Genomic DNA, 115,343 nt, shown 5'->3' with positions numbered 1-115,343 from the left:
GTGGACGCGCTCTACCGCAACACCCCGGAGACGGCCGCGTTCCTCGACCAGCGCCTCCCGGGCTACGTCGGCGGGCTGCTCGAGATGCTGAACTCCCGGCTCTACGGCTTCTGGGGAGGGCTCACCGAGGCCCTGCGCACGGGACGGCCCCAGAACGAGACCCGGGACAACGGCGAGCCGTTCTTCGCGACGCTCGCCCGCAACCCGGACCGTCTCGAGGAGTTCATGCACGCCATGGAGGGCATCCAGCGCGGCAACTTCGAGGCCCTCGCCGACGCCGTCGACTTCACGTGCCACGCGACGGTCGGCGACGTCGGCGGCGGGACCGGGCTGCTGAGCATCGTCCTCGCGTCGCGGTACCCGCACCTCGCCTGCACGACGTTCGACCTCCCGGTCGTCGAGCCGATCGCGCGCAAGACGGTCGCCGACGCGGGGCTCGCGGATCGCATCGCCGTCATCTCCGGGGACTTCGGCGCCGACCCCCTGCCCCGGGCGGACGTGATCACCATGGGCAACGTCCTGCACGACGGGAACACCGAGCACAAGCGGCGGCTGATCCGCGCCGCGTACGAGGCCCTGCCCGAGGGTGGCGTGCTCGTCGTGGTCGAGAACATCATCGACGACGCGCGGCGGGAGAACGCGTTCGGACTGCTGATGTCGCTGAACATGCTCATCGAGTTCGGCGACGCCGGTGACTACACCGGTCGGGACTTCGCGGGCTGGTGCCGCGAGGCCGGCTTCGAGGAGATCGAGATCCTGCCGCTGGTGGGTCCGGCCAGCGCGGGGATCGCCCGGAAGTAGCGCCTCAGTTGCTGATCGCCGGGGCCGCGCCGACGAAACGGTCGTCGGTGAGCTGGTCGACGAGGAACGCGGCGACGTCGGTGCGCGCCATCGGCGTCCCGACGTCGTCGCGGCCGAGGAACCCGGCGCGCAGCGTGCCGTTGGACGGGATGTCGATGGGCGCGGTCATCCGTGCGAGCGTCCAGTCCAGCCCCGAGGTGGTGACGACCTCGCTGATCCCCTGCACCTCCTCGAGCGCACCGGGGATGAGCAGGCCGATGCCGACCGGGACGAGGCGCTCGACGAGGCTCGGGCGGTCGCGCGGGTCGGGGACGCTGACCGTCCCGAGCGCGATCAGCCGCCGGACGCCGGACTCGTGCATCGCGGCGACGATCGTGCGCGTCGCCTCGGTCAGCGGCCCGGCGCGCAGGAACGGGTCGATGGCGGGGCCGAGCGCGCTGATCACGGCGTCGGCGCCGTCGACGACCTTGCGGATCGCGGGCGCGTCGTCCAGTTCGGCGACGACGACGTGCAGGTGCGGGTCCTCGGCGGTCAGCTTCTCGGGCGAGCGCACCAGCGCGGTGACCTGGTGACCCTCGTCGAGCAGCCGCTCCACGACGAGGCGGCCGATCTTGCCGGTGCCGCCGAACACGGTGACGTCCACACGGGCGGATACCCGCTCCGGCGGCCGGGCGGTGTCGGGCGCGTCACACGGGTCAGCGCGCTCGCCAGACCGGGTCCCGCTTCTCGACGAACGCCGCGACGCCCTCGACGCGGTCCTCGCTGGTGTACCGGTCGGGGCCGGCGTCGAGACGCAGCGCCGCCGACAGGGGCAGCGCGCAGCCCTTGCCCAGCGCGGCGCATACCTCGGTCGGAAGCGCTGTCGTTCTCGCGGATCTCGCGCAGGTCGACCCGGCGCAGAACGCCCGCTCCCCGGCGCCGGTGAGCACGACGACCCAGACGTCGGGGTCGTCGGCGAACCCGTCGAACGCCGCGACGAGGTCGCGCTGCAGACCGGTCGAGAGCGCGTTGAGCCGCTCGGGCCGGTCGAGGGTCACCGTCGCGACCCGGTCGGCGACCTCGACGACCAGCCCGTTCTCCGTCCGCACCTCAGCGCACCCCTCGGGCGAGCGTCGGCCACAGCGCCTCCGGGCCGCCCGCCGCGAGGGTGTGGCCGAGCCGCGTCGACCACGCCCGCTCGCCACCCCACTCGTCGCGCCACGACCACAGCCGCCGGGTGAGGACACCGAGCGCGAACTCGCGCGTCACGCCCATCGCCCCGGTCGCCTGGTGCGCGGCCGCGGCGACGAGGCCGGCGGCCTCGGACGCGACGGCGGCGGCCGCGGCGACGTCGAGGTCCGCGGGCTCACCGTCCGGGCCCGCGCCGACGGCGGCCGAGCGCGCGGCCATGGCGGCCATCTCGGCCTGCTCGGCGATCCGCACGAGGTGGTCGGCGACGGCCGGGAACCGCGACACCGGGCGCCCGAACTGCACGCGCTCGCCGGTGTAGGTCACGGTGACCGCGAGGACCCGGCGCGCGGCGCCCGCGATCTGCGCGGCGCGGGCGAGGGCGCCGCGACGGGCGAGGGCCTCGCGGGCGTCGGCAGGCGCCGGAGCGGTGGTCTCGGGGACGACGCCGTCGAGGTCGACGGTCTCGCGGGGCTCGCCGGCGAGGTTGTGACCTGCGCTGATGCTCGTCGTGCCCGGGTCGATGACCGCGACCACCGGGCCGTCGGGGCCGTCGGCGAGCACGGCGATGCGGGACGAGGCCGACGCCCAGGGAACCCGCGCGAGCCGGCCCGTCAGCGTGCCGTCCGACAGCGTCACCGACCCGGTCCCCGTCGTCACCGGCCCGTCGGGCAGCGCCAGACCGGCGGAGGCGAGCAGCCGCCCGGCCAGCAGCCCGGTCTCGGCGACCGGCACCGGCGCGGCCGCGGCGCCGGCCGCCTCGAGCACCGCGCACGCCTCGGCGACCGAGCCGCCCGCGCCCCCGGCGCTCTCGGGCACGCCGACCGTCGTGAACCCGCCCGCGTGCAGCGGCTCCCACACCCCGGCCGCCCAGCCGTCGCGCTCGGCGGCCTCGAGGGCCCCGGGGGTGACGCGGTCGGCGAGCAGGTCGGCGACCGCCTCCCGGACCTCGGCGCTCATCGCCCGCCCCGCGTCAGCGCCTTGGCCGCGATCCCGCGCAGCACCTCGGTGGTGCCGCCGCGCAGCGTCCACGTCGGGGCGTTGAGCACGCACTCGGCCAGCAACTTGTCGAACATCGTCGGACCTCCCGGGTCGATCTCGCCACCCGCCGCGTCGCGGAGCGTCTCGACGACCTGCTGCTCGAACGTCGTGCCGATGTCCTTGACCAGCGACGCCTCCACCGCCGGCGCCTCGCCCTGGTCCAGCGAGCGGGCGACGGCCAGGGACAGTTGGCGGATCGTCCAGAGCCGCGCGCCGACCCGTCCGACGGCGGCGGCGGTGACGGCGTCGGGGTGGCGGCCGTGGACGTCGAGGAACGCGCGGTAGAGGCCGAGGATCGAGAGGTAGCGGTCGGGGCCCGAGCGCTCGTGGGCGAGCTCGGCGGTGACCTGCGCCCAGCCCTGCCCGACCTCGCCGAGGACCCGCTCGTCGGGGACGAAGACACCGTCGAGCACGACCTCGTTGACGTGCTCCTCGCCGTCGATCAGCGGGATCGGGGAGACGTGCACGCCGTCGGCGGAGAGGTCGACGATGAGCTGCGAGAGCCCGGCGTGGCGGTCGCCCTCGCCCTGCGGGGTCGTGCGGCAGAGCATCGCGGCGAAGTGGTTGAGGTGGGCGTTGGTGGTCCACACCTTGGTGCCCGAGACCCGCCAGCCGCCCTCGACGGGCGTGGCCGTCGTCCGCACGGACGCGAGGTCCGAGCCGGCGTCGGGCTCGCTCATGCCGAGCGAGAACCAGCACTCGCCGGCGGCGATCCGCGGCAGGAACCACTGCCGCTGCTCCTCGGTGCCGAAGCGCAGGAAGGCGGGCGCGGACTGGCGCTCGGCGATCCAGTGCGCGGCGATCGGGGCGCCCGCGGCGAGCAGCTCCTCGATGACGACGAAGCGGCGCACCGTGCTCGCGCCCGCCCCGCCGTACGCGGTCGGGATCGCCATGCCGACCCAACCGCGCTCGGCGAGCGCGCGCGTGAACTCGGGGTCGTGGCGGCCGCCGAGCCCGAGACCGGGGCGGAAGCCGTCGGGCAGGGTCTCGGCGAGGAAGGTGCGCACCTCCTCGCGCAGCGCCTCCTCGTCGGCCGACAGCGGGGTCGGGTCGAAGATCACTGGGTCCCCCTCCGGCGCTGGCTCCACATCTGCGTGGCGCGCTCGAACTCCACGGCCGCGTCCCACGGCAGGCCCGGCGGTCCGGTCTCGGTGCGGAACGAGCGGGCGGCCTCGCGGGCCAGGTCGGGGTCCCTCGCCGGCACGGCCGCGAGGGCGAGGGCGGTGTCGTCGACGTCGGAGTCCGCGACCGCGCGCCAGGCCAGCCCGATCTCCGCGGCCCGGGTGCCGTCGATCTCCTCGCCGAACAGGCCCATCGCCGCGGTCGCCTCTCGGCCGGCGGTGCGGTTCGCGATGGTGAAGAAGCCGCCGCCGGGGTGCAGGCCGATGCGCAGGAAGCCCGCGAGCAGGCGCGCGTCGTGAGCGACGACGCGCAGGTCGGTGGCGAGCACGAGGTTGAGGCCGGCGCCGACGGCCGCGCCCCGGACGGCGGCGATCGTCGGCACGGCCAGGGTGCCGACGCGCCGGAACGCCCCGTAGACGGCGCCGGTGTCGCGGAAGGCGGAGTCCTCGGCCTGGTCGGCGCCGGGGTTCCACGTGCGGCGGTCGGCGCCCGAGCAGAAGGTGCCGTTCGCGCCGCGGACCACGGCGGCGCCGACGGAGCGGTCGGCGTCGACGGTGTCGCACGCGTCGGCCAGCTCGCGGCCCATGGCCGGGGTCAGCGCGTTGCGGACGTCGGGGGCGTCGACGGTCAGCACCGCGACGCCGTCGGTGATCTCGAGCCCGATGGTGCCCACTAGGTCTCCGTTCTCAGGATGTCCACGGCGATCGCTCCCTCGGCGTGTCGCGGATCCGAGGATGTGGCGATCCTGGCGTCCAGTGCCAGCGATGCCGCATCGCTGGTACTCCTCGCCGGCAGGAGCACCAGCGGGTTGACCTCCAGTTCGCCGAGCCCGGGCACGGCGCACGCGCGGGAGAGGCGGACGATCGCGTCGACGGCGGCGTCCAGGTCCACGCCCGGGGCCCCGCGGTGACCGGCGAGCAGCGGCCAGCAGCGCAGCGCGCCCAGCAGCGTGCGCGCCGTCTCGGGCGTCACCGGCGCGAGGGCGTGGACGACGTCGCGGTGCACCTCGGTCGCCGTGCCGCCGTGCCCGACCGTGAGCACCGGCGGCCAGCCGTCGCGCCCGCCGTCGACCGCCACGAGCAGCTCCACCCCGGCCGGTACCTGCTCCTGCACGAGCACGCCCGTGGCGCCGGGGAGTGCCGCGAGCTCGGCGTGGACCGCGGCGGCGTCGGCGGTCGTCACGCCCAGCCGGACCGCGCGCGCCTCGGTCTTGTGCTCGAGCCCCTCGGCCTTGAGGACGGCGACACCGCCGAGCTCGTCGACGGCGTCCGCCGGGTCGGGTGCGAGCGAGGACAGGGGTCGCCGCACCCCGAGCGCGTCGAGCAGGGCCCAGCCGTCGCCGGGCACGGGCGCCGCGGGCTCGAGGACGTCCGGTGCCGCCCCGTCCGGCGCGGCCACGGCGTCGAGCACCCGGACCGCGAGCGCGATCGACGAGAACACCGGGATGCCGGCCTCGCGCAGCAGGGCGCGGGCCGGCGCCGTGCCGTCCTCGCCGGCCATCCACACCACGGCGACGGGCGGGGCGTCGGGACCCTGCTCGGCGACGGTGGCGGCGAGGTCGCGGGCCAGGGCCATCGCGGTCTCGCCGACGAGCATCGTGAGCAGGACCAGCACCGCGTCGACCGACGCGTCGGCGCGCACGATCCCGCACACCTCGCCGAACGCGCCCCCGCCCTCGTTGAACAGCTGGGCGGTGACGTCGACGGGGTTGGCCACGGCCCCGAACTCGGGCACGAGGCGGGCGAGCTTCTCCTGGGTCTCGGCGGTCAGCTCGGGGACGGCGAGCCCCGCGTCGCTGGCCCGGTCGGCGGCGAGGATGCCGGCGCCCCCGGAGCTCGTGACCAGCCCGACCGACCGCCCGGCCGGACCGTGCCGGCCCCGGAGCATGGTGGCCGCGGCGAGCAGCTCCTCGACGTCGTCGACGAGCACCACGCCGTACCGGCGCGAGACCAGGCGGAACGCGGTGTCGTCGCCCAGCATCGCGCCGGTGTGCGAGACCGCGGCGCGCCGCCCGGGCGCCGAGCGCCCGGAGCGCAGGACGACGAGCGCCGTGCCGTGCGCGCGGGCCTCGCCCGCGAGCGCGGCGTAGTCGTCCGGGTCGGGCAGCGACTCCGCGTAGACGGTGAGGACCGTGATCTCGGGGTCGGCGACGAGGTGGCGCCCGATCTCGGTGAGCGACACGTCGGCCTCGTTGCCGGTGCTGACCCAGGCGGAGAGGTCGAGGCCGCGCTCGGCGGCGACGTCGAGCACCGAGCCCCCGATCGCCCCGCTCTGCCCGACGTAGGCGATGCCGCTGGAGCCGGTCAGCGGGCGCTCGCCGGCCCCGGTGAAGGTCGCGAAAAGGCGGCTGCGCGCGTCGTAGAGGCCCTGGCAGTTGGGGCCGAGCACGCGGGTGCCGGCGGCGCGCGCGGCGGCGACCAGCTCGTCCTGCAGGGCCCGGCCCGCGTCGCCGACCTCGGCGAACCCGGAGGCGAACACGACGACCGCGGCCGCGCCGGCCGCACCCGCCTCGGTGACCGCCGCGGCGGCCCGCTCGGCGGGGACGAGGGCGAGCGCGAGGTCGACGCCGCCGTCGACCTCGGCGAGCGAGGCGACGCACGGCACGCCGCCCAGCTCGGCGTACTTGGGGTTGACCGGGTGCACCCGCCCGGCGAACCCTCGTTCGGTGAGCCAGCGCAGCGGGCGCGCCATGGGGTTGTCCGCCCGGCCGGTGGCGCCGATGAGCGCGACCGAGCGCGGCGCGAGGACCCGGTCCCACTCCGTGCTCACGACGCGAACCTAGGTCGACGGGCCCGGCGGGCACAACCGATCGGACACCATTTCGTATCCCATCGTCCGCGCCAGGGGTCCCGCTACCCTGCACCCGGGGAGGTGGGCGCGTGGTCAGTGCCGAGACGGAGCCGGCCCGGCGGGCGACGAGCGTGCAGCGCGCGGTGACGGAGATCCGCCGGATGCTGCGCTCGCGCGAGCTGGTGCCCGGCCAGCAGATCCGCCAGGAGACGCTCGCCGCGCGCCTCGGCGTCAGCCGCATCCCGGTGCGCGAGGCCCTCAAGACCCTCGAGGCCGAGGGCGTGCTGCGCCACGAGCCGCACGTCGGCTACGCGGTGGCCCGCCTGAACGCCGACGAGCTCGCGCAGATCTACCTCATGCGCCGGGCGCTCGAGACCGAGGTGCTCCGCGCGCTGCCGAAGCTCACCGGCGAGCAGCTCCGCGAGCTCACGGCCCTCAACGAGGCGATCACCGAGCAGGTCGACAAGGTCGACGTGGCCGGCATCGTCGCGGCCAACCAGGCGTTCCACTTCGCGATGTTCCGGCTCTCGGGCCTCGACCTCGTCGTCGACGAGATCGACCGGCTGTGGCGGCGCAGCGAGCCCTACCGGACGGTCCACCTCTACGACTCCGGCGGCCGCGCCCGGGTGGTGCGCGAGCACCGCAAGATGATCACCGCGCTGCGGCGCGGGGACACCGGGGCCGTGGTCGCCCTCATGGACGCGCACCGCGACCACACCGTCGCCGACCTGAGCGCCGCGCTGGGGCTGCCGCCCAGGGCGTAGCCGAGATCGTATCCAATCCACCCTGGACTTCCCGCGTGTGACCCACCTAACCTCCGCCACACGAACGGCGCGCGCAGCGACGCGCGGTCACCGCGGAGGAGCCCCATGACCGCCGAGCAGGACCGTAGGGACACCTCCGGCACGGACCCCGCCGGCGCGGGCACGCAGACCGCCGCACCACCCGGGACCGGGTCGCCCGAGTACACCCCCGGCGAGCGGCGCCGCATCCTCGGCGCGGCCTGCCTGGGCTGGGGCATGGAGTACTTCGACTTCATGCTCCCGACGCTGCTCGCGGGCGCGATCATGAACCACTACGGCGTCTCGGCCGGCGTGTTCGGCGTCGCGATCGCGGGGCAGCTCGTCGGCTCCGCGATCGGCGGCGTCCTCTTCGGCTGGCTCGGCGACCGCTACGGGCGGCGCCGCACGCTGATCTGGTCGATCCTCATCTACTCGATCGCCACCGGCCTGGTGTTCTTCGCCCCGAACTTCGCGGTGTTCCTCGTGCTCCGGATCCTCACCGGCATCGGGACCGGCGGCGAGTGGGCGGTCGGCTTCGCCTGGCTCAACGAGGCGTGGGCCCCGAAGCGCCGCGGGCTCGGCGGCGGCGTGGTGCAGGCGTCGCTGTGGCCGGCGTACGCGCTCGCGGTGCTCGTCGCCCAGCTCGTCGTCGACTGGCGGGTCGCGTTCCTGCTCGGTGTCCTGCCCGCCCTCGCCTGCATCTGGATCCGGTTCGGCTGCCGCGAGTCGCGCCAGTGGGAGGAGCTGCAGCGGCGCAAGGCCGCGGGCCTGCTCACCGAGACCACGGCTGCCCAGGCGTCCCGGTCGCCGTGGCGCCAGCTGGTCGCGAAGGACTCGCTGCCGATCGTGCTCGTCGGCCTGGTCGTCGCGTTCGGCGCCCAGTGGGTGCCCTACACCGCCACGGCCTGGATGCCCTCGATGCTCAAGACCGACCTCGGCTTCGACGCCGGCACCGCGAGCCTCGTGCTCTACCTCGCCGCGGCGATCTCGTTCGTCGGCTTCATCCTCGCCGGCTGGCTGTCCGACCGGTGGGGACGCCGGCGCGTGTTCGTCACGTTCGCCGCGCTGCAGACCGTGACGTTCGCGGTGATGCTCGTGCTCGCCCTCGGCGGCGAGGGCCTGGGCAACTTCGTGTGGCTCTACCTCGCGTCGAGCCTGTTCCTGGGCTACTTCGGCATCTTCGGGGTCTGGTTCGGCGAGCTGTTCCCGACCCGCATCCGCTCGCTCGGCTCGGCCGCCGCCTACAACATCGGCCGCGGCCTGTCGGGCATCGGGACGATCATCGGCGGGGTCGTCGCGACGAGCGCCGGCTACGGCATCGCGGTGGGCATCGCCGTCGTGGGCGCCGCGATCGTCACCGTCGCCGCCCTGTTCCTGCGCGACCGGGCCGGTCGCGTCATCACCGCCGACGAGTAGGGGAGCACCGTGAGCGAGCCTCGCTACGAGGTCCTGGGGCCGCTGGGCCCGCGGGTGGTCGGCGACGTCGCCGAGCACGGGCGCCCGTCGTCGCTGGCGGGCCGGCGCGTGGCCTACCTCTGGGACGAGCTCTTCCGCGGCCCGGAGATGTTCGACGTGATCTCCGAGGTGGCGCGCGAGCGCCACGGCGACGTCGGGTTCGTGGGGTGGGAGGAGTTCGGCAACTTCCACGCCTCGGCCGCCGAGGAGCGCCGGGTGCTCGACGCCCTGCCCGAGCTGCTGCGCGCCCACCGCGTCGACCTCGTGGTCGCCGCGGTCGGCGCTTGAGGCTCCTGCATGCCTGCCGTGATGCGGGCAGCGGCCACCGCCGAGCGCGCCGGGGTGCCGGCGGTCGCGATCGGCGGCGCGGGGTTCGAGGGCATGGGACGGGCCGTCGGCACGTCACTCGGCGTCGGGCACGTCCCGATCGTCAGCTACCCCGGCGTGATCCTCACCGACCCCACCGAGGTGTTCCGGACGAAGATGCGGGACGCGGTGGCGCCGGCGGTGGTGGAGGCGCTGGTGGCGGGGTCGACGGCCGCCGAGCCGGAGGCCGAGTCAGCCGACCACGGCCCCACCGAGGTCGTCGCCCGCGGCGGCCTGGACGACATCCACGACCTCTTCGAGGCCCGCGGCTGGACCGACGGCCTGCCGAGCGTGCCGCCCACCCCGCAGCGGGTCGCGGCGTTCCTCGACCACACGCGCCGCGACCCCGACGAGGTCCTCGGCGTGCTCGCGCCCGAGCTGCGGCAGGCCACGGTGCGCAGCGTCGCGGTCAACGGCGTGATGGCCGGGTGCCGCCCGCAGGACCTGCCGGTGCTGCTGGCGATCGTCGAGTGCGTCGCCGACCCGGTGTTCCGGGTGCAGGACGCGGGGTCGACGCCGGGCTGGGAACCCCTGGTCGTGCTGTCCGGGCCCGTCGTGGAGCGCCTCGGCTTCCACAGCGGGACGGGCGCGATGCGCGTCGGGCGGCGCGCGAACACCGCGGTCGGGCGGTTCCTGCGCCTGTACCTGCGCAACGTCGCGGGCCTGCGCATCCCGCCCGGGCAGACCGACCAGGGCGCGATCGCCTCGACCTGGCACGTCGCGCTGGCCGAGGACGACGCCGCCGTGCGGGGACTCGGCTGGCCGTCGTTCCGGGTCGACCGGGGCTTCGACGACGCCGACAGCGTCGTCACCGTGCAGAGCGTCGTCGCCGTCAGCGCCCCGATCTACTCCGGCGGCGAGACCGCGGCCGACCACCTCGACGCGCTGACGACGATCTTCGGCAACGCGATCGGGCCGTGGGCGTACACGGGCCTGGAGTTCGGCGCGTTCCACCCGCTGCTCGTGCTCGGGCCGGCCGTGGCGACGGCGCTCGCCGGGTTCGGCGTCGACAAGGACGCGCTGCGCCGCCACCTGGCCCAGCACATGCGGGTGCCGGTGCGCCAGCTGCAGGCGTGCGCGTGGAACGTCGGCTCCACGAGCTTCGACCTCGACGCGTCGGTCGCCGCGGGCGAGCTCGACGAGCGCTACGCCGGCACCGATCCCGACCGGCTCGTGCCGATGGTGCCGCGCGCCGAGGACATCGGGATCGTGCTGGCGGGCAACGCGAGCCGCAACCAGTCCCGCGGCTTCGTGCAGAACCACGTGCAGGGAGTGCCGGTGAGCCGGCGTATCGAGGAGGTCACGTGAGCACGGACCGGGACGTCGTGGTCGTGGGAGCCGGGATCGCCGGGCTGACCGCGGCGCGCGCCTGCGCCGAGCGGGACCTGCGCGTCGTCGCCCACGACGCGCTGGCGCCGGGCGGGCAGCTGATCAACCTCGGTGCGCTGGCCGACTGGTCCGGGGAGCCGACGACCGGCCCCGACCTCATGGGCGCGCTGCTCACCGACGTCGTGGAGCGCGGCGTGGAGATCGCCTACGGCGAGGTCACCGGCCTGCGGACCGACCCGCTCACCGTCGAGGCCGCCGAGGGGCCGGTCACGACGCGCGCGGTCGTCGTCGCCACCGGCCGGCGGCCGGGGCGGCTCGACGTCGCGGGCGCCGACGCCTGGGAGGGGCGCGGGCTCTCGCACTGCGCGACGTGCGACGGGCCGCTGCACGCCGGGCGCGAGGTCGTGGTCGTCGGCGACGACGAGTGGAGCGCGCGCGAGGCGCTCGAGCTCGCCGGGATCGCGAAGCGGGTCACGCTGGTCAGCGCCGCGCCGGCCTGGTCGGCGTCCCTCACGCGCCGCCTCGACGAGGCCGTGGACCGGCGCAGCGGCACCGTCGCCGCGCTCGAGGGGGAGGGGACGCTCGCCGGGGTCCGCCTCGCCGACGGGGAGGTGCTCGAGGCGTCCGGGATCTTCGTCTACACCCACGCCGACCCGCGCACCGAGCTGCTCGACGGCCTGCCCGCCGATGCGGCGGTCTTCCCGGCCGGCGATGTCACCGGCGCCGACCGCACCCTGCTCGCCGCCGCCGCCGACGGCCTGCGCGCCGGGCTCGCGGTCGTCGCCCGTCTCGAGGAGGAGTGATCGTGCGCATCGTCGACCCCACGTCCGGGATCGCGCCCTCGGAGACGGTCGCCGTGGCCGCGTCCTCGGGGAGTCCGGCCGGAGCCCTCTGCGGCCTGTCCAACTCCAAGCCCGGCGCCCACGACCTGCTCGAGGCCATCGGCCGGCGCCTCGCCGACGACCACGGGCTCGGGCCCCACGGGCTGGAGGCGAAGCCGAGCGCGGCGGTCGGCGCGGACCCCGCGCTGCTCGACCACCTCGCCGCCCGGTATCGGCTGGCCGTCGTCGCGATCGGTGATTGAGGCTCGTGCTCGTCGTGGAGTCTCCACGACTCGCTCGAGCTCGAGCGCCGCGGCGTGCGCTCGATCCTCGTCGTCACCTCGTCGTTCCTGCCGCTGGTGACCGCCCAGGCGAAGGCCCGTCGGGCCGACCCGCGGCTCGTCGTGGTCGACCACCCGATCGGCGGGCTGTCGCCGGAGGAGTTCGCCGGACGCGAGGAGACGGCCTACGCCGGGGTGGTCGCGGAACTGCGGTCGATGGGGGAGCTGTGACCGGAGACGAAGCGAAGCGGGAGCTCGACCCATGAACACCGACACGCTGGACCTGCCCGAGGTCGACGACGCCTGGGCCTGGATGGCGGCCTGCGAGGAGCGCGGCTGGGGCGACGGGCTCCCGACGATCCCGCCGACCGAGGAGCGGGTGGCGACGATGCTGGCGGGGGCGCCGTCGGTCGATCTCGGTCCGCTCCCGCCGCGCGGGGTCACCCCGACCCTACGCTCCATCGCCGCCAACGCGGTGATGGCCGGCTGCCGCCCGGCGGACCTGCCGGTGCTGCTCGCGGCGATCGCCGCCGTGCAGGACGAGGCCTACAACCTGCACGGCACCCTCGCGACGACGCACCCGTGCGCGCCGATGGTGCTGGTCAGCGGCCCGGTGCGCGAGACGCTGGGGCTCAACAGCGGCGGCAACTGCCTGGGCCCGGGCACGCGGGGCAACGCGGTGATCGGGCGGGCGCTCTCGCTCGTGCTGCTGCACGTCGGCGGCGCGCGCCCGGGCGTGCTCGACCGTTCGACACAGGGGTCGCCGGCGAAGTACACGTTCTGCTTCGCCGAGGCCGACTCGCCGTTCGACCCGCTCGCGGTGCAGCGGGGGTTCGCGCCCGGCGAGAGCGTCGTGTCGGTGATGGCTGCCGAGCCGCCGCACAACGTCAACGACCACGGCAGCACCACCGGCGCGGAGATCCTGCTGACCGTCGCCGGGACGATGGCGCAGCCCGGGTCCAACAACGTGTACGTGCGCGGACCGCACCTGCTGCTGCTCGGCCCGGAGCACGCCGCGACCCTGCACCGCGATGGCTGGACGCCGGCGTCGATCCGCGCGCACCTCTGGGAGCATGCGCGCATCCCGGTCGCGCACGTCTCGGAGGGCAACCGGCGGCAGTTCGTCGAGTGGGGCGTCGAGCCCGACGGGGACGCCTACACGGTCAGCGACGCGCCGGAGAACCTGCACCTCGCCGTTGCGGGCGGGGCCGGCAAGCACTCGGCGTGGATCCCGTCGTTCGGCGGGACGGCGCTGGTGTCGCGCGTGGTGCCGTGAGCACCGTCCCCGAGGGCACCGACGTCGTCGAGGCGACCGCCGCGCTGCTCGCCGACGGGGTCGGCGACGGGCTCCCGGTCGTGCCGCCGACGCCGTCGCGGGTGTCGGCGGTGCTCGAGGGCACCGCCGACCCGGACGCGGTCCTGGGGCTGGTGCCGCCGCTGTTCGGCGAGCTCACGCCGCGGGTGGTGGCCACGTGCTGCGTGCTCGCGGGCGCGCCCGCGGCGGCGCTGCCCGTGGTGCTCGCGGCGGCGACGGCCTGCCTCGCGCCGGAGCTCAACCTGCTCGGGGTCGCGACGACGACCGGGACCGCGGCCGTGGCGATGGTCGTCGCCGGCCCGGTCGCCGCGCGGATCGGTCTGACCCACGGCACCGGGATGCTCGGACCCGGCCCGCACACGAACGGCGCGGTCGGTCGCGCGCTGGCGCTGACCCTGGCGACGGCGGGCGGCGTGCGGCCCGGCACGACCACGATGGCGACCACCGCCCAGCCCGCCCGCTACACGTGCTGCCTCGCCGCGGATCCCGACGGACCCTGGGCGACCCCGGGCGACGCCGTCACCGTGCTGCCGGTCGGCGGCACCGCCGAGGTCCTGCCGCGCGACGACCGCGACGACCCGGACGCCGTCCTCGACCCCGTGGCCGACGCGCTCGCCGGGGCCGTCCGCGCCGCCGGCGACCCCGTCCGGGGTCGCGAGATGACCCAGGCCGTCGTCCTCCCGCCCGAGGTCGCCGCCCGGCTGGCCTCGGTGTTCCCGACCGTCGACGCCCTGGGCGCGGAGCTGCGCCGGCGCGGCGACGCGGTGCTCGGAGGCCCGGTCGCCGCCGAGGTCCTCCCGGTCGTGGCCGGCGGCCCCGGCCTCAAGATGCTCCACCTGCCCGGCTGGATGGGCGGCTCCCGCGCCGTCACCCACCCATGTGAGCGAAATTCCGGGCTATAGCCCGGAATTTCGCTCACATACTCCGTTCGGCCCTTCCGTGACCGGACCGGATCCGCTGCGTGAGCGGCTCTCGCACAGCGGGCGCACAGGAAGCACCCAGCGGGGGCCGACGGAGGCCTGCGAGGCTGACGCCCATGAACGCCGCGACCCGCGCCGACCTGCGCCGACCCGACGGCCCCCCGGTCCGCGCGCTCGTCGTCGACGACGAGCCGACGCTGGCCGAGCTGCTGTCCATGGCCCTGCGCTACGAGGGCTGGGACGTGCGCAGCGCGGGCGACGGGCTGGGTGCGGTGCGGCAGGGCCGCGAGTTCCGCCCCGACGTGGTCGTGCTCGACGTGATGCTGCCCGACATCGACGGCTTCGAGGTGCTGCGCCGCCTGCGCGCGGACAGCCCCGACGTCCCGGTCCTCTTCCTCACCGCGCGCGACGCCGTCGAGGACCGGGTCGCCGGCATCACCGCGGGCGGCGACGACTACGTGACCAAGCCGTTCAGCCTCGAGGAGGTCGTCGCCCGGCTGCGCGGCCTGCTGCGGCGCGCGGCGGTGGCGACGGCCGTGCGCGGAGACGCGACGCTGGCCGTCGGCGACCTGACCCTCGACGAGGACAGCCATGAGGTCAGCCGCGACGGCGCGCTGATCGAGCTCACGGCCACCGAGTTCGAGCTGCTGCGCTTCCTCATGCGCAACCCGCGCCGCGTGCTGTCGAAGGCCCAGATCCTCGACCGGGTCTGGAACTACGACTTCGGCGGCCAGTCCAACATCGTCGAGCTGTACATCTCCTACCTGCGCAAGAAGATCGACGCGGGCCGTGCGCCGATGATCCACACCGTCCGCGGCGCCGGCTACGTGCTCAAGCCGGCGGCGGGATGAGCCGGGTGCGGTCGCTGCAGAGCCGGCTCGTGGTGTCGACGGTCCTGCTGCTGACCGCGGTCTTCCTCGTCGTCGGGGTGGGCGCGGCGCTGTCGCTGCGCGGCTACCTCTACCGCCAGCTCGACGACCAGGTCAGCGAGATCGCCCGCTTCCGCAGCGACCCGCTGCCGGGCGACCCGGACCGACGCCCGCCGCCGCCCGACGCCGGCGGCGGCTTCGTCGGCGGCGGGCCCGACCGCCCGGCCAACACGCTCGAGGTCACCGTCGACGACGGCCGGATCGTGCGCGCGGTCCTGCTCGGCCGGCCCGGCACGAGCCGCCCGGTGGCGCCCGAGCAGGTCGCCCCCGCGATCGCGACCACGCCCGGCCAGCCCCCGCACACCGTCGACCTCGAGGAGCTGGGCAGCTTCCGCTTCGCCGCGGCGCGAGGTGACGACGGCACGGTGACCGTCGTGGGCCTGTCGACCGACGCCCTCGAGAACACCGTCGGCGAGCTCGTCGTCCGCGAGGCGGTGATCTTCGGGATCGGCGTCGTCCTCGCCGGGGCCGCGGCCGCGTTCACCACGCGGCTGACGCTGCGCCCGCTGCACCGCGTGTCGGCCACGGCCCGGCGCGTCTCGGAGCTGCCGCTGTCCTCCGGCGAGGTCGAGCTCGCCGAGCGGGTGCCCGACGCCGACGCCGACCCGCGCACGGAGGTCGGCCAGGTCGGGGCCGCGCTCAACCGCATGCTCGGCCACGTCGGCGCCGCGCTCGCCGCCCGCCAGGACAGCGAGACCCGGCTGCGGCGCTTCGTCGCCGACGCCAGCCACGAGCTGCGCACCCCCCTCGCGGCGATCCGCGGCTACACCGAGCTGGCGACGCGGCGCGCCGACGAGCTGCCGCCCGAGGTCGCCGGCCTGCTCGAGCGCATGGGCTCGCAGACCCAGCGGATGACCGCGCTGGTGGAGGACCTGCTGCTGCTCGCGCGCCTCGACGCCGGGCGGCCGCTGGCCCGCGAGCCCGTCGACCTGACCCGGCTCGTCGTCGACGCCGTCACCGACGCCCACGTCGCCGCGCCGGAGCACCGGTGGTCGCTGGACCTGCGCGACGAGCAGCCCGTCGAGGTCGTCGGTGACCCGGAGCGGCTGCACCAGGTCGTCGCCAACCTGCTCGCCAACGCCCGCACCCACACGCCTCCGGGCACACTCGTCACGGTCGGGCTGCACGCGGTCGACGGCGACGGTGTGGTGCGGCTCGACGTCGTCGACGACGGGCCCGGCATCCCGCCCGACCTGCTGCCGCACGTCGCCGAGCGCTTCGCCCGCGGCGACACCGGACGGGCCCGCACCACCGGCAGCACCGGGCTCGGGCTCTCGATCGTCTCGGCGGTCGTCGCCGAGCACGGCGGCGCGCTGCGGATCGCCAGCCGGGCGGGGGAGACCCGCTTCACGGTCGACCTGCCGACCGCTCCCGCCCGTCCGGAGGTCGGCCTATCCTCCCGGCCATGAGTCAGCCCGACCCGGAGGGTGAGCCCGCGCGCGACCCGGCCGTGCCCGCCCCGCCACCGATGCGGGCCTCCGACGCGGAGCGCGAGCAGGTCGCCGAGGTCGTGCGCCAGGCCGTCTCCGACGGGCGGCTCACGATCGTCGAGGGCGACGAGCGCCTGCGCGACGTCTACGCCGCCGTGTACCGCCGCGACCTCGAGCCCGTCACCGCCGACCTGCAGCCGGCGTCGTCCTCGCCCGCCGCCCCGGTGCGCCGCCCGGTCGGGCGTCTCGACCGGCCGTCGTCGACGACCTCGGTGGCCGTGCTGTCCGGGGTGACCAAGCGCGGCGACTGGACCCCCGGCCACACCCACCGCGTCATCGCGTTCTGGGGCGGCGCGGAGCTGTACTTCCGCGACGCCCGCCTCGACGAGGCCGGCCTGACGATCGGGGCGATCGCGATCATGGGTGGCGTGACCATCGACCTGCGCGGCATCCCCGCGGGCGTCGAGGTCACCATCCAGGCCGTCGCGATCATGGGTGGCATCGACGTGACCGTCGACCCCGGCACCACGGTGATCGAGGACGGGTTCGGGTTCATGGGCGCGTTCGAGGACGGCTCCGGTTCCCCGGCGTCCCCCGACGGTGCACGTGTGCGCGTCACCGGGCTCGCGCTCATGGGCGGCGTGTCGGTCAACCGCAAGCCGCTCGAGCTCGAGGGCGACGGCCGCCGCGCCCTCGATGAGTGAGGGCTACTCCCGGGCCAGCAGCCGGTCGAGCTTCTCCTCGATCCGGTCCATCCGCGCGCCGAGCTCGGTCAGTGTGCGGAACGCCGTCGCGTCGGTGTTGAGCAGCGCGTCGAGACCCGACATCCGCACCGGCGAGCCGGGGACGCGCGACGGGTGACGCTCGCCCTCCAGCACGGCCGCGTGGAGCTCGGTGACGCGGAAGTCGAGCCACGCGAGCAGGTCGCCGACGTCGATGGTGCGCCCGTAGCGGGTCCGGACCCGCCGGCGCAGGACGTCGCCGCCGCCGGGCCGGGGGCGGTGGCCGCCGCGGTGGTCGTCGCGGTCGAACAGCTCCTCGAGGAAGCCGTCCTCATCCTCGTGGTGATGGTGGTGGACGTGCTGCTCGACCGGCGGTCCGGGCGGAGGTGGCGGGCCGGGCGGTGCTGGCTGTCCCCAGGGCTCGGTCACGTCGTCGTCCCCTCCGTGGTCGTTCGATCTCCGGGACGTGACTGTATGTGATCGTGGGGTGCGCGACGACAGTGGCGGACGGGTGATCGACTCCGCGGGGTAGGGACAGCCCCCACGGATCGTAGGGAGTACGCGATCGTCGCGGGCCCGGCGAGGTCGGAGGCTCGGGGGAGCACGGCGGCGGTGGCCGCCAGGATCCGCCCGAGGAGCCCACGATGCGCGCCAGCACCGACCAGACCCGTCCCCTCCGCCCGGCGGCGGGCGACCAGGGCCACGGGCCAGGGCCCGCCCCGATCCCGGGGGCTCCGCCGCCCGGGGGCCGGGGCCGCCGGGTGGCGACGATGGTCGTCGCGTCGGTGGTGGCCGTGAGCACGGGGCTCGGGCTCGGCGCGCTGGTGGCCATGGCGACCAGCCCCGACGGGACCATCGCCGGCGCGTTCGCGCCCGCCGCGTCGAGCGAGCCGACCGGTGACGACGCGCCCGACGCGCAGGGTGCCGAGGGCGCCGAGGGTGCCGAGGGTGCCGAGGGCGCCGCGGGTCCGGCGGGCGCGCCCGGGGCCGACGGCGCGGGTGCCGGCGGGTCGGCGGGCGTCCCCGCGAGCGGCGGCGGCGCCGGGGGGTCGTCGAGCGGCCCGGCGCCGGGTGGCCCCACGGCCCCCGGAGGCCACACGACGCCCGGTGGGCCCACCGCGCCCGGGCACCCGCTGACGGGCCGCTTCACCTACGACGGCTCGATCCTGCTCTCCGACGGGCGGGTCGTGGGACCGGACGGCGTGGTGCGGGTGCCCGCGTTCCCGCTGCCCCACGGCGCCCGTCGCGGCCCGGACGGTTCGATCACCCTCGCCGACGGCACGGTGCTCAACGCCAACGGGACGCCACGCGCCGCGATCGTCGTCCCGGCCGGCACCGTCACCACCCCGGAGGGTGGGCCCGTCGCGGTCCCCGGCTTCACCATCAACGCCGACGGCACGCTGACCCCCGCCAACCCCGGTGCCCGCGTCGTCTGGAACTACGACGGCACCGCCACGGTGATCACCGGCGGGCACGTCGACGTGTGGAATAAGGACGGCAACTTCGCCTCCCGCTACGACGCCAAGCCCGGCGAGACCGTCAACCACGACGGGTCGATCACCCGCACCGACGGCACCGTCGCCGACCCGAACGGCTCCACCACCCGCTCACCGGTGACGCTGCCGGGTGGGACGACCGTCGACCCGCACCACCCGGTCACGGACGACCCGCACCAGCCCGCCGACCCGGCCCAGCCGGCGCCGGGCACGCTCCCGGACTCCGACACCCCCGCCGACGCGGACCCGCAGACGCCCGCGGACGCCGAGGTCCCCGCGGAGACCGGGACCGGCACCGGCACCGAGAGCGGCGCGGGAACGCACACCCCGTCCGAGTCGACCGCGGGATCGACCTCCGGGTCGGGGTCGGGGTCGGGGTCGGGGTCGGGGTCGGGGTCCGGGTCGGGCAGCGGCACCTCCCCCAGCGGCTCGGGGTCGGGAACGTCGAGCAGCTCGGGCTCGCAGTCGGGGACCTCGAGCAGCAGCAACTGACGCTCGGGAGTACGAGCGATGCGGCATCGCTGGCGTCAGACGCCAGGATCGCCACATCCTCGCCGGCGCGACACGCCGAAAACCACGACCGGCGGCCGACCCCTCAGGGGCCGGCCGCCGGTCGTGGTCGTGCGGGGGTACTCAGCGCTCGAAGCGCTTGGCCACGTCGTCGGCGAGCCCGGACACGACACGCGCCGCGGCGCCCGCCGCGCCCTCGGCCTGTTCCTTCGCCGCGCCGGCGACCTCGCCCGCGACCTCGGCGGCCCTGTCGCCCGCCTGCTCGGCGGCGAGCCCGATCTTGTCGCCCACCGATCCCGCCTCGAACGTCGCGTCGGGGCCGGGCGTCACGATCGTCTCCTCGCCGGAGTCGAACCGGACGCGGTAGGGCGGCCCGTCGTCGCCGAGCACGCCGACGACGGTCCCGGTGCGGTCGGGGACGTCGGTGGTGTTGGAGTGCATGCGGATGCGGTCGCCCACGGACGCGCTCACGGGTGGTCCTCCTTCTCGAACGGCTCTCGCCGCGACAGGCACCCCGGGACGAGCAAAGGGCACCTCCGATCGACCTACTCGATCGACGGTGCCCTTCGCTCAGCCCAGGCGAGCCAAGACCAGCAGGTCAGCCGACCGCGACCGCCGCCGCCTCGGTCGGTGTCTCGGCGACCCCGAACGTCAGCTCGCCGTCCGCCACGTCGACGGTGACCGTCTGGCCGCCGCGCAGCTCGTCGCCGAGCAGCATCGACGACAGCCGGTTGCCGACCTGGCGCTGGATGGTCCGGCGCAGCGGCCGGGCCCCGAACTCGGGCTGGAAGCCCAGCTCGGCCAGGCGGTCGACGGCCGCCTCGGTGATCGCGAACCCGATGTCCTGGCTGTCGAGGCGCTCGCGCGTCTCGTCGAGGATCAGGTCGGTGATCCGCCGCAGCTGCTCCTCGTCGAGCCGCTTGAAGACGATCACCTCGTCGATCCGGTTGAGGAACTCGGGCCGGAACGACTCCCGCAGCCGCGGCATCAGCCGCTCCTGCAGGGACTGCGACGGGTCGACGGTCGACGGCGCGAAGCCGAGCGCCTGCGTGTTCGTGGTGATCAGCTCCGAGCCCACGTTGCTGGTCATGATCAGCACCGTGTTCCGGAAGTCGACCGTGCGGCCCTGCGAGTCGGTCAGCCGCCCGTCGTCCAGCACCTGGAGCAGCGTGTTGAAGACGTCGGGGTGGGCCTTCTCCATCTCGTCGAGCAGGACCACCGAGTACGGCCGGCGGCGGATCTCCTCGGTGAGCTGACCGGCCTCGCCGTACCCGACGTAGCCGGGGGGCGACCCGATGAGCCGCGAGACGGTGTGCCGCTCGGAGTACTCGCTCATGTCCACGCGGACCATGCGGTCCTCGTCGCCGAACATCGTCGCCGCGAGCGCCTTGGCCAGCTCGGTCTTGCCGACACCGGTCGGGCCGAGGAACAGGAAGCTGCCGATCGGCCGGTCCGGGTCGTCCAGACCGGCCCGCGAGCGGCGCACGGCCTCCGCGATCGCGGTGACCGCGTCGTCCTGGCCGACGACCCGCTCGTGCAGCTGCTCCTCGAGCTTGAGCAGGCGGTCCCGCTCGGTCTCGGTGAGCTGGCTGACCGGGATGCCGGTCGAGCGCGCGACGATCTCGGCGATGTCGGAGACGGTCACCTCGAGCACGGCCGGGTGGTCCGACCGGCGGTCGGTGCGGGCCTGCTCGAGCTGCGACTGCGTCTGCACGATCTCGTCGCGCAGCGCGCCGGCGCGTTCGTAGTCCTCGTCGGCGACGGCCTGGTCCTTGTCGCGGGTCAGCGACTCGAGCTTGCGCTCGAGCTCGCGCGAGTCGGTGTGCGGGCCCTTGGCCTGCAGCCGCTTGCGCGCGCCGGCCTGGTCGACGAGGTCGATGGCCTTGTCGGGCAGGAACCGGTCGGTGACGTAGCGCTCCGACAGCTCGGCGGCCGCCGTCAGCGCCTCGTCGGTGAACCGCACCTGGTGGTGCGCCTCGTACCGGTCGCGCAGCCCGTGCAGGATCGCGACCGTGTCCTCGACGGAGGGCTCGGGCACGAGGACCGACTGGAAGCGGCGCTCCAGCGCGGCGTCCTTCTCGATCGACTGCCGGTACTCGTCGAGCGTGGTCGCGCCGACGATGTGCAGCTCGCCGCGGGCCAGGGCCGGCTTGAGGATGTTGCCGGCGTCCATGCCGCCCTCGGACGACCCGCCGGCACCGACCATGGTGTGCAGCTCGTCGATGAAGACGATCAGCTCGTCCGAGTGCTCCCGGACCTCGCTGACCAGCTTGGTCATCCGCTCCTCGAAGTCACCGCGGTAGCGCGTGCCCGCGACCATGCCCGACAGGTCGAGCTGGACGATCCGCTTGCCCTCGAGCTGCTCGGGGACGTCGCCGGACACGATGCGCTGGGCGATGCCCTCGACGACCGCGGTCTTGCCGACACCCGCCTCGCCGATGAGCACGGGGTTGTTCTTGGTGCGCCGCGAGAGGACCTCGATGGTCTGGTCGACCTCGTCCTCGCGCCCCACGACCGGGTCGAGCTCGCCGTTGCGGGCCTTGGCCGTGAGGTCGACGCCGAACTGGTCGACGGTCGGGGTGTCCGAGTCGGCGTTGTCGCCGCCACCGGGCGCCCCGCCGCTCGGGCGCTGGCCGCCGGACGCGGCGGAGCGCTGCAGCGACTGCGGGGTGACGCCCTGCTGGCCGAGGGTGCGCCCGACGGGGCTGTCGTTGTTCGCGGCCAGCGCGAGCACTATGTGCTCGGGGCCGATGTAGCTCGAGCCGAGGGCTCGGGAGATCTGGTGCGCGTCGAGCAGGGTGCGCTTGGCCGTCGGGGTCAACGACGGGGCCTGGTCGCCGACGGCCTCGCCGCGGGGCAGCTGCTCGTCGGCGGTCCGCTGCAGCGCGTCGACGTCGGCGCCCGCGCCGGCCAGGAGCTGGCGCAGCGGCGGCACCTGCGTGACGACGAGCAGCAGGTGCCACGCGTCGAGATCGGTGTTGCCGCGCTCGGCGGCCTGCTGGGCCGCGGCACCGACGAGCTGGCGCGCCGGCTCGGTCATGAGCTGGGTGATGTCGATGCGCTGGACACCTCGCGGGGACGCTCCGCCCAGGAAGCTGGCGAGGAAGTCGTCGAACGGGCCGGACCCGGGACCACCGGGCCCGAAGGCGCTGGTCATGAAGCTCCTCAGTGGGTCTAGCAAGAGTTCGAGCCGGCTGGTGCGCCGGCACTGATCTGCTCAGCAATGCGCGGGGATCGTTCATTCCTGAGCGGCTATGACTCAAGTCGTGATGCAGGCCATGAGTCGACCGCGCTCACGTCCGGGGCTACCCGCATCACGGCATGGCCACGCGCCCCCGCGGGCACGCGGGGGACATGAGCACCGCAACGGTCACCGCCCGCGAGGTCCACCTCGTCCGCCGTCCGCACGGGATGCCCGATCCCGACGACTTCGCCCTGGTCGATCGCGACCTCGGCGAGCCCGCCGACGGCGAGGTGCTCGTCGCCAACCAGGCCTTCTCGGTCGACCCCTACATGCGCGGGCGCATGAACGACGTCCCGAGCTACGTGCCGCCGTTCGCGCTGGGCGAGCCGATGGACGGCCGCGCGGTCGGCGAGGTGATCGCCAGCAACAGCGAGGAGGTGGCCGTCGGCGACGTCGTCACCAGCAACCTGGCCTGGCGCACGCACGGCGTCGTGCCCGCGAAGCAGGTGCAGAAGGTCGCCGCACCCGAGGGTGTGGACCCGACCGCCTACCTCGGCGTGCTCGGCGTGCCCGGCCTGACCGCCTGGGTCGGGCTGCTCGACAAGGCCGCGTTCCGCGAGGGCGACGCCGTGTTCGTGTCGGGGGCGGCCGGCGCGGTCGGCAGCCTCGTCGGGCAGCTCGCGAAGCTCAAGGGCGCCTCCCGCGTCGTGGGCAGCGCCGGCAGCGCCGAGAAGGTCGCGTGGCTCACCGGCGAGCTCGGCTACGACGCGGCGTTCAACTACAAGGACGGGCCGGTCGTCGACCAGCTGCGCGCGGCCATGCCCGACGGCGTCGACGTCTACTTCGACAACGTCGGCGCCGACCACCTCGAGGCTGCCATCGCGTGCGCCAACGACTTCGCCCGCGTCGCCGCCTGCGGGGCGATCGCGCACTACAACGACACGGCCGACGAGCCCACGCCCGGCCCGTCGAACCTCTTCCAGATCGTCAAGAAGCGCCTGGCGATCCAGGGCTTCATCGTCACCGATTCGATCGACCGGATGCGCCCGTTCCTCGAGGAGGTCACGCCGTGGGTGGCGGCGGGCAGGGTCGCGTTCCGGGAGACGACCGCGGAGGGCATCGACAACGCCGTCGAGGCCTTCCGCGGCATGCTGCGCGGCGAGAACACCGGAAAGATGATCGTCACGCTGTAGGGGCCGGCGCGACCAGCGGTCCGCCGTCGGCGCGCCACACCGACACCACGGCGGGGCGGGCGATGCTCGTCCCGCCGTCGGGCCAGTGCGAGATCGGGTTCGCGAGGCCGGCGTCGTCCGACTCGCCGGGGTGCTGCACCGCCACCAGCGCCAGCCGCTCCTCGACCACCGGCCCGCACGTCTCCGCCCCGCGCGGCACAGTGAGGAACTGCTGGACGCGACCGCGCTGCGGGCCCTCCAGCGGCACCGCGAACAGGCCGTCGTTGGAGCCCAGCGCATTGCCGTCGGTCGCGATCCACAGGTTCCCGACGGCGTCGAACGCGACGTTGTCGGGGCACGAGATCGGCGAGACCTGGTCGGAGGGGAACCCGCCGAAGTAGGTGTCGGCGGCCGCCGGGTCACCGCACACGAGCAGCAGCGACCACGCGAAGGTGCGCGCACCGGGGTCGTCGCCGCCCTCGACCAGCTCGAGGACCTGGCCGTCCGTGTTCCCCCCGCGCGGGTTGACCCCGTCGGGCCCCGGCTTGCCGGGCGTGCCGCGCTCGTCGTTGTTGGTCAGCGCGGCGTAGACGCGGCCCGTGGTCGGGTGCGGCTGGACGTCCTCGGGGCGGTCCATCGGGGTCGCGCCGACCGTGTCGGCGGCCATCCGGGTGTGCACGAGCACCTGCGCGGGGGTCATGCCCGCGACGAACGAGCGCCCGGTGCCGTCGGCCAGCGACTCCACGAGCGGCAGCCACTCGCCGCTGCCGTCGGGCCCGCCGCCGGGGGCGTCGGGGGAGAAACGGGCGACGAACAGGGTGCCCTCGTCGAGCAGGCGCGCGTTCGACCCGCGGTCGGCCGGGCTGTCGCCCGCGCGGTGCGTGCGCGAGGAGACGAACTTGTAGAGGTACTCGAACCGCTCGTCGTCGCCCATGTACACCGCGACGGTGCCGGTGGGGCCGACCCGCACGTTCGCGCCCTCGTGCTTGAACCGGCCGAGCGCGGTGTGCTTGCGCGGGGTGGACGCCGGATCGAAGGGGTCGACCTCGACGACTCAGCCGAAACGGTTGGCCTCGTTCGGCTCGCGGGTCAGATCGAAGCGGGCGTCGACGCCCTCCCACCACCGCTCGGTGGCGCCGCCGTCCATGCCGTAGCGGGCGAGCGCAGGGTCGTTCACCGTCGCCCCGTGGGCGAAGTACTGGTCGATGTTCTCCTCGCCGGTGAGCACGGTGCGCCACGGCGTGACCCCGCCCGCGCAGTTGTTCAGGGTGCCGAGCACCGTGCGACCCGCGGGGTCGGCGCTCGTGCGCACGAGCGCGTCGCCGGCGACGGGACCGGTCAGCGTCATCGGGGTGCTCGCGGTGATCCGCCGGTTGACCGCGTCCATCACCGGCGTGAGCCGGCCCGACGCCGCGTCGCGCTGCACCGTGACGACCGACATCCCGTGCGCCGCCATGCCGATCGCGACCTGCTCGGGGGTCGGCGCGTCCGGGTCGTACCCCGGGATCATGAACGGCTCGGTCGTGTACTCGTGGTTCGCGACGAGCAGCGCGCGTCCCGGGCGGCCGGGCACGTCGAGCAGCGCGAGGAAGTCGTTGTTGAACCCGAATTGCTGGGCCTGGGCGGCGGCGGTCTGCGCGGCCGGGTCGAACGCGGGCGCGCCGGGCAGCACGGGGTCGCCCCAGCGGATGACGACCTGCTGCGCGAAGCCCTCCGGGATGCGGACGGCGTCGTCGGTGTTGGGCGCGACCGCGGTGAAGCCGAACGGCGAGGGCATCGGGGCGCTCGCACCGGGCGCCGGGGCGGTGCCGGCCCCGGAGCCCGCGGTCCCGCACGCCGCGGCCAGCGTCCCGGTGAGGCCGGCGACCAGGCCCGCCTGCAGCACGCGCCGCCGGCTCAGGGCGGCGGCCGCGATCTCGCGGAACGGCGTGTGGTCGGTGGGGTTCGGTGCCTCGCGCGAGCAGGCGTCGGCGCACCGGTAGCGGCACGAGACGGCCGGGCGTCCGTGGGGGCGGCGGACGGCGAGCGGCAGCAGGCGCACGGAGTCTCCCGTGTGTCCGGAAGCGTGGTGGTCGCGGCGACGCTAGGACGGTCGGGCGTCGGGAAGGCGTGAGGGGAGTGAACACGAACCGAACACGCCCAGCTCCGGGGCGTGACCGATCCGACGGTTCGTTTCGCGCTTCGCCCGCGTCGGGCAGCCGAATCCATGCGAGCACTCACCTGGCAGGGGCAGGGCGACGTCCGCGTCGAGACCGTCCCGGACCCGACGATCCAGGCGCCGACCGACGCCATCATCAAGGTCACGAGCACGGCGATCTGCGGCTCCGACCTGCACCTCTACGAGGTGCTCGGTCCGTTCCTCGACAAGGGCGACATCCTGGGCCACGAGCCGATGGGCATCGTCGAGGAGGTCGGCTCGCAGACCGGCGACCTGCAGGTCGGCGACCGCGTCGTCGTCCCCTTCAACATCTCCTGCGGGCACTGCTGGATGTGCGAGCGCCAGTGGTTCGCGGCCTGCGAGACCACCCAGAACCGTGACCAGGGCATGGGTGCCTCGCTGTTCGGCTTCACCAAGCTCTACGGCCAGGTCCCGGGCGGGCAGGCGGAGTACCTGCGGGTGCCGCAGGCGCAGTTCGGCCCGATCAAGGTGCCCGACGGCCCGGCCGACGAGCGCTTCCTCTTCCTCTCCGACGTCCTGCCCACCGCGTGGCAGGCCGTGGAGTACGCCCGGATCCCCGAGGGCGGCAGCGTCGCGGTCTTCGGCCTCGGTCCGATCGGGCAGATGGCCACGCGGATCGCCCGCCACCGCGGCGCTCGGGTCATCGCTGTCGACAGCGTCCCCGAGCGCAACGCCATGGCGCGCCGCCACGGCATCGAGGTGGTCGACTCGGGCACGGTCGACGACGTCGGCACCGCCATCCGCGACCTCACCGACGGCCGCGGCACCGACTCGGCGATCGACGCCGTCGGCATGGAGGCCCACGGCGGCTCGGCGATCCCGGAGCTCGCGCAGAAGGTGGTCAACAAGCTCCCGGACGCGATCTCCGCGCCGCTCCTGCAGGTGGCCGGCGTCGACCGGACCGCCGCGCTCGTCGGGGCCGTCGACGCCGTGCGCCGCGCGGGCGTCGTGTCGCTCTCTGGCGTGTACGGCGGCACCGCCGACCCGATCAACATGCTGAAGATCTTCGACAAGGGCATCTCGCTGCAGATGGGCCAGGCCCACGTGAAGCGCTGGACCCCGGAGATCCTGCCGCTGCTCACCGACGACGACCCGCTCGGCGTGCACGACCTGGAGACCCACCGCCTGCCGCTCGAGTCCGCGGCCCACGGCTACGAGATCTTCCAGAAGAAGCAGGACGAGTGCATCAAGGTCGTCCTGGCGCCGTGAGCGAACCGAGCCTGTTCTTCGTCGGGACGGCGACGACGGTGCTGCGGTGCGGGGGGTTCACGGTCCTCACCGACCCGAACTTCCTGCACCGCGGCCAGCGCGCGTACCTCGGCAAGGGGCTCGTGTCGAAGCGGCTCACCGAGCCCGCGCTCTCACCGGACCAGCTGCCGGCGCTCGACGCCGTCGTGCTCTCGCACCTGCACGGCGACCACTGGGACCGGGTGGCGCGCCGGGGACTCGACAGGTCGGTCCCCGTGATCACGACGCCGGAGGCCGCGCGGACCCTGCAGTCGCGGCAGCGCTTCCGGCGGGCGCTGGGGTTGGCGACCTGGGAGTCGCACACGCTCGTGCGGCCCGACGGCGCGACGCTGCGGGTCACCGCGCTGCCGGGCCGGCACGCGCCGCGCCCGGTGTCCCGCCTGCTGCCGCCGGTGATGGGCAGCCTGCTCGAGTTCGCCGACCCGTCGGGCGCGGAGCTGCGCCGGATCTACCTGTCCGGGGACACCCTGCCCGTCGAGGGCATCGCGCAGATCCGCGAGCACGTCGGCGAGGTCGACCGCGCCGTCCTGCACCTCGGCGGCACGACCCTGCCGGGCGGGCTCGTCGTCACCATGGACGGCGAGATGGGCGCCGACGTCCTCGAGACGATCGCCCCGCGGCGCGCGACGCCGATCCACTACGACGACTACGGCGTCTTCCGCTCGCCGCTCTCGGCGTTCCTCGGCGAGGTGGAACGGCGCGGCTGGGCCGACCGCGTCGACGTCGTCCGCCGCGGCGAGACGATCGCGCTGTAGCGCGCCCCCGGTGGTTGCAGCGAACAGCACGTTCGTTGCGGGAAGGCAGGCGAGCTCAGGCCTCGCGCAGGGTCAGGAGCAGGTGGTCGCGGCCCTTCGGGCTCACGAGCTCCGCGTCCCAGCCGCCGTCGACCGCCGCGGTGTGGAAGTAGACCGTCGACGGCGCGCGCACCGGCGCCTTGAACACGACGTCGACGGTGAACGCCGGGCCGTGCCGGCCGGCCAGCGCGGCGAGCGCGCTCGCCTTGGTCCACATCCCGTGCGCGATCATGCCCGGCATCCCGAACGCCCTGGCCGCGAGCCCGTTGACGTGGATGGGGTTCACGTCGCCGGACACCGCGGCGTAGCGCCGGCCGATGTCGCCGGGCACCTTCCAAATCGCGTGCGGGAGCCGCCCGACCCGCGGGTCGGGCTCGCGGGGCGCCGCGGGCACGTCGTCGGCGCCGGCCGGGGCGGGGGCGCCGCGCACGAAGTAGGTGCTGCGCGAGCCCCAGATCTCCGCGCCGTCCGCGTCGGTCACCGCGGTGACGAGGTCGACCTGGGCGCCCTTCGGGTGCGCGGCCAGCCGGTCGGCGTGCACGGCGACGCGCAGGGGCTCGCCGACCTCCGGCGGGCGGGCCTGGGTGATGACGTTGCGCAGGTGCACCATGCCCGGCGCGGGCAGGGGGAACTCGCGGTCGGTCATCAGCCGCATCTGCAGGGGGAACGCCAGCATGTGCGGGTAGGTCGGCGGCACGACGCCGCCCACGGAGAACCCGCAGACGTGGTCGTAGTCGGCGACCGCGTCGGCGTCGATCCGCACCCCGGCGAGCTCGAGGCGGCGGTCGGGCAGCGTCGTGCCGCCCGACCGCGCGGTGAGCAGCGCGCGCCCGTAGAGGACGCCCAGGGTGGGCGCCGCGTCGAGGGTCTCGGTCGGGGTCATGCTCCAGCTCCGCTTCGCTCCGTGTCGCTCGCGGTCATGCTCCAGCTCCGCTTCGCTCCGTGTCGCTCGGCGTCATCACGCCCCCAGGTAGTTCTGGCCGTCGACGCGCAGCACCTGCCCGTTGACGGCGTACGAGGCGCCCTGCGCGAACCAGGCGATCGTCTCGGCGACGTCGACCGGCAGCCCGCCCTGGGCCATCGAGGACAGGCGCCGCCCGGCCTCGCGGGTGCCCACGGGCATGGCGGCGGTCATCGCGGTCTCGATGAAGCCCGGCGCGACGGCGTTGATCGTCGCGTCCTTGTCGACGAGCAGCGGGGCGGTGGCGTCGACCATCCCGATGACGCCGGCCTTCGAGGCGCCGTAGGCGGTCTGGCCGCGGTTGCCGGCGATCCCCGCCATCGACGAGACGGTGACGATGCGCCCGCCGCGGTGGAAGACGTCGGACGTCAGCAGCGCGTCGTTGATCGCGAGCTGGGCGTTGAGGTTGACGTCGATGACCGAGTTCCAGCGGTCGCGGTCCTGGTTGGCGAGCAGCTTGTCGCGGGTGATCCCGGCGTTGTGCACGACGATGTCGAGCCCGCCGTGGCGCTGGGCGTGATCGAGCAGCGTGGAGGGCGCGTGGTCGGCGGTGATGTCGAGCTGCAGCGCGCTCCCGCCGACGTCGTTGGCCGTGCGGGCCAGCGCGTCCCCGGCGGCCGGGATGTCGACGCAGATCACCGTCGCGCCGTCGCGGCGCAGGGTCGTCGCGACCGTCGCGCCGATGCCGCGGGCGGCGCCGGTGACGACGGCGGTGCGCCCGGCGAGCGGCTTGTCCCAGTCGACACCCTGGGTCGAGCCCGCGAAGCCCGGCACCGTGCCGACCTCGAGGCGCTGCCCGTGCACGAACGCCGAGCGCGAGGACAGGAAGAACCGCAGCGTCGACTCGACGTCGTTCTCGGCGCCGTCGGCGACGTGGAGGAGGTTGACGGTCGCGCCGTGGCGGGCCTCCTTGGCCGCCGAGCGCACGAGCCCCTCGAGGGCGCGGCGGGCGGCGCGCACGGCCGGCGCGGTGGCCTCGCCGGGCACGTCGCCGATCACCAGGACGCGCCCCGACGGCCCGATGCGGCGCATCACCGGGGTGAGGAAGCCCTGGATCTCCGCGAGGTCCGCGGGCGAGGAGAGCCCGGTGGCGTCGACGATCCCGGCGGCGACCCCGGACGTCGAGCTGCCGCCGCCGACCGGGGCCTGCGGGTCGTCGTGCACCTCGACGCCCAGGTCGGTCAGCAGCGAGCGCACGACCTTCGCGACGCGCCCGTCCGCGGTGGCCGTCCCGAGCAGCGCGGCGCCCGACAGCAGCGGCTGGCCGGGCTCGTAGCGGCGCAGGCGCGGCACCGGCGGCAGTCCGACGGTGCCGGCGATCGACTTGCCGAACCCGGAGTTGACGAAGTCGGAGTACCAGTCGTTGCTCACGGGATCAGACCTCCAGGATGGCGACGACGCCCTGGCCACCGGCCGCGCAGATCGAGATCAGGCCCCGGACCGTGTCCGATCCTTCCTGGGCCGACTTCTCGTGCAGCAGCTTCGCCAGCGTCGGGACGATGCGGGCGCCGGTGGCGGCGAACGGGTGGCCCGTGGCCAGCGACGACCCCGCGACGTTGAGCTTGGACCTGTCGAACGAGCCCAGCGGCTCGTCGAGCCCCAGGCGCTCCTTGCAGAAGATCGGGTCCTCCCACGCGGCGAACGTGGCGAGGATCGTCGAGGCGAAGGCCTCGTGGAACTCGTAGAAGTCGAAGTCCTGCAGCGTGAGCCCGTTGCGCTCGAGCAGGCGCGGCACCGCGTAGGTCGGGGCCATCAGCAGGCCCTCGTCGCCGTGCACGTAGTCGACCGCGGCGGTCTCGGCGTCGACGAAGTGCGCGAGCACCGGCAGGTGGCGCTCGGCGGCCCACTCGTCGCTGGCGAGCAGGACGGTCGCGGCGCCGTCGGTGAGCGGCGTGGAGTTGGCCGCGGTCATCGTGGCCTCGGTGTCGGAGTAGCCGGCCGGCTTGAACACCGGCCTGAGCTTCGCCAGACCCTCGAGGGTCGAGTCGGCACGCAGGTTGTCGTCGCGGGTGACGCCCAGGAAGGGGGTCAGCAGGTCGTCGAAGAACCCGCGCTCGTAGGCGGCGGCGAGGTTGCGGTGGCTCGCGACGGTGATCTCGTCCTGCGCGGTGCGGCTGATGCCCCAGGCGGCGGCGGTCTGCGCGGCGTGCTCGCCCATGGCCATGCCGGTGCGCGGCTCGCGGTTGGCCGGGATCTCGGGGACGACCTGGCCGGGCCGCAGTCCGCCGAGGGCCTTGAGGACGCCCGCGGTGGACGTGGCGCGGTTGGCGGCGAGCAGCACCCGGCGCAGGTCGTCGTTGACCTCGATCGGCGCGTCGCTGGTGGTGTCGACGCCCGAGGCGACGCCGCTCTCGATCTGCCCGAGGGCGATCTTGTTGGCGACCTGCAGCGTCGTCTGCAGGCTGGTGCCGCACGCCTGCTGCAGGTCGTAGGTCGGCGTCGCGGCCGACAGGCGGCTGCCGAGCACGGCCTCGCGGGTGAGGTTGAAGTCGCGGCTGTGCTTGAGCACGGCGCCCGACGCGACCTCCCCGAGACGCTCGCCGGCCAGCCCGAACCGGGCGACGAGCCCGTCCAGCGCGGCGGTGAGCATGTCCTGGTTGGAGGCCCGCGCGTAGGCGCCGTTGGAGCGGGCGAAGGGGATGCGGTTGGCGCCGACGATGGCCGCCCGGCGAGGCAGGGCAGATGATGCGGAGGGCACGATTCCTCCCGGTCGTTGCAGGGATGCGCGGTTCCGCGCGGCGGTCACGGCGGCGTGACGGGCACCGTCCGGCCGTAGTTACCCGAAAGTATCAGGTACCGTCGGTAACGTGAGCCGTCGTTCCGCACATCACCCCGAGCCCGGGCGTGAGGGTGAGCGCGACGGCGCCCGTCCGCGGCGCGACCGCCGGTCGAGCCGCTGGGACGAGCACCGCCGCGCCCGGCGCCAGGAGCTCACCGCGGCGACGATCGTGGCCATCCGCGCGCACGGCGCCGAGGTGGGCATGAGCCAGGTCGCCGCGCAGGCCCGCACCAGCAAGACCGTCGTGTACCGGCACTTCGCCGACAAGAACGACCTCTACCTCGCGGTGTGCGACTGGGTGGCGGCCGTGCTCGTCGGCCAGCTGCAGAGCGCGATGCGCGACGCCGCCGAGGACCCCCGCCAGACGCTGGTGTCGGGCATCGACGCCTACCTCGGGCTCATCGAGGCCGACCCCGAGGTCTACCGCTACGTCATGCGACCGCCGAAGCTCGACCGCCCCGAGGGCGAGGACCCCGTCAGCGATCTCTGCACGGTCATCGGCGACCACATCGCGGAGATCATCTCCACCGAGCTGCGCCGCCAGAACCGCGATCCCGCGCCGGCCCAGACCTGGGGTCACGCCCTCGTCGGCATGGTCCGCGCCGCGGGCGACCAGTGGCTCGCCGTGCGCCCCGACCTCGAGCGGGAGGCCCTCGCGGGCCAGCTCGCGGACCTCGCCTGGTCGGGTCTCGCCCGCACCGTCACCCCGTCGGCCGCGTCGTCCGCGTCCTGACCGGACACGTCCCCGATCACGCCCCGCTCCCCCGGGAGGACCCCGTGAACACCCCCACCCCTGCGGTTACCGACCAGTACGACACCACCGACGCGACCGTCGCCGCCCTGCAGCGCACCCTCGACGGTCGCTGGCACGCGCTGCGCGACGAGGTCCGCGGCCGGGACGACGTCGCGCAGCTGCACGTCGACCCCGCCACCGACGTCGAGTCCTACCGCGCCGCGGTCTGGCAGATGCTCGCGCGCCTCGCCGCCGAGGGCCACGCCGTGCACGGCTTCCCGACCGCCGTCGGGGGGCGCGGCGACATCGGCGGGTCGGTGGTCTCGTTCGAGATGCTGGCCTACGCCGACCTGTCGCTGCAGGTGAAGAGCGGGGTGCAGTGGGGCCTGTTCGGCGGGGCCATCCAGGCGCTGGGCAACGCCGAGCAGCACGCGCGCTACCTGCCCGGGGTCATGGACCTGACGCTCCCCGGCTGCTTCGCGATGACCGAGACCGGCCACGGCTCGGACGTGCAGTCGGTGCACACCACGGCCACGTACGACGCCGAGACCGGCGAGTTCGTCGTCGACACCCCGACGGAGTCCGCGAAGAAGGACTACATCGGCAACGCCGCGCGTGACGGCCGGATGGCGGCGGTGTTCGTGCAGCTCTACTCGCTCGGCGAACGTCATGGCGTGCACGCGGTGCTGGTGCCGCTGCGCGGTGACGACGGCGCGGTGCTGCCCGGCGTCGAGATCGTCGACGACGGCCACAAGGAGGGCCTCAACGGCGTCGACAACGGACGCCTGGCGTTCCACGGCGTCCGGGTCCCGCGCGAGAACCTGCTCGACCGCTACGGCACCGTCGCGCCGGACGGCACGTACTCCAGCTCGATCGAGAGCGAGAACCGCCGCTTCTTCACGATGCTCGGCGCGCTGGTCCGCGGGCGGGTCAGCGTCTCGGGCAGCGCGGTGGGGGCCGCGTCGCTGGCCCAGACGATCGCCGTGCGCTACGGCGAGGCGCGCCGCCAGTTCGCCGCGCCCGGCGGCGACGAGGAGATCACCGTCCTCGACTACCTCGCCCACCAGCGCAAACTGCTGCCCGGGCTCGCGCGCACCTACGCGCTGCGGTTCGCGCAGAACGAGCTCGTCGAGATGCTCCACGACATCCAGACCACCCGCGAGGCCGGCGGCGACGTCGACGAGAAGCGCCAGCGGGAGCTCGAGTCGCGGGCGGCGGGCACGAAGGCGCTGACGACCTGGCACGCCACGGCGACGATCCAGGCCTGCCGCGAGGCGTGCGGCGGGCAGGGCTACCTCTCGGAGAACCGGCTCGGCCAGCTGCGCGCCGACACCGACGTGTTCACGACCTTCGAGGGCGACAACACGGTCCTGCTCCAGCTCGTCGCCAAGGGGCTGATCTCGGGCTACGCCGACGACTTCGGCCACCTCGACACCCTGGGCACCGTGCGCTTCGTCGCCGACCAGGTGCTCGACACCGTCGCCGAGCGCACCTCCCTGCGCCAGCTCGCGGAGCGCCTGCGGGCCGTGGCGCCGGGCCGCGACTCCGACGACGTGCGTGACCGCTCCTGGCAGGTCAAGCTGCTCGACGACCGCGAGGAGCACACGCTCGACGGCCTCGTGCGCCGCCTGCGCCCGGCGCGCGAGAATGGGATCAGCCCCGAGCGCCAGTTCGCGATCTTCAACGGTGCCCAGGACCACCTGCTGCGCGCGGCGCGGGCCCACCTCGACGGCCTGGTGCTCGACGCCTTCGTGCGCGGGATCGACGCGTGCGCCGACCCGTCGGCGCGCGCCCTGCTGGGCACGGTCTGCGACCTCTACGCGCTGTCGTTGATCGAGGAGGACAAGGGCTGGTTCCTCGAGCACGGACGCATCTCGGCGACGCGGTCGAAGGCGGTCACGGCCGAGGTCAACCGCCTGTGCGGGGAACTGCGCCCCCACGCCCGCGCGCTGGTCGACGCGTTCGGGATCCCGGAGGCGTGGATCGGGGCCCCGATCGCCACCGGCGCCGAGCAGCGCCGCCAGGACGAGGCCCGCGCCCACGCCGCGTCCGTCGCCTGACCTGACGTTCGACGTCAGGACATCCCACCCGCTCGATACGCCCGTTCGGTGGTCTCCGGCCGGAGTGGGTACCGGTGGCACGATGGCCGCCCCGGCCGCGGGCCGGGCCTATCCAGGGTGAGAGGACGTCGAAGTGAGCACTCCGGGCGACGGCTACGGCCAGGGCCAGCAGGGCTACGGGCAACAGGGTGGCTACGGGCAGCAGCCGTACGGCGAGCCGAGCTACGGCGGGCCGGGGGGACAGACGCCGGGCTGGGGCCAGCCCGCGGTGCCGACGAAGCCGCGCAACGGCACGGGCATCGCGGCGCTCGTCTTCGGCATCCTCGCGCTGCTGACGTGCTGGTGGCTGCCGGTCGTCGGCGCGATCCTCGGCATCGTCGCGATCGTCCTCGGCGTCGTCGGCCGGGGCCGGGCCAAGCGGCTGGAGGCGAACAACAAGGGCGTGGCCACGACCGGCCTCGTCCTCGGCATCGTCAGCCTGATCCTCAACATCGTGCTGAGCATCCTGGTGTTCGTCGCCGGGATCGCCTTCCTCAACTTCGGCGGCGGGCAGTCGGTCCAGCAGTTCCAGGAGTGCCTGTCGCAGGCCTCGAACCAGCCGAACCCCGCGGCCGTCCAGCAGGCCATCGAGCAGTGCGGTCAGCAGTTCAACCAGCAGCTGCCGGGCGGCCAGCCCGAGGGCGAGGGCGGCGGCTGAGCCACCCGTCGACGACGACGGCCCCCGCGCCCTGGGTGGGTGCGGGGGCCGTCGTGTGTCAGGTGTCCGAACCGGGCGATGAGCCGCCTCGCGGCGCGTGGCACACCAGGGCTTCAGCCGAACGATCGTCCCTGGCGGCTCTTGTTATTGAGACCCGGGGGCACATGGCGCCCGGTCCGGACGCCCCATTGAACCCCATGACGGCGCCGCGTGTTCCCGGGGTCGCCGGCGGATTCGTCCGGGCTGTCCGCGACACGCCGCGACGTGACGACCTTCGACGGGGCGGCACGGACGACGGCCGGCGACACACGGGGCGCGGGTCGACACCGCTCGGTCGGAGTGGCGGCCGACGAGAAACCGACATCGCGGGGCGAAACGCCGAGGCGTCGGTATCGTCACACCGGGGAACCTTCGCTCCGAGCCACCCGTTGGCGAACGCGGAATCCCGACGAACAAGCAGTCGACGGTGGAGGAGCAGGCGTGACGGTCCCCTTCTGGGTCTGGGCGGCCACGGTCGGTGGCATCGCCGTGCTCGTGGCCATCGACATCTGGCACGCGCGGTCGCCGCACGAGGTCAGCTTCCGCGAGGCGACCCTGTGGTCGGTCATCTACATCGCCGTCGCCGTGATCTTCGGCGTGATCCTGCTGTTCACGATGGGCACGCAGTCCGGCACCGAGTACTTCGCCGGTTACCTGGTCGAGAAGAGTCTCTCGGTCGACAACCTGTTCATCTTCGCGGTGATCCTGGGCCAGTTCGCCGTGCCCAAGCGCCACCAGCAGAAGGTGCTGCTCTGGGGTGTCATCGGCGCGCTGGTGATGCGCGCGATCTTCATCGCCATCGGCGCCGCGGTGATCTCCGCGTTCGCGTTCGTCTTCGTGATCTTCGGCGCCTTCCTGCTCTACACGGCCTACACGCTGATCCGTCAGCACGGCCAGGAGCCGAAGGACATGCACGACAACCGGGCGGTCAAGCTGGTCCGCCGGTTCGTCACCGTGCACGAGGACGCCGGCGACCACGAGGGCTACAAGGACGACGGCAAGCTCACCGCGCGCATCAACGGCAAGTGGGGCGTCACCCCGCTGTTCATCGTCGTCGCCGTGATCCTGTCGGTCGACCTCGTGTTCGCCCTCGACTCGATCCCCGCGATCTTCGGGATCACGCAGAACGCCTACATCGTGTTCACGGCCAACGCGTTCGCGCTGCTCGGCCTGCGCGCCCTGTACTTCCTGCTGGTCGGGCTGCTCGACCGCCTCGTGCACCTGTCCTACGGCCTGGCGTTCATCCTGGCCTTCATCGGCGTCAAGCTGATCCTGCTCTACCTGCACGAGGACGTCTCGCCGTCGATCCCCGAGGTCCCGACCTGGCTGTCGCTGGTCGTCATCGTGATCACCCTCGCGATCGTCACGGTCACCAGCCTCATGTCGACCCGCAACGGGAAGTCCGGCCACGCCGAGGAGCCCGCCGAGACCGAGTCGGGTGAGCAGGGCGCGGACACCCGGGACGCGTCCGGCACCGGCTCGGACAGCGCCGAGCAGGAATCCCGCTCCTCGTCCTAGGGTCGGGCCATGGCCCCAGATCGCGATCGGGACCGGGACGCCGAGGGACGCGCCCGCAACGCGCGCCCCCGCGACGCCAGCGGCCGCCCGCTGCCCTACGGGGCGACGGGCGTGCCGCGCGCCGACGACGAGGACGCGTCGCTGACGCCCGACGAGGTGTTCGCGCGGGCGCAGGCGTTCCTCGACGAGGACCGGCCCTTCGATGCGCACGACGTGCTCGAGGGCGCGTGGAAGGCCGCGCCGGACGACGAGCGCCTGCTCTGGAAGGGCCTCGCGCAACTCGCGGTGGGCCTGACCCACGAGCAGCGGGGCAACGCGCGGGGCGCGTCGTCGCTGCTGCGCCGGGGTACCGACACCGCCGCGCAGGCGCCGGAGGCGGCCCACCGCCACCGGGTCGACCTCACCGCGCTCGCCGGCTGGGCTGCCGCCCGGGAGACGTCGGGTCCGCTCGCGCCGCGGCTGGTGCTGCGGCAGCGCTGACCGTTTCGGGCCGGCCGCCGGCCGGGGACCCGATGCGCGACCGGGCGGCGCACGCGCCGCCGTCGACGCATCGAGGAGGACACCCCGGTATGGCCGGCGCACTGGACGGACTGCGGGTCGCGATCATCGCCACGAACGGCGTCGAGCAGGCGGAGCTGGAGCAGCCCCGCCGGGCGGTCGACGAGGCGGGCGCGCGCTCGACGCTCGTGTCGCTGTCGACCGACCCGATCCAGGCCATGAACTCCGACATCGACAAGGGCGACACGTTCACGCCGGACGCGGCGATCTCCGACGTGTCGGCCGACGACTTCGACGCTCTGGTGCTGCCCGGCGGCACCATCAACGCCGACCAGCTGCGCCAGAGCGGCGACGTCGTGTCGTTCGTGCAGGCGATCTTCGCCGCGGGCAAGCCGGTCGGCGCCATCTGCCACGCGCCGTGGACGCTGGTCGAGGCCGACCTCGTGCGCGGGCGCACGCTGACGTCGTACCCGAGCCTGCGCACCGACATCCGCAACGCCGGCGGCCACGCCGTCGACGAGGAGGTCGTGGTCGACAAGGGCCTCGTCACCAGCCGCAACCCGGGCGACCTCGACGCGTTCTGCTCGAAGATCGTCGAGGAGTTCGGCGAGGGTGCGCACCCGGTCCACGACGAGGGTGCCACCGCGCGGGCATGATGCCCCGGTGACCGACCGCCCCGGCCTGTTCGATCCCGTGCTCGCGCGCGGCGGGGCCCGGGCAGCGGTCGCCGACGAGGCGTGGGTCGCGGCGCTGCTCGAGGTCGAGGCCGCGCTGGCCCGGGCCGCCGCCGACGTCGGCACCCTGGAGCGGGCCGACGCCGACGCGATCGCCGAGGCCTGCCGCCTCCCCGTCGACCCCACCGCGCTGGGTGAGGAGGCGGCGGCGTCGGGCAACCCGGTCGTGCCGCTGGTGACCCGGTTGCGGGCGCGGCTCGAGGGCTCCGCCGCCTCGGGCGTCCACCGCGGTGCCACCAGCCAGGACGTCGTGGACACCGCGGCGATGCTGGTCGCCCGCCGGGCCGTCGCGGCGATCACCGCCGACCTCGCGGCCGCCGCCGACGCCGCCGCCGGCCTCGCCGCGGCGCACCGCGACCGTCCCGCGGCCGGGCGCACGCTGCTCCAGCAGGCCGCGCCGATCACCGCCGGGCTCCGGTTCGCGGGGTGGTGCGCCGGCCTCGACGACGCCGCCCGCGCGTTGGCGGCGTGGCGCCCCGCAGTGCAGCTCGGCGGGGCGGTCGGCACGCTGGCGGCGTTCGACGGGCACGGGCGGGCGATCCGCGCGGCGCTGGCCCGGCACCTGGACCTCGCCGAGCCCGTCCTCGCCTGGCACACCGAGCGCGGGCGCGTCGCCGAGCTCGCCGGGCTGCTCGGGCGCGCCGGCACCGCGGTCGGCTCGGTGTCGACCGATCTGGTGCTGCTCGCGCAGACCGAGGTCGGCGAGGTCCGCGAGGACGTCCCGGGCCGGGGTGGCTCGTCCACCCTGCCGCACAAGCGCAACCCGGTCGCCGCGGTGTCCGCCCGCGCCGCCGCGGTCGCCGCGCCGGGGCTGGTGGCCTCGGTGCTCACCGGCGCGTCGCTGCACGAGCACGAGCGCGCCGCGGGTCCCTGGCACGCCGAGTGGGGCCCGCTGCGCGAGCTCCTGCGCACCGTCGGGTCCGGCGCCTCCTGGCTGGCCGACGCGCTGGGCCACCTCGTCGTCGACACCGACCGGGTCGCGGCGTCGCTCGACGCCACCGGCGGCCTGCTGCTCGCCGAGCAGGCCACGACCGGTCTGCGCGCCCGGCTGGGGCACGCGGCGGCCAAGGAGCTCGTCACCCACGCGGCCGCCCGCGCCCAGGACGAGGGCCGTCCGTTCGCCGAGGTCCTGGGCGAGGCGGTCGGCGAGGACACCGACACCCTGCTCGACCCCGCCCGCGCCGTGGGCGAGGCGGCCGCGCTCGTCGACGACCTGCTGCAGTCCCGCGCGAGGAAGGACCACCCGTGAGCCCCCATCCCTCCACCGGGCAGTGGGACCCCGCCGGCGAGGAGGTGCGCCGGGCGGTGCTCGGCGACGACCACGTCGACCGGGCGGTCGCGAACACCGACGACGTCACCGCCGACTACCAGGACTTCATCACCCGCTACGCCTGGGGCGGCATCTGGACCCGACCCGGTCTCGGGCGCCGCGAGCGCAGCATCGTGACGCTCTCGGTGCTCGCGGCCCTGCACCACGACGGCGAGCTGGGCATGCACGTCCGCGCCGCCCGCCGCAACGGGCTGACCCGCGAGGAGATCCAGGAGGTCCTGCTCCAGGTCGGTGTGTACGCCGGGGTGCCCGCGGCCAACCGCGCCTTCGCCGTGGCGCAGCGCGTGCTCGGCGAACTGGCCGAGACGGGCGAGGACGGCACCTGACCCGCGCCGCGCCGGGCCGTCGTGGACGCCACTACCGTGGGCGGACGAGCCAGTACGGTCCGGTGGGCAGTCCACGGGGGCCAGACGTGACACGACGGGCGGGGGCGATGGAGCGCGCGGGAGCGGCACCGGCGGCGAGCCGCCGGTACAGGGCACGACGCGCGCTGGTGGCGGGCGCGCTGGCCGCCGCGGCCCTCGTGGCGACCGCCTGCTCCTCGGGCCCGTCGGCGGGCACGCCGCCGATCCCGGAGTTCCCCGGCCCGGGCGCCGCACCGGTCACCAGCGCGCCGCCGCCGCGCAACAGCATCCTGCCCACCGAGTGCGACCAGGTGCTGGCCTCCGACCAGGTGCCGAACTACCTCGGGCTCCCGCTCGGGTCGGTGCGGGTGTCGGCGCTGCGTGACGTGCCCGCCCCGTCGGTCGGGCGGCTCGAGCGCGTCACCTGCAACTACACCTCGCTCGGCGGGCCGGGCGCGCCGCCGGCGAACACGCTGCTGCTCAAGATGCTGACCAGCGGCTACACCGACCCGCAGGCCGCTGCGGCCCAGTCACGGGTCAACCGTGACGCGCAGGCGAGCGCGGGGGTCCCGGCCCAGCCGGTGCCGCTGGGCGCGGCCGAGGCGGTCTACTACCCGGACCCCGACGGCCCGGTCCTCGTCGTGGTCTACGGCCGCGTGACGGCGAGCTTCACGCTCAGCCCCGACCGGCCGATACCCATGGACCAGGCCCAGCCGGTGCTCGTCGACTTGGCGCTGCGGGCGCTGCCGGTGCTGGTCCCGCAGTCGGGTTCGTGAGACGGCGGTCCTGACTCACGCGGGTGTGCGCGCCGCGTCCTCGCTGCCGCGCACGGCGGCGAGGAACCCGTCCACGCGCACCCGCAGGCCGGCCACCCGCTCCTCGACCGGCAGGCCGAGGTCGGGCGTGACGCTCGCGGAGGGCTTGCGCTCGAGGCGGGTCGTGGCGGGGCAGGCCAGGTCGGTGCAGACGTAGGTGCCGACGCTGTTGCCCTCGCGGCCGGCGGACCCGGCGCGCGCCGCGGTGACGAGCGTGACCTCGCCGTCGGTGTGGGTGGTGCGGCACAGCGCGCACATCGCCGTGCGCCGGGCGCCGCCACCCGCGGCGGGACGCAGCAGCACCCCGGTCACCGCGCCCTCGTGCAGGGTCACGAGGTAGGCCCGTTGCGGCATGCGCGGGTCCGTCCAGCCCGCGAACTCGACGGTCTCGAGGTCGGTGCCGACGACGGCGTCGGCGACCGTCATCCGCTTCGCGTCGCCCTTCGAGCAGTTGATCATCGAACGGCGCACGGCGTCGTCCGTGAGCAGGGTGGTCATGGCGTCCTCCGTGGTGCGGGCCGCCCGGCACGCTACCGACGCCCGCGAGCCGTTTCCCGGTCGACGACCTCACACCGCGCCCACGCCGCGCCGTGCTTATAGTTGCCCGAACCTAACGAGTTCGGAGGCGACGTGGCGAACAGGGTGGGGGAGGGGCATCCGGCCCCGGCGGTGGCGCACCTGGGCCCGCGGTACAAGTGGATCGCGCTGACGAACACGACGCTGGGTGTGCTGATCGTGACGATCAACATGTCGATCCTGCTCATCGCGCTGCCCGACATCTTCCGCGGCATCGCGCTCGACCCGTTGCGGCCCGAGAACATCAGCTACCTGCTCTGGCTGATCATGGGGTACCTGGTGGTGACGGCCGTCCTCGTCGTGACCTTCGGCCGGGTCGGCGACATGTACGGCCGCACGCGCATGTACACGCTCGGGTTCGCCGTGTTCACCGTGTTCTCGATCCTGCTGGCCGTCACGTGGCTGCAGGGCGACGCCGGCGCCATCTGGCTGATCAGCATGCGCGTCCTGCAGGGCATCGGCGGGGCGCTGCTGCTGGCGAACTCCACCGCGATCCTCACCGACGCCTTCCCCGCCCGGCAGCGGGGCCTCGCGCTCGGCATCAACTCGATCGCGGCGATCGCCGGCTCGTTCCTCGGCCTGATCATCGGCGGGGTGCTCGCCCCGGTGGCCTGGCACCTGGTGTTCGTCGTGTCCGTGCCGATCGGCGTAGGCGGCACGATCTGGGCCTGGGCGAAGCTGCAGGAGACCAGCGAGCGCCACGCGGGCCGCATCGACTGGTGGGGCAACGTCACCTTCGCCGTCGGCCTCGTCGCGGTGCTCATGGGCATCACGTACGGCATCCAGCCCTACGGCGGGCACGTCATGGGCTGGACCAGCCCGACGGTGCTCGTCTGCCTCGTCGGCGGCGTCGTGGTGCTCGCGGCGTTCGTGGCGATCGAGCGGCGCGTCGCGCACCCGATGTTCCACCTGTCGCTGTTCGGCATCCGCTCGTTCACGGCCGGCAACGTCGCGAACCTGCTCTCCGCGCTCGGGCGCGGCGGCCTGCAGTTCATCCTCATCATCTGGCTGCAGGGCATCTGGCTGCCGCGGCACGGCTACGACTACGAGTCCACACCGCTGTGGGCCGGCATCTACATGGTCCCGCTGACCATCGGCTTCCTCATCGCCGGGCCGGTGTCGGGGATGCTCTCCGACCGCCACGGCGCCCGCTGGTACGCCGCGGGCGGGATGCTCGTGGCCGCCGCCAGCTTCCTGCTCATGGGCTTCCTGCCGGTCGACTTCCCGTACCCGCTGTTCGCGGTCCTGCTCGGGGTCAACGGGCTGGCGATGGGCCTGTTCTCCTCGCCCAACCGCGCCTCGATCATGAACAGCGTGCCCGCGCGCCAGCGCGGTGCGGCGGCGGGCATGACCGCCACCTTCATGAACGGCGCGACCGTGCTCTCGATCGGCATCTTCTTCTCGATGCTGATCCTGGGGCTCGCCGCGACGCTGCCGGGTGCGCTGTTCGGCGGGCTCACCGGCCAGGGCGTCCCCGCCGACGTCGCGGGGCGCATCGCCGAGCTCCCGCCGGTCAGCACCCTGTTCGCCGCGCTGCTGGGCTACAACCCGATCGAGACGCTGCTCGGTCCCGGCGTGCTGGCCCAGGTCGGGCCGCAGCAGGCGGAGTTCCTGACCGGCCGCAGCTTCTTCCCCGAGCTGATCTCCGGGCCCTTCGCCGACGGCCTGTTCCTCGCGCTCGGCTTCGCCGCCGCGTGCTGCCTCGTCGCGGCGATCGCCTCGCTGTTCGACGGCGCGAAGCCCTCGCTCGCGGAGGCGGAGGCGCCGGGGGAGGCGCTGGGGCAGGAGGACGACCCCGCGCCCGCGCCCCGACCCGTCGCGGTGGCGGGCCGCATCCTCGCGCCCGACGACGGCCCCGCGGCGGCGGTGCTCACGCTCGTCGACGCCGGCGGGCACGAGGCCGACCGCGCGACCACCGACGACGACGGGCACTTCACGCTGCACGCCGACGGGCGCGCCGGCGACTACCTCGTGATCGCCAGCCCCCGCGGGCGCGGCGCCGCGGCCCCGGCCGTCACCCGCGTGACGGTCGACGGCGCGCCGGTGCACCTCGACGTCGTGCTCCGCGAGCGGGCGGCGCTGCCGCGCTGACGGGCTTGCGCGGCCGGACCCCCGTGCTCAGGCGGTCGCGCGCACGGCCTCGATGTCGATCTCGATGCGCAGGGTGCGCCCGACCGCGACGATGCCGGCGATCACCGACTGGTTCCACCGGATGTCGAAGTCGTCGCGGGAGAGCTGGGTGGTCGCCGAGAAGCCCGCGCGCTCGCCGCCCCAGAGGTCGGGCCCCGCGCCGTGGTAGACCACGTCGAGGTCGACGGTGTTGCGCACGCCCTTGAGCAACAGGTCGCCGGTCATCGTCCAGTGGTCCGGCGTGTGCCCGGTGATCGCGGTCGACGTGAAGTCGATGCGCGGGAACGCGAGGACGTCGAGGAAGTCGCCCGCGCGCAGGTGCTGGTCGCGGGTGTCGTCGTCGGTGTCGACGCTCGCGGGGTCGATGGCGGCCTGCACGCGCGTGCTCGCGAGGTCGGCGCCCATCTCGATCGCGCCGGTGAAGCGGCGCAGGCGGCCGTGCACCTTGGTGATGCCCAGGTGGAACGCCGACGCGGCGATCCGCGAGTGCACGGGGTCGATCTCCCAGCGCCCGGGGGCGGGCAGGGAGAGCGCGCCCGAGCGGGTCAGCACCACGCGCCCGAGGTCGCCGGACCCGGCCAGCGGGCGCGCCGCCGGGGTGTGCCCGACCGCCGAGGTGATCACGGTCGCCGGCCCTTCGGGCAGCCCCTCGACGAGGAACGTGCCGTCGCCGCCGACCGGGGTCCCGCCGACCTGGGTGCCGGCGGCGTCGATCACCGTCACCACGGCGAACGGCACCGGCCACCCGTCGCTGGTGACGGCGGCGCCGCGCACCCAGCCGCCGCCGCGCGCCCTGCCGGTGTCACGACCGGCATCACTGTCGGTGACCCCGCCGGCGGCGTGCCCGGAGCTCACCGGCGCTCGCCGCCCGACGGGCTGCGTGGTTCGGAGGAGGCCTCCTCGTGCTGCCCGTGACGCCCGCCGAACCCGTTCCCGGCCGCGGCGCCGTCGTCCCCGCGCGGGGCGTCCGGGCGGGGCGGCGGTTCGGCGCCGGCGGGCGTGTCGACGGCCGGCGGCACGAGGCTCAGCACGACGTCCGAGGGGTGGCCCGGGCCGATCTCGATCTCCGAGGCCACCGGGGCGTAACCGCTGGCGGTGATCGTGTAGACGCCGTGGGCGACGTCGTCGAAGCGGAACGACCCGTCCTCGCCGGTGACCCGCGAGCCGACCACGTGGCCGTCCTCGCTGACCAGCGTGGCCAGGGCCTCGGCCACCGGACGCCCCGCGCCCGCGGACCGCACGGTGCCGGACAGCTGCGTGCGGGTGGCCAGCGCGACGTCGTGCGCGACGTGGCCCTCGGCCGGCACGCGGACGGTCTCGGCGACCGGCGCGAGGCGCGGCGCGGCGGCGGTGAGCGTGTAGGAGCCCTCGGTGAGGTCGGCGAACCGGTAGCCGCCCTCGGGGCCGGAGCGGGTGACGGCGACGACGGTGCCGCGCACGTCGGTGAGGGTGAGGACCACGTCGCCCCAGCCGCTGAGGCCGGTCCCGGCGCCGTTGGTGCCCACCGCGTGGCGGACGCCGACCGTGCCGCCGAGCGTGGCGCCGCCGCCGGCGAGGCCGACGTCGTGGCGCAGCGGGCGGTCGGCGACGGCCACGAGCGAGGCCTGCGGCTGGTGGGTCGACGAGGCGCAGATGACCAGGTAGGTCCCACCCGTGGGCGGTACGAGCTGGTAGTGGCCGCCCTCGTCGGCGGCCGCGCGGTCGAGCTGGTCACCGGAGAGGTCGCACAGCGTCAGCGCCGCACCGGGTACCGCTGCGCCGTCGCCCCGCGTCACCCGACCGAAGATCATGATCGGTTCCTGACCGTCCACCGACGTCCACCTCTCCCGCCCGCGCCCGCGTCCTGCGCGCCCCGTCGTCCGCAATTGCTTGGATAGTACAAGCATCATCTCGGACGGGCTCACCAGCGACCGGATGGCGCCCGGACGGTGGTGCGGTCCAATCTGGAGGCATGCCCGAGCTCCCGTCGGACTTCCCGGCGCTGCCGCGTCCCGCGCTCGACCTCGCCCCGGATCGGGACGCGATCGCCGACTTCTACGACTACGCCGACCTGCTGACCGCCGACGAGACCGCGACGCTGCACCGCCTGCGCTCCTACCTCGCGCAGGACGTCGCCCCGCTCGTCGAGGAAGCCTGGGAGCGCGCCGAGTTCCCGATGCAGCTGGTCAAGGGCTTCGCGGCCCTCGACCTCGCGGGCCTGCCCTACGGGCTCGGCGCGAGCACCGACGAGCCCGCGCGGCGGCTGTTCCTCGGGTTCCTGGCCGCCGAGATCGCGCGCGTCGACCCGTCGGTGAACAGCTTCTTCGGCGTCCACTCCGGGCTCGCCATGGGCTCGATCTGGGCGGGCGGCACCGAGGAGCAGCGGCAGCGCTGGCTGCCGGCCATGGCGCGGATGGAGACGATCGGGGCGTTCGGGCTCACCGAGCCCCACGGCGGCTCCGACGTCGCCGGGGGCATGGAGACCACCGCGCGCCGCGACGGCTCCGGTCCCGACGCGGCGTGGGTGCTCGACGGCGACAAGCGCTGGATCGGCAACGCGACGTTCGCCGACCTCATCGTCATCTGGGCCAAGGACCTGGAGACGGACGAGGTGCGCGGGTTCGTGGTGCCGCGCGACACCGAGGGCATGACGATCGCCAAGATCGAGGGCAAGACGGCGCTGCGGATCGTCCAGAACGCCGACATCGCGCTGCGCGGCGTGCGGGTGCCCGACGACCACCGCCTCGCGGGCGGGACCGGCACGTTCGCCGACGCCGGCGGGGTCCTGCGGGTCACGCGGGCCAACGCGTCGTGGGGTGCGACCGGCACGCAGATGGGCGCCTACGAGTACGCCCTGGACTACGCGCGGCAGCGCGAGCAGTTCGGTCGCCCGATCGCCGGCTTCCAGCTCATGCAGGAGCTGCTCGTGCAGATGCTGGGCAACGTGACGGCGTCGCTCGGCATGGCGGTGCGCAACGCCCAGCTCCTCGACGCCGGGCGCGGGTCGGACGCGCACTCGTCGCTGGCCAAGGAGTTCTGCGCGACCCGCATGCGCGAGACCGTCTCCTGGGCCCGCCAGCTCGTCGGCGGCAACGGGGTGCTGCTCGCCAACGGCGTCGCGCGCTACTTCGCCGACGCCGAGGCCCTGTACTCCTTCGAGGGCACCCGCGAGATGAACACGCTCATCGTCGGCAAGGCGGTCACCGGCCAGAGCGCGTTCGTGCGCTGAGGGTCGGGTAGACATCGCCGTGCCCCTCGTCCCGGAGCCCCGCGCGTGACCGCCGACTCGTCCATCGCGGTCGCCCTCGCCTGCTGCTCCGCGCTCGCCTACGCGCTCTCGGCGGCCCTGCAGCGGCGCGAGACCGGCCGCACCGTCGACAGCAGCGAGCACGCCGGCGCCGGACTGCCGTTCTTCGGGGCCCTGCTGCGGCGGCCCTGGTGGTGGGGCGGCGTCGCGGCGATGGTCGTCGGGGCGATGATCCACGTCGTCGCGCTCGGCTTCGGCTCGATCACGCTGGTCCAGCCGATCGGGGTGACCGCGCTGATCCTCGCGTTGCCCCTCGACGCGTGGCTGGAGAAGCGGCGGATCCACCGGGCGGAGTGGGTCGGCGCCGTGGTGCTGGTGATCGGGCTGGCCGGGCTGTTCGGGCTGGCCGAGCACCAGCCGTCGGAGACACCCCCGGACGCCGACCTGGTGCTCGGGACGGTCGTGGTCGTCCTCGTGCTGGCGGCGGTGGTCGCCGTGGCCAGCGGCCGTGCCCCGCCCGTGCCCCGGGCCGTGGTCCGCGCCGCGGTGTCGGGCCTGTGCGCGGGCGCGACGTCGGGACTGGTCCGTGTCACCTTCCGGCTGGTCCAGGACGGGCGCTCGCCGTGGCTGATCGCCGCCGTGCTGGGCGCGGCGACGATCCTGCCCGTGGCCTCGATCCTGCTGCTCCAGACCGCCTACCGCGACGGCGGGCTCGACGCCGGCCTGTCGACCCAGATCACCGTCGACCAGGTCGCCGCGATGGCGATCGGGATCGTCGTGCTCGGGGAACGGTTCTCGCTGGGGGTCTCGGGCTCGGTCCTGGCCGCGCTCAGCGCGGTCGTCGCGGTGACCGGCCTCGTCACGCTCATCCGCTCCGGGCCTACCCCGGAGCAGCGGGTGCGGGCTACGGCAGGGACAGCACCACACCCGTGACCAGCGCCAGGAGCGCCACCGCGCCGCCGAGCAGCGGGACCGCCCGGTCGGCGGCCAGCGGAGAGGGCAGCGGGGCGTGGCTGATCCGGGCGGTGCGCCACCGGCCGTAGAGCGCGACGACCACCGCGAGGACCGCCGCCGCGGCGGCCAGGACGAGCGACGGGCCGGGGCCGTCGTGGGTGAGCTCGCGGACCGCGAGCAGCACCGCGTTCGCGCCGACGCCCAGCGACGTGCGGCTCCACGCGAGGCCCGTCCGCTCGGCCTGCAGCCCCGCGTCGGAGGGCGAGGTCACGCGAACGCCCGCAGCCCGACGAGCACGAGCCCGAACAGGGCGAGCACCACGAGCCCGCCGGCGAGCACCCAGGGCAGGCGCTGGCGGGGCAGGGGCCGACCGCGCCGGATGGCGAACTCCACCCCGCGCCAGCGCAGGACACCGCCGGCGGCCGTCACGACCGCGAGCGCCGCGAGCAGCCCGCCCACCACCCCGCGGGTGCCCGGCACGGCGAACTCGGGGAGCAGCTGCACCACGGCCACGCCGGCGGCGAGCAGCGACAACGAGGTCCGCAGCCAGGCGAGGAACGTCCGCTCGTTCGCGAGGGTGAAGCGGTAGTCCGGCTCGTGCTCGGGTTCCTCGTCGGGCGCCTGGTCCACGCACCACCCCCGGATGTAGGAACATTTGTCCCCGGCATCGTGCCCGATCGCCCTCCCCCGTGCTCGGACCGGACCGCTCAGAGGAGCCCGGGCGCCAGCACCACCACCATGCCGTTGGTCTGCGGGCTCGTCGGTGGTGCCGTGCCCTGCGCGGCCAGGAACAGGACCACGGCCAGCACCACCAGCACGGCCAGCAGCACCGCGATCAGCACACCGATCGACGGGCCGCGACCCGTCGATCCCCGGGAGTTCGTGCTCATGAGGTCCTCCTCCGGCCCACGTCCACGACCGGGGCGGGTGCCCGCTGGGCGTCGGCTCACCCGTCCCGTGCCGCGACCGCGTGCAGCGTCACGCGGGCCCAGGAGTTGTTGACGTAGCCCTTGGGGTTCCACAGCTCGGCGGGGTCGGCGGGCTGCACCCCGCCCGCGGAGTCCCAGGCGCGGGCGACGACGCGGGTCGTGCCGGCGGGCAGGTCCAGGTCGATGTGCCAGTGCCGCCAGCTCCAGCGGCTCGCCTGCGGGTCGAGGTCGGCCTCGGTCCACGTCGCGCCGTCGTCGGTGGAGACGTCGACCCGCACCACGGTCCGGTCCCCGCCGGCCAGCGCGTACCCGGTGACCGGGACGGTCCCCGCCGGGACCTCGGCGCCGTCGGCGGGCGACAGCACGTCGGCGTTGACCGCGATCGGGCCGAGCGCCACGCCCCGTCCCGGCGCGGGCGAGGCGTCGGCGGGCAGGAGGCGGTAGGCGACCGCCTGGTAGAAGCCCGACGACGGGGCGTCCGCGACGGTGATGCGCTCGAGCCACTTGACGCTGCGGGCCCCGATCCAGCCGGGGACGACGACGCGCACCGGAGCGCCGTGGGCGGCGGGCAGCGCCGCGTCGTTCATCGACCAGGCCAGCAGCACCTCCGACGCCAGCGCCTTCTCGAGCGGGACGGACACCGTGTAGGGCTCGCCGGGCTCGTCGGCGACGTCGGCGCCGGTGAGGACGACGTCGGTGGCGGCCGGGTCGACGCCCACGTCGCGGAGCACGTCGGCGAGGCGCGCGCCGGCCCACCGGGCGGTGCCCGTGGCGCCCGGGCCCCAGGGGATCTCGCCCGGGAGGTCGGCGACCTCGATCAGCCCCGCCCGGCGGTTGCCCGCGCACTGCAGCGTGACGACCTCGGCGTGCTCGGCGAAGCGCTCGCGCAGCGCCCCGAGCGAGAACGTCGCCGGACGCTCGACCATCCCGTCGACGCGCAGCGCCCACGACGCGGGGTCGATCCGCGGCAGGTCGGCGGCGTGGTTGCGGTGGTAGAAGACCTCGACGGGGGTCAGGTCGCGGCCGGCGAGGGCGGTCCGCACCGGCTCGGCGTTGTGGGGCTGCGACGAGTGGACGGTCATCTCCGCCGGGTGGGTGTCCATGCTCCTCCTGGGATCGACGACACCGGGTGAGGGCCGCGCCGGGCCGATTGATCCGACCGGGTGGACCTCGGATCCGGGATCGTGATCGACCCTTCCGAACCCGGGCGAGCTGATCTCCACACGACCGTGGTCGGTGCCATGTTCCCAGCTCAGGGGCCGAATCACACGCGTGGCAGTGAAATCGGTGTGCCCGTCGGCACCCCCCCGGACGGAGTCGTAGGGTGCCGCACATGTCGCAGACGCCGATCTACGAGGAAGTCCGCCGGGCGTTCGGTCGAATCGACCGCGGCTTCGAACGGCGTGCCTTCCGCGAGGACGGGGCGGGCGGGAGCGAGGAACGCCCCTCGCGGCCCGTCATGCTGCGGGGCAACGGCGGCCGACACCGGCGCTCGGGCGACTGACCAGCCGTCGCGGGTCGATCTCGCCGGGTGACGCGGGACCCGCGCCGTCCGGGACCCGTCCGTAGCCGCACGACCGCGGCCGGTGGCCTTCCCGGGGCCCCGACCGCGCGCCGTCGAGGCCGTGGGGCAGGGTTGGGGGCGGCCCGGCCGGTGCCGGCGGGCGCATCGTCGAGGTCAGCGAGGGCACGATGAGCGAGCAGTCCGGACCCCCCGGGTCCCGCGGCCGACACGCCGCGCCCGGGCCGGATCCCGCCGACGACGCCGCCCCGCCGGCCTCCGGACGTCACGGCGCGGACCAGGACGGCCAGGCCCGACCGCCCGCGGGCGGCGCACCCGGGTGGTCCGGTCCCGCCCAGTCCGCTCCCGCCCAGTCCGCTCCTGCCCAGTCCGCTCCCGCCCAGTCCCCTCCCGCGGGTCCGCCCCGGCACGGAGCGCCCCAGCACGGGTCTCCCCCGTACGGGGCGCCGCCCGGCGCCGCGCCGCCCGGCTCGCCGATGCCGTCGCGGCCCGGGGGCCCGGCCGGCGCCCCGCAGGGTCCGCCGCCGGGAGCCGGTCCGCCGGGCCCGCCGCCCGGCGCGTACGGCCGCCCCTCGCCCGCTCCGCCCGGCTCCTACGGCGCGCCCGGCCCCGGCGACGCCCCGAACGGCCGGTCCGGGCCCGGGCGCCCGCCCGCCGACGCCCCGACACGGGCGGCCGCGCCGTCCGAGGCGCCGACCACGCACGCCGCGACCCCCCACGCCGCGACCCCCCACGCCGCCGCGACGGTCACGTCGAAGCTGTCGGTCGTGAAGCTCAGCGGCGGCGCCGCCGCGGCCGTGACGACGGCGGGGGTGGGTTCGTTCGTCGGCGGCGCGATGGGCACGGTCGCCGGAGCGGGGATCGCCGCCGTGATCACCACGGTCGGCGACGCCGTCTACCAGCGCTCGATCGAGCGGACCCGCGACCACGTCCGCACCCGCCTGCGCGTCCGCCGGCCCGGGGACATCCCGGGCGCGAGCACGCCGGCGGGCGACCGCACCGTGGTGGCGAGCGCGATGTCCTCCGGGAACGGCGCCGACGACCGCACCCGGATCACAGGCGCCGCCCCGGACGACACCCCGACGATGATCATCGGGTCGGGTGCGGGATCGGAGGACGCCACGCAGGTCGTCGGCCCCGGCACGCGCGTCCTGTCGCCCGGCGACGACGAGGCGACCGCGTTCGTCGGCAGCCCCGGCGGCCCGGACGACCCGGGCGGCGGCGGTGGAGGCGGCGACGACGGTGACGGCGACGAGCCGCCGCGCCGCGCCCCGTGGAAGCGCTACGCCCTGCTCGCGGCCACCGCGTTGCTGATCTTCCTGATCGCCATGCTCGCCATCACGGGCATCGAGCGGATCAAGGGCTCGCCGCTGTCGGGCGGGGAGTCGGGCACGAGCGTCGGGTCGGTGATCGGCACGGCCCCGACCACCTCCACGGAGCCGTCGTCCCCCGAGACCACGACGAGCTCCCCGGACGGCGGGCGCACCACGACGTCGGAGGCGCCGGCGAGCGGCAGCGAGGAGACCAGCGAGCCGGAGTCGACGACCACCACGTCGCGCGCCCCGCAGCTGGTCCCCAGCGGCGTCCTGCCGGGTGACAACTAGCCGTGCGCACCGACTTCGACCCGGAGGCCGTGGGGGCCCGCGGCGTCTACAAGCTGCTGACCGCGGTGATCGTGCCGCGCGCGATCGCCTGGGTGGTGACGCGCTCGGCCGACGGCGTCGACAACCTCGCGCCGCACTCGTTCTTCACCGTGGCGAGCACCGACCCGCCGGTCGTGCAGTTCACGTCGGTGGGGGAGAAGGACTCGCTGCGCAACGCCGCGGACACCGGGGAGTTCACGGTGTGCCTGACGTCCGAGCCGATGCTCGAGCACATCAACGCCACCGCCACCGACTTCCCGGCGCACGAGAGCGAGATCGACGCGACCGGCCTGACCCGCGAGCCGTCGCTGCACGTGACGACGCCGCGGATCGCCGAGTCGCCGGTGGCGCTGGAGTGCCGTCTCGAGCGCACCGTCGAGGTCGGCAACTGCACGCTGGTGCTCGGCCGGGTCGTGCACATCGCGGTGTCCGACGACGTGCTGGTCGACGGCCGGCCCGACGCCCGGCGGCTCGCGCCGCTCGCGCGCCTCGGGGGCGACGAGTGGTCGACGCTCGGCGAGGTCGTCGCGACCCCCCGCATCCGCTACCGCGACTGGCCCGGTCACTTCTCCGGGGAGTCGTCGAGCAGCTGAGCGCCCTCCGGGTCGGCCAGGGCCCGGAGGCGTCCCCGCGGGTCGGCGACGAGGCGTCGGGTGGTGTGGTCGAGCAGCCCCATCGTGCCGGTGATCGTCGCGGCGACGACGTCCCGGCGCCGCAGCTCGATGTCCATCCGGAAGGTCTTGCCCTGCCCGAAGCGCAGGTCGAGCACGATGTCGACCTCGTCCCCGGCGCGCAGCTCGGCGAGGAACCGCACGGTCGTCTCGAGGATCACGGGGCCGATCCCGGCGTCGGCGAGGTCGGTGATCTCGATGCCGAGCGACCGGATCGTCTCGGTCCGGCCGTGCTCGCCGTACTGGTGGTACACCGCGTGGTTGACGTGCCCGTTGGCGTCGCACTCGTAGCCGCGCACCGTCACCGTCGTCGTGAACACCCGGTCTCCTCCTGCCGCCCGTGATCGTCGCGATCGTGGCAGGCTGCGCGCGTGCGCATCGGGATGGGGCTGAACTACAGCGGCGGCTTCGAGGAGACGGTGGCCGAGCTGGCCGAGCACGAGGCGGCGGGACTCGACATCGCGTTCGTGCCCGAGGCCTACAGCTTCGACGCGGTGAGCCAGCTCGGCTTCATCGCCGCGCGGACGAGCCGGCTCGAGATCGCCTCGGGCATCCTGCAGATCTACACCCGCACCCCGTCGCTGACGGCCATGACCGCGGCGGGCCTCGACTACGTCTCCGGCGGGCGCTTCACGCTCGGGATCGGGGCGTCGGGCCCGCAGGTCATCGAGGGCTTCCACGGCGTGCGCTACGACGCCCCGCTGGGCCGCACCCGCGAGATCGTCGACATCTGCCGGCAGGTGTGGCGCCGCGAGAAGGTGCAGCACTCCGGGCGCTACTACGACATCCCCCTGCCCGCCGACCAGGGCACCGGGCTCGGCAAGCCGCTGAAGATCATCAATCACCCGGTGCGCGACCGGATCCCGATCGTCCTCGCCGCGATCGGCCCGAAGAACGTGGCGCTGACCGCCGAGATCGCCGAGGGCTGGCTGCCGATCCTCTTCGTGCCCGAGCGCGCGCACGAGGTGTGGGGCGAGTCGCTGGAGGCCGGCAAGGCCAAGCGGGACCCGTCGCTCGGCGCGCTGCAGACCTACCTCCAGGCGTCGCTGTGCATCACCGAGGACGCCGACACCGCGCAGCAGATGCTCGACGGCATGCGCCCGTTCGTCGCGCTCTACGTCGGGGGCATGGGCGCCAAGGGCAAGAACTTCTACAACGAGCTCGCCCAGCGCTACGGCTACGAGGAGGAGGCCGCGAAGGTCCAGGACCTCTATCTCGACGGCAAGAAGGACGAGGCCGCGGCGGCGGTGCCCGAGGACCTGGTCAGGGCGATGTCGCTGATCGGGCCGCGCTCCTACGTCGCCGAGCGGCTGCAGGCGTTCGCCGGCGCCGGCGTCACGACGATCAACGTCACGCCCCTCGCGGGGACACCGGCCGAGCGGGTGTCGTTGGTCGGGCAGGTCAAGGAACTCGCCGCCGATCTCTAGGAGCGCCTCCCATGCGTGTGTTCGCCGACGTCGAAGAGCTGCGTGCTGCCGTGGGGGAGGACCTCGGCACGAGCGAGTGGGTCACGGTCGACCAGCACCGCGTCGACATCTTCGCCGACGCCACCGACGACCATCAGTGGATCCACGTCGACCCGGACGCCGCCGCGAAGGGCCCGTTCGGGAAGACCGTCGCCCACGGCTTCCTCACCGTCGCCCTCATGCCCAAGTTCGGCTGGGACACCTTCGAGGTGAAGGGGGTGTCGATGACCGTGAACTACGGCCTGAACAAGGTGCGGTTCCCGGCGCCCGTGCCCGTGCCCAGCCGTGTGCGAGGTCACTGCCGTCTGGTGGACGTCTCCGACGTCCCGAACGGCGTGCAGGCGACGATCGGGGGGACGGTGGAGATCGAGGGATGGCCCAAGCCGGCGTGCGTCGCCGAGGTCATCCTGCGGTACGCGTACTAGGAGGAGGTCGGCCGTGGCCGATGCGGTGATCTGTGAGCCCCTGCGGACGCCGGTGGGCGGGTTCGGGGGTGCGCTGCGCGACGTGGCGCCCCAGACGCTGGCGGCGACGGTGATCCGGGAGCTGGTGTCGCGGACGGGGATCACCGCCGATCAGATCGACGACGTCGCGTTCGGGCACTGCTACCCGACGATGGACGCGCCGGCGATCGGCCGCGTCGCGGCGCTGGACGCGGGCCTCGAGGTGACGGTGCCGGGCATCCAGGTCGACCGGCGCTGCGGGTCGGGGCTGCAGGCGGTGCTCTACGCGGCGATGGCGGTGCAGACCGGCGGGGCGTCGCTGGTGCTCGCCGGCGGCGCGGAGTCGATGTCGGGCGCGTCGTACTACACCGCGGCGCCGCGCTGGGGCACCAAGGCCGGCGGCTTCGAGATGAAGGACGCGCTGGCCCAGGGCCGGGTGCACGCGGGCGGGAAGGACCACCCGGTGTGGGGCGGGATGATCGAGACCGCGGAGAACGTGCGGCAGCGGTACGCGATCGGTCGCGAGGAGCAGGACCGGCTGGCGGTGCGCTCGCACGAGAAGGCGACCGCGGCGGTCAAGGACGGGCGCTTCGCCGACGAGCTGGTGGCGGTGACGGTGCCCGGGCGCCAGTCGGACACGATCGTCGACGCCGACGAGCACATCCGTCCGGACGCGTCGCTGGAGTCGCTGGCGAAGCTGCGTCCGATCATGGGCAAGCAGGACCCGGACGCCACCGTGACCGCGGGGAACGCGTCGGGGCAGAACGACGGCGCCGCGGTGTGCATCGTGACGACGCCGGCGAAGGCCGAGCAGCTGGGGCTGCGGCCGCTGGCCCGGCTGGTGTCGTGGGGGCTGGCCGGTGTCGGTCCCGAGGTGATGGGGATCGGGCCGGTGCCGGCCACCGCCGCTGCTCTGGACCGGGCGGGGCTGTCGCTGGCCGACCTCGACGTGATCGAGCTGAACGAGGCGTTCGCCGCCCAGGCGCTCGGGGTCGGGCGGGAGTGGGGGATCGACCTGGTCACCGACGACCGCGTGAACCCCAACGGCTCGGGCATCTCGCTGGGCCACCCGGTCGGCGCCACCGGGGTGCGGATCCTGACGACGATGGTGCGCGAGATGGACCGCCGCGAGGCGCGCTACGGGCTGGAGACGATGTGCATCGGCGGCGGCCAAGGCCTCGCCGCCGTCTTCGAACGGGTCGCCTGAGGTTCGAGCGATGCGGCATCGCTGGCGTGTGACGCCAGGATCGCCACATCCTCGCCGACGCGACACGCCGAGGGCCGTCCGATCGCACGGGGCTGTCAGCGATCAGGGGAGCACGCCGAGAGGGACCACGCTGGCGTCGAACGTCAGGAAAGCCGCCGGGCGCCCGGCGGAGCACACGGGACCCGGACGCGCTCCCCCGACCGTCAGCGCCCCTTCCACTCCGGCGCCCGGCGCTCGCGGGCGGCCGCCGCGCCCTCGGCGGCATCCTCGGTGGCACCGGCCACGCGGCGCATCGTCTCGCCGAAGCGGATCGCCTCGGTCGCCGGCAGGTCCGGGGCCCGGCGCGCCATCTCCTTGATGGCGCGCTGGGCCAGGGGCGCGCCGGCGAGCAGGCGGTCGGCGAGCGCGCGGGCCTCGCTCATCAGGTCGTCATGCGGTACGACCCGCGACACCAGCCCCATCTCGCGCGCCCGCTCGGCATCCACCCGCTCGCCGGTGAGCAGCAGCTCCATCGCCGGCTGCCAGCCGATGCGCTGGGGCAGCCGGATCGCGCCGACGATCGTGGGGATGCCCAGGCGCACCTCGGGGAAGCCGAACGTCGCGTTCTCGCTGGCGACGACGAGATCGCACCAGGTCACGAGCGTCAGCCCGTAGCCCAGGCAGTGCCCGTTCACGGCCGCGATCACGGGCTTGAAGATCTCCCAGCCGCTCTCGAACGAGTTGACGGTCGGGCGCTCCCAGAACGAGCCGGGGAAGTCGCCGGCCGGGTTGCCCTCGCCTCGCGGGTCCGCGCCGACGCAGAAGGCGCGCCCCTCGCCGGTCACGATGCCGACCCACGCCTCGTCGTCGGCGCGGAAGCGGTCGAACGCCTCGTTGAGGCCCTCGCGCATCGCCCCGTCGATCGCGTTCAGCTTCTCCGGGCGGGAGTAGGTGATCGTCGCGACGTGCCCGTCGCGCTCGTAGGTGACGCGCTCGCTCTCCACGGAGCGATACCGTAGGGCGCGCCCGGCGCCTCGTCGGGAGCGAAGGGGCCCTTCGCCCGGAACGGTCCTCGCGCGAAGGGCGCGAGCGCCCGGCTCCCGGAGATCAGGGGCGACGGGGACGCCCTCGCGGACGTGTCGAGGTACGTGACGACGCCCGTGATCTCCGTGCCTGCGCGCGACGTCGGCATCGCGGCTCCCCGACGTCCCGGCGGTGCGCGCCCGCCCACCGTCCCTGCGAGCGACGGTTCCCTTCGCTCGACGACACCGCCGGCGACGCGGCGAGTGTGACGCGCTCGTCGGGGGGACCCGGCTGGCGCGCGGCGCAGGGGCAGGCGCATGCTTGTACGCAGCAACCGATTGTACGGAGCATGCAATGGAATCTTCCCGGCTCCCGGCGCCGCCGGGGGTGGACGACCGCTGGTTCGTCTCCGACCGCCTCGGACACCAGCTCATCCGCGTCATGCGCGCGGTGGAGCGGGCGAAGGCCGGGAAGTCCGTCGGGCCCGACGGGGTCGAGCGCGCCGCCTACGTGCTGCTCGCCCGGCTCGTGCTCGAGGGTCCCCGCCGGTCGAACGCGCTCGCCGAGTCCGTGCACTCGGACCCGTCGACGGTCAGCCGGCAGGTCGCCGGGCTGGTCCGCGCCGGGCTGGTCGAGCGTCGCCCGGACCCGGAGGACGGCCGCGCCACCCTGCTGGCGCCCACCGACGAGGGCCTGCGCGTGTTCCAGGCCAACCGCGACCGCCGCAACCGCGAGATCGGCACCATGACCGAGCACTGGGACGAGGCCGACCGGGTCCGCCTCGCCGACCTGCTCGAGCAGCTGGCCGGCGACCTCGAGCACCACCACGCCCTCACCCCGCCGTCGGCCGCCCTGCGCGGCCAGGAGGCCTCATGAGCACGCCCGCCGTCGCCGCGGCCCCACCCTCCACGGCCAGCGGCGGCTTCACCCACCGCCAGATACTCGTGACCCTCTCGGGGCTCATGCTGGGGATGTTCCTGGCCGCGCTGGACCAGAACATCGTCTCGACGTCGATCCGCACCATCGCCGACGACCTGCAGGGCCTGAACCTCCAGGCGTGGGCCACCACCGCGTACCTGATCACCGCGACGATCACGACGCCGCTGTACGGCAAGCTCTCCGACCTCTACGGGCGCCGCCCGTTCTTCCTGCTCGCCATCGGGCTCTTCGTGCTCGGCTCGGTGCTGTGCACGATCTCGACCTCGATGTACGAGCTGGCGGCCTTCCGCGCCGTGCAGGGGCTCGGCGCCGGCGGCCTCATGTCGCTGGCCCTGACGATCATCGGCGACATCGTCCCGCCGCGGGAGCGCGCCCGGTACCAGGGCTTCTTCCTAGCGGTGTTCGGCACGTCCAGCGTCATCGGCCCGGTCGTCGGCGGCTTCCTCGCCGGCCAGCAGGAGATCCTCGGCATCACGGGCTGGCGCTGGGTGTTCCTGGTCAACGTCCCGATCGGCGCGATCGCGTTCCTCGTCGTGTGGAACGTGCTGCGCCTGCCGCACACCCGCCGCGAGCACCGGCTCGACTTCCCCGGCGCGGCCGCGCTGGCCGTCGGTCTGGTGCCGCTGCTGATCGTCGCCGAGCAGGGCCGCGAGTGGGGCTGGGGCTCGACATCGGCGATCATCTGCTACGCCATCGGCGGCGTCGGCCTGATCTCCTTCTACCTCGCCGAGCGGGCCTACGGTGACGACGCGCTGCTGCCGCTGCGCCTGTTCCGCAACGGCGTGTTCAGCCTGACCTCGATCATCGCGATCATCACCGGCATCGGGATGTTCGGCGGCATCGCGATCGTGCCGCAGTACCTGCAGATCGTCACCGGCTCCGACCCGACGCAGGCGGGCCTGCAGATGATCCCGCTGGTCGGCGGCATCATGGTCGCCTCGATCGTCTCCGGTCAGCTGACCAGCCGGACCGGGCGCTACAAGATCTTCCCGGTGATCGGCCTCGCGCTGATGACCACCGGCATGCTGCTGTTCGGGTTCCGGCTGCACGCGGACACCCCGTACTGGGAGATCGCGCTGCTGATGGTCGTGTTCGGCCTCGGGCTCGGCAACTGCATGCAGACCCTCGTGCTCGCCGTGCAGAACGCCGTCCCGGCCCGGGACATGGGCGTCGCGACGGCGTCGGCCACCTTCTTCCGGCAGATGGGCGGCACGCTGGGCGTCGCGGTCTTCCTCTCGGTGCTCTTCTCGACCGTCGGCGACCGGATCCGCGACGCCTTCACCACGATCGCGCCGACACCGGGGTTCCAGACCGCCCTCACCGACCCCGCGGCGCTCGCGAACCCGGCCAACCAGGTCGCCTTCGACCCGGTGGCGGGCGCGGCGCAGGTCGCGCAGGACTCGTCGGTCCTGCAGCGGATGGACCCGCGCCTGGCCGAGCCGTACCTCGTCGGGTTCTCGAACGCGATGGACCTGGTCTTCCTCATCGCCGCCTGCGTGATCGCCGTCGGCTTCGTGCTCGTGCTGTTCCTGCGCGAGGTCCCGCTGCGCACCCAGTCCGGCATCCAGGCCCGCGACGCCGAGAGCGCCGCGGAGCCCGCGGCGACCGAGGCCGCCACCGCGACCGCGGTGAACGCCCCGGCCTCGGCGCCGCCGGTCGCGGCGCCGGGCGGCAACGGGTGGGGCCCGCCGGGCACCGCCGACGCCGGGCGGCACACCCGCACCGCCGGGCCGACCGTGCACGGGCGGATCACCGGCACGGGCGGCAGCCCGGTCACCGCACAGGACGAGGTCAGCGTCTCCCTGCACGGGCTCGACGGCGCCCCGATGGAGCGCACGGGGCTCGACGACCACGGCGGCTACACCCTCGTCGCCCCGGCGTCGGGCACCTACGTGCTGATCGCCGCGTCACCGCGGCGTCGCCCGTTCGCCGAGCTCGTCACGGTCGACGGCACGCCCGTGCGCCGCGACGTCGCCCTGGCCCGGGTCACCACGCTCGGCGGGCGCGTCACCGAGGCGGACGGGACGCCGGTCGCCGTGGCCACGGTGACCGTCACCGACGGCTCCGGCGGCGTGGTCGGCGTGCGCCGCAGCGACGCCGACGGCCTCTGGGACGCCGGGAAGATCGCGCCCGGCGGCTACACGCTGACCGTCCTCGCGCCCGGCCGTGCCCCGCAGGCCGAGCGGGTCGAGGTCGGCGACGACGGTGCCCGCCGCGACGTCACCGTGCCCGCGGCGCGGTACCCGCTGGCCGGGGCGGTGCGCGCCGCGGGCGGGGCGCCGGTGCCCGAGTCGCTGGTGGTGCTCGTCGGCCGGGACGGCGGCGTGGTGGCCTCGGCGGTCACGGGAGCCGACGGCCGGTTCCGCTTCGACGACCTCGCGCCGGGCAGACACATGCTCACCGCGAGCGGGTTCGCGCCGGTCAGCGAGCAGATCGTGGTGGACGGCGGCCCCGTGCGCAGCGACGTGACGCTGACGGTGACGCCCCCGCGGCCCGCCACGGCGGGACGCCACGAGGAGCCCGACCTCACCCCCACCGCGCGCTGACGCCGTCGCCGGGCGCCGGGACCGCGGTCCCGGCGCCGGCGCGGGGTCCTACTTCCCGGGCGCGCGCTCCAGGGACGCCTTGATCTCGGCCTCGGCCTCGGCCCGGCCGACCCACGAGGCGCCCTCGACGCTCTTGCCGGGCTCGAGGTCCTTGTAGACCTCGAAGAAGTGCTGGATCTCCAGGCGGTCGTACTCGGAGAGGTGGTGGATGTCGCGCAGGTGCTCCTGGCGCGGGTCGCCCGCGGGCACGCAGAGCACCTTGTCGTCGCCGCCGGCCTCATCGGTCATGCGGAACATGCCGATCGCGCGGGCGGACACGACGCACCCCGGGAACGTCGGCTCCTGGATGAGGACCAGCGCGTCGAGCGGGTCGCCGTCCTGGCCGAGCGTCTCCTCGATGTAGCCGTAGTCGGCCGGGTACTGCGTGGCCGTGAACAGCGTGCGGTCCAGCCGCAGCCGGCCGGTCGTCTTGTCCATCTCGTACTTGTTGCGGACCCCCTTGGGGATCTCGATCAGTACGTCGAACTCCACGGCGTCGTTCACCGCTCTCTGTGCTCGGTCGTCGTGTCCGTCGGCCCGCATGCCCGGGAGGACCCAGGGGTCGGCCGGGCGTCCTCGCCCTTCTCTAGTGTGGGGCACCGGCCCGGGTGACCCGGCACACCGTGGGGTGACCCGGACCTCGTCCGGGCGAGGTGAACAGCAGGTGAGGAGGGGTGCGGGGTCGTGAGCGGCGAAGGACACCGCGCGGTCCCCGACGCGCCGTCCACCGTTCGCCGATGGGGGCTGCGCCTGCTGGCGGTCGCGGTCGTCCTCGCGCTGCTGGCCGGTGTCGTCGTCGGCCTCACGCTCACGGCGCCGTCGTTCGCCCGGGCGGCCGGGCTGCCCGTGACGCTGCTCGGCGGCGAGGCCGCCGACCCGCCCGACCCCTCGACGCCGCCGATCCGGCTGGCCGCCGTGGGCGCCGACGCGCCGGTGCCGACGCAGGCGGGCCTCGCGGCGGTGCTCGACGCGCGCGCCGCGGCGCTCGGCGACCTCACCGGCGCCGTCCTGGACCCCGCCACCGGCACCGCGCTGTGGAGCCGCCGGCCGAACGATCCCCAGGTACCGGCGTCGGTGACCAAGCTGCTGACCGGCTCGGCGGCCCTGCTGCGCCTCGACCCGACGATGCGGCTGACGACGTCGGTGGTCGCCGGACCGACCCCGGACACGATCGTGCTCGTCGCGGGCGGCGACCCGACCCTGTCCTCGCTGCCCGCCGGGCGCCAGACCGTCTACCCCGACGCCGCCCGCCTCGACGACCTCGTCGCCGCGGTGAGCGCGTCCCGGGCCGGCCAGCCGCCGGTGAAGCGCGTGCTCGTGGACGTCTCGCACTACGAGAACGGCGGCGGCAACGGCGTCGCCCCGGGCTGGGATCCCACCGACGTCGCCAGCGGGTTCGTCGCGCCGATCGTGCCGGTGATGCTCGACGGCGGGCGCAGCGACCCGACGGTGCTCGACGTGCCCCGCACCGCCACCCCGGCCTCCGACGCCGCCCGCGAGCTCGGCGCCCGCCTCACGCGGGGCGGCACGGCGCCCACCGTCGCCGTCGGCGCCGCCCCGCCGAACGCCCCGGTACTGGGCCGGGTGGCGTCGCCGCCGGTCACCGAGCTGGTCCGGACCGCACTGCAGAACTCCGACAACGTGCTCGCCGAAGCCCTCGGCCGCGAGGTCGCGCGCGCCGTGGGGGAGCCGACGACGTTCGACGGCGCGGCGCGGGCCGTCACCCGCGTGCTGGCCGAGGCGGGCATCGACACCACGGGGGTCGTGCTCGCCGACACCAGCGGGCTCTCGGTGAACGACCGCGTGCCCGCCACCGCGCTGTCCGGGGTTCTCGCGCCCGCCGCCGCCCCGACCGGCACCGACCCGCGCACCCCCGCGCTGCGCCCCCTGCTCGACGGGCTGCCCGTCGCCGGCGGGGGCGGCACCCTCGCCGACCGCTACGTCGCCGGCACGCCCAGCGCCGACGGCCGCGGCTGGGTGCGGGCCAAGACCGGGACCCTGACCGCGGCGAACGCGCTGGCCGGCGTCGTCGACACCGCCGACGGGCGCACGCTGGTCTTCTCGTTCATGAGCAACGGCGTCGACCCCGGCACCGCCCGGCCGCGCCTCGACGCCCTGGCCGCCGCCCTGCACGACTGCGGCTGCCGCTGAAGCCTGCTCACGCGGACCCCCGGGACCCGCGACGTACGGTGGAGCCGTGTCCGTCGACCTGACCTCCGCGCCCCGCGGCACGGGGCTGCCCGTCGACTGGGGCCTCGCGATCGCCACCGGCACGCGCCTGGTGCCCGCGGGGCCCGCGGTCTCGCCCGAGGAGGCCGCCGCCGAGGTGGCGCGCCTGCGCGACGGCGCCCGGATCTCCGAGCACCACGTGCGCGCGCTCACCGGCATGGGCGCCGACCTGCCGGTGCCCGAGGCCGACGTCGTCGACCGCCCCGGCTGGATCCACTCCGCGGTCGACGGGATCGCCGCGCTGCTCGCGGACGCGCCGCTGCCCGGACCGCCCGGCGGGATCGTCGGCAGCACGGTCGGGCGCGTCACGCGCTCGGCGGCCGGGCTGCAGATGGGCACGCTCCTGGCGTTCCTCGGCAGCCGCGTGCTCGGGCAGTACGACCCGTTCGGCAGGCCCCCGTCGCGGGGCGATCAGGGGAGCACGCCGAGAGGGGGAGCCGACCAGACGGAGGAGCGGGCCGGGCGCCTGCTGCTCGTGGCGCCGAACGTCGTCGCCGCCCGCCAGGCGCTCGACGTCGACGGCGACGACTTCGCGCTGTGGGTGTGCCTGCACGAGGCCACCCACCGGCTGCAGTTCACCGCCGTCGACTGGCTGCGCGGGTACTTCCAGGGTGAGGTCGCCACGTTCGCCGGCGGCTTCGACCGCACCGCCTCCGGCGCCGTCGACCGCCTGCCCGAGATCGTCAAGTCGATCCGCCGCGAGCCCCCGCGCGACGGGATGGCACTGGTCGAGATGTTCCAGGGCCCCGAGCAGCGCGCCGTCCTCGACCGCCTGCTCGCGCTGACCACCCTGCTCGAGGGCCACGCCGAGCACGTCATGGACGAGGTCGGCCCGGGCGTCGTGCCGTCGGTGTCCACGATCCGCGCGCGGTTCACCCACCGCCGCCGCGGCGGCAGCCTCGTCGACCGGCTCCTGCGCACGCTGCTGGGCGTCGACGCCAAGATCCGGCAGTACGAGCAGGGCCGCGTGTTCGTCGACCACGTCGTCGCCCGCGCGGGCATCGATGGGCTCAACGCGGTGTGGACCTCGCCGGACACCCTGCCCAAGCGCGCCGAGATCACCGACCCGGACGCCTGGCTCACCCGCGTCCACGGCTGAGCTCCCGTGGGACGCGTGCCGGCACCGGTCGCCGACGTCCGGCGCGCGGTGCGCGAGGCCCTGCCGGACGCGCGCGCCGCGTCGGAGCGCGCGGAACCCCCGTGGCTCGTCGCGTGCTCCGGCGGCGCGGACTCGCTCGCCCTCGCGGCCGCGACGGTGCACGTGGCGCCCGGCGAGGTGCACGGCGTCGTCGTCGACCACGGCCTGCAGGACGGCTCCGGTGGGCACGCGGCGCGGGCCGCGGGACAGCTGCGCGACCTCGGGGTGACGAGCGCGGAGGTCGTCGCCGTCGAGGTCGGCTCCGCGGGCGGGCCCGAGGCGGCCGCCCGCACGGCCCGGTACGCGGCGCTGCGCGCGGCCTCGCGGGCGCACGGGGACGCGCCGGTGCTGCTCGGGCACACGCTCGACGACCAGGCCGAGACGGTGCTGCTCGGGCTCGGCCGCGGCTCGGGGGCGCGCTCGCTCGCGGGCATGGCGGCGTGGGACCCGCCCTGGTGCCGGCCGCTGCTCGGCGTGCGCCGGGCGACGACCCGGGCGGCGTGCGCGGCCCTGGGCCTGCCCGTGTGGGACGACCCTCACAACGACGACCCGCGCTACGCCCGCGTCCGCCTGCGCCACGAGGTCCTGCCGGTGCTCGAGGACGCGCTCGGTGGCGGTGTCGCACCCGCCCTGGCCCGGACGGCCGCGCAGCTCGCCGACGACGACGCCGCGCTCTCCGCGCTGGCCGCGGGGCGCCTGGAGGTGCTCGCCGACGCCGACGGGTCGCTCGACGCGGTGGTCCTCGCCACCGACCCGCCCGCGGTGCGCCGCCGCGTCCTGCGGGCGTGGCTGACGGCGGCCGGGGCCCGGGAGCTCTCCGACGCGCACGTTCGTGCCGTGGACAGCGTCGTCGCGCACTGGCGGGGGCAGGGGGTGCCGCCGCTGCCGGGCGAGTTGGTGGTGGTGCGGGCGCATGGCAGGCTTCGGGTGCTCGTGGGCCAGATGGCCCCGGCCCGTCCTGCCGGGCCGTCCCCGACCCGGTGAGGAGCCCGACAACGGTGTACGACGGCGACATCGCGTCCGTACTGATCACCGAGGAGCAGATCCAGGACAAGATCGCCGAGCTCGCCGAGGAGATCGGCGCCACGCACGGCGGCGGCGACCAGGACCTCGTCCTCGTCGGCGTCCTCAAGGGCGCCGTGATGTTCATGACCGACCTCGCCCGCCGGCTGCCGGTGCCGACGCAGCTCGAGTTCATGGCCGTCAGCTCGTACGGGTCGTCGACCTCGTCCTCGGGGGTCGTGCGCATCCTCAAGGACCTCGACCGCGACATCTCCGGACGCCGCGTCCTCATCGTCGAGGACATCATCGACTCCGGGCTGACGCTCTCCTGGCTGCGCAAGAACCTCGAGTCGCGCGGCCCGGCCTCGCTCGACGTCGTGACCCTGCTGCGCAAGCCCGAGGCGGCCAAGCTCGACGTGGACGTCGCGTGGGTCGGGTTCGACATCCCGAACGAGTTCGTCGTGGGCTTCGGGCTCGACTACGGGGAGCGCTACCGCGACCTGCCCTACATCGGGACGCTGGATCCGAGCGTCTACGCCTGAGCGCGATCGCTGAATCCTCACTCAGCCGCCGGGACCCCGGCCGTCGGCGCCCGGTGACGACTGGATAGCGTCCGCCACATGGCGGGTGCGCGTCGCTCTCTGTGGCTCGTCAACGGGGCCATTGCTCTCGTGGTGCTGCTCGCGATCGGTGGCACGGTCGTCGCCCTCACGGCCAGCGGCGGCTCCGACGACACGGGGCTGCGGACCACGCCGGTCGGGCGGGGCACGGTCGCCGAGACCGTCACCGCCTCCGGCGCGGTGACCAGCGCCCGCAGCTCGACGCTCAACTTCGCCGCCGGCGGACGCGTGGAGGACGTGCGCGTCGCGGTCGGCGACCGCGTCACGGCCGGCGAGGTCCTGGCCACCCTCGATCCCGAGTACGCCGACGCCAACCTCGACGCCGCCCGCGCCCAGCGCGACGCCGCGCGCCAGCAGCTGCGCGACGCCCGCGAGGCGCGCGACAACCCGTCGACCACCGCGGCGGCGCCGGCCCCGGCCGCACAGCAGCCGGCCGCGGGCGTGCAGACGCCGACGGGGCAGACGACCGGGGGCGGCGTCACCCCACAGGGCCCGCCCGCCCAGCCGCAGTCGCAGCCGGCTCCGCCCGCCGAGCCCACCCACTCGAGCTCCCCGCCGCCCGGAGAACAGCCGCAACAGGGCGCTCCGGTCGTCGGCGTCAACGGGCTGCGCAGCATGCCCGCCGCCGGAGCCGAGGCCGCCCCGAAGGCCGCCCCGGCACCGACACCGACGCCGACCCCGGGCGCCGGCGCGTCGTCGGGAGCGGGCGCCGGCGGTGCGGCCGGCGGTGCGGCCGGCGGTGCGGCCGGCGGTGCGGGTGCCACGACCCCGGAGGGCCAGGTCGCGTCCGCGGAGGCGTCGCTGGCGCAGGCCGAGGCGTCGGTGATCCAGGCCGAGCGGGCCACCGAGGACCTCGAGCTCTCGTCGCCGCAGGACGGCACGGTCGTCAGTCTCGACATCGGGCCCGGCCAGCTGGTCCCGGCCGGCGGCACGACGACGAGCTCGACGTCGTCGGGCAACCCCACCGGCGGCACGCTGCCCGACGGCACCGCCGGGGGCACGGGCGCCGCGGCCGGCGCGGCCGCGGCGGGGGCGTCCGGGGCGAGCAGCGCCGGGGGCGGCGGGGCCACGGGCGGCGGCGGCTCCTCGGTCACGGGCTCGCCGAGCACGCCGGCCGCCGTGACCGTCCTCGACCTCACGTCGCTGCAGATCCGCGCGGACGTCCCCGAGCTCGACATCGGCCGGCTCCTGGTGGGCCAGCCGGTGGAGGTGTCGGTGAACGCGCTGCCCGGGCAGGCGCTGCCGGGCACCGTGACCGCGATCGACCTCCTGCCCGGCGCCGGCACGTCGGTGCAGTACGGCACCGTCGTCACGCTCACCGGCCCGCCGCCGAACCTGCGGCCCGGGATGTCGGCGAGCGTCGCGGTCACCGTCGCGCAGTCGCCGAACGTGACGTTCCTGCCGTCGGTGGCGGTCATCCCGATCGGCGGGGAGGGGGCGACCGCCGGCACGGTGCAGGTGCTCGGCCCCGACGGCACCCCGCAGCCCCGCACCGTGGCCCTGGGGCTGAGCTCCGACACGACCACCGAGGTCCGCTCGGGCCTCGCGCCGGGCGAGCTCGTCGTCCTGCCCGGCCCCGACACGGCCAACCCGTTCGGTCCCGGCCAGGGACCGCCGCCGAGCACCCAGGGCGGTCAGGGCGGCGGCGGGAGGTGACGGGCACCGGCGTCACGAACGTCCTCGACGTCCGGAAGCTCTCGAAGGTCTACGGCGCGGGCGACACCGCGGTCCACGCGCTGTGCGACGTCGACCTGACCGTGCGCCGCGGGGAGTACGTCGCGGTGATCGGCCATTCCGGGTCGGGCAAGTCGACGCTGCTCAACATGCTCGGCTGCCTCGACGCCCCGACCTCCGGGCGCTACCTGCTCGAGGGCCTCGACGTCGCCGACCTCGACGAGCGCCAGCAGGCCGTGCTGCGCAACCGGCAGATCGGGTTCGTGTTCCAGGCGTTCAACCTCATCCCGCGCACGACCGCGCTCGCCAACGTCGAGCTGCCGCTGGTCTACGCGGGGGTGGGCCGGCGGAGGCGACGCGAGCGGGCGATGGCCGCGCTCGCGCTCGTCGGGCTGCAGGGCCGCGAGGACCACCGCCCCAACGAGCTCTCCGGCGGCCAGCAGCAGCGCGTCGCGGTGGCACGGGCCCTCGTCACGTCCCCGGCCCTGCTGCTCGCCGACGAGCCCACCGGCAACCTCGACTCGCAGAGCACCGCCGACGCGCTCGGCCTCTTCGACCGCCTGCACGCCAGCGGCCGGACGATCGTGCTGATCACCCACGACGACGAGGTCGCCGAGCGCGCGGAACGGGTCGTGGTGGTCTCGGACGGCCGCCTGTCCGAAGCGCCGGCGCGGCGGTGAGCACAGGATGAGCGTCGTCGAGATCGTCCGCTTCGCGGTCCGCGGCCTCGTCGCGAACCGGCTGCGCTCGCTGCTCACGATGCTCGGGATCATCATCGGCATCGCGGCGGTCATCCTGCTCACCGCGCTGGGCAACGGCGCCTCGCAGTACATCCAGGGCCAGATCGCGGGCCTGGGCGCCAACAGCATCACGGTGCTGCCGCGCCAGCCCCCGGAGACCGCCGGCACCAGCGGGCGCCCGCTGACCACCGGCGACGTGCAGGCGCTCGCCGACCCGCAGGGCGCGCCGGACGTCGCGTCGGTCTCGCCCGTGGTGCAGCTGTCGACCTCGGTCGACGCGGGCCGGTCGCGCACCGACGCCATCGTCGTCGGCAGCACCCCGTCCTACTTCCCGGGCGCCAACGTCCAGGTCGGCACCGGCCGCGCCTACACCGACGTCGACGTCGAGGCCGGGCGCAAGGTCGTGCTGCTCGGCCGGACCGTCGCCGACGACCTCTTCGGCGTCGGCTCGGACCCCGTCGGCCGGGACGTGCTGGTGCGCGGGGTGCCGTTCGACGTGATCGGCACGCTCGCGCCCGCCGGCCAGGGGCAGGGCCTGGCGAACCCCGACGAGAACGTGCTCGCGCCGATCACGGCCGTGCAGGGCTCCCTGACCGGGTTCGGCGACCTGAGCCAGATCGTGGTGCAGGCGCGCTCGACCGAGGCGCAGGCCGCCGCCGAGAGCGAGATCAACTCGATCCTCGACCGCCGGCACGGCATCGAGGACTCCGAGAACCGCGACTACCAGGTGCTGTCGGCCCGCCAGCTCGCCGACGTCCTCGACGACACGCTCGGCGCGTTCACGCTGCTGCTCGCGGCCATCGCGGCGATCTCGCTGGTGGTCGGCGGCATCGGGATCACGAACATCATGCTGGTGTCGGTCACCGAGCGGACCCGCGAGATCGGCATCCGCAAGGCCCTGGGCGCGCCGCCGTCGGCGATCCTCGGCCAGTTCCTCGTCGAGTCGATCATCCTGAGCGTGGTCGGCGGCGTCCTCGGCGTCGCTGTCGGTTACGCGGGCACGCTCGTGCCGCTCGGCGACTTCCGCCCGGTCGTCCTGCCCTCCGCCGTCGTCGCCGCCGTCGGCGTCTCGGCCGCCATCGGCATCTTCTTCGGTGCCTACCCCGCCCGCCGCGCCGCGCGTCTGCGGCCGATCGAAGCCCTGCGCCGCGAGTGATGCGCAGCCTCGGGAGGACCTCGTGACCCAGCCTGCCAGCGACCAGCCCGCCAGCGACCAGCCCGCCAGCGACCAGCCCGGCGACCGGTCCGGCCGGACCGACGCCGCGGCCACCGAGCAGATCCCCGTGCCGCCGGCGGCCCGGCGCTCGGACCCGCCGCCGAGCAGCACCCGCACCGCGGAGCAGGAGCGCCCGGACCCGGACCGGGACGAGGACCGCACCCAGCAGGACCACGCGGTGACGGTGCTCGACGAGCCGATCGACAACGTGGACCTCGCGACCCGGCTGCGGCGCCCCGGGCTGGCGCGCTCGACGCGGATCCTGCTGCTGGTGCTCGGCGCGATCGTCTGCGTCGCGCTCGGCGCGTTCATCGGGCGCGCGACGGCCCCGGACACCGGGCCCGGATCGGTGCCCGACCTGCTGGGGGTGGTCGAGTCCGTGCAGCCCACCGGCGGCGGCTACCCGATCGTCACGATCCGCGCGGGCGACGGCACCCAGACCGCCCTGCGCACCACGGCCGGCACGAGCGTCGCGGTGCCCCGCCCCGACGGGCCGGCGGGCCTGCGCGTCGGGCAGCAGGTCACCGTGCACGCCGAGCGCGGCACCGACGGCGCGATCACCGCGGTGCGCGTCGACGTCCCCGCGGGCCCCTGAGGGGGCGTGTCCTGGGGTGGGGCAGCGAGGGACTCCCCGGCTGCGTGGCAGGCAGCGAGGGACGCCCTCGCACCGCGCCGGCGCCCGCCTCGCCGGCGCCCGCCGCGCCGGCACCCGCCTCATCGAGCGGGCGGATTCCCCGACGTCCACCGTCTGCGTGGCCGCCACGTTGATCCACCCCCGCGAGCGTCGACCCCGCTAGCCTGCCCCCGTGGCCGACCAGGGTGCTGCTGCAGAGATCGCCGCCGGGTACGCGACGGAGGGCGCGGCCCTCGAACTGGGGACCGTCGTCGTCGACGGCGCCGTCGACCCGTCCGCGAAGGTCCGGATCCCGTTCGCGACGCTGAACCGGCACGGTCTGGTGGCCGGCGCGACGGGCACGGGCAAGACGAAGACCCTGCAGAACCTCGCCGAGCAGTGCTCCGGGGCCGGGGTGCCGGTGCTGCTCGCGGACATCAAGGGCGACCTCTCGGGACTCGCCCGCCCGGGCGAGTCGAGCGACCGCGTCACCCAGCGCGCCACCGACACCGGCGACGACTGGACGCCGACCGCGTACCCCGTGCAGTTCCTCTCGCTGGGCGCGGGGATCGGGGTGCCGGTGCGCGCGACGATCACCGGGTTCGGGCCGATCCTGCTGGCGAAGGTCCTGGGCCTCAACGAGACCCAGGAGTCGACGCTCGGCCTGATCTTCCACTGGGCCGACCAGCAGGGCCGCGCGCTGCTGGACACCAAGGACCTCCGCTCGGTGATCCAGCACCTGCTCTCCGACGAGGGCAAGGAGGCGCTCAAGGGCATCGGCGGGGTGTCGACGTCGACGGCGGGCGTGATCCTGCGGGCGCTGGTCAACCTCGAGGCCCGCGGCGGGGACGAGTTCTTCGGGGAGCCCGAGTTCGACCCCGCCGACCTGCTCGTCGTCGAGCCCGACGGCAAGGGCCGGGTGACCCTGCTGGAGCTCGCCGACCAGCAGGCGGACCCGATGCTCTACTCGACGTTCCTCATGTGGCTGCTCGCCGAGCTCTTCGAGGACCTCCCCGAGGCCGGCGACATCGACAAGCCCAAGCTCGTCTTCTTCTTCGACGAGGCGCACCTGCTCTTCTCCGACGCGTCGAAGGCGTTCCTCGACCGGATCGAGCAGACGGTGAAGCTCATCCGCTCCAAGGGCGTCGGGGTCTTCTTCTGCACCCAGCAGCCCACCGACGTCCCCAACGACGTGCTCAGCCAGCTCGGCGCCCGGGTGCAGCACGCGCTGCGCGCCTTCACCCCCGACGACCAGAAGGCGCTCTCGCGCACGGCGCGCACGTACCCGAAGAGCACGGTCTACGACATCGAGACCTCGCTGACCTCGCTCGGCACCGGCGAGGCGATCGTCACCGTCCTCTCCGAGCGCGGTGCCCCGACGCCGGTGGCCTGGACGCGGGTGCGCGCACCGCGCTCGCTCATGGCCGCGATCGGCGAGCCGGCGGTCACCGAGGCGGCGAAGGCGTCGCCGCTGTGGGGCCGCTACGGCGAGCCGGTCGACCGCGAGTCGGCCTACGAGAAGCTCTCGGCGAGCACCGGGGCGACGACCGCGCCGACCCCGGCCGAGCCCGTCCCCGCCGACCAGCCCCCGCAGCCGGCCCCGCCCCAGGCGCCGCCGCCCGAGCAGGACGAGGGCCCCGGCTTCCTCGAGAAGGCCGCGAGCAACCCGGCGGTGAAGTCCTTCGTGCGCTCGCTGGCGAGCCAGCTCGGCCGCGAGATCACGCGGGGCCTGTTCGGCACCGCCCGTCGGCGGCGCTGAGGGCGGACCCCCGGCCTGTCCGGTTCGGCCGGTCGCGCGCGGACCGGTGTCGTGACCGGGGGGTACATTGAGCAGATCAGGGCCCCACGGACGTCCGTGCGTGCGCGGACCCCGAGCCGAGACGACTGACACCGACCGCAGGGTCCACCCGGGGAGGGTCGAGGGCCGCCTGGAGGCCGCAACCGCATGGACCGCAAGCGCCTTCTCCGCAATCCACTCATCTGGATCGTGGTGTTCTTCCTGGTCTACCTCGGGATCTCGTCGCTGCTCAGCGACACCCGCGGGTACACCGAGGCCCCGACGTCGCTCGCCCTGCAGCAGGTGGAGGCGCGCAACGCGTCCGAGATCACGATCGAGGACAAGGAACAGCGCCTGCGGCTGACGCTCACCAACCCGGTGCAGGTGCCGGGCGCCGATGGCGCGCAGCCGACGACGACCAACCAGATCTACGCGCAGTACCCGGCGGCCGCGACCGACCAGGTGTTCGCCCTGGTCCGCGACAACCCGGCCCCCTCGGGCTTCGACACCCGGGTCACGCAGGACTCGTTCCTGACCCAAATGTTGATCTACCTGATCCCGCTGGGCCTGGTCCTGCTGCTGCTGTTCTGGATGATGAACTCCCAGGGCGGGGGCAACCGCGTCCTGTCCTTCGGCAAGTCCAAGGCCAAGCAGCTCAACAAGGACATGCCGAAGACCACCTTCGCCGACGTCGCGGGCGCGAACGAGGCGGTGGAGGAGCTCTACGAGATCAAGGACTTCCTCCAGAACCCGACGCGCTACCAGCAGCTCGGCGCGAAGATCCCCAAGGGCGTCCTGCTCTACGGCCCGCCCGGCACCGGCAAGACGCTGCTGGCGCGCGCGGTCGCCGGCGAGGCGGGCGTGCCGTTCTACACGATCTCGGGCTCGGACTTCGTCGAGATGTTCGTCGGCGTCGGCGCCTCCCGCGTGCGCGACCTGTTCGAGCAGGCCAAGCAGAACTCCCCGTGCATCGTGTTCGTCGACGAGATCGACGCCGTCGGCCGCCACCGCGGCGCCGGCATGGGCGGCGGGCACGACGAGCGCGAGCAGACGCTCAACCAGCTGCTCGTCGAGATGGACGGGTTCGACTCCCGCGGCGGGATCATCCTCATCGCGGCCACCAACCGGCCCGACATCCTCGACCCCGCGCTGCTGCGCCCCGGCCGGTTCGACCGCCAGATCCCCGTGGCGGCGCCCGACCTCGCCGGCCGGCGCCAGATCCTGCAGGTGCACTCGGCGGGCAAGCCGCTCGCGCCGGACGCCGACCTCGACGGGCTGGCCAAGCGCACCGTCGGTTTCTCCGGCGCCGACCTCGCGAACGTCATCAACGAGGCCGCGCTGCTCACCGCCCGTCTCGGGCAGACGCAGATCACCGGCGCCGCCCTCGAGGAGTCGGTCGACCGCGTGATCGGCGGTCCGGCGCGCAAGAGCCGCATCATCTCCGAGCAGGAGAAGAAGGTCGCGGCCTACCACGAGGCGGGCCACGCGCTGGCCGCGTGGGCGATGCCCGACATCGAGCCTGTCTACAAGGTCACGATCCTGCCGCGCGGCCGCACCGGCGGGCACGCCCTCGTCGTCCCGGAGGACGACAAGGAGCTCATGACGCGCTCGGAGATGATCGCGCGCCTGGTGTTCGCGATGGGCGGGCGCTCGGCCGAGGAGCTCGTGTTCCACGAGCCGACCACGGGCGCGTCGTCCGACATCGAGCAGGCCACCAAGATCGCCCGCGCGATGGTCACCGAGTACGGCATGAGCGCCAAGCTCGGCGCGGTGAAGTACGGCCAGGAGCAGGGCGAGCCCTTCCTCGGCCGCACGGCGGGCCGCCAGGCCGACTACTCCCTCGAGGTCGCCCACGAGATCGACGAGGAGGTGCGCAAGCTCATCGAGGCGGCGCACACCGAGGCGTGGGACATCCTCAACACCCACCGCGACGCGCTCGACGCGCTGACCGGCGAGCTCATCGAGCACGAGACGCTGCAGCGTCGCGACCTCGAGCGCATCTTCGCGTCGGTCACCAAGCGCCCGCGCATCACGGCGTTCAACGACTTCGGCGAGCGCCTGCCCTCCGACCGCCCGCCGATCAAGACCCGCCGCGAGCTCGCCACCGAGCGCGGCGAGCCCTGGCCGCCGCCCGGCGAGGCCACCGACGCCGAGCGCACCGAGCGCACGGCGGTCGGCTCGGCCGCGGGCAACGGCAACGGCAGCGGCAACGGGCAGCCCGCGCACGGCGCCAACGGCAGCTACGCCGGCGCCCACGCAGCCGGCAACGGCCACGACACCGGCTACGGCACGGGTCAGCAGGGGCACGACGGCGGCTCGACCCCGACGCCCCCGGCCGGCATGCCGGCGACGGGCATCCCGGACGTCTACCGCACGGGCGCCAACGGGCGACGGGCCGGCGAGGGCGCCGACAAGCCGTCCTCGGTGGCCCCGAACTACGGCGCCCCGCCCGGGTGGACCCCGGCCACCGTCCCGCACGGCACCACCTGGAACCCCGGCGGCGCCGGGCGCTCCGGCAACGCCGGTCCGTACGGCGAGAGCGGGTCCGGCGGGTACGGCGACGGCGCGACCAGCCCGTACGGCACGTCACGCTCGGCTGGCGAGCCCGGCGCGAACCCGTACGGTGACCCGGATGGCCGTACCCGAGAGGGCCGGTCGGAGGGCCGCCACACCGGGACGTCCCCGGGCTGGGGCCACGACGGCACCAGCGGGGCCGACGGGGCCGGCGGCTCGTCCGACACCCCGCGCGGCTGAGACGGCCGAGGCTGAGAGGGGCCGGCGCGTCCGGACGGACGGGCCGGTCGGGTCGAGGGAGACCGCGAGGGAGACGTGACCACCAGTCAGGAGCTTGACGGCGACCTGGACGAGTCCCGGGTCCGCCCGACCGACGACGGCGCCGGCGGTCCGGTCGGGGCCGACGTGGCCCCGGAGTGGTCGGGGTTCGACGCCCCGCGCGCCGAAGCCGCCGTGCGCGAGCTGCTGCTCGCGATCGGTGAGGACCCGGACCGCGAGGGCCTGCGGGACACCCCGGCCCGCGTGGCGCGCTCGTACCGCGAGCTCTTCGCCGGGCTCCGCGCCGACCCGTCGCTGGTGCTCGAGCGGACGTTCTCCGAGGACCACGAGGAGCTGGTGCTCGTCCGCGACATCCCGATGTTCTCGATGTGCGAGCACCATCTGCTGCCCTTCCACGGGGTCGCGCACGTCGCCTACATCCCGGGCCCGCACGGGCACGTCACCGGACTGAGCAAGCTCGCCCGGCTCGTCGACCTCTACGCGCGCCGCCCGCAGGTCCAGGAGCGCCTGACCAGCCAGGTCGCCGACGCGCTGGACCACAAGCTCGACACGCGGGGCGCGCTCGTCGTGATCGACGCCGAGCACCAGTGCATGTCGGCGCGCGGCGTCCGCAAGCCCGGCGCCCGCACCACGACCTCGGCGGTCCGCGGCATCTTCAAGACGTCGGCCAGCACGCGGGCGGAGGCCCTCAACCTCATCCGGAGCGGCTGACGTGGGCGGTCCGCCCGATCCGACACCCCGCGCGCACCGCCTCCCGGAGCCGGGGCGCTGCGTGGTGATGGGCGTCCTGAACGTGACGCCCGACTCGTTCTCCGACGGCGGCCGGTGGCTCGACCGCGACCACGCGGTGGGCCACGGCATCGAGCTACACCGCCGCGGCGCGGACCTGGTCGACGTCGGCGGGGAGTCCACGCGGCCCGGGGCGGAGCGCATCGACGCCGAGACCGAGACCGGGCGCGTCGTGCCGGTGATCCGCGACCTCGTCGCCGACGGGGTGCGGGTCAGCGTCGACACCACGCGCGCGGCGGTCGCGACCGCCGCGGTCGAGGCCGGCGCCACGATGATCAACGACGTGTCCGGGGGCCTCGCCGACCCGCACATGGCCCGCACGGTCGCCGAGACCGGCGTGCCGTGGGTGATCATGCACTGGCGCGGGCCGAGCAACCGGATGGCCGAGCTCGCCTCCTACGAGGACGTGGTGGGCGAGGTCCGGGCCGAGATGGTCGAGCAGGTCGACCGCGCCGTGCTCGCGGGCGTCGACCCCGCGCTGCTCGTCCTCGACCCGGGGCTCGGGTTCGCGAAGACCGCCTCGCACAACTGGCAGCTGCTGCGCAAGCTCTCGGTGTTCACGGGGCTGGGGTTCCCGGTGCTGGTCGGGGCGTCGCGCAAGCGGTTCCTCGGCGCCCTGCTCGCCGACGACGACGGCACCCCGCGCCCGCCGGACGGCCGGGAGATCGCGACCGCGGCGGTGTCCGCGCTCGCGGCCGCGAACGGCGCGTGGGGCGTGCGCGTGCACGAGGTGGGCCCGTCGCTGGACGCGGTCGCGGTGGCGGCGGCCTGGTCGTGGGGGACGTCGCCGGCGGAGATCGAGCCGTGAGGGACCGCATCGAGCTGACGGGCGTGCGCGTGCGCGGGCACCACGGGGTGTTCGAGCACGAACGTCGCGACGGCCAGGACTTCGTGCTCGACCTGGCGCTCGAGGTCGACCTCACCGCGGCCGCGGCGTCCGACGACCTCGTCGACACGGTCGACTACGGCGCGCTGGCCGAGGGCGCCGCGGCGATCGTCGGCGGCCCGCCGCGCAAGCTGATCGAGGCGGTGGCCGGCGAGGTCGCCGACAGGGTGCTCGAGGACGAGCGGGTGGCCGCCGTCGAGGTCACGCTGCACAAGCCGCAGGCGCCGATCACGGTGCCGTTCGACGACATCGCGGTGGTGCTGCGGCGGGAGCGGAGCGGCCCGTGAGCCGTGCCGTCCTGTCCCTGGGATCGAACATCGGCGACCGCGCCGCGCACCTGCGCGGCGCGCTGGCGACCCTGCGCGCGGCGGGGGCGCGGGTGGTCGCGGTGTCGCCGGTCTACGCGACGGCGCCGTGGGGCGGGGTCGAGCAGGACGACTTCCTCAACGCCGTGGTCGTCGTCGAGGACCCGCACTCCCGGCCTCGCGACTGGCTGGCCCGCGCCCGCGCCGCGGAGAGCCGTGCGGGGCGCACGCGCGACGTGCGCTGGGGGCCGCGGACGCTCGACGTCGACGTCCTCGACGTGGACGGGACCACCGACGACGACCCCGAGCTGACGCTCCCGCACCCGCGCGCCCACGAGCGGGCGTTCGTGCTCGTGCCGTGGCTCGACGTCGACCCGGACGCCGAGGTCGCCGGTCGCGGCAAGGTCGCGGAGCTCCTGGCCGCGCTCCCGGCCGGCGAGCGCGACGGGGTGCGTCCCGACGGGACGGTGCTGGGGGCGGCGCGGTGAGGACGAGCACGAGCCCGTCGCTGCTGCTCGTGGCGGCCGTCGCCGCGGGCCTCGCGGTCAACGTGCTCCTGCAGGCCGCGTACGGCTCCCTGCCGCCGCTGCCGCTGCTCGCGGGCCTGACGCCGCTGGTCCTCGGGATCGCCGAGCTCGTGCTCGCCGTCGTCCTGCGCGCCCGCATCCGGCGGCGACCCGGCGCCCGCCCGGTCGACGCGCTGGCCACCGCCCGCGCGGTCGCGCTGGCCAAGGCGTCGTCGCTGGCGGGGGCGCTCGTCGGTGGCGCGTGGCTCGGTGTGCTGGCGTACGTGCTCCCGCTGCGCGACAGCGTCGACGCCGCGGGCGCGGACACCGCGAGCGCGATCGTCGGCGTCGTCGGGTCGGCGGTGCTCGTCGGGGCGGGGCTCTGGCTCGAGCACAGCCTGCGCACGCCCGACGACCCGCGCAGCGACGACCCCCACGACTCCGCCTGGGGCCGCTCGTGACCGCGGGTGCGGCGTCGCCGTCCTGGCGGGTGCGCCGGGGCCACGGGGCGGTCGAGGCGGCTCGGTACCCTGCAGCGATGAGCACCCCGGACGGGGAGCAGCGCGGACGCGCGGGCCCCGACCGCCGACGGGCCGCGCTGCTGAGTGCCGCGGCCGTGCTCGCCGCTCTCGCCGCCATGGCGGTGCTCCTCTCCGACGACGCCCGCCTGCTGCGCCTCGGTGTGGTGGCCGCGCTGTGGGCGGCGGTGATCGCGGGCGTCGCGCTCGCGCGCCGGGCCCGGGCGGAGGCCGAGCTCGCCGAGCAGGCCCGCGCGACCGGCGACGAGCTCGCCGCCGCGCGGGAGGAGGCCGAGGAGCGGATCGCCGGGCTCGAGCGCGAGGCCGACGAGCGCGTGGCGCGCGAGGTCGCGGCCCGCGAGGAGGCCGAGCAGGACGCGGCGTCCCTGCGCGAGGAGCTCGAGCGGGCCCGCAGCGGCGCCGACGCCGTGACGCTGCAGGGCATCGGGCTCCCCGTCGTCCCCTCCGTCCCGCCGCTCGCCCCCGCTCCGCGCCTGCGGGTCGTCGGCGACTCCCGCCCGCAGCCGGGCCTGCCCGCCGTCCCCCCGCCCGCGCCGCGCCGGCCGTCGACGCCCGTCGCGCCGGTGACCCCGGTCGCGCCGGTCGCGCCGGTCGCGCCCACCGCACCGGCACCGCGCGCCCCGGCGGCGACGGTGCGCCCGATCCAGCGCCCGGCGTCCCGGTCGCACCCCGAGGCCCCGCAGGCCGACCCGGCCGTGCTCGCCGCGGGCTCCTTCGTCGACCAGTACGTCCGCTCCGCCGGCTACGACGACCCGCCGGCCGACGAGCCCGAGGACCGCCGCCCCCGCCGCGCGCCGGCCGAGTCGACGACCACGGGTCGCACGGTCGCCGAGCTCCTCGCCGCGCACGCCGCCTCGGGCGGCACGGTCGGCCGCCGGCGCCGGGAGCCCTGAGCGTCGTGCGGGTACCGAAATGAACCCGACGGTCGCTGCTCCTGAGCGCGCGAACGCCGGGTCCGCGGCACGTCGGCGGAGTTCCGGGCACCCCCTCCGGCGGGCCGGGCGGGGGAGGAGTCGTTACCCTCCGGCAGAGTGATCGCCCCTCCCGTCCGCCTGGCGCCGCAGCAGCGCCGGACGCTCGTGTGGCCGGTCCTCGGCCTGATCGTCCTCGGCATGTGCGCCCTCGTGACGGTCGGGCTCGCGAGCACGGAGATCGGGGCCGTCGGCGTCGTCATCGGCGTGGTGCTCGCGCTGCTGCCGGTGGCGCCGGTCGTGGCGGCGTTCCTGTGGATCGACCGCTTCGAGCCCGAGCCGCCGCGCCTGCTCCTCGGCGCCTTCCTCTGGGGGGCGGGGCTGTCGGCGCTGGTCGCGGTCGTCATCAACTCCAGCGCGATCATCGCCGCGGAGCTGCTGCTCGGGCGGGGCCAGGGCGACCTCGTCGGCGCGGTGGTCTCGGCGCCGCTGGTCGAGGAGTTCGTCAAGGGCGCGTTCGTCGTCGGGCTGCTGCTCATCCGCCGCCGCGAGTTCGACGGGATCGTCGACGGCGTCGTCTACGCCGGGATCACGGCGGCCGGCTTCGCGTTCACCGAGAACATCATCTACTTCGGGCGCGCCTTCGCCGACGCGGAAGGTGCGGTCGGGCCCGCCGTGCTCGCGACGTTCGTGCTGCGCGGCGTGCTCTCGCCGTTCGCCCACCCCCTGTTCACGTCGATGATCGGCATCGGGGTCGGGATCGCCTCGCAGGCCCGGTCGCGGGTGGTCGGGACGCTCGCGGTGCTCGGGGGCTACGTGCTCGCGGTCGTCCTGCACGCGCTGTGGAACTCGTCGACGCAGCTCGGGGCCGGCTTCTTCGGCATCTACGTGCTGATCATGCTGCCACTGTTCGCCGGGATGATCGGGCTGGTCGTGTGGCAGCGACGCCGCGAGGCCGACGTCCTCGCCCGCCAGATGCCGGGGTTCGCCGCCGCCGGGTGGATCGCGCCGAGCGAGGTGCCGCTCCTCTCGAGCCTCGCGGGCCGGCGCCGCTGGCGGACCGCGGTGCACCGGCGCGCCGGCGCCCCGGCCGCCCGGGCCGTCGAGGACTACCAGCACGCCGTCACCGAGCTCGCCTTCTTGCGTGCCCGGGCCGAGCGGGGCGCGCTCCCGCCGCGCTCCGACTGGCACGCCGAGCTGCTCGACAACGTCGTGCGCACCCGCCTCGCGGCCGTCAACGCGCCCGGGGTCCAGGGCCCCACCGGCCCGCCGCCCGGGCCCGGTGGCCCGCCGCCGAACTGGCCGGGCGCGCCGCAGGGACCCGCGGGGCCCTACGGCGCCCACCGCCACCCCGGCGCCTGATCACCGCGCGGGGAGCGAGGGACTCCCTCGCTGCCTCCCACGCAGCGAACGACGCCCTCGCTGCCACGGGTCCGGCGCCCGCCAGCAGCACGTGAACCCGCTCACCGCGCCCGTCGCGGCGCCCCCGGACGGTTACCGTGGGCGTCAGTGATCGTCCGGTACCCGCGGGAGCGGGACGGGAACGAGCCGAACGAGTGAGGTGGCGCGTGGGCACCGACGGCGAGGGCGCCGGGCGGTGGGACGAGGGCGGCGAGGCCGGCCCGCACCCCACCCCTCGGGAAGGCTCACGGCTCGCGATCGGCGTGGTCTCCGCCGGGCGGGTCGGCGCGGTGCTGGGCGCCGCGCTCGCGAACGCCGGGCACGCGGTGGTCGCCGCCTCGGCGGTCTCCCGCGCCTCGCGCGCCCGCGCCGAGGAGCTGCTGCCCGGCGCCGAGATCCTCCCGCCCGACGAGGTCGTGCGCCGCGCCGACCTCGCCGTCCTGGCGGTCCCCGACGACGTGCTCCCGGGCCTCGTGCGCGGGCTCGCCGCGTCCGACTGCCTGCGGCCCGGCCAGATCGTCGTCCACACCTGCGGTTCGGCCGGCGTGGGCGTGCTCGCGCCCGCCGCCGAGCACGACGTGCTCCCGATCGCGCTGCACCCCGCGATGACGATCACCGGACGCCGCGAGGACGTCGCCCGCCTGACCGGCGCGTGCGTGGGGGTCACCGGGCCGGACGGGCTCGACGCCGACGCCGCCTGGCTCGTCGGCGAGGCCTTGGTCGTCGAGATGGGGGCCGAGCCCGTGCGCATCCCCGAGGCGATGCGCCCGCTCTACCACGCCGCGCTCGCGCACGGAGCGAACCACCTGGTCACGCTCGTGCGCGAGGCCGCCGAGATCCTGTCCCGCGCCGGCATCGAACCCGCCGAGCGCGTGCTCGCCCCGCTGCTGTCGGCGGCGCTGGACAACGCGCTGCGCCACGGCGACCGCGCGCTCACCGGCCCCGTCGTCCGCGGCGACGCCGGCACCGTCGCGACGCACCTGCGCCACCTCGACGACCGCGCCCCCGACGCGGCTCCGCTCTACCGGGCCCTGGCCCGGCGCACCGCCGAGCGCGCCCGCGCCGGCGGACTGGTCGACCCGGCCGCCGCGGACGACGTGGTGGCCGCCCTCGAGAGGCCCCGACCGTGACCCGACCCTCCAGCCTGCGCACGAACGACCTCGTCGGCCGGGCGCGCCCCCGGTACAGCGCCGACCGGCTGACCGTGCACCGCGACCCGAACGCCCTGCGCCGCGTCACGCGCGCGCTGCGCGCCGGCGGCCGGCGCGTGACGCTCGTGCCCACCATGGGTGCCCTGCACGAGGGCCACCGCGAGCTGATGCGCCGCGCCCGCGGCGTCCCCGGCGCCACCACCGTCGTGTCGATCTTCGTGAACCCGCGGCAGTTCGGGCCGGACGAGGACTTCGACCGCTACCCGCGCGCGTTCGAGGCCGACCTCGAGGTCTGCCGCGAGGAGGGCGTCGAGCTGGTCTTCGCGCCGTCGGTCGAGGACATGTACCCGGAGGGCTTCAGCACCTCGATCCACCCCGGGCCGCTGGGCGACGAGCTCGAGGGCGCCGTCCGGCCCGGGCACTTCGCCGGGATGCTCACGGTGGTCAACAAGCTCTTCGCGATCACCGTGGCCGACGTCGCGTTCTTCGGCGAGAAGGACTACCAGCAGCTCACGCTGATCCGCCGCATGGCCCGCGACCTCGACGTCGACATCCACGTCGTGGGCGTCCCCACGGTCCGCGAGACCGACGGGCTGGCCCTGTCGAGCCGCAACGCCTACCTCGGCGAGAGCGAGCGCCGGGCCGCCGTCGCCCTGTCCGCGGCGCTCTCGGCCGGGCAGTACGCCGGCGAGCAGGGCCCGCAGGCCGTGCTCGACGCCGCTCGGCAGGTCCTCGCCGCCGAGCCGGGCCTGCAGGTCGACTACCTCGAGCTGCGCGACGAGGACCTCGGCCCCACCCCCGACATCGGTCCGGCGCGGCTGCTGGTCGCCGCCCGGGCCGGCCGCACCCGCCTGATCGACAACGTCGCCGTGTCCCTCGTGAGGAGAGTCTGACGTGCAGCGCACGATGCTGAAGTCCAAGATCCACCGCGCGACGGTGACGGACGCGAACCTGCACTACGTCGGGTCGGTGACCGTCGACGAGGACCTCATGCGGGCGGCCGACCTGCTGCCCGGCGAGCAGGTCGCCATCGTCGACGTCACCAACGGCGCGCGCCTCGAGACCTACGTGATCACCGGGCCCGCCGGTTCCGGCGTGATCGGGATCAACGGCGCCGCCGCGCACCTCGTCTCGCCCGGCGACCTCGTCATCCTCATCTCCTACGGGGTGATGGACGACGCGGAGGCCCGCACCTACCAGCCGCGGGTGGTGTTCGTCGACGAGGCCAACCGCGTCGTCGACCGCGGCACCGACCCGACCCACGTGCCCGACGCCGCCCCGACCACGTCGCTGCTGCGCCCCGGCGCGGAGGCCCAGGGGGCGCGCCCGGCGCGGCGCCACGGGGCCGCCGCGGGTCCGGCGATGACCACGATCAGCGGCAGCAGCCGGCACGCCGACCCGCAGGAGCAGCCCGCGCAGGGACGCCGCCGCCGCGACGGCTCGGAGACCACCGACGCCCGGCGGCTCGACGCGCTGCTCTCCGCGGACCACTGAGGGCGCTGACCCGGACAGACAGTGCTCCTCTGCATCGACGTCGGGAACACGCAGACCGCGCTCGCCCTCTACCCCGGGGACGGGCCCGCCGTCTGGGACGCCCGGCTGCGCACCGAGCCCCGCGCCACCGGCGACGAGATGGCGCTGCTCGTGCGCGGCCTGCTCGGGACCCGTGTCGGTGACGTGACGGCCGTGGCGGCGCTGTCGACGGTGCCGGCGCTACTGCGCGAGCTGCGCGGCATGGTCACCCGGCACTTCGCCGGGCTCGACCACCTGCTCGTCGAACCGGGGGTGCGCACCGGCGTGCCGCTGCTCGTCGACAACCCCAAGGAGGTCGGCGCCGACCGCGTCGTCCAGGTCCTCGCCGCGTTCGAGCGCCACGGCGGGCCCTGCGTCGTCGTCACCTTCGGCACCTCGACGACGGTGGACGGGGTGTCGGCGCGCGGGGAGTTCCTCGGCGGGGCGATCGCCGCCGGCGTCGCGGTGTCCGCCGAGGCCCTGGCGATCCGGGCGGCGGCGCTGCGCCCGGTCGAGCTCGTCGTGCCGCGCTCGGTGCTCGGGCGCAACACGGTCGAGAGCATGCAGGCGGGGCTCGTGCTCGGGGCCGCGGCGCAGGTCGACGGCCTCGTGGCGCGGGTCGGCCGCGAGCTCACCGCGCGCGATCCCGAGGGCCGCGCCCCGGTCGCGGTCGTCGCCTCGGGCGGGCTCGCGCCGGTGGTCGTCGACGAGTGCGCGACGGTCACCGACCACGTCCCCGACCTGACCCTGCTGGGCCTGCGCTCGGTGCACCGGCGCTGGCTCGAACGGGCGCAGGGCCGCGCGGCGCGCCGCGCCGCCCGCTCCTGAGCGCTCGGTAGCGCAGCGCAGCCGAGCGCTCAGCGACCGGCCAGCTCGTCGCGGCGCGGGTCGCCGTCGGGCAGCAGGAGGCGCAGGCGCTCGGCGAGCTCGGGGTCGGTGCCGGCGGCGCCGGCGAGCGCCCAGAGCGCCTCGACGTCGCCCCGACGCAGGACCGCGCTGCGCACGGCCACGTCGAGGTGGTCGCGCTCCTCGCGCACGCCGGGGGCGTCGGAGGTGGGCAGCAGCGGGCCGCGGCGCAGCACCGCGGGCGGGGGCAGGCGGCGGTCGCGCAGCGCCGCGCGGACGTCGAGGAAGTCGGCGTCGACGCGGGCGCGCAGCCGGTAGGGCTGGGTGCTGATGATCGAGCTGCCGAGCGCGTTGCGCAGCCGGTGCACCTCGGAGCGCACGGTCACCGGGTTGCCGGCGTCGCCGTAGAGCGCCTGGGCCAGCCCGTCGGCGGTGAGCCCGTCGGGGTGCAGCGCCAGTACGACCAGCATCTCGGCGTGGCGCAGGCTCAGCCGCACCGGGCGCCCGTCGAGGCGGGCGACCGGGCGCTCGGCGCCGAGGAAGGTCAGCGACAGGGTCGGCCCCTGCGCGGCGCGCGGCGCCAGGCGCAGCAGCCAGCCCTCGGCGAGCGGCTCGACGACGCCCTCGCGGCGCTCGCCGAGGTCGACCCGCCCGCCGCCGTCGGGGATGTCGAGACGCTCGGGCAGCCAGTCGGCCGACTGGGTGGTGATGACGCGCCCGCCGGGGGCGAGCAGGGCGCCCGGGGCGCCGCGCAGGCCCTCGAGGTGGGGCAGGTTGCGGTGGCGCAGCCGCTCGTCGCGCTCGACCAGGCGGGCCCGCAGGTGCACCTCGGCGAGCTCCGCGGCCGCCTTGACCAGGGCGAGCGTGCTGGGGTGGAACGTCTGCAGCGGCCCCGTGAGGTCGATGGCCGCGACGACCTCGCCGCTGTCGGGGTCGTGGATCGGGGCCGCCGCGCACGTCCACGAGTGGTAGAGCTTCACCAGGTGCTCGGCGGAGTGGATCTGCACGGCGTTGCCCGACGCGAGCGCGGTGCCCATCGCGTTGGTGCCCACCGAGTCCTCGCTCCAGCGCGTGCCCTCGACGAGCTCGAACTGCTCGGCGCGCCGCAACACGGTGCGGTTGCCCTCGCGCCAGAGGATGTGCCCGCGCACGTCGGTCACGATCATCATGTGCACGGCGTCGTCGGCGACGTCGAGCAGCGTGCGCCGCAGCAGCGGCAGCACCGGGGCGAGCAGGTGGCACCCGCGGACGTCGCGGAGCTCGTCGTCCTCGTAGACGTGCTGGGGACGCCCGCGCTCGGGGTCGATGTGCGCGTCGAGCGAGCGCTGCCACGACGCCGACACGACGTCGCGCGGGGCGCCCGGACCGGTGGTGCCGGACAGCACGGCGTCGCGGATGCGTTCGAGCAGGCGGGCGCGCTCCAGCGGGTCGGAGGGCTCGAGGCGGGTGGACAGCGTCCCGGGCACGGTCAGGCGGGCGGTCCCGCGTGCGCCCCGCTCGCGCTCCGGCATCGGCGCCCCCTGCGCTGGACACGACGGCCGGCGGCGCCGTCGTGGCACCGATCCTGCCCCGCCCTGGGGGTCCGGGGGACCCCTCCCGACGCATGGTGCTGGATCCCCTCCGGTAAGGCAACCCTACATCAAAACCGCGAACGCGGGTCCAGTGCAAGGTCAGCGCCGCATCCGCGTTGCAACGCCCGTGCAACCCTTCCGTCCCTAGTGTCCGCGGTCACGCAGCGCCACAGCGCGAGAGCCCACAACGTGGAGGAAACACCGATGGCCATCTACGCGGCACCGGGGTCGGCGGACAGCGTCGTCACGTTCCAGCCCCGCTACGACCACTACATCGGCGGCGTGTACGTCGCGCCGGTGAAGGGTCAGTACTTCGAGAACCCCACCCCGCAGACGGGCCAGACGTTCACCGAGGTGGCCCGCGGCACGGCCGAGGACGTCGAGAAGGCCCTGGACGCGGCCCACGCCGCCGCGCCGGCCTGGGGCCGGACCTCGACCACCGAGCGAGCCAACATCCTCAACAAGATGGCGGACCGCATCGAGGCGAACCTCGAGAAGGTCGCGGTCGCCGAGAGCTGGGAGAACGGCAAGGCGGTTCGCGAGACCCTCGTCGCCGACATCCCGCTCGCCATCGACCACCTGCGCTACTTCGCCGGCGCGATCCGCGCCCAGGAGGGCCACCTCTCGCAGATCGACGAGGACACGGTCGCCTACCACTTCCAGGAGCCCCTGGGCGTCGTCGGCCAGATCATCCCGTGGAACTTCCCGATCCTCATGGCGATCTGGAAGCTCGCCCCGGCGCTCGCCGCGGGCAACGCGGTCGTCCTCAAGCCCGCCGAGCAGACGCCGGCCTCGATCCACGTCCTGATCGACGTCATCGGCGACCTGCTCCCGCCCGGTGTGCTCAACATCGTCAACGGCTTCGGCGTCGAGGCGGGCAAGCCGCTCGCCTCGTCCCCGCGCATCCGCAAGATCGCCTTCACCGGCGAGACCACGACCGGGCGCCTGATCTCCCAGTACGCCTCGGAGAACCTCATCCCGGTCACGCTCGAGCTCGGCGGCAAGAGCCCGAACATCTTCTTCGACGACGTCGCCGCGTACCAGGACGCCTTCTACGACAAGGCGCTCGAGGGCTTCGCGATGTTCGCCCTCAACCAGGGCGAGGTCTGCACCTGCCCGTCGCGTGCCCTCGTCCAGGGCGGCATCTTCGACGAGTTCGTGGCGCAGGGCGTCAAGCGCGCCGAGCAGGTCAAGATGGGCAACCCGCTCGACACCGACACGATGATGGGCGCGCAGGCCTCGAACGACCAGCTCGAGAAGATCCTCTCCTACATCGACATCGGCCGTCAGGAGGGCGCCAAGGTCCTCACCGGCGGCGAGCGGGCCGACCTCGGCGGCGACCTCTCGGGCGGCTACTACGTCCAGCCCACCGTGTTCGAGGGCGACAACTCGATGCGGATCTTCCAGGAGGAGATCTTCGGTCCGGTGCTGTCGGTGACCCGGTTCTCCGACTACGCCGACGCCATGAAGATCGCGAACGACACGCTCTACGGCCTCGGCGCCGGCGTGTGGTCGCGTGACGCGAACACGGCCTACCGCGCGGGCCGCGAGATCCAGGCCGGCCGCGTCTGGGTGAACAACTACCACGCCTACCCGGCCCACGCGGCCTTCGGCGGGTACAAGCAGTCGGGCATCGGCCGCGAGAACCACAAGATGATGCTCGACCACTACCAGCAGACCAAGAACATCCTGCAGAGCTACTCGGACGACGCGCTGGGGTTCTTCTGATCGGTCCGCGGGTTCCCCGGGCGTGGAGGTGGTCGCCGTGACCGACATCAGCACCAGCACCGACGTCACCGAGCAGGTGCCGGATGTGCCGGACTCGGGCACGGGGCGCGTCGCCCTGTCGCCCCAGGCCTCCGAGCTCCTGGTGAGGCTCACCGACATCCACGGTCCCCTGATGTTCCACCAGTCCGGCGGGTGCTGCGACGGCAGCGCGCCGATGTGCTACCCGGACGGGGACTTCAAGATCGGGGGCCAGGACGTGCACCTCGGTGACCTCACCGTGGCGGGCCTGGAGAAGCCGATCGGCTTCTACATGTCCGCCTCCCAGTTCGCGTACTGGAAGCACACGCACCTCACCGTCGACGTGGTGAAGGGCCGCGGCAGCGGGTTCTCGGTGGAGGCGCCCGAGGGCGTCCGCTTCATCATCCGCTCGCGGCTGTTCACCGACGAGGAGATGCGCGCACTGGGTGACGTGTAGCCCGCATCCGAGCACGATCGAGGGGCGCCCCCGCTGCGCAGGACGCAGCGAGGGCGCCCCTCGCACGTCCGGCCCCACCGACGAAGGAGTTCGACCCGTGAGCACTCCGTCCACGACGCTGCGCGAGCTGACCGGCATGCCGGCCGCGCCCGCCTCCCTGCGCGAGTCCGCGCTGGTGATGATCGACCTGCAGAACACGTACACGCGGGGCGTCATGGCCCTCGAGAACGTCGAGCCCGCCATCGACGAGGCCGCGGCCCTGCTCGACCGCGCGCGCAGCGCCGGCATCCCGATCATCCACGTGCAGCACGACGCCGGGGAGGGCACGCCGTACGACGTGCGCGCCGAGATCGGGGCGATCGTCGAGCGCGTCGCCCCGCGCGACGGCGAGCACGTGATCGTGAAGAACTTCCCGAACTCGTTCGTCGGTACCGACCTCGAGGACCACCTGCGCAGCAAGTCGGCGACGAACCTCGTGCTCGCGGGCTTCATGACGCACATGTGCGTGAACTCCACCGCCCGCGGCGCGTTCAACGCCGGATTCGCGCCCTCGGTCGTCGCCGCGGCCACCGCGACCCGCGCGCTTCCCGGACCGGACGGTACGGTTTCGGCCTCGTCACTGCAGAGTGCCAGTCTCGCCGCGCTCTCCGACATGTTCGCGGTCGTCGTTCCCGACGCGGCCGCCCTGCCCGACTGACGCGCAATTCCGGGATCTCGGCCGAAATCGCGGCGTGGATCACTCGACAACATCCCGACCCCGGAAATAGGGTCCGGCCGTATTCATTCTCTGGTCGGCTGCGGAGGTCGCGTGATGGCGCAGAAAGTCGTGGTGTCGCTCGTCGACGATCTGGACCAGTCGGAGGCGGACGAGACCGTCGAGTTCGGGCTCGACGGCGCCACCTACGAGATCGACCTCTCGGACGCCAACGCGTCCGCGCTGCGCGAGAAGCTCGCCGACTTCGTCGCCCACGCCCGGCGCAGCGGCGGCCGGCGGAAGTCGTCCGCGGCGGCCGCGGCCCCCGCGGCGCGCCGGGGCGGCGGCCGCGCGGCGGTCGACCGCGAGCAGAACCAGGCGATCCGCGAGTGGGCGCGCAAGCAGGGCATGACGGTGTCCGAGCGCGGGCGCATCCCGAGCGAGGTCTCCGAGGCCTACCACAAGGCGCACTGAGCCCCAGCGCGCCGCGTCGGCGGTGAGGGTGCGCCGGTCGACGGCCACGTCGCCCGGGACCTCGCCGGCGGCCGCTGTGCGCCCACGCGCTGCCGCAGGGGGCGTCGGGTCCCGTGCTGGTCCCGACGCGCTGACCCGGCCGGGTGGTTCACCGGTGGCGAACACCTCGGCGGGATGACCCGGAGGTCGTGGATGGTTGGACAGGACGGAACGAGGGCCCACGCCGGGCGCTCGCGCGTGTCCGCCGTCACGGTGGTGCAACCGTCACCGTCCCGTGACGTCACGCGCGACGACTAGGATGGCCTTACGGTGCAGGGGCCAGTTCGTGCACCGTGGGGGTCCCGATCCGTCATCGGGCACCAGCCAAGGGGCCACCGGGGGAGTTCCTTCGGGGACACTCGGTGGAGGACCGCCGGCGCAGCAGTCAGGAGTGACAGATGTTCGAGAGGTTCACCGACCGCGCGAGGCGGGTGGTCGTCCTGGCCCAAGAAGAGGCCCGGATGCTCAACCACAACTACATCGGCACCGAGCACATCCTGCTCGGGCTGATCCACGAGGGCGAGGGCGTCGCCGCCAAGGCGCTGGAGTCCCTGGGCATCGCCCTCGAGGGCGTGCGCCAGCAGGTCGAGGAGATCATCGGCCAGGGCCAGCAGGCGCCGAGCGGCCACATCCCGTTCACCCCGCGCGCCAAGAAGGTGCTGGAGCTGTCGCTGCGCGAGGCGCTGCAGCTCGGCCACAACTACATCGGCACCGAGCACATCCTGCTCGGGCTGATCCGTGAGGGCGAGGGCGTCGCCGCCCAGGTGCTCGTGAAGCTGGGCGCCGACCTCAACCGCGTGCGCCAGCAGGTGCTGCAGCTGCTCTCGGGCTACCAGGGCAAGGAGCCCGCGGAGTCCGGCAGCCAGCGCGGCGAGGGCACCCCGTCGTCCTCCCTGGTGCTCGACCAGTTCGGTCGCAACCTCACCCAGTCGGCCCGCGAGGGCAAGCTGGACCCGGTCATCGGCCGGGAGAAGGAGATCGAGCGGGTCATGCAGGTCCTGTCCCGCAGGACCAAGAACAACCCGGTGCTCATCGGCGAGCCCGGCGTCGGCAAGACCGCCGTCGTCGAGGGCCTCGGCCAGGCCATCGTCAAGGGCGAGGTGCCCGAGACGCTGAAGGACAAGCAGCTCTACACCCTCGACCTCGGGTCGCTGGTGGCGGGCTCGCGCTACCGCGGTGACTTCGAGGAGCGCCTCAAGAAGGTCCTCAAGGAGATCCGCACCCGCGGCGACATCATCCTGTTCATCGACGAGCTCCACACGCTCGTCGGCGCGGGTGCCGCCGAGGGCGCGATCGACGCCGCGTCGATCCTCAAGCCGATGCTGGCCCGTGGCGAGCTGCAGACCATCGGCGCGACCACGCTCGACGAGTACCGCAAGCACGTCGAGAAGGACGCCGCGCTCGAGCGCCGCTTCCAGCCGATCCAGGTGGGGGAGCCCTCGGTGGCCCACTCCATCGAGATCCTCAAGGGGCTGCGCGACCGCTACGAGGCCCACCACCGCGTCTCGATCACGGACCCGGCGCTGGTCGCGGCGGCCACCCTGGCCGACCGCTACATCAACGACCGCTTCCTGCCGGACAAGGCCATCGACCTCATCGACGAGGCCGGCGCCCGCATGCGCATCCGCCGCATGACCGCGCCGCCGGACCTGCGCGAGTTCGACGAGAAGATCGCCGACGTCCGTCGCGAGAAGGAGTCCGCGATCGACGCGCAGGACTTCGAGAAGGCGGCGCGCCTGCGCGACGAGGAGAAGACCCTCATCGGGCAGAAGACCGAGCGCGAGAAGCAGTGGAAGTCCGGTGACCTCGACGTCGTCGCGGAGGTCGACGACGAGCAGATCGCCGAGGTGCTGGCCAACTGGACCGGCATCCCGGTGTTCAAGCTCACCGAGGAGGAGACCACCCGCCTGCTGCGCATGGAGGACGAGCTCCACAAGCGCATCATCGGGCAGGAGGACGCGGTCAAGGCCGTGTCGCAGTCCATGCGGCGCACCCGCGCCGGCCTCAAGGACCCGAAGCGCCCCTCGGGCTCGTTCATCTTCGCCGGCCCCTCGGGCGTCGGGAAGACCGAGCTCACCAAGGCGCTCGCGGAGTTCCTGTTCGGCGACGACGACGCGCTCGTCCAGATCGACATGGGCGAGTTCCACGACCGCTACACCGCCTCGCGGCTCTTCGGCGCGCCCCCCGGGTACGTCGGTTACGAGGAGGGCGGCCAGCTCACCGAGAAGGTGCGCCGCAAGCCGTTCTCGGTGGTCCTCTTCGACGAGATCGAGAAGGCCCACTCCGAGGTCTACAACACGCTGCTGCAGGTCCTCGAGGACGGTCGCCTGACCGACGGTCAGGGCCGCATCGTCGACTTCAAGAACACGGTCATCGTGTTCACGTCGAACCTCGGCACGCAGGACATCTCGAAGGCGGTCGGCCTCGGGTTCCAGTCCGGGCAGGACTCGGGCTCGAACTACGAGCGCATGAAGAACAAGGTGACCGACGAGCTCAAGAAGCACTTCCGTCCCGAGTTCCTCAACCGCATCGACGACATCATCGTGTTCCACCAGCTGACCGAGTCCGAGATCGTGCAGATGGTCGACCTGATGATCAGCCGCACCGAGAAGCAGCTGCAGAACAAGGACATGTCGATCGAGCTGACCGACAACGCCAAGAAGCTGCTCGCCCAGCGCGGCTTCGACCCGGTGCTCGGCGCCCGGCCGCTGCGGCGCACCATCCAGCGAGAGATCGAGGACCAGCTCTCCGAGAAGATCCTGTTCGGGGAGATCGAGTCCGGCCAGATCGTGCTGGTGGACGTCGAGGGCTGGACGCCCGAGACCGACGACAACGGGGTCACCAAGCAGGCCCCGGAGTCGGCCACCTTCACCTTCCGCGGTGAGGCCAAGCCGACCCCGGTCCCGGACACCCCGGAGGTCGCCGCGGCGGAGTGATCCGCCCGTAGCACGACCCGGCACGTCCCGGCACGTCCCCGGAGCCCCGGTCCCTCCGCGCGAGGGGCCGGGGCTCCGGCGTGTCCGGGGGTAGGCCCCCCGCCGTCGGGGGGCCCGCTCCCTCCTGCCCGCCCGCCCCGCGCACGACGCTGGTCCCACCGGCGAGCGGGGGGAGGCAACCAGGATGCGAGCGCTGCGAGGCCACGAGTCGGCGGCGACCGGGACCGCCGTCCTCGTGCTGGGGATCGCCCTGACCGCGCCGCTGCACTACGGCTTCGCGCTCGCCCTCGCGTGGCTGCTGCCCACCGCGGAGTTCGGCGTGGTGGGCGCACTGCTGAGCGTGCTGCTCCTCGCGACCACGGTGCTCGCCGCCGGCTTCCCGTGGGCGCTGGCGCGCACGGTGGCGCAGGCCGAGGGCGACCCGGACGGCGACACCGACGCGGCGTTCCGCGGCGCGCTCGTCGGCAACGTCGGCCTCGGTGTCGCGCTCGCCGGCGGGTTCGCGGGCGTCCAGCTGACGACCGGGGCGATCCTGCCCGGTGTCGGCGCCGGCCCGACGCTGCTGGTGGCGGGCGCGATCGTGGTGATCGCGCTCGGCCAGGTCCTGGTGGGCGGGCTGCAGGGCGCGCGGCGGTTCACCGCGGTCGGCACCGCCCGCACCGCCGAGGTGGCCGTCAAGGTCGTGCTCGGTGTCGGGCTCGTGGCCCTGCTCGGCGCCGGCGCCGCGGGCGTCGGGTGGGCGCTGCTGGTCGGGGCCGCGGGCGCCGCCGGCGGGGCGTGGTGGGCGCTGCGCGACCGCCTGCCGGGCCTGCGCGGCGCGGTCGCCGGCGCGCGATCGTTCGCGGCGGCCGCCCCGATGGCCGCGGGCACCGTGGGCTTCGGGCTCATCGGGACCCTCGACGTGCTGCTGCTCGGGGCGCTCGGCCACGGCCACGGCGTCACGTTCGCCGCCGTCGGCGTCTACCAGGTGGCCGCCATGCTGGCCAAGGCGCCGTTCCTCGTCGGCAGCGCGCTCTCCGAGGCCGTGTTCCCCTTCATCGCCCGCGCGCGGGGCGCCGCCGAGGCGCACGGGTGGTTCGTCACCGCGTTCCGCTGGGTGCCGCTGGCCCTGACGCCCGTGGTGCTGGTGCTCGTCGTGACCCCGGAGACGCTGGTCGGCCGCCTGTTCCCCGCCGAGTACGCGGGCGCCGCCGGTCCCGCGCGCGTCGTGGCGATCGGTGCCCTCGGCCTGATCGCGGGCGACATGCTGCTCAAGGCCCTCGGTGCCCGCGGCCTCGCCGGGCCCGCCGCCGCGCGCCTGCCCCTGGCCGCGCTCGCGGAGGTGGCGACGATGGTCCTGCTGGTCCCGGGGCACGGCGCGACCGGCGCGGCCGCCGGGTTCGCGGTCGGCGCCTGGGTCGGCGTCCTCGTGCTCGGCGCGCTCTACGTGCGCCACCACCGGGTCGGGCGCGTCCGGGCGGGCGTCGTCCTGCGCTGGTCCGTGGCCACGGCCGTCCTGGTCGCCCTGCTCGGCGCCGCCGCGGTGGCCGGTGCCGGGGCGGACCTGCCGCTGATCGCCCTGGGCCTCGTCGGCTACGGCGTGCTCGCCGTCCGGTGGGGCGTCGTGCCCGCCGCGGACGTCGCGCGTGTGCGTGACCGGCTGGTTCCCCGGATCGCTCAGACCGGGTAGAGCGAGGCCAGCGTGCGGGCGGTCTCGGCCATCTGCTCGCGCAGCGCGGGCGGGCCGAGCACCTCGACCTCGGCGCCGAGCGCGAGCAGCTCCGAGCGGGCGTGGGCGATCGACTCGATCGGGATGACCGCCCGCACCCAGCCGTCCTCGTCGGTCGGCCAGGAGCCCTCCGCGAGCGCGCGGGCGGTGTGCGGGCGCAGGAGCACGGGGGCGAGCTCGAGGGCGCGCGGGGAGAACCGCACGGTGGCCTCGGCCTGGTAGAGCGCGTCGGTGAGCTCCTGGGTGCGCTGGTGCCAGTACTTCCAGAGGTCGAAGCCCTCGGGGCGGTCGAAGCGCACGTCGAGGGTTTCGAGCTCGAGGATGCGGGCGACGCGGTAGGTGCGGGGCTCCGCGTCCGTCGCGGCGTCGGACTCGCTGCTCGGCACGGCGACGAGGTACCACGTGCCCGCCTTGAGCACGAGCCCGAGCGGTGCGAGCTCGCGGTCGACCTCCGGCTCGCGCCCGCCCGTGGCCCAGCGGCGGTAGCGCACCCGCAGCATGCGCTGGTTCCACACGGCGTCGGCGACCCCGGTGAGCGTGGGGACGTGGTCGGCCTCGCGGAACCAGCCGGGGGCGTCGAGGTGGAAGCGCTCGGCGATCCGCCCGGCCCGGTCGGAGAGCTCGCCGGGCAGGGCGGCCTGGACCTTGAGCTGCGCGGCCGCGAGCACCCGGCCGAGCCCGAGCTCCGCGGCGGCCTCGGGCATCCCCGACAGCGCCAGCGCGTCCGCCTCGTCGGCCGTCATGCCCGTCAGGTGCGTGCGGTAGCCCTCCAGCAGCGAGTAGCCGCCGTCCGGGCCCCGGTCGGCGTAGACCGGCACGCCGGACGCCGAGAGCGCGTCCATGTCGCGGTAGATCGTGCGGATCGAGACCTCGAGCTCGTCGGCCAGTTCGCGCGCGGTCAACCGGCCGCGGTTCTGCAGCAGCAGGAGGACGGAGAGGAGCCGGCTGGCGCGCACACGTCAGATGTACCCCATGGCTGACAGGTCCTGTCAGGCACGTCCCCCGTCCGGGCTCACGGTTTCCACCGGCTGCTCGGGTTGCAGCTCGTCGGGGATGCCGTCGGCGTCGTCGTCGCGCAGCAGCGGGTCGCCCATGCCGGCCCGCGCGGCCTCCAGCTGGGCGGCGACGGCGATGCCGAGCAGCAGCGCCACGCCGGTCACCGTCGCCCACAGCAGGAGCGCCATGATCCCGGCGAGCGGTCCGTAGGTGTCGCTGAAGTCGCCGGAGACCGCGACGTAGAGCGCCACGCAGCCCGACGCCGCGAGCCAGAGGACCACGGTCAGCGCGGCGCCGAGCGCGAGCCACGACAACCCGGGTTGGTGGCGTCTCGGGGAGAACCGGAAGAGCACGGTCACCGCGACGACGAGTGCCGCCAGACCGACGGGCCACCGCAGCACGTCGAAGATCGTCTCGGCGACGTCGCCCCACCGGTAGACGTCCTCGACCGCGTCGCCCAGCGGACCCCCGGCGATGATCAGGACGAGCCCGATGCCCAGCGACGAGCCCGCCGTCAGCGTGAGGACGGCCGCACGGGTGTACTTGCGCAGGAACGGGCGGTCGCGCTCGGTGCCGTAGATGCGGTTGGTGCCGCGCTCGAGCTGGGCGATGGCGCTGGTCATGGCCAGGAACGCGGTCGTCAGGCCGAGCGCGACGGCCAGCTCGCCGACGTTCTCGCTGCGCGAGTCCTCGGGCTCGCCGTCCTCCTCGGGCAGCTCCGCCGGGCCGCGCGCGACGACGTCGGCGAGCAGCTGGTCGCCCGCGCCGGGGGACACCGCGACCACCGTGCGGGCGACGACCTGGGCGACCGACTCCGCCCCGACGGCCGTCGCGAGCCCGCTGCCGGCGATCACGAGCGGGACGATCGCGAGCGCGAGCTGCAGGGCGAACCCGCGCGCGTGGCTGAACCCGTCCCCGTAGCGGAACCGCTTGAGGGCGTCGCGGAGCAGGGTGACCAGCCCGACCCGGCGCGCGGTGTGCCAGGCGTCGTCGGCGGACAGGAGGTCGCCGTCCATGTCCGTGGTGACGGGCACCGCGCGCACCGAGCTCACGACGTCATTCTTCCCCCTCCCGAGGGGCGAGCTCCGCAGGCTGGTCCCCGAACCTGACCGTGGGTGTCAGTGACGGTGCGGGAAGCTGGCGCGCATGGTCGAGACGTTGACCCGCGAGCAGGTCATGGCCCACCGGATCGCGGCGCAGGGACTGCACCGCGACCGGCCCCTGGGCCCGCTGTTCTCGCTCGGGCTCCAGGACTCCGGGCCGACGGCGCGGCTGGCGCTCGCCGCGCGGACCGACGGCGAGACCGACCCGGCGGCGCTCGGGCTGGTCGACGGGTGGACCCACCGCGGCGCCCCGCACCACCACCCGCCCGCGGAGCGCAACGCCATCGCGGCCGCCGCGCACCCCTTCGGCGACGCCGACGCGGGCGCGCGCCTGAACTGGAGCGGCCCCGAGCAGCGGCGCGTCGGCATCCCCGCGCGCGAGGCCATCGACCGGGCGGCCGACGCGCTCGCCGCGGTGGTCACCGAGCCGATGACCAAGGGCGCCGCGAGCACCGCGGTCACGAAGCTCCTGCCCGAGGCCCTGCTGCGCGACTGCCGCGGCTGCGGGACGGTCCACGTCAACGAGCAGCTCTTCCGGCTCTCGGCGTTCCCGGTCGGCGTCGGCCTCGACCCGACCGGGAGGACGCTGCTCCTGACACCCCCGCCGGACGGGTGGGAGCGCCCCGTCGACGGCGACCCGGTCCTCGCCGCGCGCCTGGTGCTCGACTACCTGCGCGTCCTCGGGCCGGCCGGGCCGCGCGAGGTCGCCGACTTCGTGGGGACCTCGACCACCGCGTTCGCGCCCGCGTGGGAGGCGGCGCTGCCGGGGCTCGCGGAGGTCGAGGTCGAGGGCCACGTCGCCTGGCTGCCGGCCGACGACGTCGACGCCGCGCGGGACGCGCCCGACCCCGACGTCGTGCGCTTCCTGCCGCCGCTGGACCCGATGCTCCAGGCCCGCGACCGCCCGCTCCTCGCGCCCGACGAGGCCCTCCGCAAGGACCTGTACAAGATCATCGGGAACCCGGGGGCGCTGCTGGCGGACGGCGAGATCGTCGGCACCTGGCGGCCGAGGGCGGCGGGCACGAAGCTGACGCTGGAGCTCGCGCCCGTCGTGCCCCTCGCCCCCGACGTCCGCGCGCGCCTCGACGACGAGGCGGAGCGCGTCGCCGCCGCGCGGGGCCTGCGCCTGGTGGGGCTCACGGGCGTGTAGCGCGCGCCTGTGCCGCGGACGGGCGGTGCGCCGCTCCTCCGCGCGCGACGTCCCGAATCACGCCGCGAGGGCCGCGTCGATCGCCTCGAGCGTGGCGCGGGCGCCCGAGGCCAGCGGTACCCCGCGCCCGTGGCGGATCTCCGGCTCGCGGACGTTGATCCGGACCAGCGCGCCCGAGGCCGCGGCGGCGAGCTCGGCGTGCCGGCGGACGGTCGGCACCGCGGTGCCCGCGCCGAGCTCGACGACGACGAGGCGGCGCGCGTCGACCCCGCGCAGCCAGGCGCGGTGCGCGGCCATGCGCTCGCCGTGGTGGCCCGGCACCCAGGAACCGTCGCCGAACATGAGGATGTTCGGCCGCGCCACGCGCCCGCAGCGCGGGCAGGTCGGCAGCGGCGGCCGGGCGCGCATCGTGTCCTCGTCGATCACGACGTCGACGTCGTCGGCGGGCCAGGTGCCGTCGTGGCACGGCGCCGTGCACTGCAGCATGCCGATGGCGCCGTGGCACTCGGTGACGTCCTCGCCCGCGAAGCCGGCCGCCTGGAACGCCCCGTCGACGTTGGACGTGAACACCCGCGCCGGCCACCGGTCGGCCCAGCGCCGCAGCACCGCGTACCCGGCGTGCGGATCCGTGCGCCGGTAGAGGGCGAGCCGGTGGCCGTAGAAGCCCCAGGCGAGCTCGGGATCGTCGTCGAAGTGCTCGGGGTCGGCGATCTCCTCGAAGCGCAGCCCGAGGCGCCGGTAGGGCGGGTAGGCGCGCCAGAAGCCCTCGGGCCCGCGGAAGTCGGGCAGCCCCGAGTCGACGCCCATCCCCGCCCCGGCGCAGATCAGGAGCGCGGCGGCGCCGCCGAGGAGTGCGGCCGCCTCGGCGACGCGGCCGGGGTCGGGGCCGGTCTCGGGGTCGGTGTCGGGTGCGCTCAGGAGTCCGAGCCGTCGACGCGCAGGACCACCTCGAACTCCAGCAGGTCGGCGCCCGAGGAGACGGGCTGCCGGCGCTCGCCCGCGTGGGCGGCCGCCGCGGCGCCCCCGTCGCGCCAGGCGGCGAACGCCTCCTCGGACTCCCACTTCGTGTAGACGAAGTAGCGGGTGTCGCCGGCGGTGGGGCGCAGCAGCTCGTAGCCCAGGAAGCCGGGCGTGTCCTTGATCGACTCGCCCCGGGCGGCGAAGCGCTTCTCGAGCTCGGGGCCGCTGCCCTCGGGGATGTGGATGGCGTTGATCTTCACGACGGCCATGCCGTCAGCCTACGTCGCCCGCCTCGCCGGGCAGCGCGAAGCGACCGTCCGCGAGCTGCTCGACGAGGCCGTCGACGAGCAGCGAGTCGAGGCACCGCGCGCGCTGGCCGGGGTCGGTGCGCCACGCGGCCTCGAGCGCCCCGGCGTCGACGGGCCCGGGCGCCCCGCGCAGCACGTCGAGCAGGCGCCCGCGCACCTGGCGGTCGGTCCCCGCCCACGTCTGCGCCCTGCGCGCCGGTCCGTCCCAGGCGGGGCGCCCGCGCCGCCGCCACGCACAGCGGTCGAGCACCGGGCAGTCGGCGCACCGCGGTCCGCGGGCCACGCAGACCGTGGCGCCGAGCTCCATGAGCGCCGCCGACATCGTCGCCGCGTCGCCCCGGTCCCCGGGCAGCAGCGCCTCGACGTCGGCGAGGTCCCGCGCCGCGGCGGCGCCGGCCTCGGCGGCGCCGTGCACCGCGCGGGCGACGACCCGCCGCACGTTGGTGTCGACGACCGGAACGCGCCGCCCGTGCGCGAACGCGGCGACCGCCCGCGCGGTGTAGGTGCCGATGCCCGGCAGCGACTCGAGGGTCTCGACGTCGGTGGGGACGACGTCGTCGTGGTCGGCGGCGATCGCCCGCGCGGCCTCGTGCAGGCGCAGCGCCCGACGCGGGTAGCCGAGCTTCCCCCACGCCCGCAGCACGTCCGCCGCCGGCGCCGCGGCCATCGCCGACGGGCGTGGCCAGCGCTCGAGCCACGCCCGCCAGGGGTCCTCGACCCGCGCCACGGGCGTCTGCTGCAACATGATCTCGGAGACGAGCACGCCCCACGGCGTCGTCCCCGGGCGTCGCCAGGGCAGGTCGCGGGCGTGCGCGCGGAACCAGGGGACGAGGACGTCGGCGAGCGTGGTCCCGTCGGCGGCGGACGTGGTGGTGCCCATCGACCGCCGATCCTGCCCCGGGCCCCCGCCGCCGCCACCGTCGGGTGAAACGGCCGGGTCCCCGCGTGGTGAACGGTCGCGGTCCGCGAGCATGACCCTACTTTCCGTGACGTGTGGGAGCCGGTCGGACCGCTCGCGCCGTCGGTGTACTGGCGGCGCCGCTCCGTCGCGCTCGGCGTCGTCGTCCTGGTGCTCGGCGGGTTCGTCTGGGGGCTGGTCGGCCTGGCCGGCGGTGAGCCGGACCCGGCGACGGTCGAGGCCCGGGCCCGAGCGGCGGCGATGCAGGGCACGGAGACCACGCCGGCCCCCGAGACCGGCGAGGCCGAGACCAGCGGGGCCACCGACACCGACGTCCCGCCCGACGTCGCGCCGCCGGGCGACACCCCCGGACCGATCGCGGCCGCGCTGCCCTCGGTGCTCCCGCCCGGCGACGCCCCGGGCCTCGTCGCGTCCCCGGCCCCCGGCGACGCGCTGCTCGTCCCGCCGGGCGGCGGCCGCGGCTTCCTCCCGCCCGGGGTGCCGACGGGCTCGGTCGGCCCCCTGCTCGAGACACCCACCCCGACGCCCCCGCCGAGCACGTCGACCGCGCCGCCGTCCACCGAGGCGCCGCCGCAGGAGCGCGCCGCGGAGCCGGCACCCGGCCCCTGCGCCGACGGCGACCTGCGCGTCACCGCGCGCACCGACGCCACGAGCTACCCGGCCGGCCGCAAGCCGGTGCTCAGCCTCGTGGTGACCAACACCGGCGGCGCCCCCTGCGTGCGTGACCTCGACGCCGCCAAGCAGGCCGTCGCCGTGGTGCGCGAGGTCGGCGACGGGCTGTGGGGCAGCAACGACTGCTCGCCCGGCGACACCGACGACGTGCGCACGCTGGCCCCGGGCGAGGAGGCGGTGTTCTCGGTGACCTGGTCGGGCCGCACCTCGATGCCCGGGTGCGCCGGCACGCGGACCACCGTGCCGCCCGGCACCTACCAGCTGCTCGCCCGCCTCGACGGGATCGTCAGCGACCCGGTGTCGTTCACCCTCGAGGGCTGAGGTCCGGGTTCACGCCGTTGAGGCTGGTGCGCACCAGGGCGCCGCGGAGGTCGTCGACCGGCGCCGCCGTCAGCCCCTTCGGCGTGCGCACCTCGCCCGGCGGCACGAGCGCCCGGCTGATGCCCAGCCGGCCGGCCTCGGCGAGGCGACGCTCGAGCGCGACCACCCGGCGGACCTCACCCCCGAGGCCGACCTCGCCGATCGCGACGAGCCCGGAGCGCACCGCCTCGTTGTGGTAGGCCGAGGCCACGGCGATGGCCACCGCGAGGTCCGCCGACGGCTCGCGCAGCTTCATGCCGCCGACGGTCGCCACGAAGACGTCCTTGTCGTGCAGGCGCAGCTTGCAGCGCTCCTGGAGGACCGCGAGGACCTTGGCGACGCGGCCGCTGTCGAGGTCGGACACCACGCGCCGCGGCGGGGTGTCGGACGGACGCTGGGCGACCAGCGCCTGGACCTCGGCCATCATCGGCCGCTTGCCCTCCATCGCCACCGTGACCGCCTGCCCGGCGACGGTGCGCTCGAGGCCCGCGGTGAACAGCCCCGACGGGTCGGTGACCTCGGCGATGCCGGCGTCGTTCATCTCGAAGCAGCCGACCTCGTCGGTGGCCCCGAAGCGGTTCTTCAGCCCGCGCACCAGCCGCAGCGGGGAGTGCCGCTCGCCCTCGAAGGACAGCACCACGTCGACGAGGTGCTCGAGCGTGCGCGGGCCCGCGACCGCCCCGTCCTTGGTGACGTGGCCGATGAGCACGACGGGCAGGTCGCGCTGCTTGGCCAGGGCGACCAGCGCCGTCGTGACCGTGCGGACCTGCGACACCCCGCCGGGCGTGCCCTCGGTCGTGGCCGTGCCGACGGTCTGCACGGAGTCGACGACGAGCAGCTCGGGGTCGACGGCCTCGACGTGTGCGGCGACCTCCTCGAGATCGCCGGTGGCGGACAGGAACAGGTGCGGCGCGAGGCCCCCGGTGCGTTCGGCGCGCAGCCGGACCTGCCCCGCCGACTCCTCGCCCGTGACGTACAGCACGGTGGCGCCGTCGCGGGCCCGCCGGGCGGCGACCTCGAGCAGCAGCGTGGACTTGCCCACCCCCGGCTCGCCCGCGAGCAGCACGACCACCCCGGGCACGAGGCCGCCGCCGAGCACCCGGTCGAGCTCGGACACCCCCGTCGGGCGCGCCGTGGCCGTCTCGAGGCCGACCTCGCCGATCTGGCGCACCGGGCTGCTCGGGCGCGCGGCCGGGGCCGGCGCGACTCCGGGGCGCCCGCCCGACCCCGCGGCGGGCAGCGGTGGGGCCTCCTCGACGGTGCCCCAGCCCCCGCAGTCGGGACAGCGACCGACCCACTTGGCGGCGAGGTGGCCGCAGGCGGTGCATTCGAAGCGGCTGGCGCGGGAGCGTGCTGGCACGAGCGCACCGTAGGACCGACCCCCGACAGCGCGGGGGCGGCTCGCGGGGATCAGCCCGCGGGCGGGCCCAGGCCCGAGACGATGACCGGGATCGTCACCGAGCCGGCGCGCTCGAAGGTGAACGTGACCGCGTAGGTCGGGCCCTGGCGCAGCTCCTGGGTGACACCGGTCAGCGTCAGCCGCGCCGTGGCGCCGGTGCCCTGCGCGGCGTCCGCCGGGCCGACGGGGCCGGCGTCGTCGCCGACGAGCCGCACGGCGTTGTTGGCCGGGATCGTCGTGACGCCCTCCGGGCGGGCGTTCAGCGCGTAGGGCGTCGTCACGGAGACGAGACGGTCGGTCGTCGGGCCGTCGTTGATGATCGTGCCGCGGATCGTGGCCTCCGCACCCGAGGGCACGGCGCCGGCGGGGCCGGGCTCGATCGCGACGTCCTCGAGCAGGAGGGGTCCGGCCTGGCCACGGGCACCGTCGGCCTGCGAGACGATGGTGTCGGTCTGCGTGACGGCTCCGGCGCTGCAGCCCGCGAGGGCGAGGGCCGCGGTCAGCAGGGTCGCGGCGACGATCCCGGGTCGGGGCCCGCGCGGGCGGCGGCTCATGATCCGAGCGTCCTCTCGGGTGGGGGGCAGGGCTCCAGCGGCAGCGACACCCTAGTACCGCTGCCGCCTCCTGGCCGTCCGGGCGCACCCCTGACCGGGGCGAGCACGGCGCACTGCGACTTGTCAAGTCCCTGACCTGCGAAGACGGCGCAATCCCCTGCGATGCCCGCGCGCCGGGCGTGTTAATCTGGAAGGAGCGAAAGGGGCTCGGGACACATGGTTTTCAAGGTCGGCGAGACCGTCGTCTACCCGCACCACGGTGCCGCACTCATCGAGGCCATCGAAACCCGGACGATCAAGGGCGAGGAGAAGAAGTACCTCGTCCTCAAGGTTGCCCAGGGCGACCTGACCGTTCGGGTCCCCGCGGACAACGCCGAGATCGTCGGCGTCCGCGACGTGGTGGGCCAGGAGGGGCTGGACCGGGTGTTCGAGGTGCTGCGTGCGCCGCACACCGAAGAGCCGACCAACTGGTCGCGCCGGTACAAGGCGAACCTCGAGAAGCTCGCGTCGGGCGACGTGAACAAGGTGGCCGAGGTCGTCCGCGACCTCTGGCGTCGGGAGAAGGACCGCGGCCTGTCCGCGGGCGAGAAGCGGATGCTGGCGAAGGCGCGGCAGATACTGGTCAGTGAGCTCGCGCTCGCGGAGGGCACCGACGAGGTGGCCGCCGAGTCGCTGCTCGACCAGGTCCTCGCGTCCTGATCCTGCTCCGCCCGGGAAGGCCGCGGTGACGCGGTGACCGTCGCGGCGATCGTGCCCGCGGCGGGACGTGGTGAACGGCTCGGCCTCGGCCGGCCCAAGGCGCTCGCGGTCGTCGGCGGGCTCGCGCTGGTCGCGCGCGCCGTCGACGGCCTCGTCGCGGGTGGTGTGGACGCCGTCGTGGTGGTCGCCCCACCCGGCGGCGAGGAGGCGATGCGCGCTGCGCTCGGCCCCCGCCGCGCCGTCGTGGTCACCGGTGCCGACGACCGCGTCGGCTCGGTCGCGGCGGCGCTCGACGCGCTGCCCGGCGACACCGAGGTGGTGCTGGTGCACGACGCGGCCCGGTGCCTCTGCCCGCCGGAGGTCGTGCGCGCGGTGATCGACGCCGTCCGGTCGGGACACCCGGCCGTGGTCCCGGCGACCGCGGTCGCGGACACCCTCAAGCGCACCGGGGAGGCCGGCGTCGTGACCGCGACCGTGGACCGCAGCGGCCTCGCCGCGGTCCAGACCCCCCAGGGCTTCGACCCCGCGACGCTGCGGGCCGCCCACGAGCACGCCCGGACGCTGCGGGCGGCCGGCGGACCGCTCGCCGCGACCGACGACGCCGGGCTCGCCGAGGACCTCGGGGTCCCCGTGGTGACCGTCCCGGGCGACCCGCGCGCGTTCAAGGTGACCACGCCGCTCGACCTGGCGATGGCCGAGGCGCTCGTGACGGCGGGGCCGGCGTGAGGGTCGGATCAGGGGAGCACGCCGATAGGGGAGCCTGCGGAGCTCGACCATGCGGATAGGCGTCGGCACGGACGTGCACCCGGTGCAGCCCGGCGTGCCCTGTTGGGTCGCGGGCCTGCTGTGGGAGGGCGTCGACGGCTGCGCCGGCCACTCCGACGGCGACGTCGCCGCGCACGCCCTCTGCGACGCCGTGCTCTCGGCCGCCGCCCTGGGCGACCTCGGCGCCGTGTTCGGCACCGGCCGACCCGAGTGGGCCGGCGCCTCGGGCGTGCGGCTGCTGGGCGAGGTCCGCCGGCTCGTCGGCGCCGAGGGGTGGGTGCTGGGTAACGCGGCGGTCCAGGTGATCGGGAACGCGCCGAAGATCGGCACGCGCCGTCTCGAGGCACAGGCGGCGCTCTCGGACGCGCTCGGCGGCCCGGTGGCGGTGTCCGGCACGACCTCGGACGGTCTGGGGCTCACGGGACGTGGCGAAGGTCTCGCCGCCGTGGCGACGGCGCTGCTGGTCGCGGGCTGACTTTCCCCGAACGGCACCCATCGCCCGCGCCGGGTTCCTACGATCCGCGCGAGGGGGTGGGCCGTGCCCGAGCAACCGTTCAACCATCACTGGAGCGCGGTCTCGCACCAGGCGATCTGGGATGCGCTGCAGCCGCAGGCGGGTGACGGGTTCGGGGGTGCCGGCGGCCGCTGGCAGGGGCTGGCCGACCGCATGGTCGCGGTCACCGACGCCGTCGGCCGCGCCAACGGCACGCTCGCGGCGGTCTGGCAGGGCGACGCCTCCGTCGCCGCGCAGAAGAAGGTCGAGCCGCTGCGTCCCTGGGCCGACCAGGCGCGCGAGCTGGCCGCGCAGGTCAAGAACGTCAACGTCGAACAGGGCGACCGCCTGACCACGGTCCAGAGGACGGTGTTCGACCAGGGGCCGCCGTCTGCGCCGTCGGTGATGCAGGCCGGGATCGACGGGTTCCTCGACGGGAGCGCCCTCGTCGGCACGGTGGCGCCCGTCGCCCCGGTCGTGGCCCCGCTCTCGGTGCCGATCGGCGGGGCCGACGCGATCGCCTCGATGTTGCGCTACCAGCAGGCCGAGCAGTTCGCCCAGCAGGCGATGACCGACTACCAGCAGGCGAGCGGCGGCGGCATGGCGACGCTGCCGCAGTTCGTGGGCCCGGAGGGCTCTGCGGTGCAGCCCGGGGCGGGGCCCGCGGTGTCGTCGTCCCAGTCGGCGTCGCTGACCGCTCCGGGCGGAGGCGCCGGCCTGCCGGGCGGTGCGGGTGCCGGGCCCGGAGCGGGTGGGGGCGGCGGTGCCGCGGGGGGTGTGCCGGCGGGCGGTGTCCCGGCGGGTGGTGTGCCGGCGGGTGGTGCGCCGGGTGGCGGGGTCCCCGGTGGTGGTGCTCGTGGTGGTGGTGCCGGTCCGGGTGCCGGTCCGGGTGGTGCCGGTCCGGACGGTGCCGGTCCGGGCGGTGCCGGTCCGGGCGGGGCGGCGGGGGTGCCGGCGGGTCCGTCGTCGACGACGTCGACCGGTGCGCCCGCGGTCCCCGCGGCGCCGGCACCCACCGGCGGTGGCGCGCCCGCTGGCGCACCCGGTGGTGCCGCCGGTGGCGGGGCGGGGGCCGGCGCCGGCGGCGGTGTCGTGCCGCCCGTCGGCGCGGTCCCGGGCGGCGCCGGGCGGGTGCCGGGGGGCGCGACCGCGGGTGCCTCGCCGGGCACGGGACCGGGCGCCGGGCGGGTGCCCGCCCTGCCCGGCGCGGCGGGGGAGAGCGGCGCCGCGGGCCGGGCCGGCGGCGTGCCCCGCTTCCCGGGAGCGGCGGTCGGCGCCGGTGAGGGCGGTGGCGCCGGCGGACGGGCCGGCGGCGGGCTGGGTGGTGGCCTGGGTGGCGGCCTGGGTGGCGGGCTCGGGGGCGAGCCCGGGTCGGGTGCGCGCGCCGGGGGCGGTGGTGCCGGCGAGCTCGGGTCCGGTGCGCGGGCGGGCGTCGGCGGTGGCGCCGTGGCCGAGACGGCGGCGGCGCGCGCCGCCGGTGCCGCGGCGGCCGAGGGGCGCGGCGGGGCGGTGCCGATGATCCCGCCCGCCGGCATGGTCGGCGGCCAGGGCGGCGACGGCCAGCGACGGCGTCCCGACTACCTGTCCGAGGACGATCCCGACGCCATCGCCGGCGTGCTGCCCGCGACCGCGCCGCCGGTGATCGGCGAGTGAGGGGGGTCCTGGCGATGGCGCTGGGCACGCAGTTCGCGGGCGCGCGGCTCGACGTCGGCCAGTACCTCGCCCTGTGGCGCCGGCTGGGGCTCGGCGCGCGCCCGGCCGTCCTGCACGTCCTCGACCACGGCCGGACCTACGCCGAGCGCGACGCCCTCGACGCCGCGGCGTGGGGGCGCCTCGCCGACGGCGGTCTGCTCGACGATCGCGGCGAGCCCGATCCGGGGCTGGCCGATGCCCTCGAGGTGCTCGCGCGCCCGGCGTGCGAGCTCGACGTCCTGGTGCGGGCCGACGGCCGCGAGCCCCGGGCGATGCTCGCGGCGGCGCGCGGCGCGCTCGGTCTCGTGGCCCGCCTCGACGAGGAGGGCCTGCTGCTCGCGACCGTCGACCCGCACGACCTCCCCGGCGCGCTGCTCGCCCGCCTCCCCGCCGCGCGCCCGGCGCCCGGCGTGCCGCTGTCGCTGCCGGCGGACGCCCTGTTCGGCGTGGGCCTCACCCTCGACGAGCGCTCGCGGCGCCTGCGCCGGGACGGGGTGCCGGCGCACCACGTCGACCGTCTGCGCGCCCTGTGGGAGCGCACGCCCGACCGCGCGATGACGTTCGGGGTCACCGCGCGCGACGCCGACGGCGCGCCCCGCCGCGGTCCGCGCACCGTCACCGTCCTCGACACCGCCGCCGGCCGCGTGGCCTGGGGCCTCGACGCCACGGGCCGCCGCGTCCTCGCCCAGCCCCTCGACCGGGCTCGCCTGCGCGCCGAGCTGGCCGCGCTCCTCGAGACGCACCGGCAGGGCGTCGCCGGGCGCCGCGGACCGGCGTAGAAGCCGCAGGGCCCGGTCGCGCCCGCCAGCGGCACGTTCCACAGGCCTGCGAGCCCGTCGATCATGCCGAACGTGCCGCTCGCGCACCGCCAGCCGCTGGCGGCGGGCGCCCCTCGCCTGTCTATCCGCCCCGAGGTGCCCTTCGCTCAGGAAAGCCGGGCCCTCACCGCAGCACCGCCCGCACGGCGGCCGGGGCGTCGGAGGGCTTGTACAGCGGCACCGAGCGCCCGCCGCCGGCCGCGGCCAGGCGCGCGCAGGAGGTGCGGGCCTCGTCGTCGTCGACGGTGACGAGGGTGTGCACGCGCGCCGCGCCCGACCCGCCCGCGATCGGCGCCGGGTCCTCGCCCTCGTTCCACGCGCCGTCGGTGAGCACGAGGACGTCGGCGTGCGGGACCCGCGCCGCCGTGGCCTGGGCGAGCGCGGTCCGCAGGCCCAGGCCCAGGTCGGTGGTTGAGCCCCCGCGCAGGTCGAGCAGGGAGTCGAGCACCGCGGACGCGGGAGCGGGCGAGTGCAGGTGGCGCAGCACCACCGCGCGCGACCAGAACGCGACGACGGCCAGCTCGTCGTCCGTGCGCAGGCCCGCCGCCAGCGCCCCGGCCGTCGTGACCGCCGTGGTCAGCGGCTTGCCCGCCACCGACCCCGACGCGTCGACCACCAGCACGATCGCCCGCGCCGGCGAGCGCCAGCCCCGCCAGCGCAGGTCCTCCGCGCGGATCGGCCGGTGCGCCAGCGAGCGCTCCAGGGTGGCGTCGAGGTCCAGGTCGAGGCCGTCGCCCGCGACGGTCGTGAGCCGGCTCGAGCCCCGTCGCTCGGTCTCGCCCGCCCGCGCCGGCGGCACGAGCAGCCGCACGGCGAGCCGGCGGGCGGCCGCCCGCAGCGTCGGGTCGGTGGCGCGGGCGAGGTCGGCGAGCAGGTCGACGGTCCCGTCCGGGTCCTCGTCGTAGGCGCCGGCGACGGCGGCCTCGTCGAGGACGCCGACCGTCGGGCTGACCTGGCCGAGGTCGTCGTGGCGGCGCTGCAGGTCGGCGCGGGTCTCGGTGCGCCGGGCCTGGTCGCGCAGCAGCTGCTCGACCTCCTTCGGGTCTGACACCACGCGCGGCGGCGCCCCGGGAGAGCGCCCCTGCTCCTGCGGGGGCGACCCGCCGGGGCTCAGGCTTTTCCCGGGTCCCCGTCCTCCGACGACGCCGACGGGTCGACCGGCGCGCTCGCCGCCCACAGCTCGGCGACGACGTCCTCGACCGTGCGCGTCGAGCCCTCGAGCAGCTGCACGCGCCCGGACAGGGCGGCCAGCGCGGCGTCGGTCCCGGTCGTCTCGGCCGCCGGGGCGAGCCGGCCCGCGAGGGCGACGGCGCGCACCTCGGCGAGCGACTCGGCGACGGCGACGAGGTCGAGCGCGCCGCGCACCGACGACCCGAGCCGCAGGTCGGGGTGCTCGCGGGTCGAGCGGGTGGCGCGCACCGCGCGCTCGACGAACGCGGCGTCGACCACATCGTGGTCGCGGCGCACGATCGCGGTCTCCTCGTCGGCGCTCTGGTGGGCGAACCCGACCCGGCACGAGCGGTCGTAGAGCGCGGGCGTGATCCGCCCGGTGCCGACGGCGTCGGACGGGTTCATCGCCGCGACCAGCCGGAAGCTCGGCGCGGCATCGACGACACCGAGGCGCGGCACGTGCAGCCGCCGCTCGGAGAGCACGCCGAGCAGCACGTTGAGCGTCTCCTCGGGGACGCGGTTGAGCTCCTCGACGTAGAGCAGCGCGCCCGAGGTCAGCGCGCGCACGAGCGGGCCCGGCACGAAGTTCTCGGGCCGGTAGTCCTCGGTGAGCACGCGGGAGGGGTCGTGGTGGCCGACGAGGCGCGCCGGGGACAGTTCGGCGTTGCCCTCGACGAGCTCGAGGCCGACGCCGGCGCCCTCGGCGAGCGCGCGCAGCAAGGTCGTCTTGCCGGTGCCGGGCGGTCCCTCGAGCAGGATGCTGCGCCCGGCGGCGAGCGCGGCGGCGATGACCTCGGACTCGCGCTCGCGCCCGACGACCCGGGCGTGGGATGCGTCGATCATGGACCGGACCGGGAGCGGTCCGGCGCTGGGCAGACGGGGGGCGGCCCCGGTATCCACCAGGGATACCGGGGCCGCGGAGCCGTTCGTCACGGGTGTCGGATACCTCTGTCCGGTGATCAGTCGAAGATCAGGACGCCGCGGATGTTCTTGCCGGCGTGCATGTCCTCGTAGCCCTGGGCGACCTCGTCGAGCTTGTACTGCTTGGTGACGAGCTCGTCGAGCTTGACCTTGCCCTTGTTGTAGAGGTTGAGCATCTTCGGGATGTCGGCCTTCGGGTTCGACGACCCGAACAGCGAGCCCTTGAGCTTCTTCTCGAACAGCGTCAGCTCGCCGATCGGGATCGGCACGCCCACCTCGGTGATGTCGCCGAGGCCGGTGACGACCACCGTGCCCTGCTTGCGGATCGAGGCGAAGGCGTTGCCCACGTGCTCGGGCTTGGTGATGCCGATGGTGACGATGGAGACGTCGGCGCCCTGGCCGTTGGTGTAGCCCTTGGCGAGCTCGGTGGCCTCCTCGATCGACTCGACGGCCTCGGTGGCGCCGAGCTCGAGGGCCTTCTCGCGCTTGAACGCGACCGGGTCGACGGCGATGACGTTCGCAGCACCCGCGTGCGCGGCACCCTGCACGGCGTTGGCGCCGATGCCGCCGATGCCCTGGATGATCACGGTGTCGCCGGGCTGCACCTCGCCGGTGTTCACGGCGGTGCCCCAGCCGGTGCCGACCGAGCAGCCGAGCAGGCAGGCGACCTCGAGCTTGGTGTCCTGCGGGACCTTGATCGCTGAGTCGACGGCGACGGTCGTGTACTCGGAGAACGTCGAGATGCCGCACATCTGGCCGACGTTGGTGCCGTCCTCGAGGTGCAGGCGGGTCGACGGGTCCTCCCAGCGGGTGCCGGCGAGCAGGCCCGCGCCGAGGTCGCAGAGGTTCGAGTGGCCGGTGGCGCACCAGCGGCACTGTCCACAGGCGGGCAGGAAGGAGAAGAGGACCTTGTCGCCGGGCTCGAAGCCCTTGGTGTTCGGGCCGACCGACTCGACGATGCCGCCGCCCTCGTGGCCGCCCGCGAAGGGGTAGGTGCCGACGGGGATGTCACCGGTGGCGATGTGGTCGTCCGAGTGGCAGAGGCCCGAGGCGACCATCTTCACCCGGATCTCGTCCTGACGCGGGTCGTCGACCTCGACCGTCGCCGTCTCGTACTTGCCCGGGGCCTGGCGGACGAGAGACGTCCGGCACGTGATGGACAACGCTGACCACTCCTTACGTAGCGAAACCGTCGAATGACAGCGCGACTCTATGTCCCCCCTCACACGTTGGGAAGGGTCGTCCCGAACGATCGATCGGTTGGCCTGCGCGGGTAGGCTGACGGGCCGACAGCAGTGCGACGGCCGTTCCGTAGGATCCGGACGGTGAGCCTGCACCTGTACGACACCGCACGACGCGCGCTGCGGGAGTTCCGCCCGCAGCACGCCGGCACGGCGTCGATCTACGTGTGCGGCGCCACCGTGCAGGGCGTGCCCCACGTCGGCCACGTGCGGTCGGGTCTCGACTTCGACGTGCTGCGCCGCTGGCTCGCCCACTCGGGCTACGACGTGCTGCTCGTCCGCAACGTCACCGACATCGACGACAAGATCCTCACCAAGGCCGACGCCGCGGGCCGGCCGTGGTGGGAGTGGGCGGCGACCCACGAGCGCGCGTTCGCGGCCGCCTACGACGCGCTGGGCTGCCTCCCGCCGTCGGTGGAGCCGCGCGCGACCGGCCACGTCACCGAGATGGTCGAGCTCATCGAGCGGCTGATCGAGCGCGGGCACGCCTACGCGGTCGACGGCGACGTCTACTTCGCGGTCGGCACGTGGCCGTCGTACGGCGAGCTCTCCGGGCAGCGGGTCGAGGAGATGGAGCAGGGCGAGGGCAGCGACCCCCGCGGCAAGCGCGACCCCCGCGACTTCACGCTCTGGAAGGGCGCCAAGCCCGGCGAGCCGAGCTGGCCGACGCCGTGGGGGCGCGGCCGCCCCGGCTGGCACCTGGAGTGCTCGGCGATGGCCACCCGCTACCTGGGGCCGCGCTTCGACATCCACGGCGGCGGGCTCGACCTCGTCTTCCCGCACCACGAGAACGAGCTCGCCCAGTCGCGCGCCGCGGGCGACGGGTTCGCCGAGTACTGGATGCACAACGCCTGGGTGACGATGTCCGGCGCGAAGATGTCGAAGTCGCTGGGCAACACGCTGACGATCCCCGCGGTGCTCCAGCGGGTGCGCCCGGTGGAGCTGCGCTACTACCTCGTCGCGCCGCACTACCGCTCGACGCTCGAGTTCTCCGAGGAGGCGCTCGCCGAGGCCGCCGCGGCGTACCACCGCATCGAGACGTTCGTGCACCGCGTGCACGAGCGGGTCGGCGCGGTCGAGGTCGGCCGGGTGAGCGAGGCGTTCACCGCCGCGATGGACGACGACATCGCGACACCCGCCGCGCTCGCCGAGGTGCACGAGTCGGTGCGCCGCGGCAACGCCGCCCTCGACGCGGGCGAGCGCGCCGAGGCCCTGGCGCTCGCGGGCGCGGTGCGCGCGATGACCGGTGTCCTCGGTCTCGACCCCGTCGTGTGGGCCGAGAGCGCGGGGGCCGGCAGCTCGGGCGACGCCGCGCGGCAGGCCCTCGGCTCGCTGGTGGACGCGCTGCTCGAGCAGCGCACGCGCGCCCGCGCCGAGCGCGACTTCGCGCGCGCGGACGCCCTGCGCGACGAACTGACCGCCGCCGGCGTCGTGGTCGAGGACACCGCCGACGGCCCCACCTGGACGCTCAAGGACGGTGCGTAGCGCGATGGCCGGCAACTCGCGGCGCCCCGGGGCCCGTCGCAACCCGGGCTCCAAGAAGGGCCCCACCAAGGGCTCGGGCGGCAAGGGCCGCAGGAGCCTCGAGGGCAAGGGACCGACCCCGCCCGCCGAGAAGCGCCCGAACCACAAGGCGTACCGGTCGGGCGGGGCGACCCCGTCGGCCCCCCGCAAGCCCGCGGCCGACGACCGCGGGACGGCCCGCCGGGCCCCGGGGCGTCGCGAGGACCCCGACGGCCCGCAGACCGTGCTGGGGCGCAACCCGGTGGTCGAGAGCCTGCGGGCGCACAGCCCCGCGACCGCGCTCTACGTCGCGCAGAACATCGAGGTCGACGACCGGGTCCGCGAGTCGATCAAGATGGCCTCCGAGCGGGGCATCTCGGTGCTCGAGGTGCCGCGCGGCGACGTGGACAGGATGGCCGACGGCGCCGTGCACCAGGGCCTCGCGCTGGCCGTGCCGGCGTTCGAGTACCTGCACCCCGACGACCTGCTCGAGGAGGCGCGCCAGCGGGCCCACCTGGCCCGGGTCGAGCCGCTGCTCGTGGCGCTGGACGGCGTGCAGGACCCCCGCAACCTCGGCGCCGTGCTGCGCTCGGCCGCGGCGTTCGGTGCGCACGGGGTGCTGCTGCCGCTGCGCCGCTCGGTCGGCGTGACGCCGGTGGCGTGGCGGACCTCGGCGGGCGCCGCCGCGCGCCTGCCCGTCGGGCGCGCCACGAACCTCAGCCGCACGCTGTCGGCGTGGCTCGACGAGGGCCTCGTGACCGTCGGTCTGGACGGCGAGGCGAGCGCCGACATCGACCACCTCGACGACGTCGCCGGCCCCGACGCCGCGCGCGGGCCGCTCGTGCTCGTCGTCGGCTCGGAGGGCAAGGGCCTGTCGCGCCTCGTGCGCGAGACCTGCACGGGTGTCGTCTCGATCCCGATGGCGGGCGACGTGGAATCGCTCAACGCCTCGGTCGCGGCGGGCGTCGCGCTCGCGGAGGTCGCCCGGCGGCGCCGGGCCTGACGCCGGCCCGACGCAGCGAACGCGCCGTTCGCTGCCTCTCAGGCGCGCGAGTTCCCCGCCCGCTCGACGTGCGGGTGGGTCGGCGGAGATCAGGGGTGCGGAGTGCGCCGCCCGGAGCGGTTCGGGGTGCTTGCCGCGCTCCTGATCACCGGACACCGGCGCGGGTCCGGCCGCGGCTGCCGCCTCGCGGAGATCAGGGGCACACCATCGCCCTCGGCCGGCGCGTCGGCGAGGACCACGTGCTCTTGATCTCCGAGAGCCCTCGAGCGCAATCCGGCGAAGGGTGCCCCTCACCCGTCTATCCGAGCGAAGGGGCCCTTCGCTCAGAATCCCGGTGCGCCTCGGAATCCCGGCGCGCTCCGGAGTCCTCGGCGCTCGGGCCCTCGTCCACGCAGGCGCCCGCGTGGTCTTCCGGCACGGCGAGGTCGGTCTCGGCGTCGCGGCCGCGCAGGACGCGCGACTCGATCACGCGCCAGCGCTGCGCCTCGCCGCCCGCGCGGTCGAGCGCCGCCCCGGACGCGAGGACGCAGCCGTCGATCTCCTTGGCGGCCTCGGTGAGGCGGGCGGCCTCGTTCACCGGGTCGCCGATCACCGTGTACTCGTAGCGGCGGGTGTCGCCGACGTTGCCCGCCACCGCCTCGCCCGCCGAGATCCCGATGCCCGCGGAGATGTCGTCGAGCTCCTCCGCGATCCGGCGTGACAGCTCGCGCCCGGCGCGCAGCGCGCAGCCGGCGGCGTCCTCGAGCTCGATCGGCGCGCCGAACACCGCGAGCGCCGCGTCGCCCTCGAACTTGTTGATCCAGCCGTGATTCTGCTCGACGACGTCGATGACGACGGCGAAGAACGCGTTCAGGGCATCGACGACCTCGTGCGGCGGGCGGGTCGCGGCGAGGCGGGTGGAGCCGACGAGGTCGACGAACAGCACGGCGACCTCGCGGACCTCGCCGCCGAGCTCGACCTCGTTCTCGAGCGCGGTCCGGGCGACGTCCTCGCCGACGTGGCGCCCGAACAGGTCGCGGACCCGCTCGCGCTCGCGCAGCCCGCCGACCATGGTGTTGAAGCCGGCCTGCAGCACGCCCAGCTCGGTGGTGTCGAAGACGGGGACCTCGGCGTCGTAGTCGCCGTCCTCGACGCGGCGCTGGGCCCGGCGCAGCGCCAGCACCGGGGCCGCCGTGGAGTTCGCGGTGAGCACCGTGACCAGCAGGCCCACCACCAGCGCGACCCCGCCGAGCACGAGCACGACGATCGCCAGCCGGTCGGTGGTGTAGCCGCCGAACACGAGCGCGGCCAGGGCGGCCAGCAGCACCCCGACCAGCGGGACGGCGGTGCCGAGCGCCCACGACCCGACCGCGCGCAGGACCACCCCGGGCAGCAGGCGTCCCTGCGGCGGGCGGTCGTTCAGCACGCGCGCGACGTCACCGCGCAGCACCCGTTCGACCAGGCGGTAGGTCACGGCGACCGTCGCGACCCCGCCGAGCGCCACCGTGATGCCCACCGACAGCCCCAGGCGGGGACTCGAGAAGACGTTGATCAGCACGAACACGACGACGGCCGCGGCCCACAGCGCCGTCTGCACGGTGGCGAGCCGCAGCGGTCCGCGCAGGATCACCCGCCGCAGCCGCCTGCGACGGCGACGCACGGCGCCCTCGTCGTCGCGCGGCGGGGGCGGCGGGACGCGCATCCGGACGTGCCCCCAGATGCTGCCCACCAGGACCGCGGCCAGCAGGTAGGCGCCGAAGGCGATGAGGTTGCGCGCCAGCGCGGCGGGGTCGTCCTGGACGAGCTCGCCGAGCGGGAGCACCCACGCGGCGACCACCAGGACCACCCCCGCGCCGAGGATGTTCGGGGTGACGACGACCAGGCCGAGCGCGAGGCGGGTGACGAGCCGCAGGCCGCGGTCCTCGGCGCCGGTCGCGCGGGGGGCTCGGGACATGGGCGGACTCTAGCGTCGGGGGTTCGCCCGATCGGACCAGCTCACCCGGTGGCGAGCGCGGTGCGCGTCGCGCGGCGCCGCGTCCGCAGCGCGCCGAGCGCCCGGCAGACCAGGTAGATCACGAACGCGATCGAGGCGACGAACGGGCTGATCGGCAGCCCGGCGTCGAGGGAGGCCACGATCCCGCCGATCACCGCGACCTCGGCGAACACCACCGCGAGCACCGAGGCCAGCGTCGGCGACGCCGTGACCTGCGCGGCGGCCGCGGCCGGGGTGATGAGCAGGCAGAGCACCAGCAGCGCGCCGACGATCTGGACGCCCAGCGCGACGGTGACGCCCAGCAGCACGGCGAACAGGATCGAGAGCACGCGCACCGGCACGCCGCGGGCGGCCGCCATGTCGGGGTCGAGGCTCGCGAACAGCAACGGCCGGCGCACCACGGCGAACACGATCAGCACCACGACGCCGACGGCGCTCAGCGTCAGCACGTCGCCGACGTCCACCCCGACGATCTGGCCCACGAGCAGGCCGAACTTGTTCGCCGACCGCCCCGTGTACAGCGACTGGAACAGCACGCCGAGACCGAGGCCGAACGACAGGAGCACGCCGATCACGGAGTCGCGCTCGCGTTGGGCCCGCCCGAGCGCCCCGAACAGCAGCGCGACGAGCACGGCGCCCACGAGCGCGCCCCACCCGATCGCGTCGGTGCCGAAGACGAGCAGGGCGCCCGCGCCGCCCGCGAACGCGAGCTCGGCGGTGCCGTGCACCGAGAAGGCCATGCCGCGCCCGACGACGATGGGGCCGAGCAGGCCGGCGAGCAGCGCCAGCACGACGCCCGCGACGAGCGCGTTGCGGACGAAGTCGAGCGAGAGCAGGTCGAGCGTCGACATCTACGGCCCGCCCCCGGTGTGCACGAGGCGGTCCTCGGCGCCGACGACGACGATCCGGTCGCGGACCCGCACGACGTCGACGTCGGTGCGGTAGAGCTCCGAGAGCGTCTCCGAGGTCATCACCTCGTCCGGCGTCCCGATCCGGAACTGCCCGTCGACCAGGTAGAGCACCCGGTCGGTGACGGGCAGGACCGGGTTGAGCTCGTGGGTCACGAACACGATCGCCGTGCCGTGGTCGCGGCGGCGGCGCTCGAGGAGCTCGACGACGGTGCGCTGGCGGGCGAGGTCGAGCGAGTGCAGCGGCTCGTCGGCGAGCAGCAGGCCGGGGTCGCCGACGAGCGCCTGCGCGATCCGGAGGCGCTGCTGCTCGCCGCCCGAGAGCGCGCCGACGGGGGCGTCGGCGAGCTCCAGGGCGTCGACCTGCAGCAACGCCTCGTGGACCCGGCGCGTGCGCTCGGCCCGGCCGCGGAACGGCAGGCCGAACCGGTGGCCGTCGAGACCCAGCCCGACGAGGTCGCGGCCCCGCAGCGGGGTCAGCGGGTCGACGCTCGTCTGCTGCGGCACGTACCCGACGTCGGCGCTGCCCCGCCGCGGCGGGCTCCCGGAGACCTCGCAGGTCCCCGCCGCGAGCGGCAGCAGCCCGAGCAGGACGGTGAGCAGCGTCGTCTTGCCCGAGCCGTTCGGGCCGAGCACGGCGACGAACTCGCCGGGGGCGACGTCCAGGTCGAGACCCGTCCACAGCGTGCGGCCGCCGCGGCGGACCTCCGCGCCGGACAGGCGGATGGACGGGGTCACGACACGATTCTCCGGTAGGTCACGCGGCCACGTCTCAGGCAGGGGCGCCCAGGGCCCGGGCGAGCTCGGCGCGGGTCGCGTCGAGCCAGGTCAGGTAGTCCTGCCCGGCGGGCAGTGTCTCGGTCACGTTCACCACCGGCACGCCGGCCCCCGTGGCGGTGTCGCGCAGCTGGGTGGTGATCGGGGTCTCGGTCTGCGGGTTGAACACCAGCGCGTCCACCCCGCGGCTCGCGACGAGCTGGTTCGTCTCCGCGAGGGTGGCGGCCGGCGGGTCGGTCTCGTTCTCGATCGCCTCGCTGAACGGGGGCGGGGTGGCGTCGGCGACGCCCGCGGTGGCGAGCAGGTAGTGCGCGATCGGCTCGGTGGCCAGCACGCGCGCCCCCGGGCGGGCCTGGCCGACGGCGGCGAGGCGGGCGGCCTCCTCGTCGACACGGCCGGAGAACGCGCTCGCGCGCTCGCGCAGCGCGGCGGCCTGGGCGGGCTCGACGCCGGCGAGGCGGTCGGCGACCTGGTTGACGACGCCCTTGACCGCGGTCGGGTCGAACCAGACGTGCTCGTTCTCCTGCGCCTGGTCGCCGCGCAGCGCGAAGGCCTCGATGGAGCGCTCGCGCAGGCCCGGGTCGCCGTCGATGACCTGCTCGACCCAGTCGTCGTAGTGCCCGCCGTTGAACACGATGAGGTCGGCGTTCGTCAGCGCCGCCGCGTCGGTCGGGGTGCTCTCGTACGAGTGCGGGTCGGCGGTGGGGTCCTGGATGATCGACCGCACCTCGACGCCCGGGCCGGCGATCGCGCTCGCGACCGATCCCCAGACGTTCGTGGTGGCCACCACCGTCAGCGTCCGCCCCGACGGCGCGAGCGACCCGGGGGTCGGCGCCGGGGCGGCGGCCTGCCCGCCACCCCCGCAGGCGACCAGCACCAGCAGCGCACCGAGCAGGGCGGCCGCCAGGGACGCGAGGCGGGCGCGGGGACGAACGGGCACGGTGCAGCTCCTCGGTGGCGGTGGGGCCTGTCGACCGCAAACGATAACGGTTATCGATTGCGAGTGGGAGCCACGGGTTCCCCCGACCAGGT

The 115,343-nt window shown here is 75.1% G+C and carries 107 protein-coding genes and 2 pseudogenes (1 of these 109 running past the window's edge); 71 read left to right on the top strand and 38 right to left on the bottom strand.

Features of this window, described 5'->3' with window-relative positions; translation table 11 throughout:
* Window positions 1-801, top strand: partial view of a methyltransferase gene (locus PHK61_RS10280; RefSeq protein WP_274280867.1) — the 3' portion only. The gene continues 240 nt to the left of window position 1, outside the view; 801 of the gene's 1,041 nt are visible here — the last part of the coding sequence; its start codon lies off the left edge, out of view; its stop codon occupies window positions 799-801.
* Window positions 802-805: 4 nt separating this feature from the next.
* On the opposite strand, the gene PHK61_RS10275 is transcribed toward PHK61_RS10280, so the two are convergent.
* Genes PHK61_RS10275 through PHK61_RS10250 form a run of 6 tightly spaced genes read right to left on the bottom strand, consistent with a single transcriptional unit; the run spans window position 806 to window position 6,900 of the window.
* Window positions 806-1,444, bottom strand: coding sequence for an NAD(P)-dependent oxidoreductase (locus tag PHK61_RS10275; RefSeq protein WP_274280866.1), 639 nt, complete (start codon window positions 1,442-1,444; stop codon window positions 806-808).
* Window positions 1,445-1,496: 52 nt separating this feature from the next.
* Window positions 1,497-1,889 (bottom strand): enoyl-CoA hydratase/isomerase family protein, encoded by a 393-nt coding sequence (locus PHK61_RS10270; protein WP_274280865.1) that lies wholly within the window; start codon window positions 1,887-1,889, stop codon window positions 1,497-1,499.
* Between the two features lies 1 nt (window position 1,890).
* The gene (locus PHK61_RS10265; protein ID WP_274280864.1) at window positions 1,891-2,928 is read right to left on the bottom strand and encodes an acyl-CoA dehydrogenase family protein; all 1,038 of its coding nucleotides are present in this window, start codon (window positions 2,926-2,928) and stop codon (window positions 1,891-1,893) included.
* Complete coding sequence (locus PHK61_RS10260; RefSeq protein ID WP_274280863.1) at window positions 2,925-4,070, bottom strand: acyl-CoA dehydrogenase family protein; 1,146 nt, start codon at window positions 4,068-4,070, stop codon at window positions 2,925-2,927. Before PHK61_RS10260 ends, PHK61_RS10265 begins: the two co-directional genes overlap by 4 nt.
* Window positions 4,067-4,804, bottom strand: a complete 738-nt coding sequence (locus PHK61_RS10255; protein ID WP_274280862.1) for an enoyl-CoA hydratase-related protein — start codon at window positions 4,802-4,804, stop codon at window positions 4,067-4,069. The genes PHK61_RS10260 and PHK61_RS10255 overlap by 4 nt, the downstream gene beginning before the upstream one ends.
* Window positions 4,804-6,900: an acetate--CoA ligase family protein gene (locus PHK61_RS10250; protein ID WP_274280861.1), complete on the bottom strand. Its 2,097-nt coding sequence runs from the start codon at window positions 6,898-6,900 to the stop codon at window positions 4,804-4,806. Before PHK61_RS10250 ends, PHK61_RS10255 begins: the two co-directional genes overlap by 1 nt.
* A gap of 110 nt (window positions 6,901-7,010) precedes the next feature.
* On the opposite strand from PHK61_RS10250, the gene PHK61_RS10245 reads away from it, so the two are divergent.
* From PHK61_RS10245 to PHK61_RS10190, 10 genes are all read left to right on the top strand, one after another.
* The gene (locus PHK61_RS10245) at window positions 7,011-7,685 is read left to right on the top strand and encodes a GntR family transcriptional regulator (RefSeq protein WP_274280860.1); all 675 of its coding nucleotides are present in this window, start codon (window positions 7,011-7,013) and stop codon (window positions 7,683-7,685) included.
* Window positions 7,686-7,790: 105 nt separating this feature from the next.
* Entirely contained in the window at window positions 7,791-9,119 is a 1,329-nt protein-coding gene (locus PHK61_RS10240; RefSeq protein ID WP_274280859.1) for an MFS transporter, read from the top strand.
* A 9-nt stretch (window positions 9,120-9,128) separates the two neighbouring features.
* Window positions 9,129-10,832, top strand: coding sequence for a UGSC family (seleno)protein (locus PHK61_RS10230; protein WP_420791377.1), 1,704 nt, complete (start codon window positions 9,129-9,131; stop codon window positions 10,830-10,832).
* Window positions 10,829-11,656, top strand: coding sequence for an NAD(P)/FAD-dependent oxidoreductase (locus PHK61_RS10225; protein WP_274280856.1), 828 nt, complete (start codon window positions 10,829-10,831; stop codon window positions 11,654-11,656). Before PHK61_RS10230 ends, PHK61_RS10225 begins: the two co-directional genes overlap by 4 nt.
* Complete coding sequence (locus tag PHK61_RS32020; RefSeq protein ID WP_420791376.1) at window positions 11,653-12,186, top strand: UGSC family (seleno)protein; 534 nt, start codon at window positions 11,653-11,655, stop codon at window positions 12,184-12,186. The genes PHK61_RS10225 and PHK61_RS32020 overlap by 4 nt, the downstream gene beginning before the upstream one ends.
* Window positions 12,187-12,217: 31 nt before the next feature.
* On the top strand, window positions 12,218-13,231 hold the full coding sequence (locus tag PHK61_RS10210) for a hypothetical protein (RefSeq protein WP_274280853.1): 1,014 nt from the start codon (window positions 12,218-12,220) through the stop codon (window positions 13,229-13,231).
* Window positions 13,228-14,172 (top strand): hypothetical protein, encoded by a 945-nt coding sequence (locus PHK61_RS10205; RefSeq protein WP_274280852.1) that lies wholly within the window; start codon window positions 13,228-13,230, stop codon window positions 14,170-14,172. Before PHK61_RS10210 ends, PHK61_RS10205 begins: the two co-directional genes overlap by 4 nt.
* Before the next feature lie 134 nt (window positions 14,173-14,306).
* Complete coding sequence (locus PHK61_RS10200) at window positions 14,307-15,041, top strand: response regulator transcription factor (protein ID WP_274280851.1); 735 nt, start codon at window positions 14,307-14,309, stop codon at window positions 15,039-15,041.
* Entirely contained in the window at window positions 15,038-16,528 is a 1,491-nt protein-coding gene (locus PHK61_RS10195) for a sensor histidine kinase (RefSeq protein WP_274280850.1), read from the top strand. Before PHK61_RS10200 ends, PHK61_RS10195 begins: the two co-directional genes overlap by 4 nt.
* Complete coding sequence (locus PHK61_RS10190) at window positions 16,525-17,253, top strand: DUF1707 SHOCT-like domain-containing protein (RefSeq protein WP_274280849.1); 729 nt, start codon at window positions 16,525-16,527, stop codon at window positions 17,251-17,253. The genes PHK61_RS10195 and PHK61_RS10190 overlap by 4 nt, the downstream gene beginning before the upstream one ends.
* A gap of 3 nt (window positions 17,254-17,256) precedes the next feature.
* Here the strand turns inward: PHK61_RS10190 and PHK61_RS10185 are convergent, their stop codons facing one another.
* Window positions 17,257-17,700, bottom strand: a complete 444-nt coding sequence (locus PHK61_RS10185) for a hypothetical protein (RefSeq protein WP_274280848.1) — start codon at window positions 17,698-17,700, stop codon at window positions 17,257-17,259.
* Window positions 17,701-17,915: 215 nt separating this feature from the next.
* Between PHK61_RS10185 and PHK61_RS10180 the strand changes: the two genes are divergently transcribed.
* Window positions 17,916-19,259, top strand: coding sequence for a hypothetical protein (locus PHK61_RS10180; RefSeq protein WP_274280847.1), 1,344 nt, complete (start codon window positions 17,916-17,918; stop codon window positions 19,257-19,259).
* 141 nt (window positions 19,260-19,400) lie between these two features.
* On the opposite strand, the gene PHK61_RS10175 is transcribed toward PHK61_RS10180, so the two are convergent.
* Together PHK61_RS10175 and PHK61_RS10170 are read right to left on the bottom strand one after the other, a co-directional pair.
* Entirely contained in the window at window positions 19,401-19,748 is a 348-nt protein-coding gene (locus PHK61_RS10175; protein WP_274280846.1) for a DUF1918 domain-containing protein, read from the bottom strand.
* 127 nt (window positions 19,749-19,875) lie between these two features.
* A complete protein-coding gene (locus tag PHK61_RS10170) occupies window positions 19,876-22,434 on the bottom strand; it encodes an ATP-dependent Clp protease ATP-binding subunit (protein ID WP_274280845.1) in 2,559 nt (852 codons plus the stop codon).
* A gap of 197 nt (window positions 22,435-22,631) precedes the next feature.
* On the opposite strand from PHK61_RS10170, the gene PHK61_RS10165 reads away from it, so the two are divergent.
* Window positions 22,632-23,654, top strand: a complete 1,023-nt coding sequence (locus PHK61_RS10165; RefSeq protein WP_274280844.1) for an NADP-dependent oxidoreductase — start codon at window positions 22,632-22,634, stop codon at window positions 23,652-23,654.
* Here the strand turns inward: PHK61_RS10165 and PHK61_RS10160 are convergent.
* Window positions 23,644-25,674 (bottom strand): annotated as a pseudogene (locus PHK61_RS10160) (PhoX family protein). The gene PHK61_RS10165 and the pseudogene PHK61_RS10160 overlap by 11 nt on opposite strands.
* A gap of 165 nt (window positions 25,675-25,839) precedes the next feature.
* On the opposite strand from PHK61_RS10160, the gene PHK61_RS10155 reads away from it, so the two are divergent.
* On the top strand, window positions 25,840-27,021 hold the full coding sequence (locus PHK61_RS10155; RefSeq protein ID WP_274280843.1) for a zinc-dependent alcohol dehydrogenase: 1,182 nt from the start codon (window positions 25,840-25,842) through the stop codon (window positions 27,019-27,021).
* On the top strand, window positions 27,018-27,815 hold the full coding sequence (locus PHK61_RS10150) for an MBL fold metallo-hydrolase (protein WP_274280842.1): 798 nt from the start codon (window positions 27,018-27,020) through the stop codon (window positions 27,813-27,815). The genes PHK61_RS10155 and PHK61_RS10150 overlap by 4 nt, the downstream gene beginning before the upstream one ends.
* Window positions 27,816-27,870: 55 nt before the next feature.
* On the opposite strand, the gene PHK61_RS10145 is transcribed toward PHK61_RS10150, so the two are convergent.
* The 3 genes from PHK61_RS10145 to PHK61_RS10135 form a co-directional block, all read right to left on the bottom strand.
* On the bottom strand, window positions 27,871-28,737 hold the full coding sequence (locus tag PHK61_RS10145) for a MaoC/PaaZ C-terminal domain-containing protein (RefSeq protein WP_274280841.1): 867 nt from the start codon (window positions 28,735-28,737) through the stop codon (window positions 27,871-27,873).
* A gap of 75 nt (window positions 28,738-28,812) precedes the next feature.
* On the bottom strand, window positions 28,813-30,186 hold the full coding sequence (locus tag PHK61_RS10140) for a 3-oxoacyl-ACP reductase (protein WP_274280840.1): 1,374 nt from the start codon (window positions 30,184-30,186) through the stop codon (window positions 28,813-28,815).
* Between the two features lie 4 nt (window positions 30,187-30,190).
* Window positions 30,191-31,513, bottom strand: a complete 1,323-nt coding sequence (locus PHK61_RS10135; RefSeq protein ID WP_274280839.1) for an acetyl-CoA C-acetyltransferase — start codon at window positions 31,511-31,513, stop codon at window positions 30,191-30,193.
* Window positions 31,514-31,622: 109 nt separating this feature from the next.
* Between PHK61_RS10135 and PHK61_RS10130 the strand changes: the two genes are divergently transcribed.
* From PHK61_RS10130 to PHK61_RS10090, 9 genes are all read left to right on the top strand, one after another.
* Window positions 31,623-32,327: a TetR/AcrR family transcriptional regulator gene (locus tag PHK61_RS10130; RefSeq protein ID WP_274280838.1), complete on the top strand. Its 705-nt coding sequence runs from the start codon at window positions 31,623-31,625 to the stop codon at window positions 32,325-32,327.
* Between the two features lie 44 nt (window positions 32,328-32,371).
* A complete protein-coding gene (locus PHK61_RS10125; RefSeq protein ID WP_274280837.1) occupies window positions 32,372-34,387 on the top strand; it encodes an acyl-CoA dehydrogenase family protein in 2,016 nt (671 codons plus the stop codon).
* A gap of 133 nt (window positions 34,388-34,520) precedes the next feature.
* Complete coding sequence (locus PHK61_RS10120) at window positions 34,521-35,084, top strand: DUF4190 domain-containing protein (protein ID WP_274280836.1); 564 nt, start codon at window positions 34,521-34,523, stop codon at window positions 35,082-35,084.
* 480 nt (window positions 35,085-35,564) lie between these two features.
* The gene (locus tag PHK61_RS10115; protein ID WP_274280835.1) at window positions 35,565-36,641 is read left to right on the top strand and encodes a TerC family protein; all 1,077 of its coding nucleotides are present in this window, start codon (window positions 35,565-35,567) and stop codon (window positions 36,639-36,641) included.
* Between the two features lie 9 nt (window positions 36,642-36,650).
* Entirely contained in the window at window positions 36,651-37,121 is a 471-nt protein-coding gene (locus PHK61_RS10110) for a DUF309 domain-containing protein (protein WP_274280834.1), read from the top strand.
* Between the two features lie 89 nt (window positions 37,122-37,210).
* On the top strand, window positions 37,211-37,795 hold the full coding sequence (locus tag PHK61_RS10105; RefSeq protein WP_274280833.1) for a type 1 glutamine amidotransferase domain-containing protein: 585 nt from the start codon (window positions 37,211-37,213) through the stop codon (window positions 37,793-37,795).
* Between the two features lie 7 nt (window positions 37,796-37,802).
* Complete coding sequence (locus PHK61_RS10100; protein WP_274280832.1) at window positions 37,803-39,122, top strand: lyase family protein; 1,320 nt, start codon at window positions 37,803-37,805, stop codon at window positions 39,120-39,122.
* A complete protein-coding gene (gene pcaC, locus PHK61_RS10095; RefSeq protein ID WP_274280831.1) occupies window positions 39,119-39,529 on the top strand; it encodes a 4-carboxymuconolactone decarboxylase in 411 nt (136 codons plus the stop codon). Before PHK61_RS10100 ends, pcaC begins: the two co-directional genes overlap by 4 nt.
* A 107-nt stretch (window positions 39,530-39,636) precedes the next feature.
* Window positions 39,637-40,323 carry a hypothetical protein gene (locus PHK61_RS10090; protein WP_274280830.1) on the top strand — a complete coding sequence of 229 codons (687 nt, stop codon included), beginning with the start codon at window positions 39,637-39,639 and terminating at the stop codon, window positions 40,321-40,323.
* Window positions 40,324-40,338: 15 nt separating this feature from the next.
* Here PHK61_RS10090 and PHK61_RS10085 read toward each other — a convergent pair whose 3' ends face one another.
* Entirely contained in the window at window positions 40,339-40,860 is a 522-nt protein-coding gene (locus PHK61_RS10085) for an FBP domain-containing protein (RefSeq protein WP_274280829.1), read from the bottom strand.
* A 132-nt stretch (window positions 40,861-40,992) separates the two neighbouring features.
* Between PHK61_RS10085 and PHK61_RS10080 the strand changes: the two genes are divergently transcribed.
* Complete coding sequence (locus PHK61_RS10080) at window positions 40,993-43,029, top strand: MFS transporter (RefSeq protein WP_337993949.1); 2,037 nt, start codon at window positions 40,993-40,995, stop codon at window positions 43,027-43,029.
* A 27-nt stretch (window positions 43,030-43,056) separates the two neighbouring features.
* Here PHK61_RS10080 and PHK61_RS10075 read toward each other — a convergent pair whose 3' ends face one another.
* A complete protein-coding gene (locus PHK61_RS10075; protein ID WP_274280828.1) occupies window positions 43,057-43,923 on the bottom strand; it encodes a YceI family protein in 867 nt (288 codons plus the stop codon).
* A complete protein-coding gene (locus PHK61_RS10070) occupies window positions 43,920-44,879 on the bottom strand; it encodes an MSCRAMM family protein (RefSeq protein WP_274280827.1) in 960 nt (319 codons plus the stop codon). Before PHK61_RS10070 ends, PHK61_RS10075 begins: the two co-directional genes overlap by 4 nt.
* Before the next feature lie 140 nt (window positions 44,880-45,019).
* On the opposite strand from PHK61_RS10070, the gene PHK61_RS10065 reads away from it, so the two are divergent.
* Window positions 45,020-46,276, top strand: a complete 1,257-nt coding sequence (locus PHK61_RS10065; RefSeq protein ID WP_274280826.1) for an acyl-CoA dehydrogenase family protein — start codon at window positions 45,020-45,022, stop codon at window positions 46,274-46,276.
* Between the two features lie 45 nt (window positions 46,277-46,321).
* On the top strand, window positions 46,322-47,227 hold the full coding sequence (locus PHK61_RS10060) for a DMT family transporter (protein ID WP_274280825.1): 906 nt from the start codon (window positions 46,322-46,324) through the stop codon (window positions 47,225-47,227).
* Here PHK61_RS10060 and PHK61_RS10055 read toward each other — a convergent pair.
* From PHK61_RS10055 to PHK61_RS10040, 4 genes are all read right to left on the bottom strand, one after another.
* Window positions 47,199-47,519: a DUF202 domain-containing protein gene (locus PHK61_RS10055; protein ID WP_274280824.1), complete on the bottom strand. Its 321-nt coding sequence runs from the start codon at window positions 47,517-47,519 to the stop codon at window positions 47,199-47,201. The genes PHK61_RS10060 and PHK61_RS10055 overlap by 29 nt on opposite strands.
* Window positions 47,516-47,878, bottom strand: a complete 363-nt coding sequence (locus PHK61_RS10050) for a YidH family protein (RefSeq protein ID WP_274280823.1) — start codon at window positions 47,876-47,878, stop codon at window positions 47,516-47,518. The genes PHK61_RS10055 and PHK61_RS10050 overlap by 4 nt, the downstream gene beginning before the upstream one ends.
* A 77-nt stretch (window positions 47,879-47,955) precedes the next feature.
* Window positions 47,956-48,138, bottom strand: a complete 183-nt coding sequence (locus tag PHK61_RS10045; protein ID WP_274280822.1) for a hypothetical protein — start codon at window positions 48,136-48,138, stop codon at window positions 47,956-47,958.
* 56 nt (window positions 48,139-48,194) lie between these two features.
* Entirely contained in the window at window positions 48,195-49,280 is a 1,086-nt protein-coding gene (locus PHK61_RS10040; protein ID WP_274280821.1) for a sulfite oxidase, read from the bottom strand.
* A gap of 230 nt (window positions 49,281-49,510) precedes the next feature.
* Between PHK61_RS10040 and PHK61_RS10035 the strand changes: the two genes are divergently transcribed.
* The 3 genes from PHK61_RS10035 (at window position 49,511) to PHK61_RS10025 (ending at window position 51,935) form a co-directional block, all read left to right on the top strand.
* Window positions 49,511-49,681, top strand: a complete 171-nt coding sequence (locus tag PHK61_RS10035; RefSeq protein ID WP_274280820.1) for a hypothetical protein — start codon at window positions 49,511-49,513, stop codon at window positions 49,679-49,681.
* A gap of 494 nt (window positions 49,682-50,175) precedes the next feature.
* On the top strand, window positions 50,176-51,303 hold the full coding sequence (locus tag PHK61_RS10030) for a hypothetical protein (RefSeq protein ID WP_274280819.1): 1,128 nt from the start codon (window positions 50,176-50,178) through the stop codon (window positions 51,301-51,303).
* 2 nt (window positions 51,304-51,305) lie between these two features.
* Window positions 51,306-51,935, top strand: a complete 630-nt coding sequence (locus tag PHK61_RS10025; RefSeq protein ID WP_274280818.1) for a flavin reductase family protein — start codon at window positions 51,306-51,308, stop codon at window positions 51,933-51,935.
* Here the strand turns inward: PHK61_RS10025 and PHK61_RS10020 are convergent.
* Window positions 51,905-52,333, bottom strand: coding sequence for an acyl-CoA thioesterase (locus PHK61_RS10020; protein ID WP_274280817.1), 429 nt, complete (start codon window positions 52,331-52,333; stop codon window positions 51,905-51,907). The genes PHK61_RS10025 and PHK61_RS10020 overlap by 31 nt on opposite strands.
* Before the next feature lie 51 nt (window positions 52,334-52,384).
* On the opposite strand from PHK61_RS10020, the gene PHK61_RS10015 reads away from it, so the two are divergent.
* The 3 genes from PHK61_RS10015 to PHK61_RS10005 are packed head-to-tail and all read left to right on the top strand — an operon-like array spanning window position 52,385 to window position 55,129.
* Complete coding sequence (locus PHK61_RS10015) at window positions 52,385-53,440, top strand: LLM class F420-dependent oxidoreductase (RefSeq protein ID WP_274280816.1); 1,056 nt, start codon at window positions 52,385-52,387, stop codon at window positions 53,438-53,440.
* An 11-nt stretch (window positions 53,441-53,451) separates the two neighbouring features.
* Window positions 53,452-53,904: a MaoC family dehydratase gene (locus PHK61_RS10010; protein WP_274280815.1), complete on the top strand. Its 453-nt coding sequence runs from the start codon at window positions 53,452-53,454 to the stop codon at window positions 53,902-53,904.
* Between the two features lie 13 nt (window positions 53,905-53,917).
* On the top strand, window positions 53,918-55,129 hold the full coding sequence (locus PHK61_RS10005; RefSeq protein ID WP_274280814.1) for an acetyl-CoA C-acetyltransferase: 1,212 nt from the start codon (window positions 53,918-53,920) through the stop codon (window positions 55,127-55,129).
* Between the two features lie 203 nt (window positions 55,130-55,332).
* On the opposite strand, the gene PHK61_RS10000 is transcribed toward PHK61_RS10005, so the two are convergent.
* Window positions 55,333-56,112 (bottom strand): enoyl-CoA hydratase/isomerase family protein, encoded by a 780-nt coding sequence (locus PHK61_RS10000; RefSeq protein ID WP_274280813.1) that lies wholly within the window; start codon window positions 56,110-56,112, stop codon window positions 55,333-55,335.
* 373 nt (window positions 56,113-56,485) lie between these two features.
* On the opposite strand from PHK61_RS10000, the gene PHK61_RS09995 reads away from it, so the two are divergent.
* Together PHK61_RS09995 and PHK61_RS09990 are read left to right on the top strand one after the other, a co-directional pair.
* Window positions 56,486-57,007: a MarR family winged helix-turn-helix transcriptional regulator gene (locus PHK61_RS09995; protein WP_274280812.1), complete on the top strand. Its 522-nt coding sequence runs from the start codon at window positions 56,486-56,488 to the stop codon at window positions 57,005-57,007.
* Window positions 57,004-59,616, top strand: coding sequence for an MFS transporter (locus tag PHK61_RS09990; protein WP_274280811.1), 2,613 nt, complete (start codon window positions 57,004-57,006; stop codon window positions 59,614-59,616). Before PHK61_RS09995 ends, PHK61_RS09990 begins: the two co-directional genes overlap by 4 nt.
* A 48-nt stretch (window positions 59,617-59,664) precedes the next feature.
* On the opposite strand, the gene PHK61_RS09985 is transcribed toward PHK61_RS09990, so the two are convergent.
* The gene (locus PHK61_RS09985; RefSeq protein ID WP_274280913.1) at window positions 59,665-60,147 is read right to left on the bottom strand and encodes an inorganic diphosphatase; all 483 of its coding nucleotides are present in this window, start codon (window positions 60,145-60,147) and stop codon (window positions 59,665-59,667) included.
* Window positions 60,148-60,339: 192 nt separating this feature from the next.
* On the opposite strand from PHK61_RS09985, the gene dacB reads away from it, so the two are divergent.
* From dacB to PHK61_RS09880, 21 genes and pseudogenes are all read left to right on the top strand, one after another.
* Complete coding sequence (gene dacB, locus PHK61_RS09980; protein ID WP_274280810.1) at window positions 60,340-61,806, top strand: D-alanyl-D-alanine carboxypeptidase/D-alanyl-D-alanine endopeptidase; 1,467 nt, start codon at window positions 60,340-60,342, stop codon at window positions 61,804-61,806.
* 46 nt (window positions 61,807-61,852) lie between these two features.
* Window positions 61,853-62,983, top strand: a complete 1,131-nt coding sequence (locus PHK61_RS09975) for a zinc-dependent metalloprotease (protein WP_274280809.1) — start codon at window positions 61,853-61,855, stop codon at window positions 62,981-62,983.
* A 6-nt stretch (window positions 62,984-62,989) separates the two neighbouring features.
* Window positions 62,990-64,006, top strand: a complete 1,017-nt coding sequence (tilS, locus tag PHK61_RS09970; RefSeq protein ID WP_274280808.1) for a tRNA lysidine(34) synthetase TilS — start codon at window positions 62,990-62,992, stop codon at window positions 64,004-64,006.
* A 14-nt stretch (window positions 64,007-64,020) separates the two neighbouring features.
* Window positions 64,021-64,566 (top strand): hypoxanthine phosphoribosyltransferase, encoded by a 546-nt coding sequence (gene hpt / locus PHK61_RS09965; protein WP_274280807.1) that lies wholly within the window; start codon window positions 64,021-64,023, stop codon window positions 64,564-64,566.
* Window positions 64,567-64,644: 78 nt separating this feature from the next.
* The gene (locus PHK61_RS09960) at window positions 64,645-66,300 is read left to right on the top strand and encodes an efflux RND transporter periplasmic adaptor subunit (RefSeq protein WP_274280806.1); all 1,656 of its coding nucleotides are present in this window, start codon (window positions 64,645-64,647) and stop codon (window positions 66,298-66,300) included.
* On the top strand, window positions 66,297-66,998 hold the full coding sequence (locus tag PHK61_RS09955) for an ABC transporter ATP-binding protein (RefSeq protein ID WP_274280805.1): 702 nt from the start codon (window positions 66,297-66,299) through the stop codon (window positions 66,996-66,998). Before PHK61_RS09960 ends, PHK61_RS09955 begins: the two co-directional genes overlap by 4 nt.
* 7 nt (window positions 66,999-67,005) lie before the next feature.
* Entirely contained in the window at window positions 67,006-68,214 is a 1,209-nt protein-coding gene (locus tag PHK61_RS09950; protein ID WP_274280804.1) for an ABC transporter permease, read from the top strand.
* 22 nt (window positions 68,215-68,236) lie between these two features.
* On the top strand, window positions 68,237-68,869 hold the full coding sequence (locus PHK61_RS09945) for a hypothetical protein (protein ID WP_274280803.1): 633 nt from the start codon (window positions 68,237-68,239) through the stop codon (window positions 68,867-68,869).
* A 211-nt stretch (window positions 68,870-69,080) separates the two neighbouring features.
* Window positions 69,081-70,646, top strand: a complete 1,566-nt coding sequence (locus tag PHK61_RS09940; RefSeq protein WP_274280802.1) for a helicase HerA-like domain-containing protein — start codon at window positions 69,081-69,083, stop codon at window positions 70,644-70,646.
* Window positions 70,647-70,832: 186 nt separating this feature from the next.
* Window positions 70,833-73,418, top strand: coding sequence for an ATP-dependent zinc metalloprotease FtsH (ftsH, locus tag PHK61_RS09935; protein ID WP_274280801.1), 2,586 nt, complete (start codon window positions 70,833-70,835; stop codon window positions 73,416-73,418).
* Window positions 73,419-73,583: 165 nt separating this feature from the next.
* The gene (folE, locus tag PHK61_RS09930) at window positions 73,584-74,168 is read left to right on the top strand and encodes a GTP cyclohydrolase I FolE (RefSeq protein ID WP_274280912.1); all 585 of its coding nucleotides are present in this window, start codon (window positions 73,584-73,586) and stop codon (window positions 74,166-74,168) included.
* A gap of 67 nt (window positions 74,169-74,235) precedes the next feature.
* Entirely contained in the window at window positions 74,236-75,054 is an 819-nt protein-coding gene (folP, locus tag PHK61_RS09925) for a dihydropteroate synthase (protein ID WP_274280800.1), read from the top strand.
* Window positions 75,051-75,419, top strand: coding sequence for a dihydroneopterin aldolase (gene folB, locus PHK61_RS09920; protein WP_274280799.1), 369 nt, complete (start codon window positions 75,051-75,053; stop codon window positions 75,417-75,419). Before folP ends, folB begins: the two co-directional genes overlap by 4 nt.
* Complete coding sequence (folK, locus tag PHK61_RS09915) at window positions 75,416-75,925, top strand: 2-amino-4-hydroxy-6-hydroxymethyldihydropteridine diphosphokinase (RefSeq protein WP_274280798.1); 510 nt, start codon at window positions 75,416-75,418, stop codon at window positions 75,923-75,925. Before folB ends, folK begins: the two co-directional genes overlap by 4 nt.
* The gene (locus PHK61_RS09910; RefSeq protein ID WP_274280797.1) at window positions 75,922-76,404 is read left to right on the top strand and encodes a DUF3180 domain-containing protein; all 483 of its coding nucleotides are present in this window, start codon (window positions 75,922-75,924) and stop codon (window positions 76,402-76,404) included. Before folK ends, PHK61_RS09910 begins: the two co-directional genes overlap by 4 nt.
* Window positions 76,405-76,481: 77 nt before the next feature.
* On the top strand, window positions 76,482-77,375 hold the full coding sequence (locus PHK61_RS09905) for a DUF6779 domain-containing protein (protein WP_274280796.1): 894 nt from the start codon (window positions 76,482-76,484) through the stop codon (window positions 77,373-77,375).
* A 138-nt stretch (window positions 77,376-77,513) separates the two neighbouring features.
* Window positions 77,514-78,755, top strand: coding sequence for a PrsW family intramembrane metalloprotease (locus tag PHK61_RS09900; RefSeq protein ID WP_274280795.1), 1,242 nt, complete (start codon window positions 77,514-77,516; stop codon window positions 78,753-78,755).
* 296 nt (window positions 78,756-79,051) lie between these two features.
* Entirely contained in the window at window positions 79,052-79,924 is an 873-nt protein-coding gene (locus PHK61_RS09895) for a Rossmann-like and DUF2520 domain-containing protein (RefSeq protein WP_420791378.1), read from the top strand.
* A 14-nt stretch (window positions 79,925-79,938) separates the two neighbouring features.
* On the top strand, window positions 79,939-80,838 hold the full coding sequence (panC, locus tag PHK61_RS09890) for a pantoate--beta-alanine ligase (protein WP_274280911.1): 900 nt from the start codon (window positions 79,939-79,941) through the stop codon (window positions 80,836-80,838).
* Between the two features lies 1 nt (window position 80,839).
* Window positions 80,840-81,214 (top strand): annotated as a pseudogene (panD, locus tag PHK61_RS09885) (aspartate 1-decarboxylase); the annotation flags it as partial.
* Between the two features lie 246 nt (window positions 81,215-81,460).
* Entirely contained in the window at window positions 81,461-82,285 is an 825-nt protein-coding gene (locus tag PHK61_RS09880; RefSeq protein WP_274280793.1) for a type III pantothenate kinase, read from the top strand.
* Window positions 82,286-82,314: 29 nt separating this feature from the next.
* Here the strand turns inward: PHK61_RS09880 and PHK61_RS09875 are convergent, their stop codons facing one another.
* Complete coding sequence (locus PHK61_RS09875; RefSeq protein ID WP_274280792.1) at window positions 82,315-83,814, bottom strand: helix-turn-helix domain-containing protein; 1,500 nt, start codon at window positions 83,812-83,814, stop codon at window positions 82,315-82,317.
* A 264-nt stretch (window positions 83,815-84,078) separates the two neighbouring features.
* Here PHK61_RS09875 and exaC point away from each other — a divergent pair, with 264 nt between their 5' ends.
* The 6 genes from exaC (at window position 84,079) to PHK61_RS09845 (ending at window position 91,889) form a co-directional block, all read left to right on the top strand.
* Complete coding sequence (gene exaC, locus PHK61_RS09870) at window positions 84,079-85,602, top strand: acetaldehyde dehydrogenase ExaC (protein ID WP_274280791.1); 1,524 nt, start codon at window positions 84,079-84,081, stop codon at window positions 85,600-85,602.
* Between the two features lie 46 nt (window positions 85,603-85,648).
* The gene (locus PHK61_RS09865) at window positions 85,649-86,077 is read left to right on the top strand and encodes a DUF779 domain-containing protein (RefSeq protein WP_274280910.1); all 429 of its coding nucleotides are present in this window, start codon (window positions 85,649-85,651) and stop codon (window positions 86,075-86,077) included.
* Window positions 86,078-86,174: 97 nt separating this feature from the next.
* Entirely contained in the window at window positions 86,175-86,774 is a 600-nt protein-coding gene (locus PHK61_RS09860; RefSeq protein ID WP_274280790.1) for a cysteine hydrolase family protein, read from the top strand.
* A 114-nt stretch (window positions 86,775-86,888) separates the two neighbouring features.
* The gene (locus tag PHK61_RS09855; protein WP_274280789.1) at window positions 86,889-87,245 is read left to right on the top strand and encodes a histone-like nucleoid-structuring protein Lsr2; all 357 of its coding nucleotides are present in this window, start codon (window positions 86,889-86,891) and stop codon (window positions 87,243-87,245) included.
* Window positions 87,246-87,682: 437 nt separating this feature from the next.
* On the top strand, window positions 87,683-90,220 hold the full coding sequence (locus PHK61_RS09850; RefSeq protein ID WP_274280788.1) for an ATP-dependent Clp protease ATP-binding subunit: 2,538 nt from the start codon (window positions 87,683-87,685) through the stop codon (window positions 90,218-90,220).
* A gap of 184 nt (window positions 90,221-90,404) precedes the next feature.
* The gene (locus tag PHK61_RS09845; RefSeq protein ID WP_274280787.1) at window positions 90,405-91,889 is read left to right on the top strand and encodes a lipopolysaccharide biosynthesis protein; all 1,485 of its coding nucleotides are present in this window, start codon (window positions 90,405-90,407) and stop codon (window positions 91,887-91,889) included.
* Here the strand turns inward: PHK61_RS09845 and PHK61_RS09840 are convergent.
* Together PHK61_RS09840 and PHK61_RS09835 are read right to left on the bottom strand one after the other, a co-directional pair.
* Window positions 91,877-92,884, bottom strand: coding sequence for a helix-turn-helix transcriptional regulator (locus tag PHK61_RS09840; protein ID WP_274280786.1), 1,008 nt, complete (start codon window positions 92,882-92,884; stop codon window positions 91,877-91,879). The genes PHK61_RS09845 and PHK61_RS09840 overlap by 13 nt on opposite strands.
* Before the next feature lie 33 nt (window positions 92,885-92,917).
* Window positions 92,918-93,976, bottom strand: coding sequence for a YihY/virulence factor BrkB family protein (locus PHK61_RS09835; protein WP_274280785.1), 1,059 nt, complete (start codon window positions 93,974-93,976; stop codon window positions 92,918-92,920).
* Between the two features lie 94 nt (window positions 93,977-94,070).
* On the opposite strand from PHK61_RS09835, the gene PHK61_RS09830 reads away from it, so the two are divergent.
* Window positions 94,071-95,177, top strand: coding sequence for a DNA glycosylase AlkZ-like family protein (locus PHK61_RS09830; RefSeq protein ID WP_274280784.1), 1,107 nt, complete (start codon window positions 94,071-94,073; stop codon window positions 95,175-95,177).
* A 57-nt stretch (window positions 95,178-95,234) separates the two neighbouring features.
* Here PHK61_RS09830 and PHK61_RS09825 read toward each other — a convergent pair whose 3' ends face one another.
* From PHK61_RS09825 to PHK61_RS09815, 3 genes are all read right to left on the bottom strand, one after another.
* Entirely contained in the window at window positions 95,235-95,984 is a 750-nt protein-coding gene (locus PHK61_RS09825) for an SIR2 family NAD-dependent protein deacylase (protein WP_274280783.1), read from the bottom strand.
* A gap of 107 nt (window positions 95,985-96,091) precedes the next feature.
* A complete protein-coding gene (locus PHK61_RS09820; RefSeq protein ID WP_274280782.1) occupies window positions 96,092-96,406 on the bottom strand; it encodes an antibiotic biosynthesis monooxygenase family protein in 315 nt (104 codons plus the stop codon).
* 4 nt (window positions 96,407-96,410) lie between these two features.
* Entirely contained in the window at window positions 96,411-97,325 is a 915-nt protein-coding gene (locus PHK61_RS09815; RefSeq protein WP_274280781.1) for an HhH-GPD family protein, read from the bottom strand.
* A gap of 111 nt (window positions 97,326-97,436) precedes the next feature.
* On the opposite strand from PHK61_RS09815, the gene PHK61_RS09810 reads away from it, so the two are divergent.
* The gene (locus PHK61_RS09810) at window positions 97,437-98,357 is read left to right on the top strand and encodes a DUF4232 domain-containing protein (RefSeq protein WP_274280780.1); all 921 of its coding nucleotides are present in this window, start codon (window positions 97,437-97,439) and stop codon (window positions 98,355-98,357) included.
* Here PHK61_RS09810 and radA read toward each other — a convergent pair.
* Together radA and PHK61_RS09800 are read right to left on the bottom strand one after the other, a co-directional pair.
* On the bottom strand, window positions 98,341-99,756 hold the full coding sequence (gene radA / locus PHK61_RS09805; RefSeq protein WP_274280779.1) for a DNA repair protein RadA: 1,416 nt from the start codon (window positions 99,754-99,756) through the stop codon (window positions 98,341-98,343). The genes PHK61_RS09810 and radA overlap by 17 nt on opposite strands.
* A gap of 50 nt (window positions 99,757-99,806) precedes the next feature.
* A complete protein-coding gene (locus PHK61_RS09800) occupies window positions 99,807-100,349 on the bottom strand; it encodes a copper chaperone PCu(A)C domain-containing protein (RefSeq protein WP_274280778.1) in 543 nt (180 codons plus the stop codon).
* Between the two features lie 216 nt (window positions 100,350-100,565).
* Here PHK61_RS09800 and PHK61_RS09795 point away from each other — a divergent pair, with 216 nt between their 5' ends.
* From PHK61_RS09795 to PHK61_RS09775, 5 genes are all read left to right on the top strand, one after another.
* On the top strand, window positions 100,566-101,048 hold the full coding sequence (locus PHK61_RS09795; RefSeq protein WP_116707106.1) for a CarD family transcriptional regulator: 483 nt from the start codon (window positions 100,566-100,568) through the stop codon (window positions 101,046-101,048).
* A gap of 33 nt (window positions 101,049-101,081) precedes the next feature.
* Window positions 101,082-101,774, top strand: coding sequence for a 2-C-methyl-D-erythritol 4-phosphate cytidylyltransferase (gene ispD, locus PHK61_RS09790; protein WP_274280777.1), 693 nt, complete (start codon window positions 101,082-101,084; stop codon window positions 101,772-101,774).
* Between the two features lie 49 nt (window positions 101,775-101,823).
* Window positions 101,824-102,288 (top strand): 2-C-methyl-D-erythritol 2,4-cyclodiphosphate synthase, encoded by a 465-nt coding sequence (ispF, locus tag PHK61_RS09785; RefSeq protein ID WP_274280776.1) that lies wholly within the window; start codon window positions 101,824-101,826, stop codon window positions 102,286-102,288.
* Window positions 102,289-102,351: 63 nt separating this feature from the next.
* The gene (locus tag PHK61_RS09780; protein ID WP_274280775.1) at window positions 102,352-103,959 is read left to right on the top strand and encodes a hypothetical protein; all 1,608 of its coding nucleotides are present in this window, start codon (window positions 102,352-102,354) and stop codon (window positions 103,957-103,959) included.
* Window positions 103,956-104,777, top strand: a complete 822-nt coding sequence (locus PHK61_RS09775; RefSeq protein WP_274280774.1) for an ESX secretion-associated protein EspG — start codon at window positions 103,956-103,958, stop codon at window positions 104,775-104,777. The genes PHK61_RS09780 and PHK61_RS09775 overlap by 4 nt, the downstream gene beginning before the upstream one ends.
* Window positions 104,778-104,940: 163 nt before the next feature.
* Here PHK61_RS09775 and PHK61_RS09770 read toward each other — a convergent pair whose 3' ends face one another.
* The 3 genes from PHK61_RS09770 to PHK61_RS09760 form a co-directional block, all read right to left on the bottom strand.
* Window positions 104,941-105,867: a VWA domain-containing protein gene (locus PHK61_RS09770; protein WP_274280773.1), complete on the bottom strand. Its 927-nt coding sequence runs from the start codon at window positions 105,865-105,867 to the stop codon at window positions 104,941-104,943.
* Between the two features lie 59 nt (window positions 105,868-105,926).
* Window positions 105,927-106,829, bottom strand: a complete 903-nt coding sequence (locus PHK61_RS09765) for an AAA family ATPase (RefSeq protein WP_274280772.1) — start codon at window positions 106,827-106,829, stop codon at window positions 105,927-105,929.
* Between the two features lie 116 nt (window positions 106,830-106,945).
* Entirely contained in the window at window positions 106,946-108,070 is a 1,125-nt protein-coding gene (locus PHK61_RS09760) for an NDMA-dependent alcohol dehydrogenase (protein ID WP_274280771.1), read from the bottom strand.
* A gap of 162 nt (window positions 108,071-108,232) precedes the next feature.
* Here PHK61_RS09760 and cysS point away from each other — a divergent pair, with 162 nt between their 5' ends.
* Together cysS and rlmB are read left to right on the top strand one after the other, a co-directional pair.
* Window positions 108,233-109,633, top strand: a complete 1,401-nt coding sequence (gene cysS, locus PHK61_RS09755; RefSeq protein ID WP_274280770.1) for a cysteine--tRNA ligase — start codon at window positions 108,233-108,235, stop codon at window positions 109,631-109,633.
* A gap of 4 nt (window positions 109,634-109,637) precedes the next feature.
* Window positions 109,638-110,654, top strand: coding sequence for a 23S rRNA (guanosine(2251)-2'-O)-methyltransferase RlmB (gene rlmB, locus PHK61_RS09750; protein WP_274280909.1), 1,017 nt, complete (start codon window positions 109,638-109,640; stop codon window positions 110,652-110,654).
* A 298-nt stretch (window positions 110,655-110,952) separates the two neighbouring features.
* On the opposite strand, the gene PHK61_RS09745 is transcribed toward rlmB, so the two are convergent.
* From PHK61_RS09745 to PHK61_RS09730, 4 genes are read right to left on the bottom strand one after another with little or no spacing between them, the layout of a single operon-like run.
* The gene (locus PHK61_RS09745; protein ID WP_274280769.1) at window positions 110,953-112,587 is read right to left on the bottom strand and encodes an adenylate/guanylate cyclase domain-containing protein; all 1,635 of its coding nucleotides are present in this window, start codon (window positions 112,585-112,587) and stop codon (window positions 110,953-110,955) included.
* 41 nt (window positions 112,588-112,628) lie between these two features.
* Window positions 112,629-113,477 (bottom strand): metal ABC transporter permease, encoded by an 849-nt coding sequence (locus PHK61_RS09740; protein WP_274280768.1) that lies wholly within the window; start codon window positions 113,475-113,477, stop codon window positions 112,629-112,631.
* Window positions 113,478-114,272 carry a metal ABC transporter ATP-binding protein gene (locus PHK61_RS09735; protein ID WP_274280767.1) on the bottom strand — a complete coding sequence of 265 codons (795 nt, stop codon included), beginning with the start codon at window positions 114,270-114,272 and terminating at the stop codon, window positions 113,478-113,480. It lies immediately after the preceding gene.
* 34 nt (window positions 114,273-114,306) lie between these two features.
* On the bottom strand, window positions 114,307-115,251 hold the full coding sequence (locus PHK61_RS09730) for a metal ABC transporter solute-binding protein, Zn/Mn family (protein ID WP_274280766.1): 945 nt from the start codon (window positions 115,249-115,251) through the stop codon (window positions 114,307-114,309).
* Window positions 115,252-115,343 lie beyond the last annotated feature (92 nt).

The sequence above is a fragment of the Actinomycetospora lutea genome, assembly GCF_028737205.1.
In the GTDB taxonomy this organism is placed as follows: Bacteria; Actinomycetota; Actinomycetes; order Mycobacteriales; family Pseudonocardiaceae; genus Actinomycetospora; species Actinomycetospora lutea.
The sequence above is the reverse complement of the archived record's forward strand: the minus strand, read 5'-3'. Positions and strand labels throughout refer to the sequence as shown.

Bases quoted from the DNA above. Each gene is read 5' to 3' on its own strand.
- PHK61_RS10090 (WP_274280830.1), top strand. From the start codon at position 39,637: ATGGAGCGCGCGGGAGCGGCACCGGCGGCGAGCCGCCGGTACAGGGCA.
- PHK61_RS10190 (WP_274280849.1), top strand. From the start codon at position 16,525: ATGAGTCAGCCCGACCCGGAGGGTGAGCCCGCGCGCGACCCGGCCGTG.
- PHK61_RS10045 (WP_274280822.1), bottom strand. From the start codon at position 48,138: ATGAGCACGAACTCCCGGGGATCGACGGGTCGCGGCCCGTCGATCGGT.
- PHK61_RS09845 (WP_274280787.1), top strand. From the start codon at position 90,405: ATGCGAGCGCTGCGAGGCCACGAGTCGGCGGCGACCGGGACCGCCGTC.
- PHK61_RS10065 (WP_274280826.1), top strand. From the start codon at position 45,020: ATGCCCGAGCTCCCGTCGGACTTCCCGGCGCTGCCGCGTCCCGCGCTC.
- PHK61_RS10210 (WP_274280853.1), top strand. From the start codon at position 12,218: ATGAACACCGACACGCTGGACCTGCCCGAGGTCGACGACGCCTGGGCC.
- PHK61_RS09800 (WP_274280778.1), bottom strand. From the start codon at position 100,349: ATGAGCCGCCGCCCGCGCGGGCCCCGACCCGGGATCGTCGCCGCGACC.
- exaC (WP_274280791.1), top strand. From the start codon at position 84,079: ATGGCCATCTACGCGGCACCGGGGTCGGCGGACAGCGTCGTCACGTTC.
- PHK61_RS10165 (WP_274280844.1), top strand. From the start codon at position 22,632: ATGAGCACCGCAACGGTCACCGCCCGCGAGGTCCACCTCGTCCGCCGT.
- PHK61_RS09875 (WP_274280792.1), bottom strand. From the start codon at position 83,814: ATGCCGGAGCGCGAGCGGGGCGCACGCGGGACCGCCCGCCTGACCGTG.
- PHK61_RS10265 (WP_274280864.1), bottom strand. From the start codon at position 2,928: ATGAGCGCCGAGGTCCGGGAGGCGGTCGCCGACCTGCTCGCCGACCGC.
- PHK61_RS10010 (WP_274280815.1), top strand. From the start codon at position 53,452: ATGCGTGTGTTCGCCGACGTCGAAGAGCTGCGTGCTGCCGTGGGGGAG.
- PHK61_RS10110 (WP_274280834.1), top strand. From the start codon at position 36,651: ATGGCCCCAGATCGCGATCGGGACCGGGACGCCGAGGGACGCGCCCGC.
- PHK61_RS10155 (WP_274280843.1), top strand. From the start codon at position 25,840: ATGCGAGCACTCACCTGGCAGGGGCAGGGCGACGTCCGCGTCGAGACC.
- PHK61_RS10200 (WP_274280851.1), top strand. From the start codon at position 14,307: ATGAACGCCGCGACCCGCGCCGACCTGCGCCGACCCGACGGCCCCCCG.
- PHK61_RS09830 (WP_274280784.1), top strand. From the start codon at position 94,071: ATGGTCGAGACGTTGACCCGCGAGCAGGTCATGGCCCACCGGATCGCG.
- PHK61_RS09740 (WP_274280768.1), bottom strand. From the start codon at position 113,477: ATGTCGACGCTCGACCTGCTCTCGCTCGACTTCGTCCGCAACGCGCTC.
- PHK61_RS09745 (WP_274280769.1), bottom strand. From the start codon at position 112,587: ATGTCCCGAGCCCCCCGCGCGACCGGCGCCGAGGACCGCGGCCTGCGG.
- PHK61_RS10180 (WP_274280847.1), top strand. From the start codon at position 17,916: ATGCGCGCCAGCACCGACCAGACCCGTCCCCTCCGCCCGGCGGCGGGC.
- PHK61_RS09825 (WP_274280783.1), bottom strand. From the start codon at position 95,984: ATGGGCGTCGACTCGGGGCTGCCCGACTTCCGCGGGCCCGAGGGCTTC.
- PHK61_RS10240 (WP_274280859.1), top strand. From the start codon at position 7,791: ATGACCGCCGAGCAGGACCGTAGGGACACCTCCGGCACGGACCCCGCC.
- PHK61_RS10085 (WP_274280829.1), bottom strand. From the start codon at position 40,860: ATGACCACCCTGCTCACGGACGACGCCGTGCGCCGTTCGATGATCAAC.
- PHK61_RS09795 (WP_116707106.1), top strand. From the start codon at position 100,566: ATGGTTTTCAAGGTCGGCGAGACCGTCGTCTACCCGCACCACGGTGCC.
- ftsH (WP_274280801.1), top strand. From the start codon at position 70,833: ATGGACCGCAAGCGCCTTCTCCGCAATCCACTCATCTGGATCGTGGTG.
- PHK61_RS10195 (WP_274280850.1), top strand. From the start codon at position 15,038: ATGAGCCGGGTGCGGTCGCTGCAGAGCCGGCTCGTGGTGTCGACGGTC.
- PHK61_RS09855 (WP_274280789.1), top strand. From the start codon at position 86,889: ATGGCGCAGAAAGTCGTGGTGTCGCTCGTCGACGATCTGGACCAGTCG.
- PHK61_RS09905 (WP_274280796.1), top strand. From the start codon at position 76,482: ATGAGCACCCCGGACGGGGAGCAGCGCGGACGCGCGGGCCCCGACCGC.
- PHK61_RS10030 (WP_274280819.1), top strand. From the start codon at position 50,176: ATGCCGTCGCGGCCCGGGGGCCCGGCCGGCGCCCCGCAGGGTCCGCCG.
- PHK61_RS09995 (WP_274280812.1), top strand. From the start codon at position 56,486: ATGGAATCTTCCCGGCTCCCGGCGCCGCCGGGGGTGGACGACCGCTGG.
- folP (WP_274280800.1), top strand. From the start codon at position 74,236: ATGGGCGTCCTGAACGTGACGCCCGACTCGTTCTCCGACGGCGGCCGG.
- PHK61_RS10145 (WP_274280841.1), bottom strand. From the start codon at position 28,737: ATGACCCCGACCGAGACCCTCGACGCGGCGCCCACCCTGGGCGTCCTC.
- PHK61_RS09960 (WP_274280806.1), top strand. From the start codon at position 64,645: ATGGCGGGTGCGCGTCGCTCTCTGTGGCTCGTCAACGGGGCCATTGCT.
- PHK61_RS09815 (WP_274280781.1), bottom strand. From the start codon at position 97,325: ATGGGCACCACCACGTCCGCCGCCGACGGGACCACGCTCGCCGACGTC.
- PHK61_RS10035 (WP_274280820.1), top strand. From the start codon at position 49,511: ATGTCGCAGACGCCGATCTACGAGGAAGTCCGCCGGGCGTTCGGTCGA.
- PHK61_RS09820 (WP_274280782.1), bottom strand. From the start codon at position 96,406: ATGGCCGTCGTGAAGATCAACGCCATCCACATCCCCGAGGGCAGCGGC.
- PHK61_RS09850 (WP_274280788.1), top strand. From the start codon at position 87,683: ATGTTCGAGAGGTTCACCGACCGCGCGAGGCGGGTGGTCGTCCTGGCC.
- PHK61_RS09950 (WP_274280804.1), top strand. From the start codon at position 67,006: ATGAGCGTCGTCGAGATCGTCCGCTTCGCGGTCCGCGGCCTCGTCGCG.
- ispF (WP_274280776.1), top strand. From the start codon at position 101,824: ATGCGGATAGGCGTCGGCACGGACGTGCACCCGGTGCAGCCCGGCGTG.
- PHK61_RS10105 (WP_274280833.1), top strand. From the start codon at position 37,211: ATGGCCGGCGCACTGGACGGACTGCGGGTCGCGATCATCGCCACGAAC.
- PHK61_RS09990 (WP_274280811.1), top strand. From the start codon at position 57,004: ATGAGCACGCCCGCCGTCGCCGCGGCCCCACCCTCCACGGCCAGCGGC.
- PHK61_RS10040 (WP_274280821.1), bottom strand. From the start codon at position 49,280: ATGGACACCCACCCGGCGGAGATGACCGTCCACTCGTCGCAGCCCCAC.
- rlmB (WP_274280909.1), top strand. From the start codon at position 109,638: ATGGCCGGCAACTCGCGGCGCCCCGGGGCCCGTCGCAACCCGGGCTCC.
- PHK61_RS09765 (WP_274280772.1), bottom strand. From the start codon at position 106,829: ATGATCGACGCATCCCACGCCCGGGTCGTCGGGCGCGAGCGCGAGTCC.
- PHK61_RS10170 (WP_274280845.1), bottom strand. From the start codon at position 22,434: ATGACCAGCGCCTTCGGGCCCGGTGGTCCCGGGTCCGGCCCGTTCGAC.